The 115,095-nt window shown below is 71.8% G+C and carries 99 protein-coding genes, 6 pseudogenes and 2 riboswitches (1 of these 107 only partly in view); of the genes and pseudogenes, 53 read left to right on the top strand and 52 right to left on the bottom strand.

Annotated features, from left to right (window positions below; all coding sequences use genetic code 11):
- A protein-coding gene (locus ABZS40_RS05755) for an alpha/beta hydrolase (protein ID WP_354942196.1) crosses the window boundary here: on the bottom strand, positions 1-252 show its start. It extends 627 nt beyond the left edge of the window; only the first 252 of its 879 coding nucleotides appear in the window; it begins with the start codon at positions 250-252; the stop codon falls past the left edge of the window.
- 138 nt (positions 253-390) lie between these two features.
- Between ABZS40_RS05755 and ABZS40_RS05750 the strand changes: the two genes are divergently transcribed.
- The gene (locus tag ABZS40_RS05750) at positions 391-3,738 is read left to right on the top strand and encodes a BTAD domain-containing putative transcriptional regulator (RefSeq protein ID WP_354942195.1); all 3,348 of its coding nucleotides are present in this window, start codon (positions 391-393) and stop codon (positions 3,736-3,738) included.
- Between the two features lie 149 nt (positions 3,739-3,887).
- Positions 3,888-5,462: a Na+/H+ antiporter gene (locus ABZS40_RS05745; RefSeq protein WP_354942194.1), complete on the top strand. Its 1,575-nt coding sequence runs from the start codon at positions 3,888-3,890 to the stop codon at positions 5,460-5,462.
- Between the two features lie 43 nt (positions 5,463-5,505).
- Here the strand turns inward: ABZS40_RS05745 and ABZS40_RS05740 are convergent, their stop codons facing one another.
- The 5 genes from ABZS40_RS05740 to ABZS40_RS05720 all read right to left on the bottom strand — a co-directional run bounded on the left by ABZS40_RS05740 (position 5,506) and on the right by ABZS40_RS05720 (position 10,338).
- Positions 5,506-6,249, bottom strand: a complete 744-nt coding sequence (locus ABZS40_RS05740) for an amino acid ABC transporter ATP-binding protein (protein ID WP_112585475.1) — start codon at positions 6,247-6,249, stop codon at positions 5,506-5,508.
- Complete coding sequence (locus ABZS40_RS05735) at positions 6,246-7,019, bottom strand: amino acid ABC transporter permease (protein WP_112585477.1); 774 nt, start codon at positions 7,017-7,019, stop codon at positions 6,246-6,248. The genes ABZS40_RS05740 and ABZS40_RS05735 overlap by 4 nt, the downstream gene beginning before the upstream one ends.
- A gap of 39 nt (positions 7,020-7,058) precedes the next feature.
- A complete protein-coding gene (locus ABZS40_RS05730; protein WP_354942193.1) occupies positions 7,059-7,925 on the bottom strand; it encodes an ABC transporter substrate-binding protein in 867 nt (288 codons plus the stop codon).
- A gap of 101 nt (positions 7,926-8,026) precedes the next feature.
- On the bottom strand, positions 8,027-8,167 hold the full coding sequence (locus ABZS40_RS05725) for a hypothetical protein (protein WP_354942192.1): 141 nt from the start codon (positions 8,165-8,167) through the stop codon (positions 8,027-8,029).
- 32 nt (positions 8,168-8,199) lie between these two features.
- Positions 8,200-8,311, bottom strand: a riboswitch (SAM riboswitch).
- An 86-nt stretch (positions 8,312-8,397) separates the two neighbouring features.
- Complete coding sequence (locus tag ABZS40_RS05720) at positions 8,398-10,338, bottom strand: amino acid transporter (RefSeq protein ID WP_354942191.1); 1,941 nt, start codon at positions 10,336-10,338, stop codon at positions 8,398-8,400.
- A 172-nt stretch (positions 10,339-10,510) separates the two neighbouring features.
- On the opposite strand from ABZS40_RS05720, the gene corA reads away from it, so the two are divergent.
- Complete coding sequence (corA, locus tag ABZS40_RS05715) at positions 10,511-11,641, top strand: magnesium/cobalt transporter CorA (protein ID WP_354942190.1); 1,131 nt, start codon at positions 10,511-10,513, stop codon at positions 11,639-11,641.
- 16 nt (positions 11,642-11,657) lie between these two features.
- On the opposite strand, the gene ABZS40_RS05710 is transcribed toward corA, so the two are convergent.
- Positions 11,658-11,843 carry a hypothetical protein gene (locus ABZS40_RS05710; protein WP_091401337.1) on the bottom strand — a complete coding sequence of 62 codons (186 nt, stop codon included), beginning with the start codon at positions 11,841-11,843 and terminating at the stop codon, positions 11,658-11,660.
- Between the two features lie 209 nt (positions 11,844-12,052).
- The gene (locus ABZS40_RS05705) at positions 12,053-12,568 is read right to left on the bottom strand and encodes a 2'-5' RNA ligase family protein (protein WP_354942189.1); all 516 of its coding nucleotides are present in this window, start codon (positions 12,566-12,568) and stop codon (positions 12,053-12,055) included.
- Between the two features lie 78 nt (positions 12,569-12,646).
- Here ABZS40_RS05705 and ABZS40_RS05700 point away from each other — a divergent pair, with 78 nt between their 5' ends.
- From ABZS40_RS05700 to ABZS40_RS05675, 6 genes and pseudogenes are all read left to right on the top strand, one after another.
- Positions 12,647-13,156: a DUF664 domain-containing protein gene (locus ABZS40_RS05700; protein ID WP_354942188.1), complete on the top strand. Its 510-nt coding sequence runs from the start codon at positions 12,647-12,649 to the stop codon at positions 13,154-13,156.
- 52 nt (positions 13,157-13,208) lie between these two features.
- A complete protein-coding gene (locus ABZS40_RS05695) occupies positions 13,209-13,802 on the top strand; it encodes a helix-turn-helix domain-containing protein (RefSeq protein WP_354942187.1) in 594 nt (197 codons plus the stop codon).
- A 285-nt stretch (positions 13,803-14,087) separates the two neighbouring features.
- Positions 14,088-14,999, top strand: coding sequence for an SDR family oxidoreductase (locus ABZS40_RS05690; protein WP_354942186.1), 912 nt, complete (start codon positions 14,088-14,090; stop codon positions 14,997-14,999).
- Positions 15,000-15,022: 23 nt separating this feature from the next.
- Positions 15,023-15,169: a hypothetical protein gene (locus ABZS40_RS05685; protein ID WP_354942185.1), complete on the top strand. Its 147-nt coding sequence runs from the start codon at positions 15,023-15,025 to the stop codon at positions 15,167-15,169.
- 80 nt (positions 15,170-15,249) lie between these two features.
- Complete coding sequence (locus ABZS40_RS05680) at positions 15,250-15,711, top strand: SCP2 sterol-binding domain-containing protein (RefSeq protein WP_354942184.1); 462 nt, start codon at positions 15,250-15,252, stop codon at positions 15,709-15,711.
- A pseudogene (locus ABZS40_RS05675) lies at positions 15,708-17,783 on the top strand (glycogen debranching N-terminal domain-containing protein). The gene ABZS40_RS05680 and the pseudogene ABZS40_RS05675 overlap by 4 nt, the downstream one beginning before the upstream one ends.
- A gap of 41 nt (positions 17,784-17,824) precedes the next feature.
- Here ABZS40_RS05675 and ABZS40_RS05670 read toward each other — a convergent pair.
- Positions 17,825-18,328: a DinB family protein gene (locus ABZS40_RS05670; protein WP_354942183.1), complete on the bottom strand. Its 504-nt coding sequence runs from the start codon at positions 18,326-18,328 to the stop codon at positions 17,825-17,827.
- A gap of 134 nt (positions 18,329-18,462) precedes the next feature.
- On the opposite strand from ABZS40_RS05670, the gene ABZS40_RS05665 reads away from it, so the two are divergent.
- Entirely contained in the window at positions 18,463-19,368 is a 906-nt protein-coding gene (locus tag ABZS40_RS05665; protein WP_354942182.1) for a DUF72 domain-containing protein, read from the top strand.
- 36 nt (positions 19,369-19,404) lie between these two features.
- Here the strand turns inward: ABZS40_RS05665 and ABZS40_RS05660 are convergent, their stop codons facing one another.
- Together ABZS40_RS05660 and ABZS40_RS05655 are read right to left on the bottom strand one after the other, a co-directional pair.
- Positions 19,405-19,776, bottom strand: coding sequence for a hypothetical protein (locus ABZS40_RS05660; RefSeq protein ID WP_354942181.1), 372 nt, complete (start codon positions 19,774-19,776; stop codon positions 19,405-19,407).
- 196 nt (positions 19,777-19,972) lie between these two features.
- Entirely contained in the window at positions 19,973-20,590 is a 618-nt protein-coding gene (locus ABZS40_RS05655) for a hypothetical protein (RefSeq protein ID WP_354942180.1), read from the bottom strand.
- Between the two features lie 197 nt (positions 20,591-20,787).
- Between ABZS40_RS05655 and ABZS40_RS05650 the strand changes: the two genes are divergently transcribed.
- Positions 20,788-20,958, top strand: coding sequence for a hypothetical protein (locus tag ABZS40_RS05650; protein WP_354942179.1), 171 nt, complete (start codon positions 20,788-20,790; stop codon positions 20,956-20,958).
- A 19-nt stretch (positions 20,959-20,977) separates the two neighbouring features.
- On the opposite strand, the gene ABZS40_RS05645 is transcribed toward ABZS40_RS05650, so the two are convergent.
- The 3 genes from ABZS40_RS05645 to ABZS40_RS05635 all read right to left on the bottom strand — a co-directional run bounded on the left by ABZS40_RS05645 (position 20,978) and on the right by ABZS40_RS05635 (position 24,106).
- Positions 20,978-21,841, bottom strand: coding sequence for an alpha/beta fold hydrolase (locus ABZS40_RS05645; protein ID WP_354942178.1), 864 nt, complete (start codon positions 21,839-21,841; stop codon positions 20,978-20,980).
- A 140-nt stretch (positions 21,842-21,981) separates the two neighbouring features.
- On the bottom strand, positions 21,982-23,238 hold the full coding sequence (locus ABZS40_RS05640) for a hypothetical protein (protein WP_354942177.1): 1,257 nt from the start codon (positions 23,236-23,238) through the stop codon (positions 21,982-21,984).
- Between the two features lie 169 nt (positions 23,239-23,407).
- Positions 23,408-24,106: a hypothetical protein gene (locus ABZS40_RS05635; RefSeq protein WP_354942176.1), complete on the bottom strand. Its 699-nt coding sequence runs from the start codon at positions 24,104-24,106 to the stop codon at positions 23,408-23,410.
- 180 nt (positions 24,107-24,286) lie between these two features.
- Between ABZS40_RS05635 and ABZS40_RS05630 the strand changes: the two are divergent.
- The 5 genes and pseudogenes from ABZS40_RS05630 to ABZS40_RS05610 all read left to right on the top strand — a co-directional run.
- Positions 24,287-25,799: pseudogene (locus ABZS40_RS05630) on the top strand (ATP-binding protein); the annotation flags it as partial.
- Positions 25,776-27,248 (top strand): annotated as a pseudogene (locus ABZS40_RS05625) (DNA topoisomerase); the annotation flags it as partial. The pseudogenes ABZS40_RS05630 and ABZS40_RS05625, both read left to right, overlap by 24 nt.
- Before the next feature lie 6 nt (positions 27,249-27,254).
- Positions 27,255-27,893, top strand: a pseudogene (locus ABZS40_RS05620) (toprim domain-containing protein); the annotation flags it as partial.
- Between the two features lie 92 nt (positions 27,894-27,985).
- On the top strand, positions 27,986-30,469 hold the full coding sequence (locus ABZS40_RS05615) for a DNA topoisomerase IV subunit A (protein ID WP_354942175.1): 2,484 nt from the start codon (positions 27,986-27,988) through the stop codon (positions 30,467-30,469).
- 194 nt (positions 30,470-30,663) lie between these two features.
- Complete coding sequence (locus ABZS40_RS05610) at positions 30,664-31,182, top strand: TrmH family RNA methyltransferase (protein WP_354942174.1); 519 nt, start codon at positions 30,664-30,666, stop codon at positions 31,180-31,182.
- 144 nt (positions 31,183-31,326) lie between these two features.
- On the opposite strand, the gene ABZS40_RS05605 is transcribed toward ABZS40_RS05610, so the two are convergent.
- From ABZS40_RS05605 to pseB, 7 genes are all read right to left on the bottom strand, one after another.
- The gene (locus ABZS40_RS05605; RefSeq protein WP_354942173.1) at positions 31,327-31,962 is read right to left on the bottom strand and encodes an alpha-ketoglutarate-dependent dioxygenase AlkB; all 636 of its coding nucleotides are present in this window, start codon (positions 31,960-31,962) and stop codon (positions 31,327-31,329) included.
- Positions 31,963-32,033: 71 nt separating this feature from the next.
- Positions 32,034-33,164 (bottom strand): spore coat protein, encoded by a 1,131-nt coding sequence (locus ABZS40_RS05600; RefSeq protein ID WP_354942345.1) that lies wholly within the window; start codon positions 33,162-33,164, stop codon positions 32,034-32,036.
- A complete protein-coding gene (locus tag ABZS40_RS05595; protein ID WP_354942172.1) occupies positions 33,161-33,925 on the bottom strand; it encodes a glycosyltransferase family protein in 765 nt (254 codons plus the stop codon). Before ABZS40_RS05595 ends, ABZS40_RS05600 begins: the two co-directional genes overlap by 4 nt.
- Entirely contained in the window at positions 33,922-35,751 is a 1,830-nt protein-coding gene (locus tag ABZS40_RS05590) for a class I SAM-dependent methyltransferase (protein WP_354942171.1), read from the bottom strand. Before ABZS40_RS05590 ends, ABZS40_RS05595 begins: the two co-directional genes overlap by 4 nt.
- The gene (locus ABZS40_RS05585) at positions 35,741-36,589 is read right to left on the bottom strand and encodes a hypothetical protein (RefSeq protein WP_354942170.1); all 849 of its coding nucleotides are present in this window, start codon (positions 36,587-36,589) and stop codon (positions 35,741-35,743) included. Before ABZS40_RS05585 ends, ABZS40_RS05590 begins: the two co-directional genes overlap by 11 nt.
- A gap of 10 nt (positions 36,590-36,599) precedes the next feature.
- On the bottom strand, positions 36,600-37,757 hold the full coding sequence (locus ABZS40_RS05580) for an aminotransferase class I/II-fold pyridoxal phosphate-dependent enzyme (RefSeq protein ID WP_354942169.1): 1,158 nt from the start codon (positions 37,755-37,757) through the stop codon (positions 36,600-36,602).
- Positions 37,754-38,737, bottom strand: coding sequence for a UDP-N-acetylglucosamine 4,6-dehydratase (inverting) (pseB, locus tag ABZS40_RS05575; RefSeq protein ID WP_354942168.1), 984 nt, complete (start codon positions 38,735-38,737; stop codon positions 37,754-37,756). Before pseB ends, ABZS40_RS05580 begins: the two co-directional genes overlap by 4 nt.
- 366 nt (positions 38,738-39,103) lie before the next feature.
- Here pseB and ABZS40_RS05570 point away from each other — a divergent pair, with 366 nt between their 5' ends.
- Positions 39,104-40,840, top strand: coding sequence for a hypothetical protein (locus ABZS40_RS05570; RefSeq protein WP_354942167.1), 1,737 nt, complete (start codon positions 39,104-39,106; stop codon positions 40,838-40,840).
- A 104-nt stretch (positions 40,841-40,944) separates the two neighbouring features.
- On the opposite strand, the gene ABZS40_RS05565 is transcribed toward ABZS40_RS05570, so the two are convergent.
- On the bottom strand, positions 40,945-41,454 hold the full coding sequence (locus ABZS40_RS05565; protein ID WP_354942166.1) for a GNAT family N-acetyltransferase: 510 nt from the start codon (positions 41,452-41,454) through the stop codon (positions 40,945-40,947).
- A gap of 100 nt (positions 41,455-41,554) precedes the next feature.
- On the opposite strand from ABZS40_RS05565, the gene ABZS40_RS05560 reads away from it, so the two are divergent.
- Genes ABZS40_RS05560 through ABZS40_RS05545 form a run of 4 tightly spaced genes read left to right on the top strand, consistent with a single transcriptional unit; the run spans position 41,555 to position 44,318 of the window.
- Positions 41,555-41,806 carry an acyl carrier protein gene (locus ABZS40_RS05560; protein ID WP_354942165.1) on the top strand — a complete coding sequence of 84 codons (252 nt, stop codon included), beginning with the start codon at positions 41,555-41,557 and terminating at the stop codon, positions 41,804-41,806.
- Positions 41,803-43,080 carry an AMP-binding protein gene (locus ABZS40_RS05555; protein WP_354942164.1) on the top strand — a complete coding sequence of 426 codons (1,278 nt, stop codon included), beginning with the start codon at positions 41,803-41,805 and terminating at the stop codon, positions 43,078-43,080. The genes ABZS40_RS05560 and ABZS40_RS05555 overlap by 4 nt, the downstream gene beginning before the upstream one ends.
- Positions 43,073-43,828, top strand: a complete 756-nt coding sequence (locus tag ABZS40_RS05550; RefSeq protein WP_354942163.1) for an SDR family NAD(P)-dependent oxidoreductase — start codon at positions 43,073-43,075, stop codon at positions 43,826-43,828. Before ABZS40_RS05555 ends, ABZS40_RS05550 begins: the two co-directional genes overlap by 8 nt.
- On the top strand, positions 43,812-44,318 hold the full coding sequence (locus ABZS40_RS05545) for a hypothetical protein (protein WP_354942162.1): 507 nt from the start codon (positions 43,812-43,814) through the stop codon (positions 44,316-44,318). Before ABZS40_RS05550 ends, ABZS40_RS05545 begins: the two co-directional genes overlap by 17 nt.
- 103 nt (positions 44,319-44,421) lie before the next feature.
- On the opposite strand, the gene pseI is transcribed toward ABZS40_RS05545, so the two are convergent.
- Both pseI and ABZS40_RS05535 read right to left on the bottom strand, forming a co-directional pair.
- A complete protein-coding gene (gene pseI, locus ABZS40_RS05540; protein WP_354942161.1) occupies positions 44,422-45,474 on the bottom strand; it encodes a pseudaminic acid synthase in 1,053 nt (350 codons plus the stop codon).
- A gap of 133 nt (positions 45,475-45,607) precedes the next feature.
- The gene (locus tag ABZS40_RS05535) at positions 45,608-46,771 is read right to left on the bottom strand and encodes a glycosyltransferase (protein WP_354942160.1); all 1,164 of its coding nucleotides are present in this window, start codon (positions 46,769-46,771) and stop codon (positions 45,608-45,610) included.
- A gap of 300 nt (positions 46,772-47,071) precedes the next feature.
- Between ABZS40_RS05535 and ABZS40_RS05530 the strand changes: the two genes are divergently transcribed.
- From ABZS40_RS05530 to ABZS40_RS05515, 4 genes are all read left to right on the top strand, one after another.
- Positions 47,072-48,307: an acyltransferase gene (locus ABZS40_RS05530; RefSeq protein WP_354942159.1), complete on the top strand. Its 1,236-nt coding sequence runs from the start codon at positions 47,072-47,074 to the stop codon at positions 48,305-48,307.
- Between the two features lie 92 nt (positions 48,308-48,399).
- Positions 48,400-48,822 carry a hypothetical protein gene (locus ABZS40_RS05525; protein WP_354942158.1) on the top strand — a complete coding sequence of 141 codons (423 nt, stop codon included), beginning with the start codon at positions 48,400-48,402 and terminating at the stop codon, positions 48,820-48,822.
- Between the two features lie 131 nt (positions 48,823-48,953).
- On the top strand, positions 48,954-49,724 hold the full coding sequence (locus tag ABZS40_RS05520) for a hypothetical protein (RefSeq protein WP_354942157.1): 771 nt from the start codon (positions 48,954-48,956) through the stop codon (positions 49,722-49,724).
- A gap of 284 nt (positions 49,725-50,008) precedes the next feature.
- Positions 50,009-50,150, top strand: a riboswitch (cyclic di-AMP (ydaO/yuaA leader).
- A 233-nt stretch (positions 50,151-50,383) separates the two neighbouring features.
- Positions 50,384-51,232 (top strand): C39 family peptidase, encoded by an 849-nt coding sequence (locus ABZS40_RS05515; protein WP_354942156.1) that lies wholly within the window; start codon positions 50,384-50,386, stop codon positions 51,230-51,232.
- A gap of 71 nt (positions 51,233-51,303) precedes the next feature.
- Here ABZS40_RS05515 and ABZS40_RS05510 read toward each other — a convergent pair whose 3' ends face one another.
- Positions 51,304-52,338, bottom strand: a complete 1,035-nt coding sequence (locus ABZS40_RS05510; RefSeq protein WP_354942155.1) for a hypothetical protein — start codon at positions 52,336-52,338, stop codon at positions 51,304-51,306.
- Positions 52,339-52,486: 148 nt separating this feature from the next.
- On the opposite strand from ABZS40_RS05510, the gene ABZS40_RS05505 reads away from it, so the two are divergent.
- Positions 52,487-53,233, top strand: a complete 747-nt coding sequence (locus tag ABZS40_RS05505; protein ID WP_354942154.1) for an alpha/beta fold hydrolase — start codon at positions 52,487-52,489, stop codon at positions 53,231-53,233.
- Between the two features lie 4 nt (positions 53,234-53,237).
- On the opposite strand, the gene ABZS40_RS05500 is transcribed toward ABZS40_RS05505, so the two are convergent.
- The 4 genes from ABZS40_RS05500 to ABZS40_RS05485 form a co-directional block, all read right to left on the bottom strand.
- Entirely contained in the window at positions 53,238-54,908 is a 1,671-nt protein-coding gene (locus ABZS40_RS05500) for a CDP-glycerol glycerophosphotransferase family protein (protein ID WP_354942153.1), read from the bottom strand.
- Between the two features lie 33 nt (positions 54,909-54,941).
- Positions 54,942-56,459 carry a bifunctional cytidylyltransferase/SDR family oxidoreductase gene (locus tag ABZS40_RS05495; protein ID WP_354942152.1) on the bottom strand — a complete coding sequence of 506 codons (1,518 nt, stop codon included), beginning with the start codon at positions 56,457-56,459 and terminating at the stop codon, positions 54,942-54,944.
- A 146-nt stretch (positions 56,460-56,605) separates the two neighbouring features.
- On the bottom strand, positions 56,606-57,382 hold the full coding sequence (locus ABZS40_RS05490) for an ABC transporter ATP-binding protein (RefSeq protein WP_354942344.1): 777 nt from the start codon (positions 57,380-57,382) through the stop codon (positions 56,606-56,608).
- Between the two features lie 34 nt (positions 57,383-57,416).
- Positions 57,417-58,313 carry an ABC transporter permease gene (locus tag ABZS40_RS05485; RefSeq protein WP_354942151.1) on the bottom strand — a complete coding sequence of 299 codons (897 nt, stop codon included), beginning with the start codon at positions 58,311-58,313 and terminating at the stop codon, positions 57,417-57,419.
- Positions 58,314-58,493: 180 nt separating this feature from the next.
- Between ABZS40_RS05485 and ABZS40_RS05480 the strand changes: the two genes are divergently transcribed.
- The 3 genes from ABZS40_RS05480 (at position 58,494) to ABZS40_RS05470 (ending at position 63,353) form a co-directional block, all read left to right on the top strand.
- Positions 58,494-59,132, top strand: a complete 639-nt coding sequence (locus ABZS40_RS05480; protein WP_354942150.1) for a TetR/AcrR family transcriptional regulator — start codon at positions 58,494-58,496, stop codon at positions 59,130-59,132.
- 124 nt (positions 59,133-59,256) lie between these two features.
- Positions 59,257-61,368 (top strand): DUF6077 domain-containing protein, encoded by a 2,112-nt coding sequence (locus ABZS40_RS05475; RefSeq protein WP_354942149.1) that lies wholly within the window; start codon positions 59,257-59,259, stop codon positions 61,366-61,368.
- A gap of 299 nt (positions 61,369-61,667) precedes the next feature.
- Positions 61,668-63,353, top strand: coding sequence for a CDP-glycerol glycerophosphotransferase family protein (locus ABZS40_RS05470; RefSeq protein WP_354942343.1), 1,686 nt, complete (start codon positions 61,668-61,670; stop codon positions 63,351-63,353).
- Between the two features lie 57 nt (positions 63,354-63,410).
- On the opposite strand, the gene ABZS40_RS05465 is transcribed toward ABZS40_RS05470, so the two are convergent.
- Entirely contained in the window at positions 63,411-63,749 is a 339-nt protein-coding gene (locus ABZS40_RS05465; RefSeq protein ID WP_354942148.1) for a DUF952 domain-containing protein, read from the bottom strand.
- A 113-nt stretch (positions 63,750-63,862) separates the two neighbouring features.
- On the opposite strand from ABZS40_RS05465, the gene ABZS40_RS05460 reads away from it, so the two are divergent.
- The 3 genes and pseudogenes from ABZS40_RS05460 (at position 63,863) to ABZS40_RS05450 (ending at position 66,367) form a co-directional block, all read left to right on the top strand.
- The gene (locus tag ABZS40_RS05460; protein ID WP_091401431.1) at positions 63,863-64,174 is read left to right on the top strand and encodes a hypothetical protein; all 312 of its coding nucleotides are present in this window, start codon (positions 63,863-63,865) and stop codon (positions 64,172-64,174) included.
- A gap of 97 nt (positions 64,175-64,271) precedes the next feature.
- A complete protein-coding gene (locus ABZS40_RS05455; RefSeq protein WP_354942147.1) occupies positions 64,272-64,928 on the top strand; it encodes a response regulator transcription factor in 657 nt (218 codons plus the stop codon).
- A gap of 9 nt (positions 64,929-64,937) precedes the next feature.
- A pseudogene (locus ABZS40_RS05450) lies at positions 64,938-66,367 on the top strand (HAMP domain-containing sensor histidine kinase).
- A 10-nt stretch (positions 66,368-66,377) separates the two neighbouring features.
- On the opposite strand, the gene ABZS40_RS05445 reads toward ABZS40_RS05450, so the two are convergent.
- The 4 genes from ABZS40_RS05445 to ABZS40_RS05430 all read right to left on the bottom strand — a co-directional run bounded on the left by ABZS40_RS05445 (position 66,378) and on the right by ABZS40_RS05430 (position 70,764).
- A complete protein-coding gene (locus ABZS40_RS05445) occupies positions 66,378-67,334 on the bottom strand; it encodes a TAXI family TRAP transporter solute-binding subunit (RefSeq protein ID WP_354942146.1) in 957 nt (318 codons plus the stop codon).
- A gap of 64 nt (positions 67,335-67,398) precedes the next feature.
- Complete coding sequence (locus ABZS40_RS05440) at positions 67,399-68,151, bottom strand: hypothetical protein (protein WP_354942145.1); 753 nt, start codon at positions 68,149-68,151, stop codon at positions 67,399-67,401.
- 106 nt (positions 68,152-68,257) lie between these two features.
- On the bottom strand, positions 68,258-69,055 hold the full coding sequence (gene yaaA, locus ABZS40_RS05435; RefSeq protein WP_354942144.1) for a peroxide stress protein YaaA: 798 nt from the start codon (positions 69,053-69,055) through the stop codon (positions 68,258-68,260).
- 65 nt (positions 69,056-69,120) lie between these two features.
- Complete coding sequence (locus ABZS40_RS05430; RefSeq protein WP_354942143.1) at positions 69,121-70,764, bottom strand: hypothetical protein; 1,644 nt, start codon at positions 70,762-70,764, stop codon at positions 69,121-69,123.
- 174 nt (positions 70,765-70,938) lie between these two features.
- Here ABZS40_RS05430 and ABZS40_RS05425 point away from each other — a divergent pair, with 174 nt between their 5' ends.
- Positions 70,939-71,979 carry a phosphatase domain-containing protein gene (locus tag ABZS40_RS05425; RefSeq protein WP_354942142.1) on the top strand — a complete coding sequence of 347 codons (1,041 nt, stop codon included), beginning with the start codon at positions 70,939-70,941 and terminating at the stop codon, positions 71,977-71,979.
- Between the two features lie 10 nt (positions 71,980-71,989).
- Here the strand turns inward: ABZS40_RS05425 and glgB are convergent, their stop codons facing one another.
- A complete protein-coding gene (gene glgB, locus ABZS40_RS05420; protein ID WP_354942141.1) occupies positions 71,990-74,092 on the bottom strand; it encodes a 1,4-alpha-glucan branching protein GlgB in 2,103 nt (700 codons plus the stop codon).
- Between the two features lie 191 nt (positions 74,093-74,283).
- A pseudogene (locus tag ABZS40_RS05415) lies at positions 74,284-76,338 on the bottom strand (maltotransferase domain-containing protein); the annotation flags it as partial.
- Positions 76,339-76,472: 134 nt separating this feature from the next.
- Between ABZS40_RS05415 and ABZS40_RS05410 the strand changes: the two are divergent.
- A complete protein-coding gene (locus ABZS40_RS05410; RefSeq protein WP_354942140.1) occupies positions 76,473-76,712 on the top strand; it encodes an AbrB/MazE/SpoVT family DNA-binding domain-containing protein in 240 nt (79 codons plus the stop codon).
- Positions 76,702-77,157, top strand: coding sequence for a type II toxin-antitoxin system VapC family toxin (locus ABZS40_RS05405; protein ID WP_354942139.1), 456 nt, complete (start codon positions 76,702-76,704; stop codon positions 77,155-77,157). Before ABZS40_RS05410 ends, ABZS40_RS05405 begins: the two co-directional genes overlap by 11 nt.
- A 148-nt stretch (positions 77,158-77,305) precedes the next feature.
- On the opposite strand, the gene ABZS40_RS05400 is transcribed toward ABZS40_RS05405, so the two are convergent.
- The gene (locus ABZS40_RS05400) at positions 77,306-77,533 is read right to left on the bottom strand and encodes a winged helix-turn-helix domain-containing protein (protein WP_354942138.1); all 228 of its coding nucleotides are present in this window, start codon (positions 77,531-77,533) and stop codon (positions 77,306-77,308) included.
- Positions 77,534-77,786: 253 nt separating this feature from the next.
- Between ABZS40_RS05400 and ABZS40_RS05395 the strand changes: the two genes are divergently transcribed.
- Complete coding sequence (locus ABZS40_RS05395) at positions 77,787-77,984, top strand: hypothetical protein (RefSeq protein ID WP_354942137.1); 198 nt, start codon at positions 77,787-77,789, stop codon at positions 77,982-77,984.
- 16 nt (positions 77,985-78,000) lie between these two features.
- Entirely contained in the window at positions 78,001-79,239 is a 1,239-nt protein-coding gene (locus ABZS40_RS05390) for a helix-turn-helix domain-containing protein (RefSeq protein ID WP_354942136.1), read from the top strand.
- A gap of 41 nt (positions 79,240-79,280) precedes the next feature.
- Here the strand turns inward: ABZS40_RS05390 and ABZS40_RS05385 are convergent, their stop codons facing one another.
- On the bottom strand, positions 79,281-80,531 hold the full coding sequence (locus ABZS40_RS05385) for a DUF222 domain-containing protein (protein ID WP_354942135.1): 1,251 nt from the start codon (positions 80,529-80,531) through the stop codon (positions 79,281-79,283).
- 159 nt (positions 80,532-80,690) lie between these two features.
- Here ABZS40_RS05385 and ABZS40_RS05380 point away from each other — a divergent pair, with 159 nt between their 5' ends.
- Positions 80,691-81,635, top strand: coding sequence for an inositol-3-phosphate synthase (locus tag ABZS40_RS05380; RefSeq protein ID WP_354942134.1), 945 nt, complete (start codon positions 80,691-80,693; stop codon positions 81,633-81,635).
- A gap of 6 nt (positions 81,636-81,641) precedes the next feature.
- On the opposite strand, the gene glgA is transcribed toward ABZS40_RS05380, so the two are convergent.
- Positions 81,642-82,847 (bottom strand): glycogen synthase, encoded by a 1,206-nt coding sequence (glgA, locus tag ABZS40_RS05375; RefSeq protein ID WP_354942133.1) that lies wholly within the window; start codon positions 82,845-82,847, stop codon positions 81,642-81,644.
- Between the two features lie 72 nt (positions 82,848-82,919).
- Between glgA and glgC the strand changes: the two genes are divergently transcribed.
- Complete coding sequence (gene glgC / locus ABZS40_RS05370) at positions 82,920-84,152, top strand: glucose-1-phosphate adenylyltransferase (RefSeq protein ID WP_354942132.1); 1,233 nt, start codon at positions 82,920-82,922, stop codon at positions 84,150-84,152.
- A 31-nt stretch (positions 84,153-84,183) separates the two neighbouring features.
- Complete coding sequence (gene pgm / locus ABZS40_RS05365) at positions 84,184-85,821, top strand: phosphoglucomutase (alpha-D-glucose-1,6-bisphosphate-dependent) (protein WP_354942131.1); 1,638 nt, start codon at positions 84,184-84,186, stop codon at positions 85,819-85,821.
- 83 nt (positions 85,822-85,904) lie between these two features.
- Here the strand turns inward: pgm and ABZS40_RS05360 are convergent, their stop codons facing one another.
- A complete protein-coding gene (locus ABZS40_RS05360; RefSeq protein WP_354942130.1) occupies positions 85,905-87,782 on the bottom strand; it encodes a nucleoside-diphosphate sugar epimerase/dehydratase in 1,878 nt (625 codons plus the stop codon).
- 163 nt (positions 87,783-87,945) lie between these two features.
- The gene (locus ABZS40_RS05355) at positions 87,946-88,872 is read right to left on the bottom strand and encodes an NAD(+)/NADH kinase (RefSeq protein WP_354942129.1); all 927 of its coding nucleotides are present in this window, start codon (positions 88,870-88,872) and stop codon (positions 87,946-87,948) included.
- A gap of 136 nt (positions 88,873-89,008) precedes the next feature.
- Between ABZS40_RS05355 and ABZS40_RS05350 the strand changes: the two genes are divergently transcribed.
- Both ABZS40_RS05350 and ABZS40_RS05345 read left to right on the top strand, forming a co-directional pair.
- Positions 89,009-90,331: a hypothetical protein gene (locus ABZS40_RS05350; protein ID WP_354942128.1), complete on the top strand. Its 1,323-nt coding sequence runs from the start codon at positions 89,009-89,011 to the stop codon at positions 90,329-90,331.
- Complete coding sequence (locus ABZS40_RS05345; RefSeq protein ID WP_354942127.1) at positions 90,328-91,584, top strand: hypothetical protein; 1,257 nt, start codon at positions 90,328-90,330, stop codon at positions 91,582-91,584. Before ABZS40_RS05350 ends, ABZS40_RS05345 begins: the two co-directional genes overlap by 4 nt.
- A gap of 42 nt (positions 91,585-91,626) precedes the next feature.
- On the opposite strand, the gene ABZS40_RS05340 is transcribed toward ABZS40_RS05345, so the two are convergent.
- Genes ABZS40_RS05340 through gmd form a run of 3 tightly spaced genes read right to left on the bottom strand, consistent with a single transcriptional unit; the run spans position 91,627 to position 94,978 of the window.
- Positions 91,627-92,751, bottom strand: coding sequence for a DegT/DnrJ/EryC1/StrS family aminotransferase (locus ABZS40_RS05340; protein WP_354942126.1), 1,125 nt, complete (start codon positions 92,749-92,751; stop codon positions 91,627-91,629).
- Complete coding sequence (locus tag ABZS40_RS05335) at positions 92,748-93,968, bottom strand: glycosyltransferase (protein ID WP_354942125.1); 1,221 nt, start codon at positions 93,966-93,968, stop codon at positions 92,748-92,750. Before ABZS40_RS05335 ends, ABZS40_RS05340 begins: the two co-directional genes overlap by 4 nt.
- The gene (gene gmd / locus ABZS40_RS05330) at positions 93,965-94,978 is read right to left on the bottom strand and encodes a GDP-mannose 4,6-dehydratase (protein ID WP_238677155.1); all 1,014 of its coding nucleotides are present in this window, start codon (positions 94,976-94,978) and stop codon (positions 93,965-93,967) included. The genes ABZS40_RS05335 and gmd overlap by 4 nt, the downstream gene beginning before the upstream one ends.
- A 203-nt stretch (positions 94,979-95,181) precedes the next feature.
- Here gmd and ABZS40_RS05325 point away from each other — a divergent pair, with 203 nt between their 5' ends.
- Positions 95,182-96,462 (top strand): glycosyltransferase, encoded by a 1,281-nt coding sequence (locus ABZS40_RS05325; RefSeq protein ID WP_354942124.1) that lies wholly within the window; start codon positions 95,182-95,184, stop codon positions 96,460-96,462.
- A complete protein-coding gene (gene wecB, locus ABZS40_RS05320) occupies positions 96,459-97,583 on the top strand; it encodes a UDP-N-acetylglucosamine 2-epimerase (non-hydrolyzing) (protein WP_354942123.1) in 1,125 nt (374 codons plus the stop codon). Before ABZS40_RS05325 ends, wecB begins: the two co-directional genes overlap by 4 nt.
- On the opposite strand, the gene ABZS40_RS05315 is transcribed toward wecB, so the two are convergent.
- Positions 97,512-98,225 carry a NeuD/PglB/VioB family sugar acetyltransferase gene (locus tag ABZS40_RS05315; RefSeq protein WP_354942342.1) on the bottom strand — a complete coding sequence of 238 codons (714 nt, stop codon included), beginning with the start codon at positions 98,223-98,225 and terminating at the stop codon, positions 97,512-97,514. The genes wecB and ABZS40_RS05315 overlap by 72 nt on opposite strands.
- A gap of 266 nt (positions 98,226-98,491) precedes the next feature.
- On the opposite strand from ABZS40_RS05315, the gene ABZS40_RS05310 reads away from it, so the two are divergent.
- Both ABZS40_RS05310 and ABZS40_RS05305 read left to right on the top strand, forming a co-directional pair.
- Positions 98,492-99,625, top strand: a complete 1,134-nt coding sequence (locus ABZS40_RS05310) for a glycosyltransferase (protein ID WP_354942122.1) — start codon at positions 98,492-98,494, stop codon at positions 99,623-99,625.
- Positions 99,626-99,763: 138 nt separating this feature from the next.
- Positions 99,764-100,282 (top strand): acyltransferase, encoded by a 519-nt coding sequence (locus tag ABZS40_RS05305; protein ID WP_238677160.1) that lies wholly within the window; start codon positions 99,764-99,766, stop codon positions 100,280-100,282.
- A 27-nt stretch (positions 100,283-100,309) separates the two neighbouring features.
- Here the strand turns inward: ABZS40_RS05305 and ABZS40_RS05300 are convergent, their stop codons facing one another.
- On the bottom strand, positions 100,310-102,337 hold the full coding sequence (locus tag ABZS40_RS05300; protein ID WP_354942121.1) for a hypothetical protein: 2,028 nt from the start codon (positions 102,335-102,337) through the stop codon (positions 100,310-100,312).
- A gap of 169 nt (positions 102,338-102,506) precedes the next feature.
- Between ABZS40_RS05300 and ABZS40_RS05295 the strand changes: the two genes are divergently transcribed.
- The 4 genes from ABZS40_RS05295 to ABZS40_RS05280 are packed head-to-tail and all read left to right on the top strand — an operon-like array spanning position 102,507 to position 107,324.
- Positions 102,507-103,472 carry an NAD-dependent epimerase/dehydratase family protein gene (locus ABZS40_RS05295; protein WP_354942120.1) on the top strand — a complete coding sequence of 322 codons (966 nt, stop codon included), beginning with the start codon at positions 102,507-102,509 and terminating at the stop codon, positions 103,470-103,472.
- Complete coding sequence (locus ABZS40_RS05290) at positions 103,469-104,899, top strand: oligosaccharide flippase family protein (protein WP_354942119.1); 1,431 nt, start codon at positions 103,469-103,471, stop codon at positions 104,897-104,899. Before ABZS40_RS05295 ends, ABZS40_RS05290 begins: the two co-directional genes overlap by 4 nt.
- Entirely contained in the window at positions 104,896-106,080 is a 1,185-nt protein-coding gene (locus ABZS40_RS05285; RefSeq protein WP_354942118.1) for a glycosyltransferase family 4 protein, read from the top strand. The genes ABZS40_RS05290 and ABZS40_RS05285 overlap by 4 nt, the downstream gene beginning before the upstream one ends.
- Positions 106,080-107,324, top strand: coding sequence for a glycosyltransferase (locus ABZS40_RS05280; protein ID WP_354942117.1), 1,245 nt, complete (start codon positions 106,080-106,082; stop codon positions 107,322-107,324). The genes ABZS40_RS05285 and ABZS40_RS05280 overlap by 1 nt, the downstream gene beginning before the upstream one ends.
- Positions 107,325-107,357: 33 nt before the next feature.
- On the opposite strand, the gene ABZS40_RS05275 is transcribed toward ABZS40_RS05280, so the two are convergent.
- The 3 genes from ABZS40_RS05275 to ABZS40_RS05265 are packed head-to-tail and all read right to left on the bottom strand — an operon-like array spanning position 107,358 to position 110,918.
- Positions 107,358-108,827 (bottom strand): O-antigen ligase family protein, encoded by a 1,470-nt coding sequence (locus ABZS40_RS05275; protein ID WP_354942116.1) that lies wholly within the window; start codon positions 108,825-108,827, stop codon positions 107,358-107,360.
- A 58-nt stretch (positions 108,828-108,885) separates the two neighbouring features.
- Positions 108,886-109,878 carry an SDR family oxidoreductase gene (locus tag ABZS40_RS05270; protein WP_354942115.1) on the bottom strand — a complete coding sequence of 331 codons (993 nt, stop codon included), beginning with the start codon at positions 109,876-109,878 and terminating at the stop codon, positions 108,886-108,888.
- Positions 109,875-110,918 (bottom strand): polysaccharide biosynthesis protein, encoded by a 1,044-nt coding sequence (locus tag ABZS40_RS05265; protein ID WP_354942114.1) that lies wholly within the window; start codon positions 110,916-110,918, stop codon positions 109,875-109,877. Before ABZS40_RS05265 ends, ABZS40_RS05270 begins: the two co-directional genes overlap by 4 nt.
- A 317-nt stretch (positions 110,919-111,235) precedes the next feature.
- Here ABZS40_RS05265 and ABZS40_RS05260 point away from each other — a divergent pair, with 317 nt between their 5' ends.
- Genes ABZS40_RS05260 through ABZS40_RS05250 form a run of 3 tightly spaced genes read left to right on the top strand, consistent with a single transcriptional unit; the run spans position 111,236 to position 114,095 of the window.
- Positions 111,236-111,925 carry a sugar transferase gene (locus ABZS40_RS05260; RefSeq protein ID WP_354942341.1) on the top strand — a complete coding sequence of 230 codons (690 nt, stop codon included), beginning with the start codon at positions 111,236-111,238 and terminating at the stop codon, positions 111,923-111,925.
- Entirely contained in the window at positions 111,922-112,848 is a 927-nt protein-coding gene (locus ABZS40_RS05255) for an NAD(P)-dependent oxidoreductase (RefSeq protein WP_354942113.1), read from the top strand. Before ABZS40_RS05260 ends, ABZS40_RS05255 begins: the two co-directional genes overlap by 4 nt.
- Before the next feature lie 5 nt (positions 112,849-112,853).
- Positions 112,854-114,095, top strand: coding sequence for a glycosyltransferase family 4 protein (locus tag ABZS40_RS05250; RefSeq protein WP_354942112.1), 1,242 nt, complete (start codon positions 112,854-112,856; stop codon positions 114,093-114,095).
- A gap of 18 nt (positions 114,096-114,113) precedes the next feature.
- On the opposite strand, the gene ABZS40_RS05245 is transcribed toward ABZS40_RS05250, so the two are convergent.
- The 3 genes from ABZS40_RS05245 to ABZS40_RS05235 all read right to left on the bottom strand — a co-directional run.
- Entirely contained in the window at positions 114,114-114,539 is a 426-nt protein-coding gene (locus ABZS40_RS05245) for a hypothetical protein (protein WP_354942111.1), read from the bottom strand.
- A gap of 24 nt (positions 114,540-114,563) precedes the next feature.
- Positions 114,564-114,746: a hypothetical protein gene (locus tag ABZS40_RS05240; protein ID WP_354942110.1), complete on the bottom strand. Its 183-nt coding sequence runs from the start codon at positions 114,744-114,746 to the stop codon at positions 114,564-114,566.
- Positions 114,747-114,881: 135 nt separating this feature from the next.
- Positions 114,882-115,095, bottom strand: a 214-nt coding sequence (locus ABZS40_RS05235; RefSeq protein WP_354942109.1) for a hypothetical protein, incomplete at its 5' end; no start/stop codon positions are given.

Below are 115,095 nucleotides of genomic sequence, written 5' to 3'. Positions count from 1 at the left end.
GGTGCGCTTGGCGTAACCGGCACCGTCGGTGTCGAGGGGCTTGTCGCTGTCGCCGTAGCCGCGCAGGTCGGGGCAGATGACCGTGTGGTCGGCGGCCAGATCGGCGGCGACGTGCCGCCACATGAGGTGGGTCTGCGGAAAGCCGTGCAACAGCACGATCGCCGGCCCGGAACCGGCCACGGCGGCGTTGAGCGTCACCCCGTCGGCGACGGTGACGCGTCGGTAGTCGAATCCGTTGATCTTCGGGTCCACGGGGAACCTTCCTGGTGAGCAGTGCCGGCGGGGGCGGTGGCCCGTCGCCGTCGTACCTCGTCGAGCCTGCCCGGCGGTGATCAGCAGCCGGTCAGCGTCGGATCAGTGCCGGCCGGACCACGGGCCTAGATTGGTGCCATGACCAGGCAGCTGATGGCACCCGTCGCGGTGACCTTCGGCGTGCTCGGGCCGGTGACCGCCGCGACCGAGCGCGGCCCGGTCCCCCTGCGGGGACACCGGCAGCGCCTGGTGCTGGGTCGGCTGTTGATCGCCCACGGTCGGGTGGTGCCGGTGGATCGTCTCGTCGACGACCTGTGGGAGGTCGCACCGGACGGCGCGGTGGGCGCGATCCGGACCTTCGTCGCCGACCTGCGCCGGGCCCTGGAACCCGATCGACCACCCCGGCAGCCACCCAGGATCCTGGTCACCGAGCCGCCCGGGTACGCCCTGAAGGCCGCCCCGGACGCTGTCGACGCCGGCCAGTTCGAGGCGGCCGTCGGCGAGGCGGCCCGGCTGCTGACGGCCGGACGCCCCGCGCCGGCCCTGACCGTGCTGGACGCGGCGCTCGGGCTCTGGCGCGGGCCCGCGTACGCCGACTGCGCCAACGAGTCCTGGGCGATCGCGGAGATCAACCGGCTGGACGAGCTGCGGATGCTCGCCGTCGAGCGGCGGGCGGAGGCGTTCCTGGCGGTGGGCCGACCGGATGAGGCCGCCGCGGACCTACCTGCACACCTGGCCAGCCATCCGCTGCGCGAGGACGCCTGGCGGCTGCTCGCGACGGCCCGGTACCGCGCCGGCCGGCAGGGCGACGCGCTGGCCGCGCTGCGGGAAGCCCGCCACGTCCTGGTGACCGAGCTGGGCGTGGACCCGGGGCCCGAGCTGCGCCGGCTGGAAGCTGACATCCTGGCCCAGGCGCCGCACCTCGCCCCATCCCTCGACCGGGCCGCCACCCCCGGCCTCGGGAAACCCGTTCGACAGGTCCAGGCGGAACAGCGCCCGTTCGTCGGCCGCGACGCGGAGGTCGAGCGGCTGTGGCGCGCCGCCGAGGCCGCGTCCCGACGCCGCCAGCCCACACTCGCCCTGCTCAGCGGCGACCCGGGCGCCGGCAAGACGGCGCTGGCCGAGGCCCTGACCCGGCGACTCGCCGCCGAGGGCTGGACCACGGCATGGGGACACAGCCCGGAGTACGACGGCGCCCCGCCGGCGTGGCCGTGGACCCAGATCACCGACGCGCTCGCCGGGCCCGCCGCCCCCGTCGCCGCCCCCGCCGTGGCCGCCGACCGGGAAGACGGCTCGGCTGACGGTTCGGCCGACCCCGCCACCGTGCGGTTCCGTCGACACCGCGCGGTGGCATCGCTGATCTCGGCGGTCGCCGACCCGGAGCCGCTCCTGCTGGTCCTCGACGACCTGCACCGCGCCGACGGTGACACCCTGGATCTGCTGACCGCACTGCTCACCGGCCCGCAGCCGGCCAGCGGGCCGGTGCTGATCCTCGGCACCTACCGGGCCACCGAGATCAGCCCGGAGCTGACCGCCACCCTGGCCCGCGCCGCCGGGCTGGAGCCGGTCCGGGAGTATCTTGCCGGCCTGCCCGCGTCGGCGACCGGCGAGCTGGCCGGCGCCATCGTCGGGGGGAATCTGGACCCGGCCACGACCCGGTCGATCCACCAGCGCAGCGGCGGTAACCCGTTCTTCGTCCGCGAGCTGGCCCAGCTCTACGCGAGCACCGGGCAGGCGGGGTTGGCGGCCGTGCCGCCCGGGGTACGCGACGTGATCCGGCACCGGTTGGCGCAGTTGCCCGCCTCGACCCGTACCGTGCTGCGGCAGGCGGCAGTGCTCGGCCGGGACCTCGACCCGGGAGTGCTGGGCGCGTTGGCCGCTGACCCGACGGCAGCGCTGGACGCCGTGGACCGCGCCCTGGCGGCCGGGTTCCTCACCGAGCGGGAGTCCGACGGGCGGCTGCGCTTCACCCACATCCTGGTCCGCGACACGCTCTACGCCGACCTGTCCGCGCCGCGCCGCGCCGCCTGGCACGCGGCCGTCGCGGAGGTGCTGCGGCAGCGGGAACCCGTCGAGCCGGCGGCCCTCGCGTACCACCTGCTGCGCGCCGGCGGGCCGGTCCACGCCGCCGAGGCGTCGACGTACGCCCGGGTGGCGGCCGAACGGGCCGAACGGGGCGGCAACCCCCACGAGGCGGCCCGCCTGTGGGGCCAGGCGATCGACGCGTACGACCGGGCCGGCGGTGTCGAGCCGCGTGGCCGGGTGACCGCGCTGCTCGGCCTGGGGCGGGCGTTGGCCGTGACGGGCCGGCTGGCCGAGGCGCGGCGACGGCGAGCCGAGGCGATCACCGCCGCCGAGTCCACCGGTGACCCCCTGCTGATCCAGGAGGCGCTGGCGGGCTTCGACGTGCCCGCCAGTTGGACGCGCAACGACGACGACCTGCTCTCCGGACACATCGTCCGAGCCGCCGAACAGGCACTGACCGCGCTCGGCCCGATCGGCTCGGCGCAGCGCAGCCGGTTGCTGAGCACCCTCGCGCTGGAGCTGCGCGGCACCACCACCGATCGTGGCCGCCGCGCCGCCGCCGAGGCCGAGACGATCGCCCGCGACATCGGCGATCCCGGGCTGTTGGCCTTCGCGCTCAACGCCCGCTTCATGCACACCTTCCACAGCGTCGGTCTGGCCGACGCGCGGGCCCGGATCGGCCTCGACCTGGTCGAACAGGCCGCCCGGCACCACCTGGTGACCTTCGAGGTGCTCGGGCATCTCGTCCTGGTCCAGGCCAACTGTGCGCTGGCCGACCGGCCCGCCGCCGACGCGCACGCGCGCGCCGCCGACCACCTCGCCGAGCGGTACGAGCTGCCGTTGGTCGGTGTCTTCACCCGGTGGTACGCCGCGCTGCGGCTGGCGCTGAACGGTCAGTCGGACGCGGCGGCGGACGCGTACCGGGCGGCAGCCGACCGAATGCCCACTGACGGCATGCCGGGGCTGACCCAGGGGTTGCTGCCGCTCGCCCTGCTCGGCCTGCGCCTGGCCGACGCGGTGAGCGACGACACGCCGGCGGCCCCTGCACGACGGCCGATTTTCGGGCCGGACGACGAGGGCTGGGCGCGGCTGGACTGGGGCCCGCACGAGCCCTGGGTCCGACCACTGCTGCTCGCTGCCGCCGACGACGTCAGTGCCGCCAGAGCGACGTTGCGGGCTCTGCCGGAGGGGCCGCACGACCTGCTGCGGGAGGTGCGGCTGTGCCTCACCGCTCGGGCGGCGCTCGCCATCGGCGACCGGCCCACCATGGAACGCGTCACCGTCGCGCTCCGCCCTGCCGCCGCCGAGCTGGCAGCCGGCAGCGGAGTCGTCACCGTCGGTCCGGTGGCCGGGCACCTCGCCGATCTGGCCGCTGCTCTGGGCCGCGACGAGGAAGCCGCCGAGCACCGCCGTACCGCCCGCGCGCTCACCGCACGTGTCCGCGCCGACGACCCAACCTGAGCGCCACCGGGCACGTGCTGCCCGATGCCAGGGCCGCCGCTGCACCGCTCCAGAGCGACTTGCCGGTTTCCGCTGGAAGCAGTCGACGGGTGCGGTCAGATGGAACCACCGGCGCGTGCACCGTCGGCCATGGTCCGAGGGGAGTACGCGTGGAGGCGCTCATCCTGATCGTGGCGCTGGGCGTCACCGTCCTCGTCGGCACCACCCTCGGCGGCCGGTACCGGGTCGCCCCGCCGGTCCTGCTCATCGCGTTGGGCGTACTGCTCGGGCTCACACCGCCGCTGTCCGAGGTCACCCTGGAACCCGACCTGGTCCTGCTGATCTTCCTGCCGGCGATCCTGTACCGGGAGAGCCTCACCATCAGCCTGCGCGAGATCCGGGCCAACCTGCCGGTGATCGGGCTGCTCGCCGTGGTGCTGGTGGTGCTCACCATGGTCACTGTGTCGTTCACCGCGCAGGCGTTCGGGGTGAACCCCGCCGCCGCCTGGGTCCTCGGCGCGGTCCTCGCGCCGACCGACGCCGCCGCGGTCACCGGCCTGGCCAAACGGCTGCCCCGGAAGCTGCTCACCACCCTGCACGCGGAGAGCCTGATCAACGACGGCACCGCCCTGGTGGTCTTCGCGGTGGCAGTGGGTCTGCTCAGCCAGAGCGCCGAGCCGGGCGTGCTGGGCATCGGCGAGGAGTTCGTCGGCGCCAGCGTCGGCGGGCTGGTGGCCGGTCTGCTGGTGGGGGCCGCCGTGGTGCTGGTCCGCAAACGGCTCGACGATCCGCTGCGCGAGGGCGCGCTCAGTGTGCTCACACCGTTCGCCGCCTTCCTGCTCGCCGACATGGTGCACGCCAGCGGTGTGCTGGCGGTGGTGGTCGCCGGCCTGGTGCTGTCCTACGCAGGCCCACGGGTGATCCGCGCCCGGTCCCGGGTGCTGGCGTACGCGTTCTGGGACCTGAGCACCTTCCTGATCAACGGCGGGTTGTTCGTCCTGCTCGGCACGCAGATCCCCCGGTCGGTACGGAGCATTACCAGCACCTCGCCCGGGCGGGCTCTGCTGATCGTGCTGGTGGTCACCCTGGTCGTGATCGGCACCCGACTGATCTTCGTCTACCTCATCGCGCAGTCGGCGCGGCTGAGACGTCGGCGAATCGTGGACCAGGCCCAGGGGCCGTCCGCCTGGCGGGTGGGGACCGTCGCGGGCTGGTCCGGCTTCCGGGGCGCCGTGTCGCTCGCCGCCGCCCTGGCCGTCCCGACGGTGATGGTCAACGGCCGACCGGTGGCCGAACGCGATCTGATCATCTTCGTCACCGCGCTGGTGATCGTGCTGATCATGCTCCTGCAGGGCACCACCCTGCCGTTGGTCGTGCGCTGGGCCGGGCTCAGCGGCGACCCGGAACGCGTCGACGAGGCCCGCAACGCCCGGCGGCGGGCCACCGAGGTGGGTCTGGCCGCCCTTCCCCAGATCGCCGAGGAGGTCGGTGCCCAGGACGACTCGGTGCGTCGGCTGGAGGCCGAGTACCAGCGGCATCTGGAGGACCTCGACGAGAGCGGTGGGAGCACCGCCGAGGAGCGCCGGTTGGAACGCCGACTGCGCCTCGGGGTCCTCGCCCACAAGAGGCGGGAGGTCACCCGGCTGCGCGACAACCGGGAGATCGACGACCTGGTGCTCCAGGAACTCCAGGCCGCGTTGGACAACGAGGAGATCCGGTTGCTGGGGCGCGGGCCCAACGAGTGATCGTCGGTGGCCGTCCGACCGGCGCGGCTCAGAGCACCCGGTTTCAGAGCACCTGGTCGAGGAACCGGCGAAGCCGCGGATGCTCGGCCCGCTCGAAGATCGCCTCGGGCGGGCCGGCCTCCAGCACCACGCCCCGGTCCATGAAGGCGACGGTGTCGGCGACCTGTCGGGCGAAGCCCATCTCGTGGGTCACCACCACCATGGTCATGCCGGCGGCGGACAGGTCGGCCATCACCCCGAGGACGCCCTTGACCAACTCCGGGTCGAGCGCCGAGGTGGCCTCGTCGAAGAGCATCACCTCGGGCCGCAGCGCCAGCGCGCGGGCGATCGCCACCCGCTGCTGTTGACCACCGGAGAGCTGCGCCGGCCGGGAGTTCGCCTTGCCGGCCAGCCCCACCAGCTCCAACTGGGCCCGGGCCACGGTCTCCGCCTCGTCCGCACCGAGCTTGCGCAGCCGGCGCAGCGCCAGCGTGACGTTGCGCAGCACGCTCATGTGCGGGAAGAGGTTGAACTGTTGGAACACCATGCCCACCCGCTGCCGCAGCGCGTCGGGGTCGTCGCCCAGCACGCTGCGCCCGTCCAGCAGCACGTCGCCCCGGTCCGGTTCGATCAGCCGGTTGATGGTGCGCAGCAGTGTGGACTTGCCCGACCCGGACGGGCCGATGACGCAGGCAGTCGCGCCCCTCGGCACCGAGAGGTCGACGCCGCGCAGCACCCGGTTGGGTCCGAAGGCGAGGTGCACGTCGCGTACGTCGAGGCTGACCGAGGTCGTCGTGGCGGTGGTCATCGCCGATCTCCTTCCGTGGCGGCGTACGACGCGATGTCGTCGTCCTCTTCGGTCGACGCGGTGGCCGGCCGGCCGTTGCGCAGCCGCCTGTCGATCCAGTTCACGACGTGCGTCAGCGGGACGGTGAGCGCCAGGTAGCACAGCCCCGCCAGCAGCAGCGCCGACTCGTTGCCGGTGGTCGCCGCGTAGTCCTGCCCGATCCGGAACAGCTCCCGCTGACTGGCCACCAGGCCGAGGAAGTAGACCAGGCTGGAGTCCTTGATCAGGGCGATGAGCTGGTTCACCCAGGCCGGCAACACCCGCCGGATGCCCTGCGGGATGATCACCAGCCGCATCGCGTCGGCCCAGGAGAAGCCGAGCGCCCGGGCGCCCTCCAACTGGGCCGCCTCCACCGACTGGATGCCCGAGCGGAAGATCTCCCCGATGTACGCGGCGGCGATGAGCGACAGCGCCAGGATGCCCAACGGATAGGGGTCCGGCCCCCAGACCTGCATGCCCAGCGGGGCCAGCCCGACGCCGATCAGCAGGATCGTCGCCGCCGCCGGCAGCCCCCGGAACACATCGGTGTAGACCCGCGCCGGCCAGCGCAACCAGCGGCTGCGGGAGATCCCGGCGACGGCCAGCAGCAGGCCCAGCACCGAGCCGAGCAGGGCGGCGGAGACCGCCAGGATCAGCGTGTTGGGCAACCCGACCGTCAGCATCTCGGGCAGCGCCTCGCGCATCGCGTCCCAGTCGAAGAAGGTCTCCCACAGGGTGCTCAACGGATCCATCGGTCGCTCCTCCTACCGCCCTGCTCGCTCGTCACCGGCTCAGGACGCGGCCGACGCGGACGCCGACGGCGCGACCTTCACCGCGCCGCTGCCCGGGGCGAAGTCCGCCGGGATCGGCCGGCCCGGGTAGTACTGCGCCTGCAACCGGCTCCAGGTGCCATCGGCGATGACCTCGTCGAGGGCCTTGTTCAGCGCCTCGCGCAGCTTGTCGCTGCCCTTGGCCACGGCGTACGCGGTCGGCGCCGGGCTGAGCTGCTTGGCCGCCACGGTGATCTTGCCGTTGCTGTCGGCAGCCGACTTCTCGCCGATCTCCGCCGGAGCGATCCAGGCGTCGGCGGTGCCCGCCTTGAGCTGGTTGATCGCGCCGTTGTAGTCCGGCACCCGCACCGGGTTGAGCTGCCTGCCGGTGGCGAAGTCGTCCTGGACGGTGCCCTGCACCACCACGACCCGCTCGCCGGCGAGCTGGTCGAAGCCGGTGATCGGCGAGCCGGCCGGGACGTCCAGCCCGAAGTAGCCGAAGTCGTAGCCGTTGCCGAAGTCGACTGTCTTCTTGCGGGCCTCGGTGATGGTGATCGAGGAACTGCCCACGTCGAACTTGCGGTTGTTGACCTGGCTGAGCAGCGCGGAGAAGTCGGTGCCGACGAACTCGACGGTGAGGCCGAGCTTGCCGGCCACGGCGGTCAACAGGTCGTTGTCGAAGCCGGTGAACCTGCCGTCCTTGAGGTACACGTTCGGCGGGGCGTCGGTCAGCGTGCCGGCGCGCAGCACACCCGCCTGGGCCAGGCCGTACGGGTTGGCGGTGGCGTCGGACGAGCTGTCGTCGCCGCAGGCGGTGAGGGCGGTGGCGGCCAGGATCGTGGCCGCGCCCAGGGCGGCGGCACGGGTCAGGGCAGGAAGAAATCGCACTGGTGTCTCCGAAGGGTGGTGTCTCGGGGCGCACGGACGGGCGCCACCGACGGCGCGCCCGATGGGCGTGCCGGTGGGAAAGGAGTTCGGGAAGGGGGGTGCTAGAGCGCGATGCCGCGACGACAGGCGGCGCTGCACATTCGCATCATGTCCACGTGCCGTCGCCGGGTCAGTGCGGGCGAGGGTCGACCGGTGCGGGAGTCCGCGACGTCGGTCGGTGGGGTGGTGCCGAGGATGCTCATGGTTCTCCCGGGTCTGTGCTGACCTGGGTGCCAGGCCACGCTTGCACCGACGTCGTGCCGGTGCCTGGTCTTCACCCGGGGCACCCCACCGCGGAGGAGGGTTGCCGGCCAGCGAGCCGGGGCTTCGCGCTGGCACTCATGACCTGCGCCGAGGCTAGCAGCAGGAACCTGTGGATCGTCCAGTCGTTATGACGACGGTCACCGTGCGCGACGGGCTGTCGGCTCGCAGGTCAGCCGGCGTGCACGTGCGGTCGACGGTGCGGGTCGGGCTCCTGGCGGCGCAGGATCTCCCGGGTCACCGAGGCGATCGCGCCCTGTCCAAACGCCAGGTAGCGCAGGAAGTTGCGAGTCGGGCCGCCCTCGGACCACTCGAAGTAGATGTGGGGGCGCCGACGGCTGCGGTCGCGGATCTCCAGCAACAGGGCGGCGAGCGCGGTGGGCACCGACGAGCTGGCCAGGCTGAGCACCGGGAAGCGTCCGTCGACCACCCCGCCGCGGACCAGCAGTTCCGTTTCGAAGTCGGACGGGTCGGTGACAGTGACCTCGACGAAGATGACGTCGCTGTCGTCGGGAAAGTCGTTGTCCGCCATGGTCTGCGCCAGCTTGGCGCGGTACTCCGCCTCGTCGCGCCGGTCGGGTTCGTGCGCGATGAGGCGGATCCGCCGTCCGGCGCGCTCGTCGATCATCCGGGCGGCCGTGTGGTCCAGCTCGACGTGGTCGACGCGCAGCTCGTAGGCCCGCATCACCCGGGACAGCACCGACACCAGGATGATCCCGCCGATGAAAAGGGCCGCGATCTTGACACCGTCCGGGCGCTCCACCACGTTCGCCAGCGTGGTGTAGACGAAGATCACCGCGATGACCCCGAACGCGATGGTGCGACCGCGCTGACGCTGCCGGCGCGCCGCGAGCGTCACCGCCGTCGCGGCCGAGGTGATCAACACCAGGACCCCGGTGGCGTACGCGCCGCCCTGCGCGTCCACGCTGGCCTCGAAGACGACAGTGATCAGGAACGCCACGGCCGTGAAGACCAGCACCAGCGGCCGGACGGCTCGCGCCCAGGTCGGCGCCATGCCGTAGCGGGGCAGGTAGCGCGGCACGAGATTGAGCAGACCAGCCATCGCCGACGCCCCGGCGAACCAGAGGATGCCGATGGTGGACAGGTCGTAGATGGTGCCGAACACCTCGCCGAGGTGGGCGTGCGCCAGGTAGGCCAGCGCACGCCCGTTCGCCGGCCCGCCCGGCTGGAAGGCCTCCGGCGGGATGAGCACTGTGGTCGTCACACTGCTGGTGATCAGGAAGACGCTCATGATCACCGCTGCGGTGGTGAGCAGCCGGCGTGCGCCACGGATCCGGCCCAGCGGTCGTTCCTCCGAGTCCTGCGGGTCACCCCGTACGCTCGGCATGACCGCCACCCCGGTCTCGAAACCGGACAGACCCAACGCCAGCTTCGGAAAGACCAGCAGCGACAGCCCGACCACCAGCCACGGATCGCCGTGCCCGGTGGTCAGCATTGTGGTCCAGTCGCCGACCGCGCTCGGGTGCGTCGCCACCCGCCACAGCGCGTCGGCCACCACCACAGCGTTCAGCGTCAGGTAGACCGCGACCAGGACGACGGCGATCCCGATGGCCTCGGTGAAACCCTTGAGGAACACCGCGCCCAGCAGCGACACCAGCAGCAGCGTGACGAGCACCTCGTGACCCTTGAGCCCACTCGGCCAGAACGGGTTCTCGTCGATGTGCGCCGTCGCGTCGGCGGCGGAGAGGGTGATGGTGATGATGAAGTCGGTGGCCGCGAAACCGAGCAGCACCAGCACCAGCAACTTGCCCGGCCAGTAGCTCAGCAGGCGTACCAGCATCGCGATGGAGCCCTCACCGTGCGGGCTCTCCACCGCCACCCGCCGGTAGACCGGCAACGCGCCCAGCAGGGTCACCAGCACCAGCACCAGGGTCGCCACCGGTGAGAGCGCCCCGGCGGCCAGCGCCGCGATGCCCGGCTGGTAGCCCAGCGTGGAGAAGTAGTCGACCCCGGTCAGGCACATCACCTTCCACCACGGGTGGTGCCGGTGCTCCGGCGGGCGCCCGTGCGGCCCCGGGTGCTGCACGGCCTGGTCCGAGCCGGCGTCGAGCAGCCACCCCCGCAACCGGCCGGCGCGTCTGTCGACAGTCACCGGCGCGTCCCCCGTCATCCCACCCACGGTCACCGTGAGTATCCGCCCGACGGGCCGCCCCCGTCCGCCGGTGCGCGGAACCCAGCCGACGCGGCGGCGGGTTTCAGGGCGCAGGACACGGGGAAGCAGCGCCCCTTGCTGGATGGGACGGCACCGGAGGAGGGGACAGGGCATGGTCGGCGGCCGTCGCTTCCGCCCGGGTGGTGGCTTCGGCCGCCAACTCGACGAGTACGAGACCAGGGTCGGCATACCGCCCCCCGCGGAGTCGCCCGCATCGGCCGCCGGCGGCCTGGTCGACAGCGCGGTCTACATCCGAGGGCACCGGTTCGCCTCGCCGTCCGGCCTCGCCGAGACGTACCGCTGCCTCCAGGAGCAGGACGGCGCGATGGCCTGGATCGGGTTGTACCGGCCCGACATCGAGCAGATCACCTCGCTGGCCCGGGAGTTTCGGCTGCACGACCTGGCGGTCGAGGACGCGATCAACGCCCACCAGCGGCCCAAGCTGGAGCGGTACGCGCACACGCTGTTCGTGGTGCTGCGCGCCGCCCGCTACGACGACCTCCGGGAGGAGGTCGAGTTCTCCGAGCTGCACCTGTTCATCGGCCCGGGCTTCGTGGTCACCGTCCGACACGGTGAGGCGCCCGACCTGGCCGCGGTGCGCCGGCGGCTGGAGACCGAGGCGCAGATGCTCGCCCGGGGGCCCGAGGCGGTCCTGTACGCGATCCTCGACCAGGTCGTCGACGGGTACGCGCCGGTGGTGGCCGGGCTGGAGAACGACATCGACGAGATCGAGACCCAGGTGTTCGGTGGCGACCCGAACGCCAGCCGCCGCATCTACGCGCTCAGTCGCGAGGTCATCCAGTTCCAGCGGGCCGCCCGCCCTCTGCTCAGCGTGCTCGACGCGCTGGCCGACGGGGCCGGCAGCGCCAGCTCCGACGAGGAGCTGCGCCGCTACCTGCGCGACGTGACCGACCACCTGACCCAGGTGGTGGAGCGGGTGGACGGTTTCCGGCACCTGTTGCAGAACATCCTCACCGTCAACGCCACCCTCGTCTCACAGCAGCAGAACGAGGAGATGCGCAGCCTCACCGCGGCCAGCTACAGCCAGAACGAGGAGCTGAAGAAGGTGTCCTCCTGGGCGGCGATCCTCTTTGCTCCCACGCTCATCGGCACCGTGTACGGCATGAACTTCGTCCACATGCCGGAGCTGAACTGGCGCTTCGGCTACCTCTTCGCGCTGCTGTTGATGCTGCTGGTCTGCGGCACCCTCTATGTGATCTTCAAGCGGCGCGGCTGGCTCTGAGCCGCGCTGCCGGCATCTACTCGATGCCGCGAAGGATGTGTCGTTCGTCCTCGACGTCGTCGTCGCCGGCACCGATCCGGCCGAGCAGTACGGCGGCCGCCCAGATCGTCAGTGGCGTGGCCGCCCCGGTCATTCCGCCGCCGGTCCGGTCGTCCCGGGTCTGGCTCCGCTCCGTGCGCGGTGGCCTGCGCTGAGCCTGCATGGGCCCTGCCTCTCCTCGTTGAAGCCGCCGTGGGTGGCGTGGGGTGACCCCGCGCCACACCGGCCGGGCGAACCGCCTGCAAGCAGCTCACCACCGGTACGACAGCCACTCGAACCTTCCCACGCCCGGCCGCATCCGCACCGCTTGTTTTCGGGTTTCCGACTGTCGCCCGCCAAACCGGACATTACGCCTCGGCGGTCGAGGCCTGGTCAAGGCAGCGGGTGGGCGATGCCGCGGGCGTGGTCGGTGAGCGCCGCGCCGACCACTGTCGCGGCCAGCGGCAACACCTCCAGACAGCGGCGCACCGCTGCGGCCATCAGCATGTTCGGCACCCGCATGGACAGCGTGCAGTGCGGCACCCACCGCCCCGGCTGGTAGTGCTCGGCGAGGGGGATGCCGGCGGCGGCGAGCCGGTCGTGCACCAGCCGGTGGTGCGCCAGCAACTCCGGAGTGGGCGCCGGGCCGAGCCAGAGCACCCGACCGACGAACTGGCCGGCGTGCTGGAAGTCGAGCCGCAGCGGGGCGGCCACCACCGTCCCCTGTAGCGCCTCGGCGACCTGCTCGGGGTCGAAGCGGGGCGCCACCATGAGCGAGACGTGCGGACGGTGGCGCTGCTCCAGCAGCGAGCGCATGCTCTGCACGCCCTCGGCCTCCAGCGCGTCCCAGAGCACCCGGATCCGGCGGGTGGCGTCCGGGTCCAGGTACAACTCCACCGCGGCGACCATTTGATCACCGTAGCGGCCGAGGTTTGCGCGCCCGGGTCCGGCGGTACCTGTTCGGAAACCGACCAGGAAGGCGTACCCGTGGATGTGAGTGACCTGCTGACCGAGGCGTACGACCGTCTGCCCGACCTCGTCCACGCGGCGGTCGACGGCCTCAGCCCCGAGCAACTGCGCCAGCAGCCCGCGCCGGGCGCCAACTCGGTCGGCTGGCTGGTCTGGCACCTCACCCGGGTGCAGGACCACCACGTGGCCGACCTGCTCGACGCCGAGCAGATCTGGGCGAGCGGCGACTGGGCGGGTCGGTTCGGGCTCGCCGCCGACCCCGACGACACCGGCTACGGGCACTCACCCGCTCAGGTCGCGGCGGTGCGACCGGAGAGCGCGCAGGCGCTGATCGACTACTACCAGGCGGTCGCGGCGCGTACCGGAAGCTTCCTGGCCGGCCTGGGCCCGGCGGACCTGGACCGCGTGGTCGACGAGGCGTGGGACCCACCGGTCACCCTCGGCGTCCGGTTGGTCAGCGTCGCCGACGACGACCTGCAACACGTGGGCCAGGCCGCCTACGTGCGCGGCCTGATCGCGGGCGACTGACCCGTGGGGTGTCGGTGCTACATTGTGGGGGGTGGCCCCGGTTAGCTGAGGGATGGAGGCGCTGGTGAGCGAAACCACCATCAGTCGGCCGTTGCGCGCCGACGCCCGGCGCAACTATCTGCGGATCCTGACTGCCGCCGAGAGCGTCTTCGCCGAGCAGGGCGCGGAGGCCTCCCTCGAGGAAATTGCCCGACGGGCCGGCGTCGGCTCAGCGACACTGCACCGGCATTTCTCCTCGCGTCGGGCGCTTCTTCTCGCGGTTTTCGCGGACGGGATCGAAGCGCTGTGCGAGCGGGCGCAAGCCTTGGCCGAGGAAGCCGACCCGGGACCGGCGCTCACCACGTGGCTACGCGCCCTCGCCGCCTACACCGCGACCCACCGTGGCCTGGCTGTGTCACTCCTGCCGGCCGGTCCCGGGCTCGAGCCGTCAGACCCGGACAACACGTGCCACTCGATGCTGAACGCAGCCGGCGGCCGACTGTTGGCAACGGCGCAAGACGCTGGGGCAGTGCGTCCGGACGTCTCCCTCGCCGACCTGCTCACCCTCGTCAACGCCCTCGCCTTCGCCACCGAAGGCGCCGGCGATGCGGGCGACGTGGACCGCCTGCTCGTCCTGGCGCTCGACGGGATCCAACCCAGGCCGTAGAGCACTGTCACCTCAACGTCAGGGTCTGGCTGAGGCTTCCCCTGACGGCCCGGACACGACGACCGGTCGACAAGTGGCCGTACCCCGATCCGGGGTGGCGTCGTCGCCTTCAGCGCGGCTGCGGTGGGGGGTCCAACAGCGTGGGTCGAGCGACGGCTCCCCACCAGCCCCGCGGCGGTCGTGCGCGGCGGTGCGTTGCGCAGCTCACTTGACAAGTGGGGTGGCACCCCATTTAAATGACGGTAAGCGGGGTGGCACCCCGGATTGCAACCGAGGGGAATCGTGATGAGCGACGTGATCGTGACCGAGCACCGAGTGGTGCTCGTCACCGGAGCCAGCACCGGCTTCGGCCGATTGATGGTCGAGGCGCTGGCTCGGCGCGGCCACCACGTCTTCGCCGCGCTGCGCGACCTGAGCGGGCGCAATGCGCAGGCTGCGGCCGAGCTCGCGACCCTGGCCTCGACGGAGGCGCTCGACCTGCAGGTCGTCGAGCTGGACGTCACCGACCAGTCGTCCGCCGATCGGGCGATCGAGGTGGTGATGGCCAGTAAGGGCCGGATCGACGTCGTGGTGAACAACGCCGGGATGATCTTCCCGGGACCGGTCGAGGCCTTCACCGCAGAGGAGGCGCACCGACAGTTCGACGTCAACGTGCTCGGCGCGCTGCGTGTGAACCGAGCCGCTCTGCCGCACCTGCGTCGGCAGGGTCACGGAGCGTTGATCCAGATCGGTTCCCTGTCGGGCCGGGTCACGCTCCCGTTCGGCGGCTTGTACGCGGCGAGCAAGGCTGCGCTCGGGAGCCTCACGGAGGCGTGGCACCACGAGCTGGCGCCGTTCGGGGTCGAGTCGGTGATCGTCGACGCCGCGTCGTACCCGACGAACATCGGGGTCAACGCCGCCATGCCGACGGACATGGCGAGGATGGGGGCCTACGGGGACAGCTTCAGCGGCTACGTCACGGCGATCGGTGAGCGGGCCGCGAAGCTCGGCGGCGACCCGCGCGTCGTGTCAGATGCCGTCGTCGACCTCGTCGAGGCCGCCGACGGCCATCGCCGACAGTGGACGATCGTGGCGCCCACCGATCAGTACGAGGCCGTCGACCACCTTGCTCAGCAGAAGGCGAGTGCCGCCCGGACCGTCGGTGTCGACATGGGCGTGGACTCTTTCATGGCGAGCGCCGAGCAGCGGGTCCTCTGACCGATCGTGCCGGCGGCGCGGCCGTGAACGAGGAGTCGGCTGCCGCGCGCGCTCCCGGGGCACAGGGCGTCCCGTTTTCCATCATCGACAACGCGATCACGATCGCGGGGGCGCAGCGCACCGAGGCGCTGGTCCACGCGTTGCAGCGGGCGGCCGACACGCGCGGGTAGGCAGTCATTTCACCTTTTCCGGGTGAGCCACCCTCACCCCGGCGCGGGTGATCCTGCGAGGAGCGGCGGGAGGGGGCCCGATGCACACGACTGCGGCGCAGTATCTGCAACAGTTGCACGCCGGCCGACGACCCGACCTGCCGGAGACCACCGCGGGGACGCTGCGGCTGGACGTCCGCGACGACGGCAGCACCGATCACTGGTACCTGACCATCGCCGACCAACAGGTCCGGGTGACCCGCTCGGCCGACGACGCCGAGCTGGTGGTGCGGGCCGACCGGACGGTTTTCGACCGGATGGCCCGCGGCGAGCTGCACCCGGGCGCGGGCCTGCTGCGCAACGAGCTGACAGTGCACGGCAACATACAACTGCTGATGCTGCTGCGGCGGATCTTCTCCGGGCCGGACGGCGCCCGTCACCCGCACGAGCTGGGCCGGGCCGCACTGGTCGGCAGGAACGAGACGACCGCTCGGAACGAGACGACCGCTCGGAACGAGACGACCGCTCGGAACGAGACGACCGCTCGGAACGAGCGGTCGTGAAGCAGGAACTGGTGCACGTCATCGCCGGCAACCTGTTCGCGATCAGCGACGCCCAGGGCGACATCGAGGCCGACCCGCAGGCCCCGCTCGGACTCTTCGCGTACGACACTCGGTTCCTGTCCCACTGGGTGCTCAGGATCGACGGGGAACGGATCAACGCGCTCTCCCGCGACGACCTCACCTACTTCGAGACCCGGTTCTTCCTGGTCCCCGGTGCGGCGAGCCACTACGTCGACGCGGACGTGTCGATCATCAGGCACCGCTCGGTGCACGACTGCCTCCACGAGAACATCACGGTGCTCAACCACTCGTCGCAGCCCGCCGAGTTCACCGTCCGGGTGGAGATGGCCAGCGACTTCACCGACATCATCGAGGTCGGGCAGCTCCGGCAGCGGGCCGTCGAGATCAGCGCCGACCCGGCGAACCAGCAGCTCGTGCTGCGCTACCAGCGGGACCGGTTCGTCCGCGAGACCACAGTGCGCAGCACCGTCCCCGCCGACGTGGACGAGCAGGGGATGACGTTCCGGATCCGGATCGAACCCGACGGGAAGTGGGAGACCGACCTGCACGTCAGCGCGACCATGGGCGGCGAGGACGGCCGGGATCTCCGCGCCGACCTACAGTCGCACCAGCAGACCGTGCGGACGGGAATGCGCGAGGACCTGGTGCAGTGGCTGGACCGGGGCGCCGCAGCTGGTGGCCGAACGCAAGGGCCTGGAGGAGCTCTACCGGGGCAGCCTCGCGGACCTGGCGGCACTGCGCTACAAGCCGCTGTCGTACCGCGAGCGGGTGCCGATCGGTGGTCTGCCGTGGGCGATGGGGTTGTGTGGACGGGACGCCATCATCACCTGCCTCCAGACGATGGCCTTCACCCCCGAACTTGCTCCGGCGACGCTACGGATGCTGGCGCAATGCAGGGTGGCCAGCTCGACGACGCGCTGGACGAGGAGCCCGGCAAGATCCTGGCCCAGCTCCGGTACGGCGAGACGGGGGCGTTCAGCGACCGGGCGAGCGCGCTGTACTACGGAGCGGCGGACACCACCCCGCTCTTCGTCGTGCTGCTCGACGAGTACGAGCGCTGGTCCGGTGACGCCGACCTGGTCCGCGAGCTGCGCCACCCGGCCCGGATGGCGCTGGACTGGATCGACGAGTACGGCGACCTGACCGGGGACGGCTACCTGCGCTACCAGCGCCGCAACGAGCGCGACGGCACGATCAACCAGTGTTGGAAAAACTCCCCGGACGCCATCGTCGACTCCCGCGGTCGGCAACCCGCCTTCCCCCGCGCCACCTGCGAGTTGCAGGGCTACGCGTACGACGCGAAGCGGCGCGGTGCCCGGCTGGCCCGGGAGTTCTGGGGTGACCCCGCGTACGCCGACCGGTTGGAACGGGAGGCGGCAGCGCTGAAGGAGCGCTTCAACCGGGACTTCTGGCTGCCGCACCGGGAGCACTACGCGTTGGCGCTCGACCCGTACGGCGAACCGGTCGACGCGTTGGCCTCCAACATCGGGCACCTGCTGTGGAGCGGGATCGTCGCGGACGACCGCGCGGAAGCGGTCGCCGAGCACCTGGTCGGGCCGCGACTGTTCAGCGGGTGGGGGGTACGCACGCTGGCCACCGGGCAGCGCACATACAACCCGGTGGGCGCACACCTGGGCGCGGTGTGGCCGTCGGACAACGCGCTGATCGCCGCCGGGTTGCGCCGCTACCGCCTCGACGCGCAGGCGGCCCGGATCGCTGACGGCATCTTCGACATGGCGCAGACGCTCGGCGGCGCGGCGCCGGAGATGATCGCCGGCTACGAGCGCGGCCTGACGACCTACCCCGTCCAGTTGGCGACGAGCTACCGCCCGCAGGCGTGGTCGTCGGGAGCGTTGCTGATGCTGCTCGGCACCATGCTGGGCCTGCGACCCATCGGTGACAACCTGCTGGTGGACCCGGCGGTGCCGGAGGGGTTCGGGCGGCTGGAACTGCTGGACATCCCGGGCCGTTGGGGTCATTCCGACGCCTACGCGAGAGACCGGGCCACCGAACGCCGGCACCGCCTGCACCGCCTGCACCGCCTGCGGTGAGGCGGTGCAGGCGTTCGGCCCGGCGACGGTGGGCGTCGAGGTCAGCCCATGGTCTTGGCGCCGTCGATCGACTCCCGCAGGATGTCGGCGTGCCCGGCGTGCTGGGCCGTCTCGGCGATCACGTGCAGCAGCACCCGGCGGACCGTCCAACTCGCCCCCGGCTCGAACCAGGGCGCCTCCGGCAGCGGGTGCGCCGCGTCCAGGTCGAGGGTGGCGGTCAACTCGTCGGTCCTGGCGGCCACCTGCTGGAAGCGCTCGACCAGCCCGGCGAGGGTCTCGCCCGGCATCATCTGGAACTGACCGACCCAGTCGATCTCCTCGCGGCCCATCGCCTCCGCGCCGTCGACGGCGAAGAGCATCCACCGGTGCTCGACGCCGGCCACGTGCTTGATGAGGCCACCGAGGCAGAGGCCACTGACGGTGGGGCGGCTGGCCGCCTGCTCGTCGGTGATCCCGTCGACCGTCTGCAACAGGAAACCGCGGTGCCTGCGGAGCGCCTGCAGAAGGTCGGTGCGCTCACCGGTGAGCTGCTCAGTGCTGGTCATGCCGCCACCCTTCGTTGATGTCCACCCGGTGCCACCGTAGGGCGAGGCACCGACACTTCCCGGGCACGACACCTCCTCGACCGAAGACCCGCCAGCGGTTGCCGATCCGCGCCGGTGGCGGTCCACTGAATGACATGGGTGTGATTAAGGTGGGCACGTCGTCCTGGGCGGACCAGTCCCTGCTGCGCTCCGGGTGGTACCCACGCTCGGCCAGCACGCCGGCCCGCCGACTGGGCTTCTACGCCAGCCGGTTCCCCATGGTCGAGGTGGACACGTCCTACTACGCCATCCCGGTGCCCGAGACGACCCAGGGCTGGGTGGACGCCACACCTGACGACTTCACCTTCGACGTCAAGGCGTTCAGCCTCTTCACCGGTCACCCGACACCGGTCGCCGTGCTGCCCCGGGACCTGCGACCGGCCGGCGGCCCGACCCGGATCCGCCGCCGAGACCTGCCGGAGCCGGCGTACGACGAGCTGTGGGCCCGGTTCCGCGCGGCCCTCGACCCGATCGCGGCGGCCGGCAAGCTCGGTGTGGTGATGTTGCAGTTCCCGCCGTGGCTGGTGCGCAGCCCCGCTGCCGAACGCCGGATCGTCGAGCTGGCGCAGCGCTGCCGGCCGTGGCGGGTCGGTGTGGAGCTGCGGCACGCCTCCTGGTTGGACGACGACGCCGCGGCGGACACCCTGGATCTGTTACGCGCCCACGACCTGTCAATGGTCTGCGTCGACATGCCACAGGGGCACCCGTCGTCGGTGCCGCCGATCCTGACCATGACGGCGGAGCCGGCGATCGTCCGGTTCCACGGTCACAGCGACGCCTGGGGCGAGGGCGACAAGCAGGAGAAGTTCCGGTACGCGTACGCGGAGGACGAGCTGCGGCACTGGGCCGGGCTGCTGGCCGAGTTCGCCGATCTCTCCGACGAGTTGCACGTGTTGTTCAACAACTGCTGCGCCGGGCAGGCCCAGCGCGACGCGACCCGGCTGGCGCAACTGCTCGCCGAGACGATGGTCGTCGAGCAGGCCGTACCGGCGACCGGCTGACCGCCGCACGGGCCGCCCAGTCGGGCGCCGGCCCGGTCAGGACCGCCGTCCCCGGCTGCGCAGGGCGTCCTGGGTCGACTCGCCGATGTCCGCGTCGTCGGGGAAGCTCCGGCCGCTGGGGGCGGGATCGGGTGGGGCACCCGGTCCGGCCATCGTCGTGCGGGTCGGCTCGACCGAGCCGAAGCCGTGTCGTCCCGCCGGGTCCGACCGGCCCGCCGGGGCACCCGCGCGCCGCTCTCCACGGCGTCCCTCGGGCACTGCGGTCTCCTCGCTGCCCTCGTCCATCGGCGAGTCGTCGCCAGTGCCCCAGGGCGCGTCGGCGTCGAAGCCGTCGCCGGTGCCCCACGGCCTGGTCGCCTCCGGCTCCAGCCGGTCGTTGTCACCGCTGCGTCCCTTGTGCGCCGTCATGGCCACCCCGCTCGTCGGTCCGCCGCTACCGGCGGACGATGTGCCGTCCTCGGCCCGGGACTGCCCGCCCGAGCGCGGCGCACGACATGTCGCCGGCACGCCGCCGCGCGCGAATCCGTCGTCGATCCGATGCGCGCGCAGGGCCGGCCAGCGCCCCGCCGTCGAGGTGGCGGCGGGACGCCGGTCGGCCCGACGTTCAGCGTCCGGCCATCGCCATCGGGCGCTTGCCGTTGCTCATTCCCGCCATCTTGATCACGCTCTTCACTCCGCCGCCCCGGCCGAGCATCCCGCGGAACACCTGGCCGGGCTTCTGCTGCTCACCCATGTACGCGGTGACCACGACCAGGGTCCCGGTCAGCGCCGGAATGGCCCACTGGAGCAGCTTCATCTGCCGCTGCGACGAGGCCACGCTGGACGGCGTCTGGTGGTTCGGCTCGGTGGCACCGCTGACCGATGGACCGCCCGCCTTCTCCAGCCGCATGCCGACCAACCGGCTGTAGCCGGTGACCGCCAGCGCACCGATGGTCAACGCGGTCTTGATGGCGCTGACCCGGCCAACGCCGGACTGGGCCGCCACCCGTGGGCTCTCGGTTACCAACTCGCCGACGGCGCCGGCCAGGTGGGCGCCGATCGCGGCCGCGTTGACCGGTGTCCACTTGGACCATCCGGCCGACGCGACCGGAAGCCGCTGGGTCGAGTCGCTGATTTTCGCCGCTGCGCCGTTGACACCGAAGGCACCCATGAGGGAGCCGCCAAACCAGGCCGCCAGGCCCAGATCGTGCATCGAGCGCAGTGCGGTGTGCCGTTCGGACATGTGATCCCCTTCCGCCGTGTCGGGCGGTGCGGCTTACCCGCCGGTCGGGCAGCTAACCCCGCCCCGGGCGGGCCGATCCGCGCCGTGGCGGGCCACTACCGGACATCCGTGGCGTCGGCGGGTCGACCTGCCCCGAGCAGGAGTCGTCGGCCCGGTGGCGGGTAGATCCCGAGCGACGCCGACGAGAGGGGAACGCGATGTCGCAGCCGGACGAGAGCCGGGAGAAGACCCCCAAAACAGACGCGGTGCTCATGCACCCCGACAACGACCCACACCGGAAGACCGCCGAGGTCGCGCCCCGCAAGGAGCACGCCGAGATCCAGGTGGAGCGGGACGGGAAACTGGTGCCACTGGACCAGGACGAGTGAGCGGACCGGCCGGTACGGCTCAGCGGGGCGGCAGGTCGCCGAGGAAACCGGCGATCCGCCGCGCCAGCGGGTCGCTCGCACGGACCCAGGTGAAGTGGTCCAACGTCGTACCGGCCTGCGCCACCGTGTACCGCTCCCGGGTCACCGGCGCGTCGGCGAGCTTCGCGCAGAGGTGATCCATGGTCTCGTGCGGGGTGAACTGGTCGTCGTCGACACTGACGGCCAGCACCGGGGTCCGCACCGTGCGGACCGCGGCCTCGGTGTCCGTACCGTCGAGCCGGGGGAATCGGCCGGTCCGCGCGGTGTGGGCCCAGTCGCGGATCACGCCGCGCGCCTGCCGACCGCCGAAGCCCCAGCCCGGCCAGACCCCGAGCAGCGCCGCCGTGGCGGCGATCCCCTGGGTGTAGGGCAGCACGCCGAGGCCGCGCCGGCCCGGGTAGCTCCGCCAGTACGGGATGCCGACCGCGACCAGCGCCAACCCGTCCACCTCGTCGCTTCCGTGCAGGGCGAGGTGCAGCAGCGCGGCCTGCCCGCCGAGCGAGTGCCCGAGGAGCAGTCGGGTGCGTCCGTCCAGTCGCGGCTTGAGGGCGGCCAGGACGGCGCCGACGTCATCGGCCAGTTCGGCGTAACCGTGCCGGTCCGCCCGACTCGGCGCGGGCGTGCTCGCCCCGGTGCCGCGCAGGTCGGCCACGACCACTGCCAGTCCGGCGGCGCGCAGCGCGGCGGCGAAGGGTCGGTAGTACCGGGCCCGGACCCCCATCGCGGGCCAGATCACGACCACCGGCGCGCCCGGCGCCCCGGCCGGCTCTGGATAGACCTGCACACCCAGCCGGCCACCGTCGACCTCGACGAACTCCTGCGCGTACTCCGGATCCCCGCTCACCGGCCCAGCCTACGGCCTGACGTTACCGGCGGGTAGCAGCAGGCCGCCGGGTCGACGACAGCCCTGTGCGGACGTGCCGCACGCGTCGGACGCGACGAAGGGCCCCGCCCGACGGCGGAGCCCTTCGAAGGACGCTGCGGTCAGGAAACCGAGATCGCCCCGTTGCTGGCCCGCACGCAGGCCACCGCACGGGCGCTGGTGGAGGCCGCGCCGCTCAGGCACTGGCCGAGCACCTGGTGCCCGGTGGCGTTCGGGTGCCACGACTCCTGGCAGGTCTGGAAGTAGCTCACGCAGGTGTTGGCGATCCGCTGGATGGCGATCTTGTCCTTGCCGGCGAGGCTGGTGACGAAGGTGCCGGTCGCGCCGTCCTGAAGCCGGATCGGAGTGGCCAGCGCGCCGCTCGGGCTGCTGGTCTGCTCGCAGAGCCGGGCGCCGTTGAAGGCCTGCTGCACGTTCAGGTACACCAGGTCGTCGGCGGGGAACTCGGCGGCCAGAGTGTCCCGGGCGGACTTCACGATGCCGCCCAGACCCTGGGAGAAGCGGTGCCCCGGCGCCAGGCTGGCCCGGTGGATCGGGCAACCGGCCGCGTACCGCTCGGCACCGAGGTCACGGAACTTGTCCCGGGTGTCGTCCCGGCTGTCCTCCTCGTGGAACTGCTGGTTCAGGTCCAACGGCAGCGGGTTCGTGTAGTCCTGGAACACCACCCGGTGCTGCCCGTCCGCGTCCACCTGGTCGAGGGTGGTCAGGATCTGGCGTACGGCCGCTGTGGTCTCCGCGGTCGCGGCGCTGAGCTGCGCCGCGGTGGCCAGGTCGGCGTCGCTGCACGGCTTCTGCTCCACCGGCCCGTTCAGGTACGCCCAGAACTCCCACCAGCCGGTCCAGGCGTCGGCGATGAACCGGTTGGCGCACTTCTCCGCGACACTGCCGAAGGTGAACGAACTGTTGTTGGAGCCGAGGCCGATCAGCACCAGGTCGATGTCCTGGGTCTGCGCGACGGCGCGCAGCTGACTCACCTGCGAGGCGACGGTGCGACCGTTGGTCCGCGCCTGCGAGTCGTTGGCGATGTCGTGCGGCTGACCACCGGAGCAGGCCAGGTTGAACCGGTTCTGGATACCCGGCAGGTTGGCCTGGTTGAGCGAGGCGTTCGCCGAGCGGTGGCAGAAGAAGGCGTTGTTGTTCGCCGCGGTCCAACCGGGGAAGCCCTGGCTGACTCCGTTGACGTCGACGACCGGGGTGTACGCCCCGGCGCCCTCGCCACTGATGAAGCTGTCCCCGAGTGCCACCGCGGCGGTGGGCAACGCGGCGGACGCGGGTGCGGGCAGCGCGAAGGCGGTCGACAACGCGGCCATGGCGATCGTCAGTCCCGCAGCGAGCGCGGTACGCCGGATTCTGGGCATGGGGCCCCCATCCATCGAAAGATGAAAGATTCTCTGAGAGCGCGATCAGATCACCCCGGCGCGACGGGCGTCAATGGCCCGTAACAGATTCGTTCGACGAAAGACATACGCCCGTAGGCAGGACGGGCTACCGCGTCGAGATTGGACCCGCGCCCCTCGGCGCGCGCAGTCAGCTACCGGTCGGGCGGCCGCGGCGGTTCAACAGGGCCGCGCCCACGGCGTTCAGACCGACACCCCAGACCAGGAGTACGCACAGCCACTGCACCCACCGCAGCGCGCTCATCTCGCCCGAAAGCAGGTTGCGCACACTGCCGAACGGGGTGAGCCACGGCTGCGCCGGACGGAGCGCGTCCACGGCGCCCAGCAGCGCGAACAGCCCCAGCGGCAGAATGATCGTGGCCAGGAACGCCACCACCACCGAGCGCAGCACCAGGCCCAGCCCGGTGCCCACCAGGCCGGCGACGATCTGCACCAGCACACTGCCCACCGCGACCGTCAGGGCGAACCGCCACGGCTCGCCGGCGACGTCGGCCGGGGTGAGGGCCAGCGTCGCGGCGCAGATCAGCACACCGACCACACCGACGACCACCGCCGGCAGCCCCACCGCGAGCACGGTCGGCAGGACCGGAAGGCGGACGGGCGCCCGGCGCAGGTCGCCTACCAGCAGGATGCCGAAGAGAGGCGTCACGACCGACGTCAGGCTCTGGACCGTGCCCGAGAGTTCGGCGAAGGTCCGGTCGGCGGGATCCGCCGCCGCGACCAGCGCCACGGCGGCCAACAGCCCTGCCACCAGGGTGCCCACCAGCAGCCACCGCCGGGCCGGCGTACCGACAGAGCGCCGCAGCGCGTCGCGAATCGCCCCGTCCACCTCGACCGCCTCCCGATCTCCTCGACCCGGACCGGCGTGCACGCCGCGCTCAACCGGCCGCGATCATGGGTGAGCGTACCGGTGGCGGTGTCTCTGCGTGGTCCCATGATCACCCGCAGGCTGTTCGTTGGCTCACGTCCGGCGGGCCGCGCGCGGCGGGTCGCATAGGTCCTCCGGTAGTTGTCCTAGCCTCGGGCTAGGCTCGCTGCGGCGCGCCACGCCGGCTGATGTCGCCGGTGACCGGCAGCACACCGCCGAGACCGGGGAGTACGACCAGTTGACCGCAGAGCCTGACACCCTGTACGGGGCCGATGACCTCACCCACCTTGAGGGGCTGGACGCTGTCCGCAAGCGGCCCGGCATGTACATCGGTTCCACCGACAGCCGTGGCGTGGGTCACCTCGTCAACGAGATCCTCGACAACTCCACCGACGAGGGTGTCGCCGGTCACGCCAGCCACGTCGAGGTGATCCTGCACGCCGACGGCTCGGTGCAGGTCGACGACGACGGCCGGGGCATCCCCACCGACGTGCACGCCAAGTCCGGCATCTCCGGCGTCGAGCTGGTGCTGACCCGGCTGCACGCCGGCGGCAAGTTCGGCGGCTCCGGCTACAAGACCTCCGGTGGTCTGCACGGCGTCGGCGCGTCGGCGGTCAACGCGCTGTCCCTCCGCTTCGACGTGACAGTCCGCCGGGCCGGCAAGATCCACGCGATGTCGTTCCGGCACGGCGTCCCGGGCATCTTCGACGGCGACGGGCCGGACGCGCCCTTCACCGCCGGCCCCGGGCTCCAGGTGACCGGCGCCATGAAGCGCGGCCAGCGCACCGGCACCTCGATCCGCTGGTGGCACGACGCCCGCTACTTCGAGACCGGGGCGGCCCTCGACGTCGACGCCGTCCGGATGAAGCTGCGCAACACCGCGTTCCTGGTCCCCGGCGTGACCTACCTGCTCCGCGACCTGACCGGTGAGACGCCCGCCGAGGAGCGGTTCCACTACCCCAACGGGCTCAGCGACATGGTGGAGTTCCTCGCCCCGGCCGGCGACCGGCCGGTCTCCGGCAACCTGCTGGTCAACGGCGAGGGCACCTACCGGGAGAATGCCGCCGACGCCAACGGCGTCATGCAGTCCAACGTGCAGCGGCGCGCCGAGGTCGAGGTGGCGTTCCGGTGGGGCACCGGTTACGAGCGCACCGTCGAATGCTTCACCAACACCATCCGCAACGCCCACGGCGGCACCCACCGCAAGGGCTTCGAGCGGGCCCTGGTCCGCGCGCTCGCCGACGCGATCCGCAACACCCGCGGTCTGCTCAAGGCCAAGGAGGAGCCGCCCACCCTGGACGACGTCCTGGAGGGGATGACGGCGGTGGTGCACGTGCGGATCCCCGAGCCGCAGTTCACCTCGCAGACCAAGGACGAGCTGTCCACTACCGGCATCACCAAGGTTCTCCAGTCCCTGGTCGACGCGCACATCAAGGCCTGGCTGGAGGATCGGCGCACCAAGGCCGAGGCGCGCACCGTCCTGCAGAAGATCGTCGACGCCGCCCGGGTGCGACTCACCCAGAAACAACAGAAGGACGCCGCCCGGCGCAAGACCGCCCTTGAGGGCGCGTCCATGCCGCCGAAGCTGGTCGACTGCCGTGCCACAGGTGTGGAACGGAGCGAGCTGTTCATCGTCGAGGGAGACAGCGCCCTCGGTTGCTTTACCGGTGACACGAGAGTCGCACTGGCCTCAGGGCAAAGTCGATCCTTCGCTGACTTGGCGGCAGACTGGCAGCGAGGCATCAGCCACTTCGGTTACACGACCAACAAGGCCGGCCGGGTGGTGGTCGCCCCCCTGGTGGAGCCCCGGCTCACCAAGTCTGACGCGCCGTTGGTGCGGGTCACGCTCGACAACGGCGAGTCGGTGCGCTGCACGCCGGATCATCAGTTCCGGCTGCGTGACGGCTCCTACCGTCGGGCTGACTCGCTTGTCGAGGGCGACTCCCTGATGCCCCTGTACCGCCGCCTGTCCACTAAGGCGGAAGGGCACAACCTCCAGGGCTACGAGCGGGTCTGGATGAACGACCGGGACGAATGGGTCTACACCCACTACCTGGCTGACGCGTGGAATCTGCGCCATGGCAAGGACAGCGCAACCAACGGGAATGTCCGTCACCACATCGACATCAACAAGCGCAACAACGACCCGCGCAACCTGCGGCGGATGACCTGGCCGGATCACACCGCACTCCACGCCGCAATGATGGGCGAGCATGTCCACGCCGGTTGGCGGGAGTGGTTCGCCAATGGCGGCCGGGAGTTCCGGTCAGCCATGCTGACGGCTCAGTGGCGGGATCCTGATTTCCGTGAGGCGTGTCTCGCTCGCCTGTTCGCGCTCAATGAGTCACCGGCGTTTCGCGCTAGATTCGAGAAGGGCTTCCAGGACTGGTACAACGCGCTCGGCGCCGACGAGCAAGGCGCTTACGCCGAGCGGATGCGTGAGCGGCAGGCCACGTACTGGGCGCACCCTGAGCATCGGGCAGCGGCAGCCGAACGGGTTCGCCAATACTTTGCTGACCCGTCTCGTCGCCAACAGTGGCGCGAGCGCTCGGTGCAACAGTGGCAGGACCACGAATTGCGTACCTGGCGCTCTCGGAAGACTGTGGAGCAGTTTGCGGACCCCGACGAGCGAGACCGCCAGCGCAATGCGATGGTGGCCTGGCATCGGGACAATCCAGAATTCGGTGAACAACATTCCCGTCGGATGAGGCGACGGATGACTGATCCGAGCACCGGTCACCTGGCAAAGGTGCAGGCTGGACGTAATCGATACGTCGACAACGTGCCTCGTGAGGAACGCGTCGGCCAGCAGAACGAAGGTCGCCGTCTAGCAGCTCTCCGTCGGCTGGCACCGTTGCTGGCGCATCCCGACGAGGAATTGTCAGCCGCTTACGAAGCCGAGCGGATGCGTACCGCTCGCACCGGTCTCCGCTTCGCGCGGCTTCTAGCCCTGTACGACGGAGATTACGGCCGACTTCGTGACGCCGCGTCGCTTGTCAATCACCAAGTGGTGTCGGTGGAGGTGCTCGACGAGACAGCCGATGTCTACGACCTGACGGTTGACGGATACCAGAACTTCGCCCTCGAAGCTGGCGTGTTCGTCCACAACAGCGCCCGGGTAGCGCGGACCTCCGAATACCAGGCGCTGCTGCCGATCCGCGGCAAGATCCTCAACGTGCAGAAGGCCAACCTCCAGCAGGTTCTGGACAATGCCGAGTGCGCGGCGATCGTCCAGGTCCTCGGCGCCGGCTCGGGGCGCACGTTCGACCTCTCCTCGCTGCGCTACGGCCGCGTGCTGATCATGGCCGACGCCGACGTGGACGGCGCGCACATCCGCACGCTGCTGATCACCCTGTTCGCCCGGTACATGCGGCCGTTGATCGAGGCTGGTCGGCTCTACGCCGCGATGCCGCCCCTGCACAAGATCACCACCAGGGGGCGCAGCCCGCAGACGGTCTACACCTACACCCAGGCCGAGATGGAGACGACGGTCCGCAAGCTGGAGAAGGCCGGCAAGCAGATCGTCACGCCCATCCCGCGCTTCAAGGGTCTCGGTGAGATGGACGCCGACGAGTTGTGGGACACCACGATGAACCCGGCCACCCGTGCCGTACGCCGGATCACCCTCGACGACGTCGACGCCGCCGAACGCATCCTCGAACTGCTGATGGGCGAGAAGGTCGAGCCGCGCCGCAACTGGCTCATCGACTCCGCCGACCGCGTCGACCGGGATGCGATCGACGCATGAGCGAGCGGGTTTTCGATACAGCGCGATGGCACCTCGTGCCGTTGCGAAGCGCCGGCATGAGCGCCCGTTCCGTTCCAGTGGAGAGCTGAGTCATGGCACGCCGTAAGGAAAACAAGGTCGACCTCTCCTCGTTCGACCAGGCCGGCGCGCGGGTCTTCGACAACCCGCTGGTCACCGAGGTTTCCGACTCCTACCTGGAGTACGCGTTCTCGGTCATCCACTCCCGCGCCCTGCCCGACGCCCGCGACGGCCTCAAGCCCGTGCACCGGCGCATCCTCTGGTCGATGTACGAGCAGGGCTACCGCCCGGATCGCGGGCATGTGAAGTCTGCCCGAATTGTCGGGGATACAATGGGAAAGTACCATCCGCACGGCGACACGGCGATCTATGACGCCATGGTCCGCCTCGCGCAGGACTTCTCCCTCAACGTGCCGCTCATCGACGGGCACGGGAATTTTGGGTCCCCAGACGATGGACCGGCTGCCTCGCGTTACACCGAAGCGCGAATGTCTCGCGAGGCCATGCTGCTCGTCGGTGAGCTGGGCGAGGACACCGTCGATGTCGAGCCCAACTACGACGGGTCGCTGACCCAGCCGACAGTGCTGCCGGCGGCCTTCCCCAACCTGCTGGTCAACGGCGCGTCCGGGATCGCGGTCGGGATGGCCACCAACATGATCCCGCACAACCTGGCGGAGGTCGTCTCGGCGGCCCGCTGGCTGATCAACCACCCGGACGCCACTCTGGACAAACTCATGGAGTTCGTCCCCGGCCCCGACCTGCCCACCGGTGGGGTGCTGCTCGGCCTGGACGAGGTGCGCCGGGCGTACGAGACCGGGCGCGGTGTGGTGCGGATGCGCGGCAAGGTGGAGATCGGCCCCATCGAGGGCAGCCGGGGCCGTCAGGCGATAACAGTGGTCGAGCTGCCCTACGGGGTCGGCGCGGAGAAGGTCATCGCCGCGATCACCAACGAGGTCACCAAGACCAAGCGACTGACCGGCATCGCCGACGTCAAGGACCTCACCGACCGGGAGAGCGGCACCCGGCTCGTCGTCGAGTGCAAGGTCGGGGTCAATCCGCAGGCGCTGCTCGCCGACCTCTACCGGCTGACCCCACTGGAGCAGTCGTTCGGCGTCAACAACCTGGTCCTGGTCGACGGGCAGCCGCGCACGCTGGGCCTCAAGGCGCTGCTGGAGGTCTTCCTGGCCCACCGGTACGAAGTGGTCACCCGGCGCACCTCGTACCGTCGGCGCAAGCGTCAGGAGCGGCTGCACCTGGTCGACGGTCTGCTGATCGCGCTGCTGGACATCGACGAGGTGGTCCGGCTGATCCGGGGCAGCGACGACGCGCAGGCCGCCAAGGACGGGCTGATGAGCCGGTTCGGTCTCTCCGACATCCAGGCCACGTACATCCTGGACACTCCGTTGCGCCGGTTGACCAAGTTCGACCGGATCGAGCTGGAGGCCGAGCAGGAGCGGCTGCGCGCCGAGATCGCCGAGCTGAGCAAGATCCTCGACGACGAGCGGGTGCTCAAGAAGGTGGTCTCCGACGAGCTGGCGGCCGTGGTCAAGCAGTTCGGCACCGAACGTCGTACGACGCTTGTCGACGGTGACCTGAAGGAGGTGCTGGCCGCGTCCGCGCCGGCCGGCCCGCTGGAGGTCGCCGACGACCCGTGCCAGGTGATCCTCTCCGCCACCGGGCTGGTCGCCCGGACCGCTGCCGAGTCGGAGGAGAGCTCCGAGGGGCGCCGACGCAACGGCCGGGTCAAGCACGACACGGTACGCGCCATCGCGCACTCCACCGCCCGTGGTCGGGTGTTGCTGTTGACCAGCGCCGGCCGGGCGTTCAAGGTCGACGTCCTGCCGCTGCCGGTGCTGCCCGAGCAGGCGGGCACGGTGTCACTGCGGGGCGGTATGTCCGCGGCCGAGCTGGTGCCGTTGGCGGCGGGGGAGACGGTCGTCGGCCTGGCCCCGCTCGGCGGGCAGGCCGAGGGCTCACCGGGGCTGGCGTTGGGCACCCGGCAGGGCGCTGTGAAGATCTGTTCGCCGGAGTGGCCGGTGCGCTCCGACGAGTTCGAGGTGATCGGTCTGCGCGACGGTGACGAGGTGGTCGGGGCGACCTGGCTGACCGACGGCACCGAGACGCTGACCTTCGTCACCTCGGAGGCGTCGCTGTTGCGCTTCCCCGCAGGGTTGGTCCGGCCGCAGGGCCTCAAGGGCGGCGGTATGGCCGGCATCAACCTGCCGGCCGGGGCGCGGGTCGCGTTCTTCGGTGCCGTGCGCACCGACGACCCGGGGCACGGCGAGCCGATGGTGGTCACCTCCACCGGCGCGACGGTCAAGGTGACGCCGTTCAAGGCGTACCCGGCGAAGGGCCGGGCGACCGGCGGCGTGCGCGCGCACCGCTTCCTCAAGGGTGAGACGGACGTGGCCGTCGCCTGGGTGGGCCCGCGACCGGTCGGCGCGACCGCCACCGGCGACCCTGTGGAGCTGCCCGCGGCGGACCCGCGCCGCGACGGCAGCGGCTTCGCGGTGATGCTCGGCCCAACTGTGGTAGGCCACCTGATCGAGCGCGACTGACCCACCCGCGTTGTCGCGCCCGGCGCGCCCGGCCCCAAGATCGTGCTCGAACCAGGTTCGAGCACGATCTTGGGCAGTGGGGCGTCCGTCAGCGCTGTATGGTGGGGTCCTCTGTTGTCGGTGAGGGTCTGGGTGCGCCGCTAAGCACCCTTCAACATGATGTCAACTCTGTCCGGCGGAGTCGCCGGCGCGGCGTGAGTGCCGCCATCCGGGTCCGGCCCAGGCGTGAGCTGCGCGCCGCCCGCCGTCCCCGGCCACACCGCTGTTGGGGTCACCTGATCGCCGCGCCACTCTGGCCAATGCACGGCGCGAACCTGGGCACCCTGTTACGGACGTGCGACGCGGTCGGCGCCTGCCTGGCCGTGCCCCCGTTCCGCTGGGTGGACGAGGCCGTGGCCCGGGGCAACACGCTGCGCCGGCCGGGCTGCGTTCACCGGGTCGGTAGCCCGCTGAGCTGGCTGGCCGCCGAACGGGCCGCCGGCGCCCGGGTCCTCGGGGTGGAACTGGCCGACGAGGCCGTCCGGCTCGGTGACCTGCCGGCCGCGCGGGGCCGCACCGTGGTGCTGCTGGGGCACGAGGCGACAGGCATCCCGCCCGAGGCACTCGACCAACTGGACGCGGCGGTGGAGATTCCCATGGTCGGCCACGGCCACAGCCTCAACGTCGCGGTAGCCGGCTCCCTGGTCCTCTACAAGTTGGCCGGCCTCCTCTAGCCCGCGCTCCGCTCCCGCACCACGCCCCCACCCGCGCCGATCTTGCACTTGGTGCCCCGGCAACGTGGTGTAGAAGCGGCATAACGACGTCCGAAAGTGCAAGATCGGCGGCGTGGGGGGCGGGGCGGGAGGTGCGGGTGGGGGTCAGGCGACGTTGTGGGGGCGGAACTGGACGCTTACCCGGGGGCCCACCGGGCGGGTGGTCTTGGGGATGGCGTGTTCCCAGGTGCGTTGGCAGGAGCCGCCCATCACGATCAGGTCGCCGTGGCCCACCGGGAAGCGCAGGCTCTCGCCGCCGCCGCGTGGACGCAGCAGCAGCGGTCGGGGTGACCCGAAGGAGACGATCGCGACGATCGTGTCGGTGTGCGCCGAGCGGCCGATGGTGTCGCCGTGCCAGGCCACGCTGTCGCGGCCGGACCGGTAGAGGCACATGCCGGCGGTGACGAAGGGCTCGCCCAGCTCGGGCGCGTAGTGCGTCGTCAGCGCGGCCCGCGCGGCGGTGAGGACGGGGTGGGGGAGCTGCCTCGCGCCGTCGTACCAGCAGAGCAGGCGGGGCACGTCGACCTCGGCGTCATACATGGTGCGCCGTTCGGCACGCCAGGGCACCTCGGTGAGCAGGGTGTCGAGGAGCGTGTCGGAGCCGCGCACCCAGCCCGGGAGGTGGTCGACCCAGGCGCCCCGGCTGAGCTGGTGCCGGCGGATCTGGCCGGGCAGCGGCCCCAGGGTCGGCCCGGCGTCGGCCAGGTCGAGCATCGACGGCTGGTAGGCGGCCTGCGTCATACCGCCACCCTAGCAGCACTTTCGTACACCCGTGCTAGTCGCCGGTTGAGCGTGACAGTGGCCTGCTGCGGTCAGCCGGGGACGGCGGCGGCGCGTACGGCGTCGAACACCGCGTCCACCACCCGCGCCCGGCCCTGCCCGTCAACGGTGGACCAGGCGCGCGCGGCGAGCGTCGCGCGCCGCTGCGGCGAACTGAGCAGCCCGTGCAGGGTCCGCGCCGCCGCCGCGCGCGCGGCTCGTCCGGCGACGCCGCCGGCGGTCAGCTCCGGCAGCTCGCCGAGGCCGGCGGCCAGGCCGTGCCGCACCACCCGGGTGTACGACTCACGTTGGTTGTCGACCACGCAGACCAGTGCGCTGGGTGCGCCGAGGCAGCAGAGTTCCCAGGTGGACGTGCCGGCGGCGCTGACCACCAGGTCCGCCTCGGCGATCAGTGCCGGCAGCGAGGTGGTGGGCGGGACCGGTCGGATGATCTGCCCCCGGCCGGGGGTGACGTCCTCGACCTCCGCCTCGATCTCGGGTCGCCCGACGATGACAGTGAGGTCCATCGGGTGACCGGTGGCCACCAGCACCCGGGTCAGGACCGGGGCCGCGCCGACCGCGTCGGTGCCGCCGAAGAACGCCAGCACCCGGGGGCGGCTGACCGCCGTGGCGGGCGGGACGACCGGCGGCCGGGCGCCGATCACGGTGTCGCGCAGCAGGGCGTACCCGCTCCCGGCGAGCAGCCGCCCCGGCAGTTCCGCCCCGGCACCCGGACCGGCCAGCTCCGCTCCGAAACCCGGACCGGCCAGCTCCGCCCCGGCACCCGGCCCGGGCAGTTCCGCCCCGAAGTTCTGGTCGAGGTAGAGGTCCGCGACCTGGCCCCGGCCGTCGCCGTCGATGATGGCGAGGGTGTAGACGCCGGCGGCGCGCAGGGCGCCGGCCCCGGCCGGATCCAGCTCGTAGGAGTCGAGGACCAGCACGTCCAGGTCGTGTCGGCGGGCCGCCTCGACCAGTTCGGCAGCCGAGTCCGGGCCGGGCAGCAGCGGGATGCCCCGCGCGGCCAGCTCCGCGGTGGCCCAGTCGAGCCGTTCGACGGTGCCGAACACCGTGACGTCGGCGCCCCGGGCGAGGAACTCCTCGGCGAGCGCCAGGCAGCGGACGAGGTGGCCGACGCCGCGCCGTGGCCCGGCGTCGCAGCGCAACCCGACCCTCAGGGTGCTCAGGACTCCTCCAGGTGCTTCTGTCGTACGCCGGCGTTGAGCGCGCGCAGCCGGGGCTGACCGTCGAGCCAGTCGGCGAGCTTGGCCAACGGCACGCTGACGTCACCGAAGTGGTCGATGATCGCGCCGACCAGCGCCCAGTCCTGCTCGGTGTCGAGGGTCAGCCGCAGCGCGGAGCGGTCCGGCGTGAGCGTCACCCCGAGCACCCGGAACAACTCCGGATGGGTGTACGCGTACGAGGTGACGTGCACCCGGTGGTGGTCGGTGGCGAGTCGGCCCAGGGTGCGCAGCGTCTCCGCTCGGATGATCTCGACGTCCAGCCCTCGGGGCAGGGTCCGGGCGATCGACGTGCTGGCGTAGTCCAGCCCGGGGACCGCCCGGTACACCGACGCGACCAGGGCGATGATCTCCGGGTCGAGCAGGGGGCAGTCGGCGGTGAACCGCATGACGGCGTCCCCCGGGTGCGCCGCGAGGGCGCCCACGAATCGGTCCAGCACGTCGTCGACCGGCCCGCGGTGGCACGGTACGTCGAGCCGGGCGCACTCGGTGGCGACCGCGTCGTCGACAGCGTCGGTGCTGGTGGCGACCGCCAGGTCGGCCAGGACGCCGCTGTCGCGGGCGGCGCGTACGACCCGGCCCAGCACGGAACGTCCGGCGAGCGGGCGGAGCACCTTGCCGGGCAGCCGGGACGAACCCATGCGCGCCTGCACGATGCCGACGATTCGTGGCCCCGCAGCGGTCCCGGACGGCGGTACGCCGGTCACTGCTGCTCCTCCTGCTGCTTGGGGGCGAGCACCGCGGTGGCGCGGCGTTTGGCGGCGCGGGCCCCCCGCTTGGCCAGTCGGGCCGGCGTGATGGCGAGCCGGCCCACCCGGTAGCTGATCGACCCGCTGAGCAGGCTGATCGTGGTTTCGGCCCGGCGTAGCGCCCGTTCCCGCGAGGTGAGCAGCTCCTCGGTCCAGGTGGTCAGCGCGGCCAGCCGGGTGAGTTCCTCCCGTTGGCGCAGCCACGCCTCGCGGAGCTGCTGGTAGCTGTGCCCGCCGACCGGCGGGTCGGTCGGCGCGACGGCGTGCAGTTCGGTGGCGAGGTCGACCCTGCCGCCGGCGTCCAGCCCGTGCAGTGCGGCGGCGATGGCCGCCTCGGCCTCGACCGCCTCGCTGACCGTCGCGCGGTCGAGGTCGTGGCCGGCGAGTCCGCCGAGCACGACGGTCAGGCCCGCGACGTCGAGAGTGGACGACCACGGGTGGGCGTACCCGCCGGTGAGCAGGCCCGCGGCGAAGCGCCACAGCCCGCGGGCGAGCACCACGTCACCGGGCAGCGCGGCGGTGGCCCGCCAGCTGGGGTCGAGCACCGCGTACCGCTCGCCGTCGACCACCACGTTGTCGGTGCCGGCCAGCGCCGCCGCGCCGGCGATCCGGCCGCCGGTGTCGGCCTGGTCGGCGAGCCAACCCGAGTATCCGTGCAGCAGCGCGCGCACTGTGGCCAGGTCGCGGCGCAGGGCCGCGTCGAGCAGCAGGGTACGCAGCAGCCGGCCGGACGGAACCGGGCCGGACAGCGCGTCCGCGTCCCGGTACGCGGCCTCGCGGCTGGCGAACGGCGCGACGGCCGACGTCGTCGCGTCGGTGGCCGGGATGAGCCCCCAGCGCCAACCGGAGGGGCCGTGCAGCACCTCCAGCACGCCGATCCCGGGGCGACCGGTCTGCACGAGGGCCACCGGCAGGTCCCGGTCCACGGTCGGCGTGGTCTGGTCGGTGGGGTCGGCGGGCCGGTGGGCGAGGGTCAGCCAGCCCGGTGCGAGGTCGGCGGCCCGCCCGGCGTGCAGCGCGTCCACCGCCAGCCGGGCCGGATCCTGAAGCACTGTGGCGCTGGTGAAACCCCCGGCGCAGGCGCCGTGCAGGACCGCGTCGAACAGGCCGGAGCCCGCGTCCCGGTCGAGGTGGTCGGCGTCCAACAGGGCCGTCGGGGTGCTGACATCGGGGTACGCGGCCCAGCACGCGGCCGGCCGCAGCCCCGCCGCGCCGAGCCGCTCGCGCAGCTGGTCCCGGTTGGCCGGGTGGGCCCGGTCCAGCACGCCGCCGATCACCCAGGCGGAGTCGTCGCGGCGGGCGTACCAGGGGGAGGTGTCGACCAGCCGGTGCAGGCCCAGCGGGTTGTCCAGGCGCAGAAGCAACGCGCCACCCGGTCGCACCGCGGCGACGAGTCGTGCCAGCACACCGTCCCAGCCGAGCCGGGTGCCCTCCACCGACTCCACCGGGTCCAGCCCGGCAGCCGCGATCACCACGTCGTACGTCTCGTCGTCGGGCAGCCCGGCCGGGCCGCCCACCACCACGCGGGCGGCCCGGTGCGCCAGCGCCACCGCGTCCGGGTGGCTGCGCAGCAGGCAGGTGACCTCGGCGTGGGTGAGCTGGTCGAGCAGCGCCGGGTCGTGTGGACCGGCCACCAGGACCCGGGCGCCGGGCGGCACCAACCGGGCGGCCAGCGCGGCGAGCGGCCCACCGTTGGCCAGCCGTTCCTGCGGCAGGTCCGACCAGGCCAGCATCTCGCCGCCCGGCAGGGTGATCCGGTCGGCGGGTGCCGTCTCAGTCGTCACGGTCTTCCTCTTCCTCCTGGAGGTTCGCCCAACCGAGCAGCTCGCGGAGCTCGGCCGGCGTGCAGCGGTGGTCGGTGCCCAGTTCGGCGCGGGCGATCTCGACCGCGGTGGACAGGTCGACAGAGGTGCCGTGCAGCTGCGGCCACTGCCGTCGGATCCGAGCGGTGCCGCCGAAGGTCGGGTCCTCGTTGGACAGGATCATCGGGTCGCCGTAGACCGCCGGCTCGCACCCCGCGGCGATGCCGTAGAAGATCGCGCTGGTCAGCCGGTTGGATGCTACCCGGCGGTGACGGCGCAGCTCGGTGAGCTGCCGGTCGAGGAACTCCGGGTCGGTGTCCTTCCACCAGTGCCCCCGGTAGCCGTGGCAGATCACCCGGAACCCGGCGCGCTCGTAGAGCCGGCGCACGGTGCGCATCCGGTACTCGTGCCAGTAGAGGCAGACAGTGACCGGGCCGGGTTCGGTGTCCTGGATGAGGGCGATCAGTTTACGGTGGTCGCCCTTGACGTGCTGTCCCTCCCAGCCGTGGAACGGGTACCAGATGGTGCCTTCCCGTTCCTCGGCCGGCGGTTCCTCGGGTCGCATGGCCAGCAGGTAGCTGAACGGCGCGCCGATGACGACCACGTTGCGGCGCCCCACCGACCAGGCCCGGCGGCGGGTCTGCTCGGACCAGAGCAGGCTGGGGGTGCGCTCGGCGTACGGGTGGCCGGGGGCCAGGCCGTCACCGATGTTCCAGCCGTGCTGCACGTACCCGTTGATCCGTGGTGGGTGCCGGTCGCCGAGTCCGGCGTACCGGGCCAGCACGTGCGCGTGACCGTAGAAGTGGTTGGCGTGGTGCATCAGGTTCCCATCAGGCGGCGGAACGCACCGAGCCGACCCGCAGCGTGGCGGTCAGCGCGTCGATGACGCGGTCCTGGTCGGCGTCGCTGAGCCCCGGGTAGAGCGGCAGCGACAGCTGTTGGGAGTAGAACGACTCGGCCACCGGGCAGGATCCGCGTCGGTACCCCAGGTCGGCGAAGGCCGGGTGCCAGTGCACCGGGACGTAGTTGACCTGGACGCCGATCCCGGCGGCCCGCATCTGGTCGTACACCTCGCGGCGACGCCCGTCGAGCACCCGGATCGGGTAGAGGTGCCAGGCCGGTTCGGCCCACGACCTGCGGGTCGGCAGCAGCACGCCGTCCAGGTCGGCCAGCGCCTCGTCGTACCGGGCGACCAGGGCGCTGCGGCGGGCCGTGAACTCGCCGAGCCGACGCAGCTGGCTGCGGCCCAGGGCGCAGAGCACGTCCGGCAGCCGGTAGTTCAGCCCGAACTCGGGGACCTCGTAGTACCAGCCACCCTCGTCCGGGAAGCGCAGGTCGTCGCGGTCGCGGACCACGCCGACGCCACGGAATCGGCGGGCCCGCTTCAGGATCTCCGGGTCCAGCGCCGCGACGCCGCCGCCCTCGGCGGTGGTCAGGTTCTTCGTGGGGAAGAACGAGAACGTGGTCAGGTCGGCGAGCGAGCCCACCGGCCGACCGCGGTACGTGCCGCCGATCGAGTGCGCCGCGTCGGCGAGCAGCAGCGCGTCGCTGCCCTCGACCGACTTGCGCAGGGCGTCGTAGTCGGCGGGGTGGCCGGCGTAGTCGACGGCGGAGACGACCTTGGTGCGGGAGGTGACCGCGGCGGCGGCCGCCGCCGGGTCGAGGCAGAACGTCTCGTCGTCGACGTCGGCGAACACGATCTTCGCGCCGAGGGCGACAGCGCTGCTGGCGGTCGCCACGAACGTCATCGGCGGAACGACCACCTCGTCGCCCGGTCCCACCCCGGCCGCCGCGTACGCCACGTGCAGCGCAGCGGTGCCGTTGGAGACGGCGGCGACACCGACCCCGCCCGTCCAGCGGGCGAGGTCGGCCTCGAAGGCGTCGACCTGTGGACCGGTGGTGAGCCAGTCGCCGCGCAGCACGTCGGCGACGGCCGCGACGTCGTCCTCGCTGATCGACTGCCGGCCGTACGGGAGCATCCCCGTCATCCGTTGATGCCGAGCATGTCGCGCAACTGCTCGACGGTGAGCCACTCGTCGTTGGTGTCCGACTGGTAGGCGAAGCCGTCCGGCACCGGGTCGCAGTCGGCCGGCGCCTGGTAGCCCCAGGTCGCGATTGTCGGCTGGACGATGAACCGGCCGTCGGCGCGCAGCGTCCGCCGGCTGTCGTCGGGCGCGATCATCTCCTCGTGCAGCTTCTCGCCCGGCCGGATCCCGATCTCGTGAGTGGTGGCGTCCGGGGCCACGGCCTCGACCAGGTCGAGGATGCGCATGCTCGGGATACGCGGCACGAACAGCTCGCCGCCCTGCATCTGGTCGAACGAGTCCATGACGAACTGCACGGCCTGGTCGAGCGTGATCCAGAAGCGGGTCATCCGCTTGTCGGTGATCGGCAGGCTCTTGCCCTCGGCGGCCAGCCGGCGGAACAGCGGGACGACCGAGCCGCGGCTGCCCACCACGTTGCCGTAGCGCACCACCGAGAACCGGGTGGGGTGCTGGGCGGCGTAGTGGTTGGCCGAGACGAACAGCTTGTCGCCGACCAGCTTCGTCGCGCCGTACAGGTTGATCGGGCTGGACGCCTTGTCGGTGGAGAGCGCGATGACCTTCTTGACTCCGGCCTCGATCGCCGCGTCGACGACGTGCTGTGAGCCGGTGATGTTGGTGGCGATGTACTCCGAGGGGTTGTACTCGGCGGTGTCCACCTGCTTCAGCGCGGCGGCGTGCACCACGTGGTCGACGCCGTGCATGGCCCGGGTGAGGCGGTGCCGGTCCCGGATGTCCCCGATGAACCAGCGCAGCCGCGGGTCGTCGCCGAGTTGCTGGCGCAGCTCGTACTGCTTGAGCTCGTCACGGGAGAACACCACCACGCGGGCGGGGTCGGCCTCGTTGAGGATGTGCCGGAGGAACGTCCTGCCGAAGGAACCAGTTCCCCCGGTGATCAGAATGGACGATCCATTCAACTCACTCAATGTGGTGCTCCCGTGTTCGTGGATGAACGAGCGGCCCTGGGCCGGCCGACCGGGGTGACACGCTAGCCATGGCGGGTTAACTCCTCGGCGCTCGCGGGTGAACCACAACCTCCGCTCCCGTGAATGCCGGACACCGCGTAGGCGAACACTTCCGACCGCCCCGGATGGGGGCTGACCTGGCCGGATCGGGCCGTTACAGTGACCGCGCGAACGACCTGTCGGCCCCGGCGCGCAGCCGGGTCCCACGTTCACCCGACATCCACACCGGCTCGGTGCGAGCGGGCCACCCCGGGCGTCACCGACGCCGGCCGGTAGGCCCGTCGGATCAGCGCGGGCCCGGTCCGGCCGGCAATTCTGGAGGCGTTCATGGCACCCGGTAGTGACGTGATCGAACGGCCGGTGGTGGTGGCCGAGACGCCGAGCGGCCCGTCCGCCCGGCGTTGGCTGGTGCCGCTGCTGCTGGTCGTCGGTTGGGTGCTCAGCGTGGCCTGGCGGATGTGGTGGTCCCGGCACGTCGTGCTGCCGATCGCGCACACCGACGAGGACAGCTACCTGAACACCGCCCGCGCGCTGGCCGGCGGTCCGGGGGGCTTCAGCAGCGAGAACGACCTGCTGCGCCGGGTCGGCTACCCGATGCTGATCTCGCCGGCGTTCCTCGGGGACCGGGACTTCACCGACAGCTACCGGCTCGTCCAGCTGATCAACGCGATGGTGAACTCGACGCTGTTGCCGCTGGCGTACCTGTTCGGTCGCCGTCTGTTCCAGCTGCGCCGCTCGTACGCGCTGTTCGGCGCGGTCGCGGCGGCGACCCTGCCGGCCACCGCCTTCTACGCGGGCGTCGCCATGATCGACGCGGTGATGGCACCGCTCGTGGTCGCCTGGCTGCTCGCCGTGCACCGCTGGATCATCCGGCCCGGCCCGCTCGCCGCCGCCACCGTGGGCCTGCTGGTCGGCGGGTTCCACCTGCTGCACTCGCGCGGCCTGGTGATCGTGGCCGTGCACGCCGGGCTGGTCCTGCTGCTGTTCGTCCGCCGCCGGATCAGCCCGCCCGCGGTGCTCGCGGCGCTGCTGCCGGTGCTCGCCATGGCGCTCGTCAACGAGGCCGCCATCCGCTACCTCGGCGGCAAGGTCTACCTGCTCGGCAGCACCCCCGGCGGCAGCATGGTCGAGGCGATCGCTTCCGCCCAGGGCGTGGCCCGGGTGGGTGCCGCGGTCACCACCCAGCTCTGGTACCTCGTGGTGATCACTTTCGGAATGGCGGGGGTGGCCTGGGCCGGCGCCGTGCGCGAGCTGTGGCGCCCACGGCACGGCGACGCGGCCCGCTGGACGTTGGGCGTGGCGCTGGTGGTGACCGTCGGGGTGGCCGGCGGCGCGTCGGTGATCCTGTCCGGCATCACCGGCAAGCCGCTGGACGCGATCTACGGCCGCTACGTGCAGATGCTGGCGCCGTTCTGGCTGCTGGTCGGGCTGGGGGTGCTGTTCACCGCCGGGTGGCGGGCGGTGCTGCGCCGGGCTGCGGTCGCGGTGGCGCTGCTGGTCGGCGGCGGCGCGCTGGTCGCCGCCCGACTCGCGTACGTGGCCAGCCAGGGCCACCGGTTGCGCTACGGCGGGTTCAGCGCACCGGACCTGGCGGCGTTGACCGGGGGCTGGCGGGAGCTGCGACCGGTGGTCGGGTCGCTGGTCGGCATCGCCGCCTGCGTGCTGCTCGTCGCCACGGTCCGGGTGCCCCGCCTGCGGCTACCGATCCTCGGCGCCGTCGTGGTGGTCAACCTCGTCACGATGCAGGTGATCGACCAGCGGATCGTGCGACCGACCGCCGCGAGCACCGCGCCGACGCCCCGGGTGGCCGACGTCGGCGTACGCCCCGGCGAGCGGGTGTGGGCCTCGACCGGCGTGCACTACGTCCTGCGGTTCAACCTCAGCCACCAGGTGACCTGGACCGACGTCCGGTGGTTCGGTGTCGGGCAGCCGCCGGCCGCGGCGCAGGTGGTGTTCGCCCGCTGGGCGCCCGGGCAGGCCGAAGACTGGAACGGCACGGCGTACGGCTTCGTCCGACTCGGCGGCAACCCCGAGCAGCACTGGGCCGCCTGGCGGCGGGCCTGACCTACCGCGCCCCCCGGTGGACACCGCTATTCGTGAACGGCGGATGTCCACCGGGAGCACTGTCGGTTAATGGTTTCCGTCCACTGCGGAAAAGGGTCTGACAATCAGCGCTGGCGGCGGTCGGCCCGAGCCAGGGAAATCGGGATGACGGTGACTTCCCGACCGTCGGACAACTCCTGTCGGGGAGTCCCCTCGACGAATCGGAAACGCCGGTTCATCTGTCGTACGACGGTGTTGTGGCCGAGCACCTCGCCGTCGAGTCGGTCCAGGTGCAGCCCGTCGAAGGCGTACTCGACGGCCTCCCGCATGACCCCCAGCCAGGCCGGCAGTGTCTCGCCCCGCCCGTCCAGCCCGTCGGCGTCGAGATAGAAGCCCCACGCACCGGTGCGGGGGCCGTCCAGCCGCAGGTCGAAGAAGGTGACCACACCGCAGGGCTGGTCGTCGCGGACGTACACCAGCACCCGCCGGGACCTGTCGTCGCGGACCGCCGACCACCACCGGGCGTGCTCCTCGGGGGTGATCTCGTGACTGGTCTTGCTGACCTGTCGATTGGTTTCCTGATTACGCCAGGACAACATCAGGTGAACGTCGTCCGTCGTCGCTTCGCGCAGCACGTGCGTCTCGCTTTCCTAGCCGTTCACGTCGGGCTCCGGCACCTTACCCGGGGCTACCGGGAAATCAGATGTGCATTCGTTGGGTTGTAGACTGCGGCGCATGAACGAATTGAGTCGCGCGCAGATCCGCGACCTCATGGCTCAGGTGCTGAAGAATCAGGACAAGGAGCTGCCCGCGGACGACGCGGCGCAGTTGCGGGAGATCGGCTTCCGGTCGCTCGACTTCTCCGAGCTGGCCCTGCGGGTGGAGGACGAGACGGGGGAGGAGCTCAACTTCGACGCCCCCGGGCTGCGTCGCATCGCCACCGTCTCCGACGTCCTCGACTTCCTCGTCGAGCTTCAACACCAGTGACCGTCGCGACGTCGCGCCACCCCGCCCCCGCTGACCCGGAGCCGGCCGGTGTCGACAACCGGCTCGTCGTCGGTGGCGCCGCGCTGACCTGGCGTTCGCTGCCGACGCCCACCCTGCCCGACCCGGCGGCGGTGCTGGCCCACTCGGCCGTGCACGCGCTCACCGCGGCCCGGCAGCACGCCGTGCGCGGCACCGAACTGCTGCTCAGCACCGAGAGTCGGGTCGACACGGTGATGCGCGCCGAGTTGCTGGAGGCCGGGTTCACCGTCAGCGTCCTCGACGACGACGGCGTGCACTTGAGCGCGCCGGCCCGGCCGCGAGCCGCCGAGCCGGGCCGGCTCTGGCTGCTGACCTCGGGCTCCACCGGGCGTCCGAAGCGGGTCGGGCACACCCTCGACACGCTGACCACCGTGCGGGCCGACCAGCCCGACCGGACCTGGCTCTGCCCGTACGCCCCGGGCACGTACGCCTGGTGGCAGGTCGTCACCCTGTCGCTGACCCAGCCCGGCCAGCACCTGGTGGTGGTCGAGCCCGACGAGTTGGACGACTGGCCCACTGTCGCGACCGCCCACGGGGTGGACGCGGCCTCCGGCACCCCGACCTTCTGGCGCCGCACCCTCTACCGCGACGCCAAAGCGCTGGCCCGGGTGCCGCTGCGCCAGATCACCCTCGGTGGGGAACCGGTGGACCAGGCGATCCTGGACCAGCTGCGCGAGGTCTTTCCGACGGCCCGGATCTCCTGGATCTACGCGTCCTCCGAGGTGGGGGCGTCCATTGTGGTGCATGACGGGCGGGCCGGGTTTCCGGTCGACTGGCTGGACCGGGAGACCCCGGGCCGGCCGACGCTCTCCGTTCGCGACGACGAGCTGGTGGTCACCTCCCCGTACCACGGGGCCGGTCTGGCCGGCCCGATCCGTACCGGCGATCGGGTGCAGGTGCTCGACGGCCGGGTGCTGATCACCGGCCGGCTGGACTCCGACGAGATCAACGTCGGTGGCAGCAAGGTCTCCGCCGGCCTGGTCCGCGGTGTGCTCGCCGGTCATCCGGCGGTGGCCTGGGCACGGGTGACCGGCCGGCGCGCCCCGGTGCTCGGGCGGATGGTGGTCGCCGAGGTGGTCCTCGCCGCCAACCCGTCCGCCGCCGACACCGGTGCGCCGGACGAGGCCGCGCTGGTCCGCTGGTGCGCCGACCGGCTTCCCGAGCACGCGGTGCCGCGCCGCATCCGCGTCCTGACCGACATTCCCGTCAAGGAGACCCTGAAGAGCGATGTCTGAGCCCGCCGACACCCAACTCGTCCCGCCCAGCTCCGTGGTCCTCGTCTCCGGCGGTTCCCGTGGCCTGGGCCTGGCCATCGTCACCGACCTGCTCGACGCGGGCGTCCGCGTGGCCGCGTTCGCCCGCACCATCACCCCGGAGTTGGAGAAGCTCGCCGCCGAGCATCCCGACCGGATGCACGTCGGCTCGGTGGACGTCACCGACCTGCGCGCCGCGCAGAGCTTCGTCCGCGAGGTGGAGCAGCGCCTCGGCCCGATCGACGGCATCGTCAACAACGCCGCGATGGGACAGGACTCCCTGCACGCGCACACCGCCACCGACGACATCGCCCGGATCATCGAGACCAACCTGACGGCCCCGCTCCAGCTGACCCGGCTGGTGATCCGCCGGATGCTCGCCAAGGGGCTGCGCGGGCGGATCGTCAACATCACCTCGATCTGCGGGCAGCGCGGTTTTCCCGGCCTCGTCGCGTACTCGGCCACCAAGGGCGGCATGGACGCCGCCACCCGCTCGCTCGCCCGCGAACTGGGCGGCCGGATGCTGGTCAACTCGGTCGCGCCCGGCTTCTTCGCCTCGGAGATGTCCGCCGTGCTCGGTCCGACCCAGCTCGACCAGATCGTGCGCCGCACCCCGACCGGTCACCTGACCGAGCCGGTGGAGGTCACCCCGGTCGTGCGGATGCTGCTGCGGGAGCACACCAACATCAACGGCCAGGTCATCGTGGTGGACGGTGCCGCCGCCATCTGACCTGCGGCCGGGTCTCCTCCCGGTGCGACCGGCGGGGCGGGTCGGCCCCAGCGGGCCGGCAGTGTCGTCGGGGGTGGGCGGCGCCGCCGTGCCGCGTCCGGTGCCGGGGCTGCTCGCCGCCGCCGAGCGGCATCTGCGCATCGGGTCGACGGCTGCGATGGCCGACGCGGTGACCCGCAGTCACCTCGATGATGGACGGTGCGTCGGCTGGTACGGCCCACCGGCGCCCGGCTGGCGGGTGGCCATCGACGCGGAGCGCGCCGACGCCCCGGTCCCCGCAGCGCTGGCCCGCCGGTTCGGCGCGGGTGACTTCTGGGCGCGGTGGACCCGGGCCGAGTGCTGCTGCAAGCTGGCCGACGTACCGATCGCAACCTGGTGGCGCCGGCACGGCCTGAGTATGCCGGCGGCCGGCTCGACGCTCTGGCGGACCCTGTGGGTGGCCGACCTGGTGGTCACCGTCGGCTTCGCCCCCACCCCACCCAACCCCTAACCCACCCCCGCCCCGCGATCTCGCACGTTCTGACGCCGAATCGCGGCTTACACGCCTTTCGTCGGGACAGTAACTGCAAGATCGCCGGGGTGGGGTGGGGCGGTTAGATCAGGTTCCAGGTCAGGGGGGTGCCTCGGGGGACGTCGGTGGCGAAGGTGCGGCCCAGGACCCGGTCGATCTCCACGGGCGCCAGGCCGCCGGCCGGCCGGATCGAGCGGACGTTGCGCGCGGTCACCGGGTCGCCGGCCCGGACATCCTCGACCACGAAGAGCGAGCGGCGGAACCGCAGCCCCTCCCGCTCGGCGGGGGTCGGTCCGATCGCGGTGCCGCCCAGCGCCTCGTACGCGCGGCCGGACTCGGCGACCAGGGCCGTGAGCTCCGCCGGGTTCAGGGAGAAGTCCGAGTCCACGCCGCCGTCGGCCCGGTCCAGCGTCACGTGCTTCTCGATGAAACAGGCGCCGAGCGCCACCGAGGCGACCGCCACGCCGATGCCGGGCGTGTGGTCGGAGAGCCCGACCGGCACGTCGAACGCGCCGGCCAGCACCGGCAACCGGCGCAGGTTGCTGTCGGCCGGCGGCGCCGGGTAGGACGCGGTGCAGGCCAGCAGGACGATGCCGGCCGCGCCGCCGTCCCGGGCGGTGCGCACGGCGGCGTCGATCTCGGCGACCGTCGCCATTCCGGTGGAGATGACCATCGGCTTGCGGGTGCTGGCCACCAGTCGGATCAGCGGCAGGTCGACCAGCTCCGACGAGGCGATCTTGTACGCGGGCGCGTCCAGCGACTCCAGCAGCTCCACGGCGGTCGCGTCGAACGGCGACGAGAAGACGGTCAGGCCACGCTCGCGGGCCCGCTCGAAGATCGGGGCGTGCCACTCGTACGGGGTGTGCGCGCGTTCGTAGAGGCGGTACAGGTTCTCCCCGCCCCACAGCTCGTGCCCGTCGGAGATCCGGAACGCCGGGGTGTCGACGTCGATGGTGATGGTGTCCGGCCGGTACGTCTGGAGCTTGAGCGCGTGCGCCCCGCTCGCGGCCACCGCGTCGACGATGGCCAGCGCCCGGTTCAGATCGCCGTTGTGGTTACCGGACATCTCGGCGACCACGAACGGTCGCTCCCCGGCACCGACCGCGTGCGGTCCGATCTTGATTGTCGCCGTCATTCCGACCTCTGCTCAGGTACGTCCGCACCGGGGTGCGGTGGTGCTGTCGTCGTCCACCCGGCGGGCGGACGACCTGGGAAATCAGGGCGCCGGAAGCCGCCCCGGCTCCCGGCGTGCTCTGCGGTGGGGTCGATCACGGCAGCCGGCCGACGGCCAGCGCGTCGCGCTGCTCCGGAGCGAGCCCACCGTCGCGCGTCGGCCCGGCACTCGCCCCTCGCCCCGGCTCCTCGTCGGCGGTGAGCGAACCGCTGTCGGCGCCGCCCACCGGGCCGGGACGACGCAGGCGACCGGCGACCCGGTGGGCCTGGCGCAGCGCCGAGTACGCCAACCAGTCACCCCGCCCGACGAGGCGGTGCTTGAGCCCGGTCACGCCCGGGGGCGGCGGGTAGCCGCCGGTGGGCAGGTACCGACGGTAGTGCGCGGCGGCCCGGTGGAAGAAGTCGCGCCGCAGGTGTGGGTGCAGCCGGCCGTCGTTGCCCACCACCACCAGGTAGTGGCTGATCATCAGCTCGAACAGCTCGGCCTGCAACCGCTCGTCCGGGTGCTTCCGGGTGACCCAGTCCATCAGCCGCTCGTACTGGGCGAAGGCGTCGAAGTGCCGGCCGCTGCGGGTGGAGGTGATCGCGCCCTGGCGGCCCTGCCGGTACAGGTAGCAGACCCGGTCCAGCACGGAGATCTTCTCCGCCCCGATCAGCAGAGGGTGGCTGAACGGGATGTCCTCGTACCAGCCGGGGAAGAACCGCAGCTCCAACTCGTCCATGAAGTCCCGGCGGACCACCTTGTTCCAGGCGGTGTGCTGCACCCGCAGCAGTTGCGGCTGGTCGGCCAGCCGGGTCACGCCGGTGATGCCGCGCAGCAGTGGACTGCTCGCGTCGACCTCCCGCCGGCCGTCCTCGTGCACCCGCAGGTGGTCGAGCATCAGCACGTCGGGCTGGTGCTGGCGCAACCGGTCCAGCACCGCCGCGATCGTGCCCGGCGGCAACCAGTCGTCGCTGTCGACGAACCAGACGTACCGGCCGGTGGCCACGTCGAGCCCGGCATTGCGGGCCAGCCCCAGACCCACGTTGCTGCTCAGGTGCACGACCCGCACGCCGTCGCGGCTGACCGCGTACGAGCGGAGCATGTCGCCGCAGCCGTCCGGGGAGGCGTCGTCGACGGCGATCAGCTCGACCGCGTCCGACTCGCCCGCCGGGATGTCGGCCCGGACCGACTCGAGGCACTGGTACAGGTACGCCTCGACGCCGTACACGGGCACGACGATGCTCAGCAGCGGTACGTGCGTCGGCTCATTGACCACGTCCGCCACCTTCGACGACCCGGGTGGCCGGCCCCGGAACCTGACGTTGCCGCCGATGGTGGACTCTCTGAACTCCCGCCGAGCGGAAGGTTAACGCCGGGCCGGTGGGCGGTTGCCCGGCCGGGGAAACGCGTGCTGGTGGGGCGGGTGGGATGCGTCCGGTTCACCCGGGAGTGACCCGGTAGGGTGCCTCGGTGCGGCCCTTCCGGGTCGTCGTGGGCGTCGCCGTCGCGCCGTCCGACGCCGCGCCGAGGAGGCTACGACAGTGCTGGTGACCCTGCCGGGCGCCGGGATCCCGGCATGACGAGCGTCGCCGCGACGTCGGCCGCCCGACCCGCACCCGCCCCGCCCCGGCTGCCCTCGCTGACCGGGCTGCGGTGGATCGCCGCTCTGCTGGTCTTCGGCTTTCACGCCGGCACCATGCGGATCATCGCTGAGCCGGACTACAAGGCAGTGGTCGACGAGCTGTTCACCCTGGGCCTCTCCGGGGTGCAGTTCTTCTTCATCCTCAGCGGGTTCGTGCTGGTCTGGTCGGCCCGCGAGGGGGACTCCCGGCGTACCTTCTGGCGGCGACGGATCGCCAAGATCTACCCGAACCACCTGGTGCTGTTCGTGGCGACGCTGGCGGTCGCCTGGTATTTCGCCGACCCGGTCCTGCCGGCGGCGGCGTTGGAGAACCTGCTGCTGTTGCAGGCGTGGGACCCCCGGCCGGGCTGGTTCTACAGCATCAACACGGTCAGCTGGTCGCTGTCCTGCGAGTTCTTCTTCTACCTCTGTCTGCCGCTGGCGCTGCCACTGCTGCGCCGGGCCCGACCGAAGGTGCTCTGGGTGCTGATCGTCGCGCTGCCGCTGCTGATCCTCGCGCTCTGGCCGGCGCAGGAGTTGGTGCCGGAGGTCAGCCGCTGGTGGTTCACCCAGATCTTCCCGCCGGTACGGTCGCTGGAGTTCTGGTTGGGCGCGGTGGCGGCCGAGTTGATGCGCCGAGGGCTCTGGCGCGGTCCCAGTCTGACAGTGGCCAGTGGGATCTTCCTGGTCACCTGGGTGGTGGCCGCGCAGTGGATCCGCGCCGAGCTGTGGACCACGCTGCTCGCTGTCGCGTACCTGTTGGTGATCACCGCTGCCGCGGACGCGGACGTGCGGGGTCGGCGCTCGCCGTGGCGGTCCCGACCGCTGGTCTGGCTCGGTGAGGTCTCGTTCGCCTTCTACCTGGTGCACGTGCTGGTGATGACGAGCGTGCTGCGCTGGAGCGGAACCTGGGGGATCGGCTTCGCGGGCTGGCGTGGCCCGGCCGTGGTGTTCGGCTTCCTGGCGGCGACCCTGATCCTCGCCGGGCTGTTGCACCGCTTCGTCGAAACCCCGATGATGCGCCGGCTCGCGCCGCGCCGTGCGGCCCGTCCGGTGCCCGTCCCCCGACAACGCGCGGCCGGCGACGACGACGCGCGAAACCCCGCAGGCAGCGCCCGCGGCGAGGTCGGCGGACCTGCCGACGAGGTCGGTCAGACCGGCAGTCGATCAACGTACGTCGACCTGCGCTGACAGCGTCCACCCTGGTCAAAGGGGTCGGCGCGGCGTGATTCGACACGCCCGTGGTCGGTGCGCCCGGGTCGGCGCGACGGTAGCGTGGGGACGTGCTTCCGGTCGCGTTCACCTGTCCGCTGTGGTGGGTGGCGCGCTGGGCGACCCGGGTGCTGACCAGCCTCGCCGTCGTCGCGGCCCTGGCGCTCGGCGCAGGCCCGGCCACGGCCGCCTCGTCAATTCCCGGCCCGGTGCCGACGTCGAGCGCGGTGCCGGCCTCGGTCGCCGCCGGGTCGCTGGCGGCCTCCTGCCGGCTCGCCGGGGCACCCGGTGCGGCCCGCCCGGCTCCGGCGATACCGCCGGAGGTCACCGAGGAGTCGGCCCCGACCTGGTCGGCCGACACGCCGGTGGCGCTCCCCGGCGATCAGGGCACCATCGTGTCCGGCGTGCTGCTGGTCCGCGCTGCCGAATCTGACCGGCTGCCCCTCGTCGACGGTGCGAGCGGTCGGGCTTCCCGGGCCCCACCCGGGCGCTGAGCCACCGGGACGACCGTCCCGTCGCCGCGCCCTGTCGACCCACCGCTCCCTGACCCGCCGACCCGTGGCCCACCGTGGCCCGTGGCCGGCGCGGCTCCCCATCGCACTGCTCTCTCCCCGAGGTGCCGACCATGGAGACCGTCGTCTTCTACCAGTTCGTGACCGAGGTGCCGCAGGCCGCCGCCATCTGGTCGACGCTGTTCCTGCTGACCCTGGGCCTGCTCACCGTGCTGGCCGCCCGCCCCGAACGGGACCGGCCCACTGACGACCCGCTCCGCGGCGGGCCCACTCCTCGGGAGTTGGCCGCCGCCGAGGCCGTCGACCTGCGCCGCTACGCCGAGGAGGTGGCCGTCGCCGCGGCCGGCGCGGCCACCACCGCCAAGCGGTGGCGCGCCGCCTGGCTGACCGCTCAGGAGCAGCTGGAGCGGGCCTGGATCGGGTACGACGAGGCGGACACCGCCGCGCGTCGCTTCGGGGGCGCCGGGGTGCTGCCCACCCCGCAGACCCCACACACCCCCGCCGAGTACGCCGCCCGGGAACGCTATCTGCACCGAGCGGCGATGGCGGCGTACTGGCGGGGCGACCTGACCATGGCACAGCTCAGCGACGTGTTCGGGCACCGGCGCGGCTGGGATCCCCGGCGGCACCCGGTCGAGCAGGAGGTGCTGATCAGCCGGGTGATCCGGGATGCGCGGCTGGCCGACTACCAGGTGGCCGCCGACCGTGAGCGGGCCGCCTGGCGCGACGCGGAGTTGGCCGCCGAGTCGGCTCGTGTCCTCGCCGAGGAGGCGTACGCGGCGGCGGTCCGGCTCCGCCCCACTCCGGTGCCCGCGCGTCGGACGGTGGCCGGGGCGTTGCGTCCCGCCGTCGTGGCACTGTGGCGCCCGGCCCGGTTGGGTTGAGCCCAATCCGTGATGTGAGGCCGGTCACCGCATTGCGAAATCGGACGTACGGCGCGATCGGCGCCATTGTTCCCGCGATTGCGGTCGCGTTCTTTGCGGCCTGTCCGGTTGTCGCCCGTAGGCGTCGCCGTAACCGGTTGTCCCATCGAGTCACATCATCGGCAATACGCGCAGAAATTGTCGCACCAATTGGGGTTTACGCAGGTGAACCTGGCTTGGCAGCGCGCTGAGACGCCAGTAGTGTCGTCCCGTCCGGTGCGGTTACCGATCGCAAGACGCGACGCCGCATCGACCCGCTTAATCGTGATCAACGAGCCGGGGACCCATCAGTAAGTCTGGGGTGAATCCGCGAGCCACGGCCCGCGGTAGGGCGATCTTCCCGCCCGAATCCGTCAGCTAACCCGGTAGGCGGTGTCGGAAGGAGTCCCATCCTCGTGCAGCACCTTTCCACCCCTCGGTTGTTCCCTCGCCTCCACGGCGCGGCGGTGCACCCGCTCAATCGTCGCGTGACGGTGAGCTGACCCCCCGGGTCATCGCCTTCCCCGCCCGGCCGCGCCGGGCGTTCCCCTGAGCGGTTCACCATCCGCGGACCACGGTCCGCGCGCTGGCGCCTGCCCGGATGCCGGTCCGGCCCCGGTGTGCCGCTCTCCCCCCGATCCGTGGAGGACCCCGTGAAGCACACCCTGAAGCGTCAGCTCCGCCGTCTCGCCACCGAGCGCCCGTACCAGATCGTCGCCGCCTCCGCCGCGGCCCTCGCGATCGCCACCACCACCGGCGCCCTGCTCACCACTGCCGACGACGCCCCGGCCGGCCAGCGCACCGCGACCACTGTTGCCGAGATGCGCAGCGACGTCGCCGCCTCCCGCGGCGATGTTCGGGACGCGTCCCCCTCGGCCAGCGCCGTGCCGACCACTGCCGCCCCGGCCACCAGCGCCGCGTCGCCCGCCGCCAAGGCCAGCAGCAACCCGGACCTGACCCGGAAGCCGGAGCGGCCGAAGCCGCCCGCGACCAAGGTGCTCGATTACGACTACGAGGCGCAGAACACCTACTACAACTGCGGCCCGGCGGCCACCCGGAACGCGCTCAGCGCCGCCGGCATCGACCGCACCCAGGAGGAGCTCGGCGCCGAGCTGGGCACCACCGAGATGGGCACCAACTCGGCCGAGGACACCACCCGGGTGCTCAACGCCGAGGTGAAGGGCTCCCCGTACCGGACCCGGATGTTCCCCGGCGCGCCCAGCGCGGCCCAGATGGACCGGCTCCAGGCCGACGTGGTGAAGGCCGTCACCGACGGCCGGGGCGTGGTGGCCAACGTCGTCGGGGACGCCACCGACACCGACGGCAGCTGGCACTCCTACGGTGGCGGGCACTACATCGCCGTCGTGGGCTACAAGGACAACGGCCGCACCGTGCGGATCGCCGACTCGGCGAACCCGGCCGACCCGTCGTACTGGATCACCACGATCGACCTGGCCAACTGGATCACCAGCCGGGGCTACTCCGCCTGACCCGGGCACTCTGACCGCCGCGGGCGCCGTCCCCCACAAGGGGCCGGCGCCCGCGGCGTCTGTCTGTGCGGTCAGTAGGTGATGAAGCCGTACAGCGCCTTGTGGTTCGACTTCGTCCCGACGACCGTGTGGTCGACGGCGGACGACTGCACGCCGCCGTTGACGAACAAATAATCGATCTTGCTGGAGCCGTTGGTGGCCTTCGACCCGTAACCGGTCATTCCATAGCCGCCCAACGTGCCGGGGGCGATGCCCGTCCGGTTCGCGTCGATGCCCACCACGCGGATCGTGGAGGCGTTCAGCAGGCTGGTCGCGTCCGCGCCGAGGTGGATGCCGGTGTTGGCGATGCCCCGATCGCCGTCGCCGGCACAGGCGTTCTGCCGGTTCTCCTGGGGCAGGTGCATGGTCGCGGCGAACACACTGGTGCCGGTCGCCTTGATGGTGAACCGGGCCGCGATGGCGCTGGTCCGCTTCCACTTGTAGAAGTCGGTGCTGTCCGGGTCGCTGTTCGGTGGCTTGTACAGCGTGCATCCGGCGCCGTTGGCGTACGCCGTGCCCGGCCTGAGCCAGCCCGCGCTCCAGTACTTCGAGATGTCGCCGCTGGCCAGGCTCAGCGTCCGCGTGTTCCAGATGATGCCGTTGGTCTGCTTCTTCTTGAGATCCCCGAGCGACTGCGAACTGCACTTGTGCGTGCTGCCCCACGGCTCCGGGTCACTCCACGCCACGATCGCCCCGTAGGTGCCCGCCGGGTAGCCGAACTTCGCCGACAGTTGGTCGGCGTACGCCTCGGCCTGGCCGCTGCCACGCACCTGCTGCACGATCAGGATGTCCGGCGGCGCCACACCGCTGGTGCCGGTGCGACCAGCGTCGTCGACCAGGACCGAGCTCAGGTGGTCCGGCCCGGAGATCCGGGTGCAGCTCCCGTCGGAGTTGTTCACCACCAGGTTCTCGATGTTGTTGTTGTAGACCCGAAGGACCCGGTCGGCGGCCACTGCCGCCCCGCCGTTCGGTGTGGCGACATCCGCCGGTGTGCCTGGTGCGGCGTGCGTCGGCGACGCGCCGAGTGCGACGGCTGCCAGGGCCGCGACCAGTGCTGATCCGGACATCCTGAGCACTGTGGCTCCTTTCCGCGACGGGACCGACGGATGGGCCGTCCCGGTTCAGGTCGCGAACTCTACAGTGGATCTTCGTGTCCCGGGGGTGGCGCGGGTGACGGCTCTCGTACCAGGCCGTGAACCGTGGGAGACTGCGGCCGTGGTGGAGAAGACGGGTGGTCACGCCGGCCGCAGGCCGGTCCTGCTGCTGCTGCACGGCATGGGGGCGACCGGGGACGTGTGGTTGCCCTGGGCGCCGTACCTCGAGCAGCACTGGCCCGGGCGGTGGCTGGCACCGGACCTCGCCGGCCACGGCTGGGCATCGCCGCTGCCGTTGTACTCCTTCGCGGGCTTCGCCCAGCAGATCGCGCAGGCCCTCGCCCCCGACGACCGGCTGGTCGTGCTCGGGCACTCGCTGGGTGGGGTGGTCGGCCTGGCGCTGGCCGCCCGCGACGCCGGGACGCCGGTGGACGCCGTGGTCGGGCTGGGCATCAAGGCCCTCTGGTCGCCCGCCGAGCTGACCCGCGCCGCCGAGGTCGCCGCCCGCCCGGTGGGCTGGTTCGCCAGCCGCACCGAGGCGGCGCGCCGCTACCTGCGGGTCGCCGGGCTGGCCGGCCTGGTCCCGCCGGACCACCCGGTGGTGGACGCCGGGCTGCGCCAGGTCGACGGCCGGTGGCGTCTCGCCATGGACCCGGCCGCCTTCGCCGTCGGCGAGCCCGACCTGACCGCGCTGCTGGCGGCGACCGACGTGCCGGTGGTGCTGGCACGCGGGGAGAACGACCCGATGGTCACCGACGAACAGCTCAAGGAGTACGGCGTACCGGTCGCCACCCTCCCCGGTCTCGGGCACAACGCGCACGTGGAGGACCCCGCCGCGGTGCTGGCGCTGCTCGACCCGTACCGCTGAGCGGCTAGGCCGGTGCGGACGCGGTAAGTGTCTCGGTCGGGGCCAGCTCCCGGCGGGCGGCGGTCAGGAACGCCTCGGCGTACGACTCGGCCGGGAAGTCACCCAGGTAGTGGCGGCGGGTGGCCCAGCGGGCCTCGGCCAGCGGGTCGGTGTCCAGCAGCGCGGTCAGCGCCTCGTCCACGTTGGACATGTCCCGGCGCAGCACGTAACCCGACCCGGCCAGCGGGAACCGTTCCACGAACCGGTCGCCCTCGTCGCCCATGTCGGCGACCGCGTATGGCTTGCCGGAGTAGAGAAAGTCCGAGATCACGCCGGACACGTCGGAGACCAGCGCGTCGGCGGAGTTGACGCACTCGGTCAGGCTCAGCTCCCGGGCCGCAGCGCCGACCACGTGCTGGCGGCCGGTGCGGGCGCGGTCGGCGACGAGCAGCTCGGTCAGGCGGCCCAGTTGGCGGGCCGATGCCGGGTTCTGCGCGGTGTACGGGTGGGCCCGCAGGATCACCGTCGCGCCGCGCTCCAACAGTCGGCGCAACAGCTTGTCGGCCACCGGCAGCGAGCAGTAGTCGGCGTCGGCGTGGTGCCCGGTCCAGGTCGGCGTGTAGAGCACTGTCGGGTGCGCCAACCCTCGCGCGGGCTCCGGGCGTACCTCGATCGACTCGACCTGCGGGCGACCCACCACCACGAACTTGTCCGCCGGGATCTGCACCCCGGCGCGGGCGTACCGGTCGATCGCCGCCTGCCCGGCCACGAAGATCCGGTCGAAGATCCCCGACACCGGATTGGCGCTCGGCGCCTTGTCGCTGTCGCCGTGGTGCAGCTGGATGTGGGTGAGCTGGGTGAAGCGGACGCAGTGGCTGTTCTTCGCACCGTGGTTGACGTAGAACGCCGCCCGCAGGCTCGGCACCAGCGCCTCGTCCATGGCCCCCAGGGTGGGGCAGTAGACCACCGGCACGTCGGTGGCCGCCGCGATCGGGGCCAGGAACTCCGGCTCACGCAGCACGATCAGGAACGGTCGGCCGATCCGTTCCAGGTACGGCAGCCACATGGTGACCTGGTACTCCGAGCCGGGAGGCGCGGAGAAGTAGAGCAGGAACTCCGGCTGGTGCCGGCGCAGCGCGGCGGCCACCGACCCGCCACCGGCCCGCGGCCGGAACCGCCGCCGGGCCAGCTCCAGCGCGACCGCACCGGCGCCCGCGCCGACCAGCAGACTGGCGGCCAGCGCCACACCGGCCGGCAGGGCGAGCGCGGCGGCGAGCGCCAGGGCGGCGAGCAGCCCGAGCAGAGCCGTGCCGAGCCGGTCGGCGATCAGCGGCGTCCAGGCGCGTACCCGCAGATTCGCCGCCCGGATCTCCAGACTGCCGGCGGTGCGCAGCGGCCCCACCAGCAGCACCAGCCCCAGCAGGACCAGCCCGGTGGCGACCAGCGCGAGGTTGAGCCCGCCGTCCAGCCGCCGGGAGTAACCGACCAGGATCGCCGCGGCGATCAACGCGGTCTCCGCCACCAGGTCGGCGCTGGGCCGGATCCGCTGCTCGGCGGCCGAGGCGGCCAGCGCGGCGACGGCCAACGCCAGCCCCCAGCCGGTGGCGCCGGTCAGCGCCAGCACGACAAAGGCCAGCACGGCGAACCCGGTGGTCAGGCACCGGGCGGCCAGCTTTCGGACCAGGTCGCCGCGCATGTCGCTCCGTTCGTGGTTCCGCAGCCGCCGGCGTCAGTTGGCGGACGTCGCGTTGGCTGGCGTCTCGACCCGAGCGGACCCGGACTGCGCCGGTACGCTCGGCGTGGGCCCGTCACCGGGTGCCCGGCGTACGTCGATCACCTGGCCGGTCAGGTCGGAGATCAGCACGTCCAGCGACGACTGGGCGACGGCCTCCGCGGCGAGCAGGGTGTGCTCCGGCTCCTCGCCGAAGGCTCGCGTCCGCATCGGAGTGGCGGTGCGCTCCGGGTTGATGCAGTTGACGCGGACACCCACGTCGGCCCACTCGTCGGCCAGCGCCTGGGTGAGGTTGACCAGGGCGGCCTTGGTGGCTGAGTAGAGCGCGTAGCGGGCCCGGCCCCGGGTGTAGGAGCTGGAGGTGTAGAGCAGCAGCTGGCCCTTGGTCTGCTGGAGGTACGGCAGGGCCTGGCGGGCGATGGTCACCGGGCCGACGAAGTTGACCTGGAGCAGCCGGTCCATGGTCTCCTCGTCCATCTCGGCGAGGGCGCCCTTCTCCAGGATGCCGGCGGTGACCACCACGTGGTCGATCCGGCCGGTGGCCTCGAAGGCGGTCGTCAGCGCGGCCGCGACGTCCTCGGCCCGCTCCACGTGGGTGCCGGTGCTGGAACGGCTGAACGGGAAGACCTGGGCGCCGTAGCGCCGGGCCAGCTCGGTCAACTCGTGGCCGATGCCGTAGCTGCCGCCGAACACCACGATGGTCCGGCCGGTCAGCTCCTCGCTGTAGCTGCGGTGGTTGGTCAGCCGGGGCGCCTGCGCCGCGGCGAGCTGGAAGAGCTTGTCCGCCAGGTGCACGTCGACCGGGTGGGTGACCTTGATGTTCTCGTCCGAACCGTCGATCACCTTGATCGGGGTGCCGGGCAGGTAGCGCAGCACCACGCCGCAGTCGTCGGTGGCGGCGAAGTCCCTGTCGTCCTCGGCGATCTGGTACGCCGCCCGGATCGTGGGGGAGCGGAACGCCTGCGGGGTCTGGCCACGGCGTAGCCGGGAGCGCACCGGGATGTCGGTGATGCAGTCGTTCTCGTCGACCTGGATGATCGTGTCCGCGGAGGGGATGGCCACGTCCACGGCGTCGTAGCTCCAGAGCGCGTTGACGCACTCGCGCACGATCCGGCCGCTGACCAGCGGGCGCACCGCGTCGTGGAAGAGGATGTTGCAGTCTTCCGGGCCGACCGCGTCCAGCGCGATCCGGGTGGTCGCGTTGCGGGTGTCACCGCCCTCGATCACCTTGGTGACCTTGCGCAGGCCGGCCTTCTCGACGATCTGCTGAGCGTCCTCGACGTGGCCGGTGGCCATCAGCACGATGATCTCGTCGATCTCCGGTGCCGCCTCGAAGACCGCCAGGGTGTGCTCGATGATCGGCTTGCCGGCGATCTTCAGCAGCTGCTTCGGGATGCCGAGGCCCAGCCGGGTCCCGGTGCCGCCGGCCAGAACCACCGCCACTGTCCGCGAGGGCCGCCACGGCGTCGGGGTCTCCGCTTCGGCGTCCGGGCCAGTGGTCTGGTCCTGCGTCATTGCCGGATCCTCACTCTCAGCGATGCGTTAACGGAAGGTTCCGCCCGAGCGGCGACGGAATGAACCTTAACGCGCGGACCGCGTCGCCCCAACGCGGGCGACGCGGTCCTCGGGTGTGATGTCGATGCCGGACGTTCGCCGGAACCCTACTTGCTGTTCGCGTACGCCTCGTAGGCCCGGATGACCTCGTCGGTGGGGCCATCCATTCGGATGACGCCCGATTCCAGCCAGATCGTCCGTTCGCAGGTGTCCCGTACCGAGGAGAGCTGGTGGCTGACCAGGAACACAGTCCCCGCGCCCTCCCGCAGCTCCCGCACCCGCTGCTCGCTGCGCTTGCGGAAGCCCTTGTCGCCGGTGGCGAGCGCCTCGTCGATGAGCAGCACGTCGTGCTTCTTGGCGGCGGCGATGGAGAACCGCAGCCGGGCCGCCATGCCCGACGAGTACGTGCGCATCGGCAGACTGGCGAAGTCACCCCGCTCGTTGATCCCGGAGAAGTCGATGATCCCCGCGGCCTGCTTGGCCACGTCGTCGGGGTGCATGCCCATGGCCAGGCAGCCGAGGGTGACGTTGCGCTCCCCGGAGAGGTCGTTGAGCAGGGCGGCGTTGACGCCCAGCAGGGACGGCTGCCCCTGGGTGTGGATGGCGCCCCGGTTCACCGGCAGCAGACCGGCGATGGCCCGCAGGATGGTGGACTTGCCGGAGCCGTTGCTGCCGATCAGCCCGATCGCCTCGCCCCGGTACGCGGTGAAGGAGATGCCCTTGACCGCGTGCACCTCCCGGACGTTCGGCGCGTGGGTGCGCTTGACCAGCCGGCGCAGCGCGGCCACCGGCGTGGTGCCACCGGCGGCGCCCTGGTGCACCCGGTAGATGATGTGCGCGTCGTCCACGACCACCGTCGGGATGCGCTCCTGGTTTCGGGTCATCGTCGCGCTCGCCTCAACGGGGGCGTCGAAGTGATCAACCACGGCCGTACTCCTGTTCGCCGCGCCAGAAGTAGATGAAACCGCCGATGCCGGCGACCAGCGCCCAACCGGCGCCGACCAGCCAGAGCTGGGTCAGCGACTCGTTGAGCAGCGGCGCCTCCTCGAGCAGCGCGTACCGCGCCAGCTCGATGTAGACGAGTAGCGGGTTGTACTGCACAAGCGTCGTGGCCCAGCCGGGCAGCCGGTCGAAGAGGGTGACGCTGTAGAGGACGCCGGAGCCGTACATCCAGGTCCTCATGATGAACGGCATGACCTGCTTCAGGTCGCTCGACTTGGCGCCGAGGCGGGCCACCAGCAGCACCACGCCGGCGTTGAACACCGCCTGCAGCAGCAGCGCCGGCACCAGCATGAGCCACTTCCAGGTGAGCGGCTCACCGGTTACCAGCACGATGCCGACCAGCACCACCATCGAGGCCAGCAACTGCTGGAACTGGGTGATCGTGGTGGACAGCGGCAGGCTGGCCCGGGGGAAGTGCAGCGCCCGGATCAGCCCCAGGTTGCTGCTGATCGACTGGGTGCCGGCCAGGACCGCGCTCTGGGTGAAGTTGAAGATGAACAACCCGGTGGTCAGGTAGGCGATGAAGTTCGGGATGTTGTCGTTCTGTGCCAGCACCACCCCGAAGATCAGGTAGTAGACCGCCGCGTTGGTCAGCGGGGTGAGCACCTGCCAGAGCTGACCCAGCTTGGCGTTGCTGTACGAGGCGACGAGCTTGGCATTGGCGTACGCGGCGATGAAGTGCCGGTAGGCCCAGAGTCGGCGGCTGTACTCGACGAGGCTGGGTCGCTCACCGGCGACCCGTAGCCCGTGCCGAGCGGCCAGCTGCGCCTGGGTCAGGCCCGTGTCGGGGTCGACCAGCGCGGTGGTGGCCATGGAAATGGCGCTCCGATCTTTCGTGCAGACGGGGGTTGCTCGCGACGATCGAATCCTAGTGGGAGATGTGCGCGGGGCGCCGCCTCGTCGCTGCGAGGACAGTAGTCCGAAACACGTCGGGACGCAACCGTACCGTCGTTGCGCTACGCTGTCCGGCGTGACCTGCGATAAGAGCCCTCGATGACCACCGAAAAGAGGCGGGCGCCGGCTGGCGCGGCGGTGCTGCGCGACGAGATCACCACGGCGATCCGCCGGGCGCTGATGCAGGAGCTCGCCGCTGTCGGCTACGGCCGGCTCTCCATCGAGGCGGTGGCCCGTCGGGCCGGCGTCAGCAAGACGGCGATCTACCGCCGGTGGAGCTCGAAGCTCGACCTGGTGCTGGAGATCGTCGCCGCTGCGGCACACCGCAAGCTCCCCGCCCTGGACACCGGCACGCTGCGCGGTGACCTCGCGCTGCTGTTCCAGGCGGTGGCGCACGCGCTGCGCCACCCACTGGCGTCGCAGATCATTCCGGACCTGCTGGCCGAGGCCGCCCGCAACCCCAGCATCGACGCGACCCTGCGTCAGGTGCTGCACGCCCGGCAGCAGGAGATCGGCGGTCGCCTGGTCACCCGTGCCGTGCAGCGTGGCGAGCTGCCCGCCGACACCGAGTTGGACGCCGCCATCGACCTCGTCGTCGGGCCGCTCTACTGGCGGCTCGCCATCGCCCGTCTCCCACTCACCGACGGTTACCTCGACAACCTGGTCGAATCCGTGGCGGCCGGGCTCGGCGCCGACAGCGTGCTGCCCCGTCCCCGGGCGGCTCCGATATCGGGTTGACCAGCCCTCGAAACTCGGTCGCCGGCAGCAGCGGCCCCCCTGCCCGATTCCGCTACGCTGCCCCCTTGACACCCGGCCGTCACCGTGCCGACGCCCCTCATCCGCCTGACGAGTAAGGACGCCCGTGGCCAACGTCGACAGCATCGCCGTAGCGCCCGCCGAACCGGACCCGACGCCGCGGAACGGGCCAGCATCCCGACCCGCCGGCGCTCGCGCAGGGTTGTCCCGGGTACGCGCGCTGGTGGCCGTCGCCCCGGCGGTGCTCACCGACGGCGCCGTGATCGCGTTCGCGCTCTTCACAGTGCTCTACCACCTGGCCTTCCTGGGGGACCTGCGTCCGTCGGTGACCTTCCGGATCTGGCTGCTGGCCTGTGTGGTGCTCGCGGTCGTGGCCGTGCTGCGCGCCCGCCGCCGCGCCCCGGCCGACAGCGCCCCGGCCGACAGCGCGCCGGCCGCTCACGATGAACCAGTGATCGGCCGCCCCGCCACCGACCGCCGCCTGCTGATCGGGGTTGTGGTCGCCGCCGCAGTGGCCGCCATCTCCGCCGGGGTGGCCGGCACCGGCGTCAGCCTCTCCTGGTGGATCCCGGCCGTGGCCGGCCTGCTCGCGGCCGTCGGCGGCCTCCTGCTGGTACGCCAGGCCTGGCTGAGCGGCCCGGCGCCCACCCCGGCCGCCCCCGCGCCCAGCACTGTGCAGTCCGCGTACGCGCTGGTCGTCTCGGCCCTGGTCGGCATCTCCTCGTTCTTCATGGCCCGCAACACCCCCGACGACGTCTACTACGTCGGCAAGTCGGTGTGGATCGCCGAGCGCGACCTGATCCCGCTCAACGACTTCCTGTTCTCCGAGAACGTGCTGCCGGCCATGGGCTCGCAGCCGCCCATCCCGTCGATCGAGGTCTTCGACGGCGCGTTCGCCAATGTCGTCGGCATCCACGCCAGCTCTGCCCTCTGGTACGTGCTGCTGCCGATCATGGCGGTGGTCGCGGCGCTGGCGCTGTGGCGGCTGACCCACCGGTGGGCCCCGCGCCGTCCGCTGCTCGCCTTCACCGTGGCGATCGCGTACCTCTACCTCGTCGCCGGTGACGATGCCGCGCTGGGCACCTTCCACCTGCTGCGGCTGCACGAGGGCAAGGGCATGTTCGTCTCGGCGGTCATCCCGCTGATGTGGCTCTACCTGACCGAGTGGTTCGACAACCGGTCACGGCGCAGCCTGCTGCTCATCGTGGCCCTCTCGATCACCGCGATCGGGCTCACCAACACCGCGGCGATCATCCTGCCGATGCTGGTCGGCGCCGCCGGCTTCGCCATGCTGCTGGTCGGCCGCTGGAAGGCGGCCGTCGTCGCGGCGGTCGCCGCCCTCGCGTACCCGATCGGCTCGCTGGTGGTCTCCCGGCTGGTGCTCGGCGGGATGACCGCGACCGGGGCGGACGACGCCTTCTTCGACGCGGCGTACACCTACAAGCGGACCCTGCTGTTCGGTGTGGTCGGGGTCATCAGCGGCCTCGCGCTGTGGTGCGGCGCGTTGCTCGCCCGTCGGCGTACGCCCGCGCTGCTCGCCGCCGGCGCGGCCCTGGCGTTGAGCGTGTTGTTCGTGCCCGGTGTGCTGGAGCTGCTGAGCGCGTTGAGCGGCATCTCGGTGGTGCTCTGGCGCGTGCCGTGGCTGCTCGCCCTGCCGACGCTGATCGGTCTGCTCTGCACCGTGCGCGTGCCGGCACCGACCCCGGCGTTGCGCCGGGCGGCGTCCGGGGGGATCGCGGTGCTGCTGGTCGCCTCGTTCGCGCTGTTCGCCACCCCGATGTGGTCGTCGAAGAGCTGGGTCGAGGTGCACGACCGCCCCACCTGGAAGCTTCCGCAACAGCGTCAGTCGATCGCGTTCTGGATCAAGGGCCTGGACCGCCCGGAGGGCCTGCTGCTCGCCCCGAAGACGATCATGCGCACCACGCCGATCATCACCAGCGAGGTCCGGGTCGTCCTGCCCCGCGACTTCTACCTCGTCGAGTACGACCTCAGCTCCCAGTTCGCCAAGGACCGGCTGTTGCTCTCCGACTTCGCCGACGGCACCTCCAGCCCGACGCCGGCCGAGTTGACGCCGGCACTGGACCGCCTGGACGTGGGAACCATCTGCGTCTACAACGGCAACCGGTACGCCCGCGACACCGCGCCGCAGCTCGGCTACCGGGAGTTCGCCACGCGCCCGGCGCCCGGCGCGATGACCTGCTTCCGGCGGGTCGGCTGAGCGCTTCACGCGCACCGAGCGCCCGACCCCACCGGTGGGGTCGGGCGCGCCCGGGTGCGGACTTTGCCCGAAATGGTGCCGGATACCCGAGCGACACCGAGCTGTCCCCTCGCGTTAAGGTCGCAGTCACACGCAGCCGGCCGCGAGTGAGCCGCTGCGCGACGGGGGAGTGACGTCGGTCCATCACGGGCACCGCCCGCAACGAAATCTCGTAGGGAGCGAACTCTTTGTTCGGCACGTTCACAGGACGCCTCGGAGTGGCCGCCCAGAGTGCGCTACTGGTACTGGCCTACCTGGTCATGCTCCTCGGTGGCGTATTCGGTTGGGTCGGCCTGTTCGCCGTCGCCGGCCTGGCCGCCATCATCGGCGAGTTCGCCGTCGCCCGCTGGTCACCCCCGTCGCAACTGCTGTTGGAGAAGGTGGGCCTGCACTGGTCGTACCGGCAGCTGACCCGGGACCTCGCCGCCGTGTTGCTGGTCGCCGCCGAGGTGCGGCTCACCGGCGGCGAGCTGACACTGCTGCTCGTGCTGCCGGCTGCGGTGTGGGTCGTGTCGGTGTTCGCCGGTGCGCTCTCCACCATGATCGAGCGTCGTAACCCGCTCTCCGCCATGGTGCGCAACATCGAGCTGGGTCCGCTCTCCAGCGCCCCCCAGCCGCCCGCCTGGGCGGCGGCGGTCGCCGGTGACCGGATGCCTCTGCTCAACCTGCTGCTGGTGCCGGCCGGCGTGGCCGCCGCGGTGCAGCACGATCCGACGCCGTTCTTCGTGGCCGGCGCGGTGGCGGTCCTGGCGACCGGTCTGGTGGGCGCGATCATCGCGCTGACCTGGCTGCGGGGTCGGGGCGCGGGGCAGGATCCGCTGCTGCCGGCGGTCCAGCGTTGGCTGGACAACTACCGGCCGGAGGTGGCGCTCTACTTCGCCGGCCCGGCCAAGGACGTCTACCAGGCGAACATGTGGCTCGCCCCGACCGAGGCGCTCCAGCAGCGCGCTGTGGTGCTGATGCGCAGCCGGGATGCGTTCCTGGAGCTGGCCGACACCCGGCTGCCGGTGATCTGCGTACCGGCCGGGGTCGACTTCATGAACCTCGACCTCGGTGGCATCCGCGCGGCGCTCTACTCCGCGAACGTCGGCGCGAACATCCACATGCTCCGCGAGCCGGGGACGAAGCACGTCTTCGTCGGGCACGGCGACAGCGACAAGCAGGCCAGCGTCAACCCCTACAGCAAGGTGTACGACGAGGTCTGGGTCGCGGGCCTGGCCGGCCGGGAGCGCTACGCGCGGGCCGGAGTCGGTGTGCTCGACTCGGACATCGTCGAGATCGGCCGACCGCAGCTCGCCGGTGTGCACACCTTCGGCGCCGAGTCGGTGGACCGGCCGTTCACAGTGCTCTACGCCCCCACCTGGGAGGGTTGGCTCGACGACGACCCGTACCACACCTCGCTGGTGCTGATGGGTGAGCGGATCGTCAAGGGGCTGCTCGCCACGAACCCCCGGGTCCGCCTGATCTACAAGCCGCACCCGCTCACCGGGTCGCGGTCCAGGGCGGCGAAGGTCGTGCACGACCGGGTCGTCTCGGCGATCCGCGCTGCCGGCGGCGACCCGGACGCGTCCTCGCTGGACGGGACCGCGCACCTGGTGGTCACCGGCCGCACGCCGGCGTTGTTCGACTGCTTCAACCAGACCGACCTGCTGATCAGCGATGTGTCCAGTGTGGTGTCCGACTTCGTGCAGAGCCAGCGGCCGTACGTGGTGGCCAACCCGGCCGGCCTGTCGGAGGACGAGTTCCGCCGGGAGTACCCGACGGCTCGGGCGGCGTACCTGCTCTCCAAGGACTGCGGCGAGCTGGAGAAGATCGTGTCGGTCACCCGGGCCGGTGACGACCCGATGACCGAGGCCCGCCGGGAGCTGAAGACCTACCTGCTCGGCCCCGCCGAGGCGAACCCGATGGACCGGTTCCAGCAGGAGATCGACCGGCTCTGCCACTGAGCCTCGTCCTCCGGCATCGCGCCCGGCCCGACACTGATCGGGTCGGGCGCGTCCGTGTCAGCCCAGCAGGGCGGCCACCGCGTCGGCGGCCGGAAGGTCCGCCGGTAACGCCCGCGCCGCCACCACCGCCGCGACCGGCAGCGGTCCGTACACGTGCGGAAAGAGCTGCCCGCCGCGCGACGGCTCCCACCGCAGCGCGTCGCCCAGTCGCTCCTCCTCGACGCTGAGCAGTGTCAACCCGGTCGCCCCGGTGAAGTACCGCCGCGCCGTCCCGACCACCTGGTCGGCGCCGGAGAGGTGGATGAACCCGTCCTGCCGGTCCACCGCGGATCCGGTGAAGGCACCGGCGGCGAGGGCGTCGTCCCATTCCGCGCTCGACAGCAGTTTGTAGATCACCACAGCAGCGTACGGGGCCGTGGTCGGCGCGCCCGCCCGGTTTTCGCCGGTACCGCCGCGCCCGTCGCCTCCCGCCGGGCATGCTCAGGTCAAGGGCCGCGGAGGGATGGGCGATGCAGAGCTACGACGATGACTGGACCGACAGCCAGCGCGCGCTGTACGACGAGTGCTACCAGGCCGGTGGCGAGTGGGCCGACGACCCGGACACGTCGTCCGACGACGTGCAGCACGTGATCAACCTGGCCGAGGCGGACGACGACGCCTTCCAGGACGCCGAGATCGACTATCCGGCCCTGGTCGACGCGGTCACCCAGGCCAGCGGGGTCAGCGTCACCAGTGTGCCGGCCAGCCATGAGGACCCGGGCTTCCGCGGGTTCACCGACGGCGTCCGGGACGCCGTCGCCGACGACACCTTCGGCCTGTAGCGGCCGGTAGCCCGCCCAGCGCGGGCGGGTGGCCTCCCGGTCCGCGCGCTCTTCTGCCACCATTCGCAGAACAGCGCTGCGACGGACGGGGGCACGGGTGCGGATCCTGTTGGTGGAGGACGACCGCCGGGTGGCCGCTGCGCTGTCCTCCGCCCTCAGCCGCCGGGGGTACGAGGTCGAGCACGCCGCCACCGTCGCCGCCGCGCTCTCCGCCGCCCCCTGTGACCTGGTGCTGCTCGACCTGACCCTGCCCGATGGGGACGGCACCGACCTGTGCCGGGAACTGCGTCGGCGCAGCAGTCAGCTCGGCATCATCGCGGTGACCGCCCGGGGTGAGGAACGGGACCGGGTGCTGGGTCTGCGCCTGGGCGCGGACGACTACGTGGTCAAGCCGTTCTCGATGGTCGAGTTGCAGGCCCGGATCGAGGCGGTGCTGCGCCGCGCCGCGAACGCCGCGCCCGAGCGGCACCTCATCGAGGCCGGGCCGGTCCGCATCGACGTGGCCGCGCGGACGGTGACCGTCGACGGCCGTGCCGTCACGTTGACCCGCAAGGAGTTCGACGTGCTGCTCTCGCTGGCCCGCCAGCCCGGGGTGGCGGTGCCCCGCGACCGGATCCTGCTCGACGCCTGGGGCACCACCTGGGCCGACCGGCACACCGTCGAGGTGCACGTCGGGTCGCTGCGCGGCAAGCTCGGCGACGCCCGCCTGGTCGAGACCGTACGCGGCGTCGGCTACCGGCTGCGCGACGCGTGAGGAGCTGACGTGCGCCGTCGCCTGGTGATCAGCTATCTGCTGCTGATGGTCCTCGTCCTGATCGCGTTGGAGACCCCACTGGCCGCCACCATGGCCAGCCGGGAGACCGAACGGGTCCGCGCCGACCGGCTCGCCGACGCCACCCGGTTCGCCTCGCTGGCCGGCCCGGCGTTGCGCGACGGCGGGCCCGGCCCGATCGAGTCGGAGCTGACCAGCTACGACGACCTGTACGCGATCAGCGCCGCGATCGTCGACCGGGACCGGAACACTCCGGTCTCGTCGCCGAGGTGGCAGGCCAGCCCGGGGACCGCGACGGTGCTGGACGTCGCGCTGTCCGGGCAGCAGACCAGCGCCCCCGAGTCGGTCTGGCCCTGGACGACCGACCCGGTGGTGGTGGCGGTACCGATCAACGACGGAGGTGAGGTGCTCGGCGCGGTGGTGATCGTGACCCCGGCCGGCCCGATCCGTCGAGCCGTCGTCGCGTGGTGGCTGCTGCTGCCCTTGCCGGTCTGCTCGCCGTGCTGGCCTGCGTGCTCACCGCGTTCGGGCTGGCCGGTTGGGTGCTGCGCCCGGTCACCGAACTGGACGCGGTCACCCACGAGATCGCCGAGGGCGACCGGGGTGCCCGGGTGCAGCACCGGCTGGGACCGCCGGAGCTGCGCCGCCTCGCGGCCAGCTTCAACCACATGGCCGACGTGGTCTCCGACGTGATGGACCGGCAGCGCGCCTTCGTCGCGCACGCCAGCCACCAACTGCGCAACCCGCTCACCGCGCTGCGGCTGCGGGTGGAGGAGTTGGGGCCCAGCCTCACCGACCCGGACGGTCGGTCCGAGCACCGGTTGGCGCTGGAGGAGACCGACCGGCTCGCGCTGGTGCTCGACGCGCTGCTCACCCTCGCCCGGGCCGAACGGGAGGAGAACGAGCGCGTCACGGTGGACGCCGCCGCGGTGGCCGCCTCCCGGGTGGCCGCGTGGGCGCCGCTGGCCCGGCACCGGTCGGTCGCGTTGCGGCTGGCCACTACCGACGCCCCGGCGTACGCCCAGACCGTGCCGACCGCCGTCGACCAGGCGCTGGACGCGCTCATCGACAACGCGGTGAAGTTCAGCGGGCCGGGCGGGGCGGTGACGGTGACGGTGGCCCGCCGCGACGGCGGGGTGGCGCTGGAGGTACGCGACTCCGGCCCGGGTATGACCGAGAGTCAGCTCGGCCAGGCGACCGAGCGGTTCTGGCGGGCCCCGGACGCGCAGAACGTGGACGGCGCGGGACTCGGCCTGACCATCGCCGCCGTGCTGGTGGACGCCTCGGACGGGCGGCTCACCATGCGCCCGGGGGAGTCGCGGGGGCTGGTCGCCGCCCTGTGGTTTCCGACGCCGGCCCCTGTGGTGGAGCCGGCGGAGGAGGAGCGCGCCGCCGAGCTGCGACCCTCCCCGGTGCGGTGAGGCCCGGCCGTCAGGGTTTGGTGGCGCGGTACCAGGAGGCGGCGCCGGGGTGTAGCGACAGCGGCGCGGTGACGATCGCCGAGCGGGGGCTCATCCGCCCCGCCGCCGGATGGGCGGCGGCCAGCTCGGCCCGGCGTTCCATCAGCAGCCGGGTCACCTCACGGACCAACGGCTCCGGCAGGTCGGCCCGGACGACCAGGTAGTTCGGGTTGGCCACTGTGGTCACCGCGTCCACCCCATAGACCGAGCGGGGGATGTCCCGGGAGACGTAGACCTGGCCGTAGCGCGAGCGCAGCGGCTCGGTCCACTCGCTGAGGTCCACGATCCGGATGGCGCTGGCCTCGGCCAGCTGCTCGATACCCCGGACCGGCAACCCGCCGGAGAAGAAGAACGCGTCGATCCGCCCGGAGCGCAGCGCCGTCACCGAGTCGTCGAGTCCGAGTCGTTCCCGGCGCACCTCGTCACCACCGAGGCGGGCCACCTCCAGCAGCCGGGTCGCGGTGATCTCGGTGCCCGAGCCGGCCGCGCCGACGGAGACTCGCCGGCCCCGCAGGTCGGCGACCGTGCGAACCGGGCCGCCGCTCGTGGTGACCAGGTGCAGTTGGTCGTCGTACACCCGGGCGACGGCGTCGACAGCGGGGCTTCCCGCAGTGCTGGTGGGCAGCACGTCGGCCTGGGTGAAGCCCAGCTCGGCCCCGCCGGAGCCGACGAGCTGGACGTTCTCCGCCGAGGCGGCGGTGATCACCACACTGGCCCGTACGTCGGGGAGTTCCCGGTTGAGGATGGCCGCCAGGGACTGCCCGAACGCGTAGTAGACAGCGGTGGGGCTACCTGTGGCGATCCGGATCGACGTCGGCTCGGTCGGGGCGTCCCGGCAGCCGGCGACGGCCAGGTTCGCGATCAGCAGCACCGTCGACAGGGCGGCCAGGCCGGCGCGGCTGGACGAGGTACGACTCACGCGGTGCACTGTGCGCCGTCGGGCGGGTGCGCGCAAGCCCGGGCCGGCGACGTGCCGAGTGCTCGGAACCCGATCAGCAGGCCGTACGACCTGCCGGCGCCACGACCGCGCCCCGTGCCGACGCCGGGATCACCCCGCGTGCCGTCGCCGTCCCGGGTGCTGCCAGCGGACCGCGCGCCGGCTCCAACGCCGCGCTGCGCAGGATCCGCTGCCGGTCCGGGCCGTCGGCCACGCTGACCAGGAAGCAACCGGTGCCGGGGCGGAGCCGGGCCGGCACGTCGAGCACTGCCGCGCCCCGGATCAGCACCGCGGCCAGCTCCCGGTCGGTGAGCCGGACACCGAGGATGTGCCGGCGGACGTGCCGTCCGGCGGCCAGGAGCGCGGAGCGCCAGGCCGCCTCCGCCAGTCGGGTCACCAACCGTCGGCGGGCCGGTGAGGCGCCGGGCAGCGGCCCGCCGAGCAGCTCGCGCCGCCCCTGCCACCAGCCCGCGTCCAACATCCGGGTGTACGCGCCCTGGTGCTCCCGGGGCACCCACAGCCGGTGCAGCTCGTAGCGGCGGCGCAGGCCGCCGACGGCCACCTCGTGGATGACCGGGATGTCCAGCCGGTTGAGCAGTTGCCGCATCCGCTGCGCGGCGTCCTCCCGGTTGAACTCCACCCCGGCGGTGTGCTCGGCCCGGACCGCGCTGGGGCGGGCGGCGGTCGGCGGTGGTGTGCAGCGCAGCAGGCAGGCAGCCTCGAACGCGTCGCCCAGCGTCAGCCAGCCCAGCGGAGATGGGGTGGTCGGGGAGTGGGGCCGGTCGAGCACTGCGGGTTCGTGGGTCAACGGAGGCTCCCTTGTCGGAGTCTGGGTTGCCCTACCGTGGCCCCTGCCACGCCGTTACGGAACTGCTCCGGCCCAGCCTTGAGCAAATCTTGCGGCTGCGGCGCGGCTACAGCTCGGTGACCACCAGATCCACCTGCCGCACCCGGCCCGCGGCGGTGGCCTGCTCCAGCACTGTGTGCTTCAACTCCCGCAGGGTGCCCACCAACTCCGCGGCGGTGCGCGGCCGGGCGCCGGCGACGAGCAGGTCCCGGACCAGCCGCCCCTTTGTCGCCTTGTTGAAGTGGCTGACCACCGTGCGGACCGGCACGCCGTCGACCTCCCGCTCGTGCAGGACCCGCACGGCGAGCGTCCTCTCGGCCAGCTCACCGCGCGGCGTCCAGGTGGCGGCGTACGCGCCGGAGCGCAGGTCCAGCACCGGGCCGCGCCCGGCGGCGTTGTCCACCGCCGGCGTCAGCTCCCTGCGCCAGTACGTCGACAGCGCCCCGACGTCGGGCAGGCGGGCGCCGATCGGGCAGCGGTACGGCGGAATCCGGTCGGCCAACCGGACCGCGCCCCACAGCCCGGAGCTGATCAGGATCGACCGGCGGGCCGCCCGCTGCGCCGTGGCCGGCAACGACGCCAGGTCCAACGCCTCGTAGAGCACCCCGGTGTAGAGCCGCTCGGCCGGCGCGGTGGCCGCCTCCCGCAGTCGGGCGTTGCGCCGCAGCTCGCCCCGCTGGCCCTCGCTGAGGCCGAGCGCCGACCGCGCGGCCTCCTCGTCCGGCCCGGCGCTCAGCGTCACCAGGGCGTCCAGCACCCGCTCGCGGGCCGGGTTCAGCTCGGGCAGCGAGAGCCGGTCCGGGGCCCAGCGGCGTCCGGTGCCGGCGTCGGCCTTCCCCTCCGAGGGCGGCAACAGGATGAGCATGGATCTCCTCGACGGGCGAAACGGCGGCACCCCACGCGCCGGTCCGGCCAGCGTACGACCAGCCCCTACCGCCAGGGCCGCACCGGGGTGTCGGGGTGGTACACGCGATAGCCGCCGACCTCGCGCACCGGTGCGGCGTCGGCCCGGTCGGCGAGCAGCCGGCGCAACCGCCGGTCCATCGGCGAGTCGGCCTCCACCACGTAGCCCGGCCGCTCGGCCCGCCCCACCTGCCGCCAGTACGGCCGGTAGCGGTTCTGCCCCGGCGACAGGTCCCCGTCGAGGACCCCGCAAACCACCGACTCCTCCGTGTTGAAGATCAATCGGTTGCAGGTCCAGTAGTCCCCGTACACCTCGTGGGGTCCGTCGGCGCGCAGCGCGGCGGCCAACTCCCGGGCCTTGCGCTCCTCGGTCCGCGACGCCGCGGTGCCGGTGGCCGCGAACAGCACGGTGATCACCAGGGTGGTCACTGTCAGCGCGGTCAGCACGGCGGCGGACAGCGCGCCGGCGAACCGCCCCAGCACGCTGCTGGTGCCCCGCCAGGCGGTCAGCGCCGCCACCCAGAGCGGCCAGAGCACCGCCGGCAGCGACAGTTGCAGCACCGACAGGTAGCGGGCGTTGTCGAGCGGGCTGGTCGCGGCGAGCGGACTGCGCACGTACGACAGCACTGTCAACGCCGCGCCGGCGACCAGCGCGAGCTGTACGACCGGCCCGACCCGCTCCCCGCGCAGCGCCCCGGCCCGTTCCTCAGGCGGTGCCCCGGCGGCGCGACGGTACGCGAGCACAGCGAGTGCCGCGCCGGCCAGGAGCAGCAGCGGGTACAGCACGCCGAACCACTGTTGCCAGCGTCCGCAGCCGTCCACCGGGCAGAGCCCGTGCGCCAGCGGAACCCCCTCCAGCAGGCCGCCCCGGATCCGGTCGGATAACGGCGGCTGCGGCCCGGCCTTGGTGCTGACCTCCCGGAACACCGACAGCGAGTCCTCACCGGGCCCGGCCCGCAGGTTGTCCACGATCATCGGGGCCACGCCGACGACCACCCCCGCCACCAGCAGCAGACCGGACCAGCCGAGCAACTCCCGCCGCACCGCCCAGACCAGGGCCAGTCCGGCCACCGCGAGGTACGGCAGGATCAGCCAGTCCGACCAGACGGACAGCCCGACGAGCAGCCCGAACAGGACGATCGCGAGCCGTCGGCGGTGGATCGTGCCGGCCGCCAACCCCACGGTGATCAGCAGCATCAGCAGTACCGCCGGCTTCACCTCCGGCCGCCCACCGACGACGGTGAGCTGGTCGCGCACCACCCGCTCCGGCCCGAGCGCGAGCAGACCCACCACGAAGGCCGCGAACCACGGGGTGCCGAGCCGGCGGGTCAACCGGTGGATCAGGTAGAGAAAGAGCGCGTACAGCGCGAGCATCGGCAGGCGCAGCACCGGCCAACTCGGCCCGGCCACCGCCACCAGGGGAGCGGCCAGATACGACTCCAACATCCCCATGTAGTGCTGGCCGTAGAGGAAGACCGGGAGTTCCCGGCCCTGCCCGATGTGCAGCGCGGCGAGCCCGAAGGTCGCCTCGTCGCTGTTCGACACCGGCACAATGAACAGCGTCAGGACCAGCCGGTAGACGACACCGACGAGCCCGAACAGCAGCGCGACGAGCGCCGGCCGATCGAGTCGCGGGCGCCATCGCCCGCGGTGCTGCTCTGGATGCGACACGACCAACGCCCCCGTCGTCGTCCCGACCGGAGTGTTTCACGTTCGGCCGGGTCGCCGAGGTGGATCGGCGCAGCCGGAGCTGGGTCGGGTCGATGCCACGCTGACCGGGCCGGATCGGCGCGATCGGGGTCGGCTCGCGTGGCCGTGGCTGTCGACGTGTGGCAGGGTTGGCGCGTGCCACCCACTCCCGCCGGCCAGTTGGCCGTCACGAACCTGCACCGGGCCGCGCGGATCGAGGACGCCGTGCACCAGCTCGTCGAGCGTCGGCTGCGGCGCACCGGCTGGCGGGTCAACATCGTCGCGTACACCGGCTATGGCGCGCCGGGTTGGGTGCGGGTGATGTGTCGGGTGCTGCTGGGCCGTCCGGACACCCGCCAGCGGGGTCGGCTGGACAAGGTCCGCGGCTGGCGTAGCTTCACCACGCTGCCCAACAAGCACGTCACGGTGACCATCGAGGCCGGCGGGGTGCGGCACGAGACGCGGGCCGACCGCAGCGGCTTCGTCGACACACTGGTCGAGGCGGACCTGCCGCCCGGTTGGGGCACGGTCCGGCTCAGCGTCCCGGACGCCGAGCCGGTCGACGCCCCGGTGCGCATCCTCGACCCGGAGGTCAAGCTCGGCATCATCTCCGACATCGACGACACGGTGATGGTGACCGCGCTGCCCCGGCCGCTGCTCGCCGCCTGGAACACGTTCGTGCTCGACGAGCACGCCCGCAACGCGGTGCCCGGCATGGCGGTGCTCTACGAGCGGCTGGTCACCGCGCACCCCGGCGCACCGGTCTTCTACCTCTCCACCGGCGCGTGGAACGTGGCGCCCACGCTGACCCGCTTCCTATCCCGACACCTCTACCCGGCCGGGCCGCTGCTGCTCACCGACTGGGGCCCGACCGCCGACCGCTGGTTCCGCAGCGGCATGGAACACAAGCGGGTCACCCTCGCGCGGCTGGCCCAGGAGTTCCCCGACGTGCGCTGGCTGCTCGTCGGCGACGACGGCCAGCACGACCAGGAGATCTACCGGGAGTTCGCCGCCGCCCACCCGGAGAACGTCGCGGCGGTGGCGATCCGGCGGCTCTCCCCGGCGCAGTCGGTGCTGGCCGGCACCCTGCCCGCCCCAGCCGGTCGGCCGTCGTCGGGGCCGGTGGGGCAGAAGTGGCTGTCCGCCCCGGACGGCGCCGGCCTGTGGCAGCTGCTGCGCGACGCCGGCCTGGTCTGACCGGGCCGCCTCAGCCCTGCCGCAGCCAGACGGCGCCCAGCGGCGGCACCTGCAGAGCCGCGGACGCCACCATCCCGTGCCACGGCACGTCCTCGGCCCGTACCTCGCCCAGGTTGCCCACCCCCGACCCGCCGTAGTGCTGCGCGTCGGTGTTGAGCACCTCCTGCCACGCCCCGCCGGCCGGCAACCCGATCCGGTAGTCGTGCAGCGGCTGGGCGGAGAAGTTCGCCACGCACACCAGCGTCGAGCCGTCCGGGGCGATCCGGACGAACGACACGGTGTTGTTGGCGACGTCGTCGCCGGCGATCCAGCGGAACCCGGCCGGCTCGGTGTCCTGTGCCCAGAGCGCCGGGGTGTCCCGGTAGACCCGGTTGAGGTCGGCGACGAGTCGTTGCACGCCGGCGCGGGCCGGGTCGTGCAGCAGGTACCAGTCGAGGCCGCGCTCCTCGCTCCACTCCCGGTCGTCGGCCATTTCGGAGCCCATGAAGAGCAGCTGCTTGCCGGGGTGCGCCCACATGTACGCCAGCAGCGCCCGCACGTTCGCCAGCCGTTGCCAGGTGTCGCCGGGCATCTTGCCGGCCAGTGAGCCCTTGCCGTGCACCACCTCGTCGTGGCTGATCGGCAGCACGTAGTTCTCGCTCCAGGCGTACGCCAGGGAGAAGGTGAGCTGGTGGTGGTGGTGCTGGCGGTGGATCGGGTCCTTCGAGGTGTAGAGCAGGGTGTCGTGCATCCAGCCCATGTTCCACTTGAACCCGAAGCCCAGCCCGCCGTCGGCGGTGGGGCGGGTGACCCCCGGCCAGGCGGTGGACTCTTCGGCGATCATGACGACGCCGGCGTGGAGCTTGTAGACTGTCGCGTTCACCTCCTGCATGAGCGCGATGGCCTCCAGGTTCTCCCGGCCGCCGTACTTGTTCGGGGCCCACTCGCCGTGGTTGCGGGAGTAGTCCAGGTAGAGCATCGAGGCGACCGCGTCGACCCGTAGCCCGTCGACGTGGAACTGGTCGCACCAGTAGAGCGCGTTGGCGACCAGGAAGTTGCGGACCTCGTTGCGGCCGAAGTCGAAGACGTACGTGCCCCAGTCGGGGTGCTCGCCGCGCCGCGGGTCGGGGTGCTCGTAGAGCGGGGTGCCGTCGAACCGCGCGAGGGCCCACTCATCCTTCGGGAAGTGCGCGGGCACCCAGTCCAGGAGTACGCCGATGCCGGCGGCGTGCAGTTGGTCGACGAGGTGGCGGAACTCGTCCGGGTCGCCGAACCGGGAGGTCGGCGCGTAGTAGCCGGTCACCTGGTAGCCCCAGGAGCCGCCGAACGGGTGCTCCATCACCGGCAGGAACTCCACGTGCGTGAAGCCCAGTTCGGTGACGTACGCGGTGAGTTGGTCGGCCAGCTCGCGGTAGCCCAGGCCGGGCCGCCAGGAGCCGAGGTGTACCTCGTAGACGCTCATCGGCTCCTGGTGCGGCTGCCGTTCGGCCCGCCGGGCCAGCCAGTCCCCGTCGTTCCACCGGTACGTCGAGTGGTGCACGACCGAGGCGGTGGCCGGCGGCACCTCGGCGTACGCGGCGAGGGGGTCGGCCTTGTCCCGCCACTGCCCGTCGGCGCCCAGAATCCGGTACTTGTAGCGGGCCCCGACCCGGGCGTCGGGGACGAACAGCTCCCACACCCCGCTGGAGCCGAGCGACCGCATCGGCCAGCCGTCGTCGGGGCCCCAGCCGGTGAAGTCGCCGATCACCCGCACCCCTTGGGCGTTGGGCGCCCAGACGCTGAAGGCCACGCCCTCGTCGAAGACCCGGGCGCCGAGCGCCTCCCACAGCCGCTCGTGCCGGCCCTCGCGGATCAGGTGCAGGTCCAGCTCACCAAGGGTCGGCGGGTAGCGGTACGGGTCGTCGTGGGCGGTGCCGTCGACCTCCACCCGGTAGTCGAGCACGGTGCCGTCGACCTGCGCCTCGAAGACGCCCACGTCGTGCACCCGCTTCATCGGGTGCCGCTCGTCGCCGACGAGCAGCGCCACGTCGCCGGCGCCCCGGCGCATCGTGCGGATCGTCGTCGAGGAGTCGGCGGGGTGCGCGCCGAGCAGGGCGTGCGGGTCGTGCGTCGCGCCGCTGATCAGCTCGTTCATCGGGCATCCTTCCGGCCGCGGCGGGGCGGGGTCGGCTTGGGCTTGTGTTTGGGCTTGGACCTTTGGTGAGGCTTATCGGCAGTTTTGGCCTGAGGAGGTACGTCCGGCCCGACGTCGGTCGAGCCAGCGTCGGTCGAGCCGGGACCGGCCGGGGCGGGACTGGTCGAGCCGGGACCGGTCGAGCCGGCGTCGGTCGGGGCGGTGCCGCCGGACACGTCGTCCGGCACCTCAACGACGGTGAGGTCCGCTGGCTCGACGCTTGCAGACTCGGCGCCCGCCGGCTGCGGCATGCTCGGCAGGGTCGGGCGACGCACTGTCAACACGTGCGCGGGTTGCAGGTACGGGTCGAGCCGCACCGCGTTGCGCTGACCCCAGTCGTAGCTGGTGCCGGTCAGCTCGTCGTGCACGGTGAACCGTTCGTGCCAGTCGAACCCGAGCGCCGGCATGTCGAATGTGGTGTTGCCCCACTGCACCTCGCGCGAGTCGAACGAGCAGATCACGATGACCGTGTTGCCGGTCGCCGGGTCGTGCTTGGACCAGCAGAGCAGCGCCGGGTTGTCGATCTCGTGGAAGCGCAGGTTGCGGAGCTGGTGCAGGGCCGGGTTGTCCCGGCGTACCCGGTTGAGGGTGGCCAGGAACGGCGCCAGCGAGCGGCCCTGCGCCTCGGCCCCGGCCCAGTCCCTCGGCCGCAGCTGGTACTTCTCGTTGTCCAGGTACTCCTCGGCGCCCGGCCGGGCCACGTGCTCGAACAGCTCGTAGCCCGCGTACAGACCCCAGGAGGGGGAGAGCAGCGCGGCCAGCACCGCCCGGATCTTGAACATCGGCGGGCCGCCGTGCTGCAACGACTCGTGCAGGATGTCCGGGGTGTTCGGCCAGAAGTTCGGCCGCATGTAGTCAGCGGCCTCGATCAGCTCCTCGCAGTACGCCCGCATCTCGGCCGCCGTCGTGCGCCAGGTGAAATAGGTGTACGACTGCGTGAAGCCGACCTTGCCGAGGCCGTGCATGATGGCGGGCCGGGTGAACGCCTCGGCCAGGAACAGCACGTCCTCATCGACCGCCTTGACCTCGGCGATCAGCCGGTGCCAGAAGTCGAACGGCTTGGTGTGCGGGTTGTCCACCCGGAAGATCCGGATGCCCTCGCCGACCCAGTGCAGCACCACCCGCAGCACCTCGGCCCGGATGCCCTCCGGGTCGTTGTCGAAGTTGACCGGGTAGATGTCCTGGTACTTCTTCGGCGGGTTCTCCGCGTACGCGATGCTGCCGTCGGCCCGGGTGGTGAACCACTCCGGGTGCTCGGTGACCCAGGGGTGGTCCGGCGCGCACTGCAACGCCAGGTCCATCGCCACTTCCAGGCCCTGTGCCGCCGCCGCCTGGATGAAGGCCCGGAAGTCCGCCGGCGTACCCAGATCGCTGTGGATCGTGTCGTGGCCGCCCTCGGCGGCGCCGATCGCCCACGGCGAGCCCACGTCGGTCGGCCCGGCGGTGAGCGCGTTGTTCGGGCCCTTGCGGTTGACCCGGCCGATCGGGTGGATCGGCGGCAGGTAGAGCACGTCGAAGCCCATCGCGGCCACCCCCGGCAGCCGCTCGGTGGCGGTCGCGAAGGTGCCGGACCGGCCGCCCACCGCTCCTTCGGAGCGGGGAAAGAACTCGTACCAGGCCGAGTGGAGCGCCCGCTTGCGGTCAACCCAGATCGAGTACGTGTCACCGGCGGTGACCAGCTCCCGTACCGGGTGCTCCCACAGCAGGTCGGCCAGGGCCAGCGCCCTGTCGACCCGCTGCGCCAGCGGCAGGTCGGTGTCGACGAGCGCGGTGAGGGCGTCGGCGAGCCGGGGCCGGTCGGCGGTCGGCACGAGATCCCGGGCGGCGGCGAGCACACGCGCGCCCTCGGCCAGGTCGTTGGCCAGGTCCTCCGGCCCCTGCCCGGCGGCGATCTTCTTAGTCACCGCGTTCTGCCAGGTCAGGTACGGGTCCTGGAACGCCTCCACGGAGAAGGTCCACGAGCCGACGGCGTCCGGTGCGATGGTGGCGTGCCAGCGGTCCTGGCCGGGCTCGCCGGGGCGCATCCGGGTGAACGGCCGGCTCGCGCCGTCCGGACCAGCCCACACCACGTTGCAGCCCAGCGCGTCGTGCCCCTCCCGGTAGGCGCGTGCCGACACCGGAACCGGTTCGTCGACCACCGCCTTGGCCGGGTATCGCCCGCACGAGACGACAGGGGAGACGTCTTCGATCGGGAACCGTCCAGTCACCCCGCCAACCTACTGCGCGAGATCCGTTCGCGCGCGGCCAAGCACGCTCGTCAGTCTTCGCGCGAGCACGGCGCACAGGGCCCGCATCGAGATGTGTCACGTATCGTTGGTATTACGTGACGGAGGTGCAGAGCATGCGGTTGAACAGCAAAGGCCAGGTGACCATCCCGGCGGCGCTGCGGGCTCGGTACAACCTGCATGAGGGCGACGAGGTCGATGTGGTGGAGGACGGCGGCGCTCTGCGCATCGTGCGCGTGCACGGCGCTGACACCCGGGGGCAGCGCCTGGTCCACCACATGCGGGGCCGGGGCAGCGCCAAGGAGACCGAGCACATGTCGACCGAGGAGCTGATGGAGTTGCTGCGTGGCGAGTGACCGGCTCCGCGCCCTGCCTGCCCGCTCACCAGACTCGACGACGACCCTGGTCGACAGCAATGTGCTGCTGGACATCCTCACCGATGACCCCAAGTGGGCGGACTGGTCCGGAACCGCCCTCGCCGAAGCCCGCGACGCCGGCAACCTGGTGATCAACCCCATCGTGTACGCCGAGGTGTCGGTCCGTTTCGCCCGTATCGAAGAGCTGGACGAGGCGTTGCCCGCCGGGGACTTCCTCCGCGAGGAGTTGCCCTATCTGGCTGGCTTCCTCGCAGGCAAGGCGTACGCGCGGTACCGGAAGCTGGGCGGCACGAAGCGGTCGCCGGTAGCCGACTTCTACATCGGCGCACACGCGGCCGTGTGCCGGTACAACCTGCTGACCCGCGACGGGGCCCGATACCGCACCTACTTCCCGACCCTGACTCTGACCACACCGGGCAACTGACCGTCGCTCCCGTCGTCCGGCCGTCGCTGCGAGGCCGCCCCGTCGAGATCCACACGCGTTCAATGAAAGCGCGGTGTCGACGGGACCCGGATGCGGCGTTTTCCTGAAACCCGAGTGGATCTAGGTCGGGCGAGGGGCCTGGCCGGAATCAGACGGGCGGCTGCGGTGCCACAAATGAACCCTTGCCCTGGTGCACCTCGATCCAGCCCCGCTCATCCATGATCCACAGCGCACGCTTGATCGGGTTGTCGGACGAGTTGTACTGGCGGGCGAGTTCAGCAATGGTTGGCAGCTTGTCGCCGGGCTTGAGGGTGCCGCTCCGGATCGACGTCGTGATGTCATCGACGACCTGCTCGTAGACAGGCTTGCGGGGCATGGTGGACCACCTCTCGTCAGCCTGTACAGAGTCTCACCACGCGCGACATGGTCTGGACCCTGTGTTGACTCTGGCTACTTAGGGTTCTAAGTTGGACTGCGTCGGAGGCCCTCTCGTCAGCAGCGGAGTGCCTCGTCAGAGGTGAGGTGGATTTCCTGTCATCCCCCCCCGACCTGCATCCCCCATCACCCACCACTTCCAGCACCCATTACCTCCATCACCCGTCAATCCGTCGCGCCGCGAGGAGGCACAGTTGGACGAGCGTTTGCCGGACGGGCCGTTGCCGCCCGTCCATCCCGTTCCCGGGGCGCGGCCTCCGCAGCCGGACGGGGACCGTGTGCCCGGCCCGCCGATCCCGGAGCGGGCGCCGCTCACCCGGCGGCAGTACACCTACGGACTCGTGATCGCTGTGGTCGTACTCGGGCTGTTTGTGGTTGGGGTCCTGCGGTGAGCGCGACGGGCCGGCGGTGAACGAGCTGCCGGTGGGTCGCCGCGTCGCGCAGTGGCGGGTGCGGCGGAACATGACGCAGCAGCAGTTCGCCGACCGGCTCGGCAAGTCGAAGAGTTGGGTGGACAAGGTCGAGCGTGGGGTACGCCGGCTGGAGCGGGTGTCCAACCTCCGGGAGGTCGCCGAGACGCTGCGCATCGACGTGGAGGTCCTGCTGGCGGCCCGGCCGGTGCGGCCGACTCCGGTCGCCGCCGGGGTGGACGGGATCCGGACGGCGCTGGCCCGCTACCACCTGGCCGGTGCGGACCGACCGCCGGTGGTGGAGGAGTTGCGGGCCCGGCTGGAGCATGCCGAGCAGAGCTATCGGCACGCCCGGTACGCGGCGTTGCTGGCCCTGCTGCCCGGCCTGCTCGACGCCGTCCGCGAAGCGCAGGCAGTTCGGCCCGGCGCGACGGACGCCCTGCTGGTGTCGGTGTACGCGCTCATCGCGCTGGTGCTGGTCAAGGTCGACCAGGGGGAGTTGGCCTGGTTGGCCGCCGATCGTGGGATGACCGTCGCCCTGGCGACCCACGATCCGCAGGTGACCGGCTTCGCGACCGTGTCACTGAGTCAGGCCCTGCGCTCTCGTGGTCGACGGCGGTCCGCCCTGGACGCCGCGCTCGTCGCCGCTGACCGCATCGACGCGCAAGGGTTCGGCAATGGGTCACCGGCCGGCGGGGCGCTGTGCGGGACGCTGCTCCTTCAAGCCGCCCTCGCCGCCGCAGGCGGGGGAAACGAACGCCTCGCCCGCCAGTCACTCGACCAGGCCGCGACGATCGCCCGAGACATCGGCCCGGACGGCGGCGGGGGTGGCGCGGGCTCTGGTGGTGCTGGCTTCGGTGGTGCTGGCTTCGGTGGTGCTGGCTTCGGGGTCGGGGGGTTCGGTCGGGCGGCAGTTGAGGCGGCCCGGGCGGTGGCCGAGGCGGCCCTCGGCGACGCCACCACGGCGACGGCTCGGCACGAGCGGCTGGTGGCTGGCGAGGAGTGGCGGTGGCTGCCGCCCGAGCACCGGGCGGCGCACCTCCTTGATGTCGCCCGCGTTTACGCCCTGGCCGGCGACATGCGCCGCGCGGGCTGGGCGGTTCTCGACGCGGAGCGCACCGCGCGTAGTGAGGTGCACGACCGGCCGGCGGTACGGAAGCTGGTCGCGGTCGTGGGGAGGTCCGCCGACGCGCCGGCCGGCGTGGCCCAGCTGGCCGCCACCCTCCACGTCACGTGACGCACGCCCCGCGGTCGGGCAGCGGGCAACTGCCTCGTTGGCTATCTGCGTCGGTGGTAGTGGTTGCGGCGGGGGAGCTGTTCGGGGTCCAGCCAGGCCGGCGGCACGAACTCGGGGTGCCGGTCGCCGCCGAGCTGGACGGCCCAGTCGCCGTGGTGCAGGTGTCGGTGGTGGTGGCCGCAGAGCAGCACGGCGTTGTCGAGGCTGGTGTCGCCGCCGTCGGCCCAGTGCCGGATGTGGTGGCCCTCGCACCAGCGGGGCGGGCGATCACAGCCCGGGAAGGTGCAGCCCCGGTCGCGCAGCACCAGGGCGCGTCGCAGCGGACCGCCGATGAGGCGGCGTTGCCGGCCGACGTCGAGGACCTGGCCGGCGCCGTCGAGCACGGCGGGCAGGATGCTCGCGTCACAGGCCAAGCGGCGCACGGCCCCTGCGGTGAGATGCGCGCCGATGTCGAGAGCGCCGCTGCCCAACTGCCGGGTCAGCCCGTCGTAGCTGCTGGTGACGACGACCTGAGTGAGGTCGCCGCCGTTTTCGGGCAGCTCACCGGTACGAAGGACGAGCCGGCACACGTCGGCGAGGGCGTCGTGGCGGCGTTGCCCCGGGGTGCGGGTGTCGTCGGGCCCGCAGGGCGCGGTCAGCGGGTCGATCGCGGCGCGCAGCACGGCGGCGGCTTCGGTGTCGAGGATGCCGGTGAGGCGTAGCCGACCGTCGGTCTGCTCGCTGATGGTGACGTGTCGATCGCGCGCGGCCCGGGACTCCTGCGCCCGCAGCGCCGCCTCGGCGGCCGCGTCGGCGACCTCCGGGGCGACGTGGTCGAGGATGCGGGTGCCGAGCCTGCGTAACAGGGCGGCGTCGAATTGCGCCGCCCAGTCGACGAGGACGCCGACGGCCTTGTCGGCAGCCTCCGTGCCGGCGGTGGCGTGGACGGTTTCCACCGTCTCGACGATGACCCGGACCTGCTCCACGTCGACAGACCCGCCGCACAACGCGTCACGCACCCCCGGCGGGGCGGCGTCGAGCGTCGCGGCCAGCTCGACCAGACGGCGGGCGACACCGACGCCGAGGCGCAGCCGGTCCCGCAGCCACACGGCCGTCGAGGACGCGCCCTGCGCTGTCGCGGTGCCGCGGCCGTCCAGCTCGCGCACGAGGGTGAGCTTGACCGCCGCCAGGCGCTGCTCCAGGCGATGCGTCGCATCCAGAGCTGCTACGAGATCGTGCTCGCTGACAGCCCAGGCGGCCGTGTCGAAGCAGGCCGCCACCGCGGCCTCCGCCTGCTCCAACGCATCGATCACGACTAGAGACTAGGACAGGTGTACGACACTTCCGGCGCCGGCCGCTCCGCGCGTTTCTGAGCCGTCAGCCGAGCGACCGTCAGCCGACCTGCCGTTGGTGGTCCGGCCGGAGCGGATCGCCGCACAGCCGAACGCGCCGAGGTGACGTAGCCTCCGACCATGATCGAACCGGTGAGGGTCGCGATTGTTGGGGTCGGCAACAACACGTCGGCACTGGTGCAGGGGCTTGCTCTCTACCGCCAGAGCGGCAGCCTGGTCGGAATCCGCAGGCCGATGATCGACGGGCTCGGGGTGGGGGATGTCGACGTCGTGGCGGCCTTCGCCACCTCCGCGGAGAAGATCGGTCGGGACCTGACCGAGGCGATCTTCCTAGCGCCCAACAACTTTCCTCGGCTGAACTGCGACCTGCCCACAGCGGGCGTGCCGGTCACGAAGGGCCTCGTCGACGCGACCGAGGTGCCGCGGGTGGCAGCGGCACTGGCGGGGGCGGAGGTGCTGCTCTACTCCGCGCCGAGTGGCCGGCCGGAGACCGCGCGGGCGTACGCCGAGGCGGCCCTTACCGCGGGTGCCGCCTTCATCAACACCACGGCCGACCCGGTCGCTCGTGATCCACACCTGCTGACCAGGTTCGAGGCGGCCGGTCTGCCGCTGCTCGGCGACGACCTGGCCAGCCAGTTCGGCACCTCGGTGCTGCACAAGGCGCTGCTGCGGCTGCTTGAGGAACGCGGCCTCACCCTGGTCAGCTCCTACCAGGTCAATCTTGGCGGCACCGAAGACTTCCGCAACCTGGTCGAGAACCCCAACACCAAGAAGCAGTCCAAGCTCAACGCCCTGTCGGGCGCTGACCGTGTCGAGGTGGCCCCGCTCGGTTACCTGCCGCATCTCGCGTCGCAGAAGGTGGCTCACCTCAACCTTGAGGCGCAGGGTTGGGGTGAGACCTCGGTCAGCCTCGACGTGAAGCTGAAGGTGCACGATCCGAGCGGTGCCGCCGGCGTCAACATCGACCTCATCCGCATCGCCGCGAGCGCGCTACGGGACGGGCGTGGTGGTCATTGCGCCGAGGCGTCGTCGTTGCTCAAGTCCCCGCCGGGAACGGCGATCTGAAGCCCCTCAGGCCGCGCCGACCGAGCGGTAGATGTCGAGCGTCTGCCGGGCGATGGCGTCCCAGGAGAAGTGCTGCACCGCGCGCCGCCGGCCAGCCTGGCCGAACCGGGCGGTGCGCGCCGGGTCGGCGAGCAGCGTGTTGATCGCCGACGCCAGGTCGGCGACGAACTTCTCCGGCTCCAGCGGGGTCCCGGACCCGTCGGTCACCTGCTCGATCGGCACCAGCAGGCCCGTCTCGTCGTCGGCCACGACCTCGGGGATGCCGCCGGTCGCGGTCGCCACCACTGCCGTCTCGCAGGCCATCGCCTCCAGGTTGACGATGCCCATCGGCTCGTAGATCGACGGGCAGGCGAAGACTGTGGCATGCGTGAGCACCTGGATCACTTCGGGCTTGGGCAGCATCTCGGCCACCCAGACCACGCCGGAGCGGTTGGCGCGCAGCTCGGCGACCAGCCCCTCCACCTCGGCGGCGATCTCGGCGGTGTCCGGAGCGCCGGCGAGCAGGACGAGCTGGGTGTCCGCCGGCAACTCCCGGGCGGCCCGCAGCAGGTACGGCAGCCCCTTCTGCCGGGTGATCCTGCCCACGTAGACCACGCTGGGGCGGGACGGGTCGACGCCGAGCCGGTCGAGCACGTCGGTGCCGTGATCCGGGGCGTACTGAATGGTGTCGATGCCGTTGTAGACAACCCGGACCCGGTCGGGGTCGATCCGCGGGTACGCGGTGAGCACGTCGTTGCGCATCCCGCCGCTGACCGCGATCACCGCGTCGGCGGCCTCCATGGCGGTGCGCTCGATCCAGGAGGAGAGCGCGTAACCGCCGCCGAGCTGCTCGGCCTTCCACGGGCGCAGCGGCTCCAGGCTGTGCGCGGTCACCACGTGCGGCACCCCGTGCAGCAGCTTCGCGGTGTGGCCGGCCAGGTTCGCGTACCAGGTGTGGCTGTGCACCACGTCGGTGCCGGCCGCGCCGGCGGCCATCTCCAGGTCCACGCCCATCGTGCGCAGCGCGGCGTTCGCGCCGGTCAGGCCGGGCGGTTCGGGGTACGCGGTGACGCCCTGCTCGGTGCGCGGCAGACCGAAGCAGTGCACGCGTACGTCGGCGAGGCGGCGCAACTCCCGAGCCAGGTACTCGACGTGCACGCCCGCGCCGCCGTAGACCTCCGGTGGGTACTCGCGGGTGAGCAGATCGACGCGCAGGGGGGTTGGTTCCGTCATGACCCCGCACCCTAGTGCAGAAGACTCCCCGTACGAGTGGTGAAGTCCGACGCGGGTGGATAGCGTCGGGGCATGGCTGCCAAGGTGCTCGCGATCGTCCTGGCGGGTGGGGAGGGCAAGCGCCTGATGCCACTCACCACGGATCGGGCCAAGCCGGCCGTCCCGTTCGGCGGGATGTACCGCATGGTCGACTTCGTCCTCTCCAACCTGGCCAACGCCGGCTATCTCAAGATCGTCGTGCTGACCCAGTACAAGTCCCACTCCCTCGACCGACACATCACCAAGACCTGGCGGATGTCCACGCTGCTCGGCAACTACGTCACCCCGGTGCCCGCGCAGCAGCGTCGTGGCCCGTGGTGGTTCGCCGGCTCGGCCGACGCCATCTACCAGAGCTTCAACCTCATCAACGACGAGCAGCCCGACTACGTGATCGTCTTCGGCGCCGACCACATCTACCGGATGGACCCGCGGCAGATGGTGGAGGACCACATCGCCTCCGGCGCGGCGGTGACAGTCGCCGGCATCCGCCAGCCGCTGTCGATGGCCGACCAGTTCGGCGTCATCGAGGTCGGCGAGGACGGCAAGCGGATCCGGGCGTTCCGCGAGAAGCCCACCGACGCGGTCGGCCTGCCCGACGCGCCGGGCGAGATCTACGCCTCGATGGGCAACTACGTCTTCACCACCCGGGCGCTCTGCGAGGCTGTCGAGCGCGACGCCGAAGACAAGTCCAGCAAGCACGACATGGGCGGCAGCATCATCCCGATGCTCGTCGAGCGCGGCGAGGCCAACGTCTACGACTTCCGCGACAACGAGGTGCCGGGCAGCACCGACCGTGATCGCGGCTACTGGCGGGACGTGGGAACGCTCGACTCGTTCTACGACGCGCACATGGATCTGATCAACGTGCACCCCGTCTTCAACATGTACAACTTCGACTGGCCGATCTACACCGAGCAGCCGCCGTGGCCGCCGGCGAAGTTCGTCCACCAGTGGGGTGAGCGGGTCGGCCGGGCGGTCGGCTCGATGGTCTCCCCGGGCGTGGTGATCTCCGGCTCGCTGGTGGAGAACTCGATCGTCTCGCCGAAGGTGCGGGTGCACTCCTGGGCGCACGTCGAGGGCTCGGTGCTGATGGAGGGTGTGGAGATCGGCCGGCACGCGGTGGTCCGGCGGGCCATCCTGGACAAGAACGTGTTCGTCCCGGAGGGCGTCGAGATCGGCGTCGACCTGGAGAAGGACCGGCAGCGCTACACAGTCTCCGACAACGGCATCGTGGTGATCGGCAAGGGCCAGAAGGTCGTGCCGTGACCGACCAGCACTCCCCGAGGAGGATCCCGCAGTGACCCACCCCCGTGCCGGCCAGCCCGCCGAGCCCGCCGACCTGGTCGACGTGCCGCGCCTGGTGACCGCCTACTACGCCGAGCATCCGGATCCCGCGGACCCGGCCCAGCAGGTCTCCTTCGGCACCTCCGGCCACCGCGGCTCCAGCCTGCGCAACGCGTTCAACTCCGACCACATCCTGGCGGTCACCCAGGCGCTCTGCGACTACCGGCGCGAGCAGGGGCTGGACGGGCCGCTCTTCCTCGCCCGGGACACCCACGCGCTCTCCGCGCCGGCCGCTGTGGACGCCCTGGAGGTGCTCGCCGCCAACGGTGTCACAGTGCTGCTGGACAGCCGTGACGGCTACACCCCGACCCCGGCGCTGTCGCACGCGATCCTCAGGCACAATCGGGGGCGGACCAGCGGGCTCGCCGACGGCATCGTCATCACCCCGTCGCACAACCCGCCCGACGACGGCGGTTTCAAGTACAACCCCACGAACGGCGGGCCGGCCGACACCGACGTGACCCGGTGGATCCAGGACCGGGCCAACACCATCCTCGCCGCCGGGCTCAAGGAGGTCCGCCGGATCACCTACGCGCGGGCGCGGGCCGCCGACACCACCGGGGAGTACGACTTCCTCGCCAACTACGTCGACGATCTGCCGGCGGCGATCGACATCGACGCCATCCGTGACGCGGGTGTCCGGATCGGCGCGGACCCGCTGGGCGGGGCGAGCGTGGCGTACTGGGGTGAGATCGCCGAGCGGCACCGGCTGGATCTGACAGTTGTCAACCCGACGGTCGACCCGACCTGGCGGTTCATGACCCTGGACGGCGACGGCAAGATCCGGATGGACTGCTCCTCGCCGAACGCGATGGCGTCGCTGATCGCCGCGCGGGCCGACTACCAGATCTCCACGGGCAACGACGCCGACGCCGACCGGCACGGCATCGTCACCCCGGACGCCGGGCTGATGAATCCCAACCACTACCTGGCGGTGGCGATTCGTCACCTGTTCCGCACCCGCACCGAGTGGGGGCCGGCCGCCGCGGTGGGCAAGACCCTGGTCTCCTCGTCGATGATCGACCGGGTCGCCGCCGACCTCGGTCGGCCGCTGTTGGAGGTGCCGGTCGGCTTCAAGTGGTTCGTGCCCGGCCTGCTGGACGGCGCTGTCGGCTTCGGTGGCGAGGAGAGCGCCGGGGCGTCGTTCCTGCGGCGTGACGGCTCGACCTGGACCACCGACAAGGACGGCCTGCTGCTCTGCCTGCTCGCCGCCGAGATCCAGGCCACCACCGGCCGCAGCCCGAGCGAGCACTGGGCGGAGTTGGCCGAGCGTTTCGGCGCGCCCGCGTACGCCCGGATCGACGCCCCGGCCACCCGGGAGCAGAAGGCCGTGCTCGGCAAGCTCTCCCCGGAGCAGGTCACCGCCACCGAGCTCGCCGGTGAGCCGATCACCGCGACGCTGACCACAGCCCCCGGTAACGGCGCACCGATCGGCGGCCTCAAGGTCACCACCGAATCCGGCTGGTTCGCCGCCCGCCCGTCCGGCACCGAGGACGTCTACAAGATCTACGCCGAGTCGTTCCAGGGCCCGGAGCACCTTCGCCGTCTCCAGCAGGAGGCCCAGGACCTCGTCACGCAGGTTCTCGGCTGAGCCGTCGGGCTACTTCTCACCGCAGCGGGGCCGACGCCGGAAGGCGTCGGCCCCGTTCCCGTGAGGTCAGCGGGCCAGCGAGGTCAGCGGGCCAGCGGTATGCCCCCGCGCCGTTGGGGGAGCGAGCCGTTCAGGATGCCGCAGAGCCGGGCGAGCTGGTCGATGACCTTGGCAGGTTCGTCGAACGGGTCCAGTCCACTGACCTCAAGGGGGTCCAGGGCTGGAACTGTCACGTGCGAGATCAGCGGGTGCAGCGGTCGGTGGTCGGCCTCGCCCTGACCGAGCAGGTCCTCGTGCAGCTTCTCCCCGGGGCGTAGCCCGGTGTAGACGATCGGGACGGGGCTGGCCGCCTGCTCGACCATGCGGCGGGCGAGGTCGTCGATCCGGACCGGCTCGCCCATGTCGAGCACCAGCGCCTCCCCGTCGCGGCCGATGGCGGCTGCCTGGAGGACCAGGTGGACCGCCTCCTGCACCGTCATCAGGTACCGGGTCACGTTGGGGTCGGTGACGGTCAGTGGCTGCCTCGCCTCGATCTGCCGTTGGAAGGCGGTCACCACCGAGCCCCGACTGCTCAGGACGTTGCCGAACCGGACGCTCAGGAAGGTGCCCGGGTAGGTCGCCGCAGCGTGCGCGGTCAGCATCTCGGTGATGCGCTTCGAGTAGCCGAGCACGCTGATCGGGTCGGCGGCCTTGTCGGTGGAGATGTTGACGAAACGGGCGACGTCCCGGCACGCGTCCAGAACTGTGAGCGTCCCCCAGACGTTGGTCTTGACCGCCTCGCCCGGGTGCCGTTCCAGCAGGGTCAGGTGCTTCAGCGCGGCGGCGTGGAAGACGATCTCGGGGCGGCGTTCCCGCATGATGCGTCGGATGCCCTCGTCGTCGCGCAGGTCGGCGAGGATGAGTTCCGGGCCGTCCAGCAGCGCGCGCCCGGTGAGCGACATCTGAAGGCTGTGCAGGGCCGACTCGTCCCGGTCCAGCATCATCAGCTCACCGGGGTTGGCGCGCATGATCTGCCGGCACAGTTCCGAGCCGATCGAGCCCCCGGCGCCGGTGACCAGAACGCGCCGACCGGTGAGCCCGTTGTCGTCCAGCGTCAGGTCGCCGACCACCTGGCGTCGGCCGAGCAGGTCACTGATCTGGACGTCCCGCACGTCGCTGACTGTGATGCGGTGATCCACCAGCTCCCGGACCGGTGGCAGGACCTTGAACGCCGCGCCGGTGCGCAGGGTCGCCTCCCGCACCTCGCGGATCAGCGTGGCGTCGGCGTTGGCCACCGCGAAGATCACTGTGGTGGCGCCGGTGCGGCGGATCACGTCGACGAGGTGCTGCCGGCCGCCCAGCACCGGGACACCGGCGATGCGCAGGTCGTGTTTGCCCGGGTCGTCGTCGAGCGCGCCGACGGGCAGATAGCGGCCCTTCGGGTCGCTGAGCATCGCGCGTACCAGCCCCTGCCCGGCCTCGCCGAGACCGAAGAGCAGCACCGGGGTCGCCGAGCGGGCGTCCGGTCGCATCGCACGGTCCCGCCGGTGGCGGTGCAGGAGGCGGCAGCTGAGCATCAGCAGCAGCGCCAGCGCGGCACCGATCACGGGGGTGCTGGCCGGCACCGGACGTTCGCCCAGCGCGAGAAGGGCGACGAGGACGATCGCCGCCGTGGTGGCGGTGGTGCCGGCGAGCCCCCGAACCTCCTCGACGGTGCCGAGGGGCTGACGACCGGACCGAATGCGACGCAGTGCGCTGACGCCGACGTGCAGCACGGCGGCCCCGCCGCCGAGCAGTACCGCGTTGACCGCCTGATCGACTGTGAGAGCTAGTTCGTACCTCGCCCAGCCCGCGACCGTGAACCCGCCGACCCAGCCGAGGGCGTCGGCGGCGAGGAAGATGGCGGTCCGACGACGACTCACCCTGGCCCGGCCGGTGGCTGTTGATGTCGTTGGCTCAACCCGTTGTATCTCCGGCGGCATCTACGACTCCCTGTCCTGTCCGTGGCCGGGGGTGACCCAGGGCAGGTCAGGGGGCCACGTACGTCCCCTCACTGCTTAGCGGAATATGCGCCGCAGAATCCGGTTTTCACATTTCTATGACCGGTTGTCTGATTTAGTGTCGGGAATCCCGATGGGAGTGCCGTTACCGGTGCGGCTCTTCGCGGCGGCCGAGCTGGCGACGCAGGCTCTCGGGAAGCAGCTCGCGAAGCTGCTCCGGCAACAGGGGCAGATCCAGCAGCCCCAGCTTGAGCTGATTGCGTTCCTGGTGGCGGCGCGGATCGAGGCGGACCACCAGGCCGGCGTCGTGGCGGTAGTGCACCTCCACAGCGCCCGTCGTCGACCGGTTGCGGATCACCCGTCCGTCGACCTCCACCGAGACCGGCCCGGACCCGGGGCGCAGGTCCAGCCGCACCGTCTCCTCCGGCGAGAGCACCACCGACCGGGAGATGCCGGCCATCGGAGCGCTCGGCGTCACCACCACGGCTCGCGTCGCCGGGGAGATCAGCGGTCCGCCGGCGGCGTAGCTGTAGGCCGTCGACCCGGTCGGGGTGCACACGACCACCGCGTCACATCGGTAGTAGCCGTACTGTTGCCCGTCCACCGCCAGGGTGGCGCTGACGAAGCCCTGCCCCGGATGGCGGACCAGCGCGATGTCGTTGAACGCGACGACGTCGTCGCCGCAGACGGTGCAGGCCAGACAGCTGTGTGCCTCGAGGGTGTACTCGCCGGTCAGCAGTCGGGCCAGCGCCGCCGGCAGGTCCGGCGGTTCGACCTCCACGAGGAACCCCAGCTTGCCCAGGTGTACGCCGAGCACCGGCTTCGGGTCGCGGACGGCCATCCGCAGCGCGCCCAGCATCGTGCCGTCACCGCCGATGGCGATCAACATGTCCGACCCGGGTGCCAGCTCCCCCTCCGGCACCGCCCGGACCGCCTCGGGCACCCGGTGCCGGTCCTGTTCACGAACCGTCAGGGCGGCGTGGTGCTGGGCGGCCCAGGCCACGATCGTGCCCACCACCGGGGACGCGTCCCGGGTGGGATGGAGCACCAGCCCGAGCCGGAACCGATCCATATGCCCAGCTCATCACAGTTTGGGTGTCCGGCACGGGCCTACGCGCAACGACCGCGTACGCAAGGGCGTTTCGCCTGGTCGGGTGGCTCGTTGGATCAGGAGCGACCATCCACATCCCAAAGGGGGCCCGCGCGCAATGACCTGGCCCGGGGCTGCCCTCGACCCCGGCGGGGCGACCGGTGCGACCGAGGCGCGGACGGCTCCGCCAACCGCAGACCGGGTGTCGGGTCCCCAGCGGGATCTCGTTGGTCGGGTGCTCCGCTGCTACCCGGTGACCGTCGTCGTGCTCGCCCCGTACGCGCTGCTCATCCTGCCGATGGCGATCTTCTACCGGAATCCGGAGACCGGCTTCATCGTCTCCCTGGTCGGGCTCGCGTTGCTGGGCAGCGTCGCCGTCGAGACGATCGGCAGGTTGTCCGGACGCGCTGACCCGCGCTGGCGAGATGGCTTCCGGCGCGCCCACGCCCGGTATCCGTGGCTCTATCCGGTCGCCGTCGGTGTCACGCTGACCAGCGTCGCCGCGAACGTGCTCGGGGCCCACCTCGGTCGGGGAACCATCGTCAACCAGGTCTCCGGTGACCTGGCCGGCGGGCCGCTCGCCATGGTGAGCACGCTCTTCTCGGGGTGGACGGCCCTGGGCTTCGCGTTGCTGGTGGCCAGCCACCTGGGTGGTCGGCTGTCGCGGGCGAAGCTGTACGGCTGGCTGGCCGTCGTGGTCGGGGCGGAGGCCTACATCGCCGTGTTGACGGCCAGATCGGCGCCGCTGGTCGCGCTGCTGTTCTTCGTGGCCTCCACCGGGGCGCTCTGCGGCGTCTTCCGACTACGCCACCTGGCGTTCTGCGCGGTGGTGCTCTTTCTCGCCTGGCCGGCGGTGTTCGAGCACCGCAACGCCCTTCGGGAGGATCGCGGCGTCGCGGTGGACACCAAGGTCACCGCCACGGACCGGCTGCGACTGGACAGTCAGCTCAGCGTGGTGGCGGGCTTCGACGTCCCGGTCGACCTGGGCCAGCCCGGGGTGACCGACTACCTGCGGTACGGGCTGGTGCCCCGGGTGCTGGATCCGGACCGGCCCGCGATCTCCACCGGGCAGCGAATCAACCAGTACATCGGCGGCGGGCCGACATCGGCCTACACCTTCCTGCTACTGGGCAACATCTGGTTCTTCGACGGCGCGGTCGGCGTGGTCGTCGTGCACGCCTTCTGGGCCGCTGTGGCGTCGGTGCTGCTGCGCTGGCGGGGGCCGCCGGGCCCGATCCGGCTGAGCCTCTTCTGCCTGGTGCTCTTCGACCCGCTGCTCTGGTCCAACACCTACCCGGACTCCACCATCAGCTTTCTGCAACACGTGGTGGCGGCGACGCCGGTCTTCGTCCTGCTGGGGCTCAGCCGCCGCTCCCTGCACGGGGCCCGCAAACGCCCGGACACTCCTCGGTTGCCCACGGTCCCGGGGGCGCCCCGGTGACCGTACGGGTCGGCCGGCACGCGGTCGGCCGGCCTGATGTCCCAGCCGGTCCACGCGCCGGTCGCCGGGCGCTGCTCGCGCTGGTCGTCGGCGGGCTCTCCAGTGGTGGCAACCTGCTGCTGGCGATCACCGTGACCCGACTGGAGTCGGTCGGTGGGCTGGGTCAGTTCGCACTGGCCTTCTCGTTCTACATCGTCGGCTCCGGGTTGGTGCGCAGCACCGTTACCGACACCGTGCTGGCCACCGGGGTCGGGGTGGCGTCGGCCGCCCGGCGGGCGATCCTGCTCGGCCTCGTCGGTGGCACAGTGGTCGGCGCGGCCGGCGCGGCGTACGGCTCGCCCTACCTGCTGTTCGCGGGTCTCGCCCTGCCCGGGTTGGTCCTCTACGACTACACCAAGGCGGTCGCCGTCGGCATCGGCGCTCCCTCGGCGGCGATGGCCCAGGAGATCGCCTGGGCGGCGCTCACCGGGTGTGCCGCGCTGGCCGGCCTGCTCCGGGTGATCGACACGCCGTACGTCTTCGCCCTGTGGGCCGTCGGCGGCGCTCTGATCGGCGTGGTCGTCGCGGCCCGGCGCCGATACGCGCTGGTGCCCGGCTGGCGGGTCGGCCGGGCCGAGACCCGCGTCGCGGCGGGGTTCGGCGCGCAGTTCCTGCTGACCACCGGGTCGGCGCAGCTGGCGTTGACCGCTGTGGCGCTGGTCGCCGGCACGGCGGTGGTCGGCGCGTTGAGCGCCGGGCGCACGCTGCTGGGGCCGGTCAACCTGGTGCTGTCGACGGCGGCCACGCTGATCCTGCCGCAGTTGGCCCGCACCCGCGCCGAGTCCCGCGCGGTGCGGACGCGGGCGGCTGTCCGGCTGGCACTGCTGGTGGCCGCCGCCGTGCTGCCGCTGACCGTCGCGGTCGCCCTGCTGCCGGACGCGGTCGGCAAGGAACTGCTCGGCGCCAACTGGACCGTCGCCCGGAGCCTGCTGGTGCTGCTCGCGCTGGAGAGCCTGCTCGCCGTGCCGGCCACGATCGGCTTCGCCGGGCTGCGGGTCGAGCGGGCGAGCCGGCGGGCGATAGTGCTCGGCATCCTGCTCGGCGGGCTCCGCGTACCGGCGGTCGTCGCCGGGGCGGTCCTGTTCGGCGCGCCCGGCGCGGCCGCCGCGCTGGTCCTGCTGGCCCTGGTCAGCGCGGTCGCCTGGGGCGGCAGCTATCTCCTGCTGCTGCGAGACCGCGCGGCGGACCGCCCGCCGGCGGTCCAACCGGTCTGACCGCCAGGCCCGCGCCGACGGGGTCGGCGCGGGTCCGGCGGGTCAGACGATTGTCGCCAGGGCGGCGCGGACGCGCTCGACCACGGCCTTGACCGCCGGTTCGGCCAGATCGGCGTACGTGGGCAGGTTGATGCCACGCCGACTCAGGTCCTCGGTCACCGGGCAGTCCGCGCCCGGATCACGATGCGCGGGTAGGTCCGGGATCGGCACGAAGAACGGGCGGGTCTCCACGCCGAGCCGAGCGAGCGCACGGGCCAGCGCGTCCCGGGACGTCGCGTCGCCCTCGGCCCCGACGAGGAAGGCCGCCATCCAGGGCGCGCGGCGAACTCCGGAGGCCACCGGCTGCGCCGACAACGCCGGCTCGTCGGCCAACTGCTCCTCGTAACCGGCGATCACCCGGTCCCGCAGCACGATGATCTCGTCCGCCCGTTCCAGTTGGGCGCAGAGCACAGCGGCGCACAGGTTCGTCATCCGGTAGTTGTAGCCCAGCACCGGGAAGTAGTACCGCCGTTGCGGATCCATGCCCTGGTTACGCAGCAGGCGCATCCGATCGGCCAGGGCCGCGTCGGAGGTGGTCACGCAGCCGCCCTCGCCGGAGGTGAGCACCTTGTTGCCGAAGAACGAGAAGGTCGTGACGTCGGCGAGCGAGCCGGTGGGTCGCCCGTCGAGGGTGGCGCCGAACGACTCCGCCGCGTCGGCGACCAGGAGCAGACCGTGCCGGTCGCAGAGTTGGCGCAGGGCGGTGTAGTCGGCCGGGTGTCCGTACAGGTCGACGGCGATGACCGCCCGGGTACGCGGGCCGATCGCGGCGCGTACCCCGGCGGGGTCGACACACCAGCTTCCCCGCAGGACGTCCACGCAGACGGCGCGGGCGCCGCAGTACGCGACGGCGTTGGCGGTCGCCACGTAGGTCAGCGCGGGGACGATCACCTCGTCCCCCGGCCCGATACCGGCCGCCGCCAGGACCAGGTGCAGCGCGACAGTGCCGTTGCTGGTCGTCAGGGCGGCGTCGGCGGCGCAGCGCCTGGCGAAACGTTCCTCGAAGTCACGCAGGTACGGGCCCTGCGAGGAGATCCACCCGCTTCGCAGCGCGTCGACCACGTACCGTTCCTCCAGGGTGGAGAGGCTCGGTCGGGCCACCGGGTAGGTGTCGTCCGCGATGCTCATGTTCCATCCCCTCCGCTGGCCGCGGCGTCGTTGGCGGCCTCCGAGACGAACGGGGACCGTGGCACCGGGCCCGATCCGCCCCGCGCCGCCCAGCCCAGGACGTCCAGGTAGTCGCGGCCGGTGGCCGCCCAGGTGCGACCGGCCAGTCGGTCGTTCGCCCGCCTGGAGGCGGTGGCGTAGCGCTCCCGCTCGTCGAGCAGGTGCCGCACCGCGTCGGCGAGGGACCGTGGATCCCGCGCCCGGAAGACCGCCGCCTCGGCACGGTTGAACACCAACTGGTCGCGCAGCGGCTCGACGTCGGCGCAGGCGACCGGGAGACCCCAGGTGAACGCCTCCAGCATCGCGCCGCTGGCCGCCTCCCAGAGCGAGGGTACGACCACCGCGTCCGCTCGGGCGTAGATGGCGTTCAGCTCGTCCAGGCTGACGAAGCCGGGGAAGGACACCCGGCCGCGCAGGTCGGGTTGCGCGGCACGGGCGAGCAGCCGGCTCGCCTCGGGCTCGACCAGCGGCCCCGGGCAGATCAGGCGGCAGTCGGGCAGCAGCGCCATCGCCTCCAGCAGGGTCGCGTGGTTCTTGTGCTCAGCTGTGGACGACGGGTAGACCAGCAGCCCCGGCTCGGGCCGTGCGTGCGCGCGCTCCGGTGCGGGTTGGAACGCCGGGGTCGGGATGAGCACGGTCCGCTCCGCGGCCTCCGGGAAGAGGCGCAGGGTCTCCCGGTACGGATGCGGCCAGGTGACCACGATCGCCGCCGCGCGGGCCACGTTCTCCCGGACCACCGCCGCGAAGCCGGGGGCGTGGAACTCGCCCCCCAGGTGGCGTGTGTCGTGCAGGACGACGACCGAGGTGCCCGAACCGATCGGGGCGGAGTGGAACGGGAACAGGGTGACGTCGGTGTCGGCGTGCCGCGCGACCGACCGTTGCCGGACCGCGTTGACGGCGGTGCGAACCGTGCGGGAATTGCGCATCACCCTCGGCGTCCACCGGCGCAGCAGTTGGCCGGTGGGGTTGTCGGAGCGGAGCGGCTGCGCCACCTCGGTCCAGTCGATCCGTGCGTCGCGCACCTGTTCCCGCCACTGTGTGAGGGTGCCCCGCAGCACGTTCACCCGCAGGTCGCAGGAGTCGTCGGCGACCATGCCGGTCAACAGGCCGTAGGTGAAGGCTTCGAGCCCCGCGGCGTGACCGGGACGGATGGGTGCCGCGTCGACAGCGACCCTCACCGGTCCACCCGGACCAGTCGCCCCATTCGCTCGTCCTCGAGGAGTTGTCGATCGGCGTCGACCATGACCCGGACGAGGTCGCTGAAGAGCGTCTTCGGTGCCCATCCCAGGGTGCGTCGGGCCTTCGAGTAGTCGCCGATGAGGGCATCGACCTCCGCCGGGCGGAAGTAGGCGGGGTCCAGTTCCACGTACCGCTGCCAGTCCAGCCCGACCCGGTCGAACGCGGCCTCGACGAACTCGCGCACTGTGTGCCCCTCGCCGGTGGCGACCACGTAGTCGTCCGGGGTGTCCTGCTGGAGGGCGAGCCACATCGCCTCGACGTATTCCGGCGCGTAGCCCCAGTCCCGAACGGCGTCCAGGTTGCCCAGGTAGAGCTTGTCCTGGATGCCGGCCTCGATCCTTGCCACCGCGCGCGTGATCTTGCGGGTCACGAAGTTCTCGCCCCGGCGCGGGCTCTCGTGGTTGAACAGGATGCCGTTGGCGCAGAACATGTTCCAGGACTCGCGGTAGTTCACCGCCGACCAGTAGGCGTACACCTTGGCGCACGCGTACGGGCTGCGCGGGTGGAAGGGCGTCTCCTCGCGCTGCGGGGGCGGGGTCGAGCCGAACATCTCCGACGAGGACGCCTGGTAGAACCGGCAGCCGACGTCGGCGGAGCGGGCCGCCTCCATCATGCGCAGCGCCCCGAGTCCTGTGACGTCCGCCGTGTAGCCGGGGATGTCGAACGACACCCGGACGTGACTCTGCGCGCCCAGGTTGTAGATCTCGTGGGGGCGGATGTCCCGGATCAGCGCGGTCAGCGAGGCCGGGTCGGAGAGGTCGCTGTAGTGGAGGAAGAGGCGGGCGTCGCCGCTGCGCGGATGGACGTCCACGTGGTCGATCCGCTCGGTGTTGAAAGAGGACGACCGCCGTTTGATGCCGTGCACCGTGTATCCCTTGTCGAGCAGGAACTCCGACAGGTAACTGCCGTCCTGACCGGTGATGCCGGATATGAGTGCCGTTCGTGACATGAAGTCCCTCTCCTGCTGGGCCAATTATCCCCGCCGGATCCTTATATCGCCTTCGGGGTCGGCGCTCGTGAGGTTTCATGTAACTGGCGGAATCTAATTCTCTGTGCCCCAATCTCGCAGCTCACTTGGGAGAGGTGCTCAGTCACGGAACGAGCAGCCGTTCGTTAGGTGAATCGATCCTGTGGCACGAGCGAGGAGCGAGGATGGCCGGCGACCCCACCCCCGCGGCGGACACCCGAGAAAGACCGGCGACTGTCGACGAGAACAAATTCCACGTCCTTGTCACTGCCGGCTATTTCGCTCCCGGTTGGCGGGCCGGAGGGCCCGTCCGGTCCATTACCGAAGTGCTCGCCCTGGCCAGTGACGACATTGAGACGTCCATGTTGACCCGGGACCGCGACCTCGGTTGCCGCGACCCCTATCCGGGGCTCTCCGGTCGCTGGGGCCGGGTCGGGCGGACGAACGTCTTCTATCTCGGCGTGCGTCGGCCGGGGCACTGGCTGTCGCTCTGGCGCTCGCTGCGCGCGGGCCGTTTCGACCTGCTGTACGTCAACAGCGTCTGGTCGACGTTCTCGATCCTGCCCATGGCCGCGGCCCGGCTCGGTCTGCTGCGGGTGGGCCGCATCCTGGTCGCCCCCCGAGGCGAGTTCGGCGAGGCCGCCCTGCGGGTGCACCGACTCCGTAAGCGGATCTTCCTGACCGCCTGGCGGTGGATGCTGCTCGACCGTCGGGTGCTGTGGCACGCCACCACACCGGTCGAGGCCAACGACATCCAGCGGGTGCTGCCCCGGGCGCGGATCGGGGTCGTCGCGGTCAGCCGGGGCCCCGAGCCGGAAGAGGCGCCGGTCGAGATGTCCGCCACCCGTCACGCGCGGCTGGTCTTCATCGGGCGGATCTCGCCCATGAAGAACCTCGACCTGGTGCTGGCCGCGCTCGCCTTCGTGCCGGTGCCGGTGCGGCTGGACATCTACGGCCCGGTGGAGGACCAGGCGTACTGGCGACGCTGCCGGGAACACCTGGCCGAGCTGCCCGACTCGATCGCCGTCAGCTACCGGGGTGAGCTGCCACCCGAGCAGGTGCGCACGACCTTCTCCCGCTACGACGCCTTCGTCATGCCCACCCGGGGGGAGAACTACGGCAACGCCATCGCCGAGAGCCTCTCCGCGTCCTGCCCGGTGCTCTGCTCGGATCGGACACCGTGGACGGCGGTGCTGCGCGACGGCGGTGGGCTGGTCCTCACCGAGCTGACCGCGGCGGCGCTGGGCGCCCTCGTCACCCAGGTGGCGACCGCCACCCCCGACCAGCGGCACGCGGCCCGGGTCGAGGCGGGGGCCGCCTACCGCAGGTGGCGGGCGAGCAGAGCCCCGATCAGCGTCCTCGACCAGGCGCGGCGGGTGATCCGCGACCCGGGGCACCGGGACCCCTGCCCACTGCCCGCCCAGCGGGCTGAATCCGTGAAACTGCCACCAGGAGGCGTCAAGTGACCCGCGTGATGACCGTCGTCGGGACCAGGCCGGAGATCATCCGGCTGTCCCGGGTGATCGACGCCCTCGACCGGACCGTGGACCACACGTTGGTGCACACGGGCCAGAACTGGGACCCCTCCCTCTCCGATGTCTTCTTCAGCGAGTTGGGGGTCCGAGCGCCGGATCTCTTCCTGCGCGCCGACACCCGATCACTCGGCAGCCTCCTCGGTGCCGTCCTGGTCGGCACCGAGAAGGCGATCGCCGAGCTGCGCCCGGACGCGCTGCTGGTGCTCGGTGACACCAACAGCGCGATCTCGGCACTGATGGCCCGGCGGATGAACGTGCCGGTTTACCACATGGAGGCCGGCAACCGCTGCTTCGACCTGAACGTGCCGGAGGAGACCAACAGGTGCATGGTCGACCACATCGCCGACTTCAACCTGGTCTACTCGGAGCACGCCCGGCGCAACCTGCTCGCCGAGGGGCTGCACCCGCGCCGCATCCTGCACACCGGCTCACCCATGCGTGAGGTGCTCGACCACTATCGGCGGCAGATCGAGCGGTCCACAGTGCTGGCCCAACTCGCACTCGAACCGGGCGGCTACTTCGTCGTCAGCGCGCACCGGCAGGAGAACGTCGACCATCCGGACCGGCTCCGTCGGTTGCTGGAGTGCCTGCGGGCGGTCCGCGACGAGTGGCGGCTGCCGCTGCTGGTCTCCACGCACCCGCGTACCCGCAAACGGCTGGAGGCGCTCGCGGGCGACGGCCTGGACCTCGACGGCGTGGCGTTCCACGAGCCGTTCGGCTTCTTCGACTACGTGACCCTGCAACGGAATGCCCGGTGCACCCTCTCCGACAGCGGCACCGTCAGCGAGGAGGCCGCGATGCTCGGCTTCCCGGCGGTGACCCTGCGCGAGTCCATCGAGCGTCCGGAGGCGCTGGACAGCGGGGCGATCGTGATGACCGGCCTGGAGCCCGACGGGGTCGTCGAGGCCATCCGGGTGGTGGTGGCGCAGGTGGCCGAGGGCTCCGTCGCCTGCCCGCTCGACTACCAGGTCCCCGACACGTCACGCCGGGTGGTCGACTTCATCCTGTCGACTGTGCGCCGCCATCACGACTGGGCGGGCATCCGCCGCTGACCGGTCCATCGGCCGGGCCGGCACGCCCGTGACCACGAGGCCCGGGGCAACGTCGCGGGTCACACAGGCGCCGGCGCCCACTGTGGCGTCCCGGCCGACGGTCAGCTTCGGCAGGATCGCGGCAGTGGTGCCCACCAGAACGCCGTCCTCGAGCCGGCAGTATCCGGAGACCGCGGCGAGCGGATTGACCGACACGTAGTCACCGAGCACTGTGTCGTGCCCGACAGTGCAGTTCTGGTTGAGGTGCACGTGCCGCCCCAGCAGCACGTTCGTCGTCACCCGGGCGCCACCGGCGGCGAACAGCCCCTGCTGGTGGACGCAGTCGGGCCCGATCTCGGCGGCCGGGTGCACCACTGTGGCCGCCGGTAGGCCGTACCGGGCGATGGCCTGGTCGGTCTCGCGACGCAGCCGGGGATGCCCGACGCCCAGCACCACGTGGGTGCTGGCCGGTTGGGCGGCCAGCCACCGGGTCGGGCCGAGGAAGGCGACGCCGAGGCGGTGCACCGACTCGACGTTGGGCTCGGTGGGGTAGTCGTCGACGAATCCCAGCACCCGCCATGGCGGCACATTGTCCGAAATGGTGTTCAAGAGGTGAATAACCCCATATGCCTCACGGCCCATTCCGCCGGTGCCTACGATCACTACGTCGGTCGTCAACCGCGGCTCCCTCGGCTACGGAGAACGCTGGCCGCTCTCCGTCATCGCAACCGGTTACCGGTGCCGATGGTGACGGCTGAGTCCCGGGCGCCCTGGTCAAGCCTCGCGCGATCCAGGTGCCGGTGTGCCCGTGCCGACGTCGGGACAGCAGTCTGGAAGGTGAGCCGAAGGTGAACGAGCTGGCAAGGACGCGTCTCCCCGACAGCACCGGAGCACCGAGGGGGCGATCCGCGACCTCGACGGGGTACCGGGTGCTCGCCACCGCTCGCGTTTTCGAGCCGGGCTTTCGTGGCGGCGGGCCGATCCGCTCTCTGCGGTTCATCCTCGACACCCTGCCGGACGACCTCGACGTCACACTGGTCACCGGAGACCGGGACCTCTCCTCGCCCACACCCTACCCGGGCCTGTCCGGACGACTGGTGCGCCGCGACGACCGCTGCGCCGTTTTCTACCTCGGCCCGTTCGCGCTGCGGCACTGGGTCCGACTGGCGCGGCACATCAGGTCCCGCCCGCTCGACCTGATGTACGTCAACAGCCTCTGGTCGCTCTTCTCGGTGCTGCCGATCCTGGCGGTGGCGCTGCGACTGGTGCGTGTCCGCGCGATCATGCTGGCCCCTCGCGGCGAGCTCTCGCCCGGCGCGCTCGCCATCAAGGCACGCAAGAAGCGGCTCTTTCTGGCGGTCTGGGCCCCGCTCCTGCGTCGGCTCGACGTGCGGTGGCAGGCGTGCAGTCGGCTGGAGGAGAACCAGATCCGCGCCACCATGCCGTGGGCGCAGATCATGGTGAACGGCAACGAGTGCCCGATCCCGGAGCAGCCGGCGCCCCGGGTCGTCGCGCACGACGGGCCGCCGCGGTTGGTGTTCGTCGGTCGGATCTCTCCGATGAAGAACCTCACCAGGGCGTTGGAGGCGGTCGCCGGCGCCACGCACCCGCTCGAGTTCGACATCTACGGTCCGCGGGAGGACGAGCAGTACTGGGCGAGCTGCCGACGTCTCATCGACGCGATGCCCGACCATGTCCGGGTCCGTTACCTCGGGGAACTCGCGGCGGACGAGGTGATGGAGACCTTCAGCCGATACGACGCCTTCCTCTTCCCCACGCTGGGCGAGAACTACGGGCACGTCATCCTGGAGAGCCTCGCGTCCGGCTGCCCGGTGGTCTGCTCCGACGCGACGCCGTTCAGCGAGTTGATCGCCACCGGCGGGGGAGCCGTGGTCCGGCCGGCCACGGCGGCCGCGCTGAGCGAGGCCCTCGACCGGCTGGCCGACCGGTCCGCCGGGGAGCGCGCCGAGGCGAAGGAGACCGCGGGCCGGCGGTACCGGCTCTGGCGACAGCAGCTCCGGGAACTCAACGTGCTTGACCACGCCCGAGAGTTCTGCGCCTGAGCCGGCTCGCCGGGACCGCGTCACTCGTGCTGGAACTGCGTCGTTGCAATGGCGGGGCCCGCGTGGGCGGGTCCGGCGTCCACCACCCCGGTAGGCCCCGATGAGCGAGGACAGCACGTGCCCAGTCGCGTTCGTACGATGGTCCGACGAGTCCAGGACCACCTGGCCGCCACCCGTGACCCCGAGGCGTTCGCGCGGTCCCTGGGGGTGAAGCTGACCGGACGGGTCAGGTTCTACGGGATCAGCCGGGCGATGTTCGGCTCGGAGCCGTGGCTCATCACCATCGGAAACAACGTCTACATCACGTCCGAGGTGCAGTTCGTCACCCACGACGGCGGCACGCTGATCCTGCGCAAGGACCACCCCGACCTGGACTGGACCGCCCCGATCACGATCGGCGACGACGTCTACATCGGTATGCGGTCGATGATCCTGGCCGGCGTCTCCATCGGAAACCGGTGCGTCATCGGGGCGGGCTCGATAGTCACGCGCGACATCCCGGACAACACGGTGGCGGCCGGTGTCCCGGCGCGACCGCTGCGGACCACCGACGAGTACCTCGAACGGTTGCAGGCCAAGTCGCTGGGCATCGGGCACCTTCCCGTTCCGGAGAAGCACGAGGCGATGAAGAGGATCTACGGGGTGACCACCGTCTGACCCCGCGCGCCGGCCGCGACAGTTCGCTCAGGCCCGCCGGTACGCGACCCGTGGTGGCGGCAGTTGGTGGACGCCGGCGATGGTGATCGCCGCCAACGCGCCGGTCGTCCCGGTCACCTCGTAACCGAACCGGTCCCCGGTCATCGCCGCCGAACTGGTGCCGAGGTTGAGGGTGGTGGCGGCGCCGGTGCTGCTGGCCCGCAACGTCGGCGGGGTGACGCCGTTGCTCTGCCAGGCGTGCCCGTACCAGTGCCAGCCGGCGGGCAGCACCACGGGGACTGTCAACACCGACTCCTGGACACCCACGGCCGTGACGTCGACGCTGCCGAAGTCGGCGAGCGGGCCGAGGCCGGCGGGACGACCGGTCGTCGGGTCGTGGGCGTACACGCCGTGCCGCACCACCCCGGTGCCCGCCACTGTGACCTCGACGCACGCCCGGTCGACCGGGGTGGGCTCCGCCAGGTACACCGGGTGCAGCAGCAACGACTGGTAGGTGCCGGTGTAGGTGACCTGCTGGGTCGGGCCGGCGAGGGGGAGGAACCAACTGCCGCGCGGACCTGTCGCCCCGGGTAGCGGCCCCACCCGCGTCGGGCCGGGCTCCGCGCGCCACATCCCGTACCCGGTGGGGACAGTCATGCCGTACGAGATCCCGGCCGCGGCGACCCGGTCCGCCACTGTGAGATTGGTCGGGCCGGCCGGGACCAGCAGCCGGTGGAACAGCTCCGGCGCCGCCATCTGGGTCTGGGCGACGGCGTCGACCCGTTCGATCATCACGAAGTCGCCTGTGGAGTCCGACACCACGATCTCGGTGGCCGCCGAGGGCGGCGCCAGGTAGCGCCGGTAGGCGGTGCCGGTCACCGACTCGCCGGCTTCGAGGGTGCGGCCCCACACCAACTGGGGGTAGTTCTTCCTCAGGCTGGAGGTGATGAACCAGCCCTTCGCAGTGGTGTACCGGGCCCGGATCTCGGGCACGCCGTCGGCGACCGGCAGCAACCCGACGGCGATGCCCCACTGCTGGACCTGGCCGCTGTTCAACACCCACTGGGTCATGCTGCTGGCCGGCGTCAGCCGGTTCGTGAGGGCCGCCGGGGTGAAGTCGGTGAGGGCGGGCATCGTGTCGATGTTCGCCCACCCCGACCAGTTCAGGCCGCCGGCAGTGCCCACGTTCGGCATGAACTGCCGGCGGGTGCCGCCGGCCACCGGGGTCAGCGGATGGCACTGGGTCACCCCGGCGTTCACTGTGAACCGCTCCAGCGCGGCCACCGTCTGTCCCACCAGCAGACCGCCCTGCGACCAGCGGTAGACGTTCGAGATGCGGCACAGGGACGGGATCCGCGACATGATCGTGGCGATGGGCGTGCCGATGTTCGCCCGGGCGGTGTCGATCATCCCCTGGTAGGACGGGATCAGGTACGACTCCCGGATCGTCAGCTCCTGCCCGGTGAACCGGCCGTCCGGCACCGGTCGTCCGTCGAGCTCGACAGCCACCGCGTGGGTGTGGGTGACCGGGCGGATCTGCACGTCGGGCGTCAGACCCGTGATCGGCACCGTGGTCGTGTGGGTCGCCCCGGAGAGGTGGGTGAGGGGCGCGGCCGGCTTGACCCGCGCGCCCTGCGCGATGCCGTCGACGATCGTGTACGGGTTGCCGAAGAGCAGGCTGTCCGCGTTGGTGATGGCCAGCAGGGTGAAGGTGCGTGTCCCGTCGGTCCACTGCGAGCCCACGTCGACCGTCGTCTTGCCGTGGTTGGTGACGACGATCTGGTTGCCGACGTTGTAGCCGTGGTTGCCGCCGACGTACGACCAGCCGGTGTTGATCGGGCAGTTGTCGTCGGAGGTGTCGTGGATCTTCGTCCCGACGGCGGACATCACCGGCCACACCTGGGCGTCGGTGGCGGTCGATGGCACCAGCGTGACCTGGGGGAGACCGGAGTGCCACATGCCGACCATCGCCTCGGCGTACGCGAGGTTGGCGGGCATGACCAAATCCCGGGTGCTGTCGAAGCGCGACCGGACGGACATCAGGGCGTTGGACCGGTAGACGATCAGCTCGGGCATGGTCGGCACCTCCACCTCGGTCGCACTGACGACGAACCTCACTGTGCGCCGTCGGGGCGAGGCTGGTCGTTCTCGGTCAGCACCCGGACAGGGTGAAATTTCCGCCGTCGCCGTCACGCGACCCGTGTTCAGTCGATGAACAGGTGTTCTGGCGTATACGGGGGGTTTCATGCGCATTCTGATCACCGGCGGAGCCGGCTTCATCGGGTCCAACCTGGCCCGCGCCGCGATGGTCGAGCCCACCGTCGGTGGGGTCACCGTCCTCGACGACCTTTCGGTCGGGCTGCGGGCCAACCTCGACGGCCTGGACGTCGAGCTGATCGAGGGCTCGATCCTGGACGAGGCCGCCCTGGACGCCGCGATGGCGGGCCGCGAGGCGGTGGTCCACCTGGCCGCGCTGCCCAGCGTCCCCCGCTCGCTGAGCGACCCGTTGGCCTCCCACCACGCGAACGCGACAGGCACGCTGATGGTGTTGGAGGCTGCCCGGCGACACCGGGTCGGGCACGTCCTCGTCGCCTCCTCCTCGTCGGTGTACGGCATGAACCCGGCACTGCCCAAGACCGAGCTGACCTGGACCCGCCCGATGAGTCCGTACGCCGCCAGCAAGCTCGCCACCGAGGCGTACGCCCTGGCCCACCAGGCGTCGTTCGGGCTGCCGACGGTGGCCTTCCGCTTCTTCAACGTGTTCGGCCCGGGCCAGCGACACGACCACGCGTACGCGGCAGTGATTCCCCGCTTCGTGCACGCCGCCCTGCGCGACGAGCCCGCCGTGGTGCACGGCGACGGGACACAGTCGCGCGACTTCACCTACGTCGGTACGGTCTGCGACGTCATCCTCGACGCGCTCCGCCGCCGGGTGCACCACCCCCATCCGGTGAATCTCGCCTTCGGCGCCCGGGCCAGCCTGCTGCGGGTCCTCGACGAGCTCGAGTGGTTGTGCGGCAGGCCGATCGCCCGCGAGTACGCGCCGCCGCGGACCGGCGACGTCGCGCACTCCCTGGCCGACAACGCCACGCTGCGGCAGCTGTTCCCGGACGTCGCACCGGTCGCCCGTGCGGAGGGCCTGCGCGCGACAGTCGAGTGGATGGCCGGTCGGTTGGACGCCGAGCGTGCCGTAGCCGCCGTGCCTCGGTGACCCCCCGGGCAGCGAGTCGGGCCGTACCGGAGCCGGTGGCCCCGGTGGCGGCGGTGCCGGCCGCCGCGCCACCGGCCGGCACCACTGTCGCGCCCGGCGCGCCGACAGCTGCGGCGTCGAAGGATCGGGATCGCACGGTCACCGTGGGCATCGCCGCCGCGATGGTGGCGAAGGGTATCGGCCTGGCCGCCCCCCTGGTCATCACCCCGGCCTGCTTCCGGTTCCTCGGCGACCAGCGGTACGGCCTGTGGATGGCGGTCACCGCCCTCACCGGGATGGCGTGGTTCGCCGATCTGGGGCTGGGCAACGGGCTGCTCACTCGGCTCAGTCACCTGGCCGACGACCCCCGGCAACAGGCCCGGGAGGTCTCCAGCGCGTTCGCCACCCTGGGTGTGGTCGCGGTGGCGCTGCTGGTGGGTCTCGTGCTGGTCGCCCCCGTGGTGCCCTGGGCCGCGCTGTTCAACGTCAGTGACCCGGGTGTCGCCGCGGAGGCGTCCGCCCTGGTCCTGCTCTGCTTCGGCGCCTTCGTGGTCAACATTCCGCTCTCGCTGATCCAGCGGATCCAGTACGCCCGTGGCCAGGTGGTGCAGAGCAACATCTGGCAGTCGGCCGGGGCGCTGGCGGCAATGGCGGCCGTGCTCGGCGCCATCGCCGCCGGGTGGCAACCACTGGCGGTCATCGCCTGCGCGGTCCTGGCCGTGCCGGTGACCAACCTGCTCAACTGCGTGACCTACTTCTGGTTCCAGGATCGCGGCCGGCGGCCGGGCCCGAAACTCGTGCACCGGGCCACCGCCGTCGGTCTGCTCCGGCTGGGTCTGCGGTTCTTCGCGCTCACCACGATGTCGGCGATCGCGCTGAACGTGGACAGTCCGCTGGTCGCGAACGTCCTCGGGCCCACCACGGCCGCGCACTACGCGGTGGTGGGGAAGCTGTTCGGCGTCCTCTCGATCTTCGTCGGGCTGGTCGGTATGACGGTCTGGCCGGTCAACGGCGCCGCTCTGGCGCGGGGCGAGGTGGCCTGGGTGCGTCGCAACACGCACCGCATGGTGCTGCTGTACGGGGTGATCGTGGGGGTGGTCGGTGCGGTGCTGGTCGGCTACGGCCACCGGTTGATCGACCTCTGGGTGGGCGGCATCGATCGCACCGAGATCCCGGTCAGCGTCCTGGTCGGGCTGGCGAGCTGGTCCCTCCTGATCGCTGTCACGTCCCCGCTGATCCTGGTGCAGAACAGCATCGGGTTGCTCCGGCCGCAGTTCGTCGGCTGGGCCACGTTCCTGCTGCTGGCGACCGCGCTCAAGGTCTGGGCGCTGCGGCAGTTCGGGCTCGCCGGCCTGCCGGTGGCGGCCAGCGTCGCGTACGTGCTCACCATGTGGCCGGCCGTGCTGGTGGGATACCGCCGGGCGCTGCGCGGGGGAGAGCCGACGTGACCGGACAGTGCCGGGTGCTGCGGGTGGTCGGCGAGCTGAACTTCGGCGGCACCGAGATGCGGACCGCCGAACTGCTACCCCGGCTCTCCGCGGCCGGTGTCCAGGTGCACCTGGTGACGCTCAGCGACCGGATTGGTCCCGGCCCGCTGGCCGGTGTGGTCAGCCGGCACGGCGGCACTGTCACCCCGATCCCGCTGGACCGCCGCTTCGCCACCCGCTTCCTGGGCCTGCTGCGGCGGCTGCGCCCGGACGTGGTGCACGTCGACTGCGCCAACTTCTCCGGGGTGCTGCTCGCGCTCGCCGCCCTGTGCGGTGTGCCCGTCCGCGTCGCCCACTTCCGGGGAGACGACAACCAGCGCCGCAACCTGCGCCGACGCGCCTACCGCTGGATCTGCAAACGGCTGCTGCGGATCTCCGCCACCGACATCCTCGGCGTCTCGCCCAGCTCGCTCACCTGCGCCTACGACCCACGCTGGCGCGACGACCCCCGCTGCCAGGTGGTCCTCAACGGACTCGACCTGGACCGGCTGCGCCGCCCCAGCCCTGACGACCTGCGCGAGTTGATCGGCGCACGCCCGGCCGAACTGGTCTGCGTCAGCGTCGGCCGGGCTTCGCCGGAGAAGCGACGCTGGCTCCTGCCGCCGATCCTCGCCGAGCTGCGGGCCCGGGGAGTGGAGGCCCACGCCGTCCTCATCGGGCCGGGCAACGACGCCGACGACGAGCGCGTCCGGGTGGCGGCGGCCGCCGCCGGTCTCGCCGACCGGGTGCACCTGCTGGGCCCGCGCGACGACGTGGGCGGGCTGTTGAGCCAGGCCGACGTGGTGGTCCACCCGTCCTGTCTGGAAGGGCTGCCCGGGGGCGTGCTGGAGCCCATCGCGTTGGGTGTCGGCACGGTGGCCGCCGACCTGCCGGGGGTGCGCTTCATCGACGAGCACCTGCCCGGCGTGACCATTGTCGACACCGACGCCCCGCCGAGGCGGTGGGCGAGGGCGGTGTGCGCGGCGGCGTCGTACACCGAGCAGACCTCGGCCTCGGCGGCGGCGGAACGGTTCGCGCGCAGCGTCTTCGCCATCGACACGGCAGCCGCCACCCACCTGACGATCTACCGACGGTGGGCGTCGGGCCGTCCGCACCGCCCGGTGCCACCCCGGCCGCCAGCCTTCTCGACACGGGGAGAGTAATGAACGATCAGACGACGGTGATCGGCCGGCAACCACGGCTGGACGCGGGATCGACCGGCCGGCCACGTCCACTGCTTGTGGGCGCGTACGCCTTTCCGCACGGGGACGCCACCTCCAATCGCCTGTTGCAACTCGCCCGGTCCGCCGCGCCCGACGGTGCGTGCACGCTGGTGGTCAACGACTGGCCCTGCGAGGTGGCCTTCCCGGCCGGGCAGCCCGGCGTGGCCGGCATCGACCTGGTCACCCTGCGGATCCGGGGTCGACACCACCTCACCCGCGCGTCGGCCCGACTGGCCCGACCGCTGCGGGTGCTGCGGGCCGTCCGCCGGGTCGGCGTGGGTCGCGGTGAGGTGAGCGTCGTGCTGTTGCCGATGGCCCTGCTGACCCTCGGCAACTGGGCGACCCTGCGCCTCGTGCTGCGGTGCCCGGTGGTGGTGGACGCCAGCGAGCGGCACGACCGGCGGCAGTTCCGCCGTGGCTGGCTCACCCCGTACTTCGTCCGGCATCGCTGGTCGACGTTCCTGGCGACCCGGCTCGTCGGCCGGGCCACGGCGGTCTCCACCACGCTGGCCGACTACCTGACCGGCCACGGCCTGGACGTGCTGGTGGTGCCGCCGCAGGTGGACTGCGACGAGTTCCGGGCGCCGCAACCACCCCCGATCAGTGACGGCCTGCGGCTGCTCTACGCCGGCACCCCCGGGCGCAAGGACATGCTCGACGTGATCCTGCGGGGGATCAGCCGACTCGCCCCGGAGCACCAGCGGCGGGTCAGCCTCACCATCGCCGGGGTCAGCGCCGCCGACGCCGCAGCCCACTCCGACCTGGACGTCGGGGTGCTGGACGCGGTCTCGGCCGACGTGCGGTTCCTCGGTCGCGTTCCGCGCGAGACCGTGCTGACGCTGCTGTCGGAGTCGCACTTCTCGATGCTGGTCCGCCCCACCGGCGGGTACGCGGCCAACGGGTTCCCCTCCAAGGTGCCGGAGAGTCTCGCCGCCGGGTGCCCGGTGCTGCTCAACCACACCAGTGACCTCGCCGCCTACGTCCACGACGGGGTCGAGGGGTTGGTGCTCGACGGCAACGGGCCGGACGATGTCCGGTCGGCGGTCGAGCGGGCGCTGCGGCTGCGCGACGAGGAGTGGACGGCGATGAGCGGGGCGGCCCGGTCGCGGGCCCGGGAGTCGTTCGACCACCGGGCCTGGCGGGACCGGGTGAGCGCCTTCGTGACGGCGGGCCGGGGCAGCTGAGACCGACACCCACCGGCCGGGCTCGTGCGGGCGCTAGCGCAGCAGGGCTGTGGGCCGGCGCGGAACGCCCTCGTCGAACACGCCGGCCCGCTGCTGGCGTGCCTCGGCGTGGGGCAGGTTGGCGCGGGCCACGGCCTCCCGGTCGGCGGGGTCCCGCTTCCTCGGCAGGTGCAGCAGCGCGGCGGCGACAACGGTCCAGAACACGTACGGGTAGGTCTGGCCCGTGCCGAACATGGCCGACTCGGTGACCTGGATCAGCAGACCGGTGACGACGAGCCAGACCAGACCCGCGTCGGCCCGGCGCACCGGGGCCCGCAGGACGACCCGCCCGGCGGCCACCAGCAGCAGCAGTAGCGGTAGCACGGCGGCGAGCCCCAGCTCCAACAGCAGCTGGAGGTAGCTGTTGTGCACCACGCTGACGCCGGCGGTGCCGAAGAACTCGTCGGCGCTGGCGAGCTCGAACAGGTGGTTGCGCGACGCGTACCCGAAGCCCAGCGTGGGGCGGTTCTGCCACCACAGGTCGATGGTCGTCTGCCACATCTGGGTCCGACCGTTGGACAGGTCGCCGCCGGTGGGGTCGGTGAAACGCAGGACGAACTGGCGCATCCAGGGTGCGGCGAAGATCGTGGGCAGCAGGTTGAGCAGGTGTGCCACCAGCAGCAGGGCGGTCACCCCCGCGGCCAGCCGGACCATCCGGCCGAGCCCGTAGCGCAGCACCAGCCAGAGCGCCCCGACGAGCACGGCGATCAGCGCGGTACGCGACTGGGACAGCAGCAGGCTGGCGGCGGCCGGCACCATGCCGAGCAGCGCGACCTGCCGCCGGGACTGCCGGTAGACCGCCCAGCCCAACGGGATCGTCAGGGCGCAGACGATGCCGAGCATGTTCGGGTTGTTGTAGAGGCCCTGGAACCGCGTGACGCTGGAGGTCGCCGCGACGAGCGTGCCGTCGGCGAACCCGATGCCGAGACTGACCACGATGGACGAGGTGAGGACCAGGTAGACAACGCGCAGGTCGGCCATCATGACCGCACGATCGGGCCACCGGCGCCGGACGAGCACGTGCACCAGGGCGGCCAGCAGCAGCAGCGCGACGCCCCGCTGGAGGGTCTCCATCGGGACCACCGACCAGGCGAAGCTCACCGTGGCGAGGCCGCCCATCGCCCAGAGCGCGGCGACGAACACGCGGGTCCAGACATCGGTGCGTGCTGGCGTGCGGCCCGGCAGGCAGAGCCCCCAGAGGACCAGGCCCGCGACCGCCGCGTACCGGGGATAGAAGCTGGCCTCGACCAGCGCCGGCACATTGGACGAGGCGCACACCAGAAGGCCCATGGTCAGGGCCAGCATCCACCGCCAGCCGTCCACCCGCCGACTGAAGGCGAGCAGCAGCACCAGCGCCACCAACCCGGTCGCGACCAGCGGGACGGTGATGGCCGCGATGGTGGTGACCACCACGAGACACGTCGCGCCGACGAGCAGGCCCAGTTGGCCCATCCGGTTTCCCACGTGATGTCCTTCGGAGTCCGGCCGCAGGCGTTGCCGGCGGTCGTCGGGTGGGCCGCCCTCAGCGAGGCGCGTCCTGTAGGCCCGGTTGGGCCGGTTCGACAGCCCAGCGGGCCCTGGCGGCGTGCATCGCCCGGATCATGTCCGGCCAGTTCGGTGGCCGATAGCCGGTGGTCTGGGCGAGGGCGTCCGCGTTCATTGACCGGTCGCAGGTGAACTCGTCGTCCGGCACGATGTCGCCGGGCCACCCGTACACCTCGGCGATCAGGCGGAGCAGGTCGTACTTGGTGATCGGCTCGGCGGCCACGTGGTAGAGCCCGGTCAGCTCCGCCCGGGGCAGGATCACCGTACGGAGCAGTCGGGCGAACTCGACGGTCGTCACGCCGCTGTAGATGGCCCGGGTGAAGCCGCGTACCTGCCCCCGCTGGGAGAGGAACCAGTCCACCAGCGAGCGGTTCGTGACCAGCTCGTGCCCGATGATCGACGTACGGAGGGTGAGCGCGGAGACCCCGCGCGCCTCACCCAGCAGCTTGGACCGCCCGTACAGGTCGGGTGGGTCCGGAAGGTCGTCCTCGACGTATCCGCCCCGCCGGCCGGAGAAGACGCAGTCGGTGCTCACGTGGATCAGGCGGCTGCCGAGTTTCCCGCAGGCGTCGGCGAGCAGGTGGGGAAAGAGCGCGTTGAGGGTGACAGTCTGCACCGCGTCCTGCACGTCCGGCCGTTGCTTGATCACACCCACACAGTTGACCACGACGTCCGGCCGCAGGTCGTCGATGAGCTGCCGGACCTGGCCGAACCGGGTCGCGTCGACGGCCGTGGTGATCCGGTCGAGCAGGCGTTGGGGATACCACCCCGCGCGGTCCTCGATGCTCCGGGCGACACCGTGCACGTCGAGGTCCGGATCGTCGCCGAGTTCGCGGATGACCGCGTGACCGAGCATGCCGGTGACGCCGACGACGAGGACCCGTCGCGCCGGGCGCGGTTCCTCCTCGCCGGGGCCGCTGCGTCTGCGGGGGACCAGCTCCGGCCGCCGGCCACCGGTACCGGTGCTCATGCCGTTACGACCGCCGCCGCCGCGGCCTCGACCTGCGCCCGCACCTCGGGCAGCGTCAGCAGCAGCGCCTCGATCTCCGGTACGGACAGCCGCCGGGCGTTGTGCGAGTGGTAGTCGGCCATGTTGCCGCTCTCGACGTCACCCTCCTCGAAGTAGAGGGAGTAGTTGAGGTCACGGCTGTCCACCGGCACCCGGAGGAACTCGCCGAGATCCTCGACGTGGGCGAGCTCCTCGCGGCTGGCCAGGGTCTCGTACAGCTTCTCCCCGTGCCGAATGCCGAGCACGTTGAACTTCGCCGGGACCCGGAACAGGTTGCACAGCGCGGTGGCCAGGTCGCCGATGGTGCAGGCGTCGGCCTTGCGGATGAAGACGTCACCCGGCTGGCCGTACCGGAAGGCGTGCTCCACCAGGTCGACCGACTGGGGCAGCGACATCAGGAACCGGGTCATCGACGGCTCGGTGACCGTCGGCAGCCCGCCCCGCAGGATCTGCTCGATGAACAGCGGGATCACCGATCCGCGCGAGTACATGACGTTTCCGTAGCGCACGCAGCAGACCCGGGTACGGGCTTCGGGATTGTTGCGGGAGTGCGCCTGCGCGACCTTCTCCATGAGGGCCTTGGTCATGCCCATCGCGTTGACCGGATAGACGGCCTTGTCGGTGCTCAGCAGCACCAGCGCCTCGACGCCGACCCGCTCGCAGGCGTCCACCACGTTCGCGCTGCCGAGCACATTGGTGCGTACGGCCTCCAGCGGAAAGAACTCGCAGGAGGGCACCTGCTTCAGCGCCGCGGCGTGAAAGACGAACTCCATTCCCCGCGCGGCCTTGAGCACACTGTCGTAGTCCCGGACGTCACCGACGTAGTAGCGGACGCGGTCGTCGCCGAGGCGGTGCCGCATCGCGTCCTGTTTCGACTCGTCACGGCTGAGTACGCGCACCTCGGCGGCCCCGGCGTCGAGCAGTCGGGAGACCATTGTCTGGCCGAAGGATCCGGTGCCACCGGTGATAAGGAATCGCCGGTCCGAAAGCGAGGAAACCACATCTTCTCCTGCCTGTTTCCCGGGAGGCCATCCTCGGGAATCGGATTCTCGTCGAACGCGACCCTACGCGTGGACAAGTGGCGCCGTGACGTCTTCCGCCAAAAGGAATTCGAGTCGCGTTCGCTGTTCGTTGCGACTCGTTCGACAAATACGCGAACAAGGCTCGGCGTTGCCGAAGTAGCCGTTCGGCCCCCCATTGTCGACGCGCCGAAGTCGTTAGCGCTAAAGACGGAGTTGGTGCTCTGGAAAGGTGGTATGCGTACTCCATGCCAAAAGTTGCTCTCCACGCGGCGCACCCGCGAGCCGGTGCTTCCGACCTGACGACCGGTCGGGAAACACCTCGGGACGGCACTGCGACACGGCGACCCTACGACCGCTGGAAACGGCTTCTCGACGTCCTCGGCGCTCTCCTCGTCCTGGTGCTCGGCGCTCCCGTGCTGGCGCTGGTGGCGCTGGTCGTGCTGGTGACGCACGGGCGTCCGGTGCTGTTCCGGCACACCCGCCCCGGGCTGCACGGCAAGCTGTTCGAGGTGGTCAAGTTCCGGACGATGCGCCACCCCGACCCGACCCGGGGGCTGGTGAGCGACGCGGACCGCCTGACCCGGGTGGGTCGCTGGCTGCGGGCCAGCAGCCTCGACGAGCTGCCGGAGTTCTGGAACGTGCTGCGGGGCGAGATGAGCGTCGTCGGTCCCCGCCCGCACCTCGTCGGCTACCTCAGCCTCTACAACCTGGAACAGGCCCGCAGGCACGACGTGCGGCCGGGCATCACCGGGCTGGCCCAGGTGCGTGGCCGCAACGCGCTGGACTGGGACGCGAAGTTCACCTACGACGTCGAGTACGTCGACCGCCGTTCCTTCCTGCTGGACCTGCGGATCGTCCTGGCCACGATCTGGGTGGTGCTCAGCCGCCAGGGAATCTCCGCGCCGGGCGCGGCCACCTGGCACGAGTTCACCGGCAACCCGCCCGCGCAGGCGACCGCCGAACACGACTCCGCCCACCGGCGATGAACCGGGTCCTGCTCCTGGGCGCCGGTGGATTCCTCGGCCGACACATCCGGACGGCGCTGGCCGCCCACACCACCGTCCGGTCGATCACCCGCGCGGAGTGTGACCTGGTCCGGGTCGAACTGCGCGACCTGACCGCGCTGGTCGCCCGGGAGCGACCGGACGTGGTGGTGACGGCGGCCGGGCGGATCGTCGGCTCCGGGTACGACTTCGTGCAGGCGCACGTCGTCGCGACCGCGAAACTGATCGAGGCGGTGGCCGCCGCCGCCCCCGGAGCCCGCCTGATCCGGATCGGCTCGGCCGCCGAGTACGGCACCGTGCCGCACGGCCTCGCGGTCAGCGAGGAGTACCCGGGCACACCCGTCAGCGAGTACGGGCTCAGCCACCTGGCCGCCACCCGGCTGGCGGAGCTGGCCGGCGGGGCCGGCCGCCTCGACACGATGGTGTTGCGGATCTTCAACCCGGTCGGGCCGGGAATGCCGCCGGGCAACGTGCTCACTCGGGTGACCGCGATGGTGAGGTCGGCGGTCGCCACCGGAATGGAGGAGATCGCCGTGGGGCTGCACGACACGTACCGGGACTTCGTCGACGTGCGGGACGTCGCCAGCGCGGTCCTCGCCGCGGCACGCTGCCGGCCGGGGCCCGCGCGGGTCTTCAACGTGGGCAGCGGAAAGGCGGTGGCGACGCGCGACGTCGTCCAGTTGCTGGCCGAGGTGTCCGGCTTCACCGGCGAGATCCGCGACGGCAGCTTCGCGCCGGACGCCAGCCGCTCGGCAGCCGTGCCCTGGATGTGCGCCGACACCGAGCGCGCGAACCGGGTGCTCGGGTGGGCGCCCGCGTACGACCTCGGTGAGTCGCTGACCACGCTGTGGCAGGCCGACGGCGAGCAGTCCGCACGCCCCGTCGCCGGCTCAGCGGCGAGGTGAGGCCGATGCGGATCGGCCTGCTCACCCAGTGGTTCGACCCGGAGCCGGGCGCCGCCGCGCTCCCCGGAATGCTCGCCCGGGCCCTCGTCCGCCGAGGGCACGAGGTCCAGGTCCTCACCGGCTTCCCCAACTACCCGACCGGCGAGTTGGCGCCCGGCTACCGGGTGACGCGCCGCCTCGACGAGGTCGACGGGACGACCCGGATCCGCCGGGTGGCCCTCTATCCCAGCCATGACCGCTCAGCGCTGCGACGAATGGCGAACTACGGCTCCTTCGCCGCCTCCGCGCTGGTCTCCGGCACGCCGGCGCTGCGCGGCCTGGACGCCCTCTGGGTCGGCAACTCACCGATCAGCGTCGCCCTGCCGATGTGGTTCACCAGGTACGTGCAGCGGGTGCCGGTGCTGCTGCACGTCCTGGACCTGTGGCCGGACAGCGCGTTGGCCAGCGGCTTCATCGGCACCGACCGGGTCTCGCGGATGATCGAGCGGGGAATGGCCGGCTGGTGCGGTGGGATGTACCGCAGCGCCGGCCGGGTCGCGTACGTCTCGCCCGGCGCCGCCGACCTGCTCGCCAGCCGAGGCGTGCCCCGGGAGAAGCTCGTCCACATTCCGGTCTGGGCCGACGAGACACCGCGTACCGGCGTCGCGGACCTCCGCGCCGAACTCGGGCTCCGTGAGGACCAGGTGGTGCTGGTGTACGCCGGCACGCTCGGCGAGGCCCAGGGCCTCGACTCGCTCATCGACGCCTGCGCCCGGATCCGCGACCCGCGGCTGGTCTGCCTGATCGCCGGCTCCGGCACCACCGAGGAGCGGCTACGCCGCCGGGCCGAGGAGGCGAACGCGACACACGTACGTTTCCTCGGGCGGGTGCCCCGGGAGCGGATGCCCGCCCTCATGGCCACCGGCGACGCGCACTACGTGAGCCTGCGACCCGGCGGCATGTCCGCGTACACGATGCCGAGCAAGGTACAGGCCACCCTCGCCGCCGGGCGGGCCCTGCTGGTCGCCGCGGAGGGGGACGCCGCCGCCGTCGCGCGGGACAGCGGTGCGGGTATCACCGCCCGGCCGGGTGACCCCGACTCCATCGCCGACGCCCTGCGGGAACTCTGCGACCTGGGCCGGGAGAAGCTTGAGCTGTTCGGTCAGGCCGGTCGGGCGCACTACGACCGGGTCTTCTCCGTCGCCGCCGGTGCCGAGCGGGTCGAACGGGCGCTGTGCGAGGCGGTGGAGAGCCACCGACGGCGCTGACCCGGGGCGGGATCAGCGTCAGTCGTCGCCCGCCGCGAGGCGCTGGCTCAGCAGCGCCTCCAGCGGCATGGACTCGCCGTCGCGGCCACCCCGGCCGATCACCAGCGGCGGCGGGGACGCCTCGGGCGTCGCACCGAGCACCAGCGAACGCAGGCTGGCCGGCACGGTCAGCAGGTAGAAGCGCCCCTGGGTGTCGACCGCCCGGCTGCGGGCCCGATCGACGTACCAGCCGGTGAGGTTGGTGCGGTAGCGGTGCCGGCCGTCGTAGGACGTCGCGGTGAGCCGCACCGGACGCAGCCCGCGCTCGGTCGCCTCGGCCGCGAAGCGCGTCACCAGCGTCGCCGCCGTGGCCTGCTCGGCGGCGCGGGCCCGAGCGTCCGCGTCGGCGTGCGCGCGCACCGCCCGCTCCCGCTGGTCCCGCCAGTCCTGGTCGTCGCCCGCCACGGCAGCCACGGTACGCGACCAGACTCAGTCGAGGACGGCCAGCAGAGTGTGCCGGGCGATGCCGGCCATCACCGGATTGGTGTCGACGTAGTAGGGCAGCGCGTTGATCGCCTGCAGCAGAGCCCAGCCGCGCCCCCCGCGCCGATCTAGCAGTTTCGGTCGTCGAGATAGGTGGAATGCCGGCTTATGTCGGGACAGTAACTGCAAGATCGACGGAGAAGGTCAACTCGACTTCGTCGATCATGGAGTTGTGGTGCCTGGCTTGGCGTAATGCGGTTGATTTGTCACCCACCACAACTCCATGATCGACGGGGCGGCGCGGGATTGACGTGCTGAGCGGGGTCAGGCCAGGCCGGCGCGGCGCAGGGCCTCCGCCATGGCGTCGTTGGCCGGCGCCGGTGCGCCCTGCCGCTGCTGCCCGCCGCGACCGCCCTGCCCGCCGCCGCGACCGGCTTGGCCTTCGCGACCGCCCTGCCCGCCGCCGCGACCGGCTTGGCCTTCGCGACCGCCCTGCCCGCCGCCGCGACCGGCTTGGCCTTCGCGACCGCCCTGCCCG

The sequence above is a fragment of the Micromonospora sp. NPDC005324 genome (assembly GCF_040607155.1).
Taxonomy (GTDB): Bacteria; Actinomycetota; Actinomycetes; order Mycobacteriales; family Micromonosporaceae; genus Micromonospora; species Micromonospora trifolii.
The sequence above is the reverse complement of the archived record's forward strand: the minus strand, read 5'-3'. Positions and strand labels throughout refer to the sequence as shown.

Coding starts and splice junctions, on each gene's coding strand:
- glgB (WP_354942141.1), bottom strand. CDS start 74,092: ATGAACGAGCTGATCAGCGGCGCGACGCACGACCCGCACGCCCTGCTC.
- ABZS40_RS05460 (WP_091401431.1), top strand. CDS start 63,863: ATGCAGAGCTACGACGATGACTGGACCGACAGCCAGCGCGCGCTGTAC.
- yaaA (WP_354942144.1), bottom strand. CDS start 69,055: ATGCTCATCCTGTTGCCGCCCTCGGAGGGGAAGGCCGACGCCGGCACC.
- ABZS40_RS05305 (WP_238677160.1), top strand. CDS start 99,764: ATGGTCCGACGAGTCCAGGACCACCTGGCCGCCACCCGTGACCCCGAG.
- ABZS40_RS05670 (WP_354942183.1), bottom strand. CDS start 18,328: ATGACCAGCACTGAGCAGCTCACCGGTGAGCGCACCGACCTTCTGCAG.
- ABZS40_RS05410 (WP_354942140.1), top strand. CDS start 76,473: ATGCGGTTGAACAGCAAAGGCCAGGTGACCATCCCGGCGGCGCTGCGG.
- corA (WP_354942190.1), top strand. CDS start 10,511: ATGGTCGGCGGCCGTCGCTTCCGCCCGGGTGGTGGCTTCGGCCGCCAA.
- ABZS40_RS05485 (WP_354942151.1), bottom strand. CDS start 58,313: ATGGCCACCACCGCGCTGGTCGACCCCGACACGGGCCTGACCCAGGCG.
- ABZS40_RS05665 (WP_354942182.1), top strand. CDS start 18,463: ATGGGTGTGATTAAGGTGGGCACGTCGTCCTGGGCGGACCAGTCCCTG.
- ABZS40_RS05690 (WP_354942186.1), top strand. CDS start 14,088: ATGAGCGACGTGATCGTGACCGAGCACCGAGTGGTGCTCGTCACCGGA.
- ABZS40_RS05710 (WP_091401337.1), bottom strand. CDS start 11,843: ATGCAGGCTCAGCGCAGGCCACCGCGCACGGAGCGGAGCCAGACCCGG.
- ABZS40_RS05660 (WP_354942181.1), bottom strand. CDS start 19,776: ATGACGGCGCACAAGGGACGCAGCGGTGACAACGACCGGCTGGAGCCG.
- ABZS40_RS05580 (WP_354942169.1), bottom strand. CDS start 37,757: ATGACGGGGATGCTCCCGTACGGCCGGCAGTCGATCAGCGAGGACGAC.
- ABZS40_RS05520 (WP_354942157.1), top strand. CDS start 48,954: ATGGAGACCGTCGTCTTCTACCAGTTCGTGACCGAGGTGCCGCAGGCC.
- ABZS40_RS05605 (WP_354942173.1), bottom strand. CDS start 31,962: ATGACGCAGGCCGCCTACCAGCCGTCGATGCTCGACCTGGCCGACGCC.
- ABZS40_RS05655 (WP_354942180.1), bottom strand. CDS start 20,590: ATGTCCGAACGGCACACCGCACTGCGCTCGATGCACGATCTGGGCCTG.
- ABZS40_RS05480 (WP_354942150.1), top strand. CDS start 58,494: ATGACCACCGAAAAGAGGCGGGCGCCGGCTGGCGCGGCGGTGCTGCGC.
- ABZS40_RS05510 (WP_354942155.1), bottom strand. CDS start 52,338: ATGTCCGGATCAGCACTGGTCGCGGCCCTGGCAGCCGTCGCACTCGGC.
- ABZS40_RS05495 (WP_354942152.1), bottom strand. CDS start 56,459: ATGACGCAGGACCAGACCACTGGCCCGGACGCCGAAGCGGAGACCCCG.
- ABZS40_RS05255 (WP_354942113.1), top strand. CDS start 111,922: ATGAACCGGGTCCTGCTCCTGGGCGCCGGTGGATTCCTCGGCCGACAC.
- ABZS40_RS05740 (WP_112585475.1), bottom strand. CDS start 6,249: ATGACCACCGCCACGACGACCTCGGTCAGCCTCGACGTACGCGACGTG.
- ABZS40_RS05470 (WP_354942343.1), top strand. CDS start 61,668: ATGCTCCTCGGTGGCGTATTCGGTTGGGTCGGCCTGTTCGCCGTCGCC.
- ABZS40_RS05270 (WP_354942115.1), bottom strand. CDS start 109,878: ATGAGCACCGGTACCGGTGGCCGGCGGCCGGAGCTGGTCCCCCGCAGA.
- ABZS40_RS05360 (WP_354942130.1), bottom strand. CDS start 87,782: ATGCCGCCGGAGATACAACGGGTTGAGCCAACGACATCAACAGCCACC.
- ABZS40_RS05380 (WP_354942134.1), top strand. CDS start 80,691: ATGATCGAACCGGTGAGGGTCGCGATTGTTGGGGTCGGCAACAACACG.
- ABZS40_RS05400 (WP_354942138.1), bottom strand. CDS start 77,533: ATGCCCCGCAAGCCTGTCTACGAGCAGGTCGTCGATGACATCACGACG.
- ABZS40_RS05250 (WP_354942112.1), top strand. CDS start 112,854: ATGCGGATCGGCCTGCTCACCCAGTGGTTCGACCCGGAGCCGGGCGCC.
- ABZS40_RS05570 (WP_354942167.1), top strand. CDS start 39,104: ATGGCACCCGGTAGTGACGTGATCGAACGGCCGGTGGTGGTGGCCGAG.
- ABZS40_RS05500 (WP_354942153.1), bottom strand. CDS start 54,908: ATGCGCGGCGACCTGGTCCGAAAGCTGGCCGCCCGGTGCCTGACCACC.
- ABZS40_RS05355 (WP_354942129.1), bottom strand. CDS start 88,872: ATGGATCGGTTCCGGCTCGGGCTGGTGCTCCATCCCACCCGGGACGCG.
- ABZS40_RS05490 (WP_354942344.1), bottom strand. CDS start 57,382: ATGACCCGAAACCAGGAGCGCATCCCGACGGTGGTCGTGGACGACGCG.
- ABZS40_RS05340 (WP_354942126.1), bottom strand. CDS start 92,751: ATGAGCATCGCGGACGACACCTACCCGGTGGCCCGACCGAGCCTCTCC.
- ABZS40_RS05550 (WP_354942163.1), top strand. CDS start 43,073: ATGTCTGAGCCCGCCGACACCCAACTCGTCCCGCCCAGCTCCGTGGTC.
- ABZS40_RS05650 (WP_354942179.1), top strand. CDS start 20,788: ATGTCGCAGCCGGACGAGAGCCGGGAGAAGACCCCCAAAACAGACGCG.
- ABZS40_RS05585 (WP_354942170.1), bottom strand. CDS start 36,589: ATGCACCACGCCAACCACTTCTACGGTCACGCGCACGTGCTGGCCCGG.
- ABZS40_RS05735 (WP_112585477.1), bottom strand. CDS start 7,019: ATGGATCCGTTGAGCACCCTGTGGGAGACCTTCTTCGACTGGGACGCG.
- ABZS40_RS05300 (WP_354942121.1), bottom strand. CDS start 102,337: ATGCCCGAGCTGATCGTCTACCGGTCCAACGCCCTGATGTCCGTCCGG.
- ABZS40_RS05680 (WP_354942184.1), top strand. CDS start 15,250: ATGCACACGACTGCGGCGCAGTATCTGCAACAGTTGCACGCCGGCCGA.
- ABZS40_RS05705 (WP_354942189.1), bottom strand. CDS start 12,568: ATGGTCGCCGCGGTGGAGTTGTACCTGGACCCGGACGCCACCCGCCGG.
- ABZS40_RS05615 (WP_354942175.1), top strand. CDS start 27,986: ATGGCACGCCGTAAGGAAAACAAGGTCGACCTCTCCTCGTTCGACCAG.
- ABZS40_RS05750 (WP_354942195.1), top strand. CDS start 391: ATGACCAGGCAGCTGATGGCACCCGTCGCGGTGACCTTCGGCGTGCTC.
- ABZS40_RS05560 (WP_354942165.1), top strand. CDS start 41,555: ATGAACGAATTGAGTCGCGCGCAGATCCGCGACCTCATGGCTCAGGTG.
- glgC (WP_354942132.1), top strand. CDS start 82,920: ATGGCTGCCAAGGTGCTCGCGATCGTCCTGGCGGGTGGGGAGGGCAAG.
- ABZS40_RS05530 (WP_354942159.1), top strand. CDS start 47,072: ATGACGAGCGTCGCCGCGACGTCGGCCGCCCGACCCGCACCCGCCCCG.
- gmd (WP_238677155.1), bottom strand. CDS start 94,978: ATGTCACGAACGGCACTCATATCCGGCATCACCGGTCAGGACGGCAGT.
- ABZS40_RS05695 (WP_354942187.1), top strand. CDS start 13,209: ATGGAGGCGCTGGTGAGCGAAACCACCATCAGTCGGCCGTTGCGCGCC.
- pseI (WP_354942161.1), bottom strand. CDS start 45,474: ATGACGGCGACAATCAAGATCGGACCGCACGCGGTCGGTGCCGGGGAG.
- ABZS40_RS05295 (WP_354942120.1), top strand. CDS start 102,507: ATGCGCATTCTGATCACCGGCGGAGCCGGCTTCATCGGGTCCAACCTG.
- glgA (WP_354942133.1), bottom strand. CDS start 82,847: ATGACGGAACCAACCCCCCTGCGCGTCGATCTGCTCACCCGCGAGTAC.
- ABZS40_RS05350 (WP_354942128.1), top strand. CDS start 89,009: ATGACCTGGCCCGGGGCTGCCCTCGACCCCGGCGGGGCGACCGGTGCG.
- ABZS40_RS05725 (WP_354942192.1), bottom strand. CDS start 8,167: ATGAGCATCCTCGGCACCACCCCACCGACCGACGTCGCGGACTCCCGC.
- ABZS40_RS05325 (WP_354942124.1), top strand. CDS start 95,182: ATGGCCGGCGACCCCACCCCCGCGGCGGACACCCGAGAAAGACCGGCG.
- ABZS40_RS05640 (WP_354942177.1), bottom strand. CDS start 23,238: ATGCCCAGAATCCGGCGTACCGCGCTCGCTGCGGGACTGACGATCGCC.
- ABZS40_RS05280 (WP_354942117.1), top strand. CDS start 106,080: ATGAACGATCAGACGACGGTGATCGGCCGGCAACCACGGCTGGACGCG.